Here is a 115343-nt window from a genome sequence, read left to right on the forward strand (position 1 = left end):
CTCGCCAGAAACTTCCTCGCTGCCGTTCTGCTGGCATCAACTAGACTTTGGCTCAGAGCTTATGAGTCCACGACCTAATCCGCTGTGGCCGAAGAGCCCGATGCAGCTCGCGCCCGAGATGAAGGCGCCGGTGCTCGGCCTCTATGGCGGCGCCGATACCGGCATTCCCGTCGCCCAGGTCGAGCAGCTCAAGGCCGCGCTCGAGCGGAACAAGAAGACGGCCGAATTCAAGATCTATCCGGAGGCGCCGCATGGCTTCTATGCCGACTACCGCGGCAGCTACCGCAAGGACGCGGCGGAAGATGCCTGGAAGAAGGCGCAGACCTGGTTCAAGAAATACGGCGTGTTGAGCTGACGCTGAGGCATGATCCGGAAAAGTGTGCAGCGGCTTTCCGACAAGATCATGCTCAAACAATTCACGAGGGCGGCCCGAGCGGCCGCCCTTGCTATTTTAAGGCGCCGGTCTCACTTCACCATCGCGCCATAGACGATGTCCTGGACCTGCTCGCGGTAATATTTCCTGAGTTCGCCAGGTGCCGCCGTTCCCACCACGACGACGAGACGCTCCTTGGGGTCGCAGAAGAACTGCGTCCCGTAGGCGCCATTCCAGGTGAACTCGCCGGGATTGCCGGGAACCGATGACAATCCCTCGCTGGTCCGGACCGCGACCGCGAGGCCAAAGCCGAAGCCGGCGCGATGCGGCTCGACATTCGCCACGTTGTTCTTGATCTCGGGACCGAGATGGTTGGTCGTCATGTGATGCACGGTCTTCGGGGAGAGGATGCGCTGGCCGTCGAGATCGCCGCCGTTGAGCAGCATCTGGCCGAAGCGGATGTAGTCGCCGACCGTCGCGAACGAGCAGGCGCCGCCGCAGTCGAACCTGGTCGGCGTATCCAGCAGCTTGATGGCCTGCGGCTTGCCGGTCAGCGGATCGTTGCCGAACGGGCGGGCGAGGCGCGGGCGCTGTGCGTCGGTCGGATGAAAGGTCGCGTCCTTCATGCCGAGCAGTTGCCAGAGATTGGCGGCGAGATAGTCCCCGAGCTTCTGCTCGCTGACCTTCTCGACGACGGCGCCGAGCACGTCGATCGAGAAGCCGTATTCGAATTCGGTCGAGGGTTGATGCGCCAGCGGCAGCTTCGTGATGCGGTCGATGAAAGCCTGGGTGTCGCCTTCGATTGCCGGCGCGATGCCATCAGGATATTGCCGCGCCACCGGGCTAGATGAGTCCGGGCGGCCGCCATACATCAATCCGGACGTACGCCGGTAGAGATCGTGGATGAAGATCGGCGAGGCCTGCGACTCGAGCTTGAGCGAACCGTCGGCCTGGACGACGCCGACCTTCATGCCGGCAAAGCCGGGATAGTAGTCCGACAGCTTGGCCTGGAGCGGCAACTTGCCTTGTTCCATCAGTGTCAGGCCCGCGACCGCGGCCATCGGCTTGGTCATCGAGGCCAGCGCGAAGATCGCATCGACGGGCATTGGCGTGCGCTTGTCCGGATCGAGCATGCCGTAGGCCCTGTAGTGCACGAGCTTGCCGTCCCGCGCCACAGCCACGACCGCGCCGGGCACGCGCTTGGCGGCGATCTCGCGGGCGAAGAAATCGTCGAGGCGGGTGAGGCCCTGCTTTGAGAAGCCGGCATCGTCGGGATTGGCTTCGGGCAGCGGCGCGGCTTGCGCTGGACCGAACGTGATGACGGCAGCCGCCGCGATCATGGCGATCGTCTTCTTCATTGTTTCCTCCCAAGGCGAGCTCGTTATGCAGTGGCCCCGCTCAACGGGTAGATCAAGGCCGCGCTGGCGCCAAGTCAAGCGCGAGCACGGCATGTCTGGGGCGGCGGAGATGCCGACCCCTATCGTCCTTCCCCCGCGCGCCATAGCGCATCCAGGGCGTGGCGGTAGCTCGGATAAGCAAGCGTGACGCCGAGCTCGCGCTTCAGTCTGGCGTTGCAGACGCGGGCGCTGCTGGCATAGAAGCTGCGGGCCATCGCCGACATCTCGGCCGTCTCGAACGCCTCTTCGGGCGGCGGTGCAACATTCATCAGCTCCGCCGCGTAAGCAATCACGTCCTGCGGCGGCGCCGGCTCGTCGTCGCAGACATTCCAGGTGCCGCCGCCCGGGCGATGAATGGCGGCCATGATCGCGCTCGCGATGTCGTCGACATGGATGCGGTTGAAGACCTGTCCCGGCTTGATGATGCGCCGAGCTGTTCCAGCGCGCAACGTCACCAGCGCGTTGCGGCCGGGGCCGTAGATGCCGGCAAGCCGCAGGATCGCGACATTGCCGTGCGCCGCGTCCCTCCAGGCCTGCTCGGCAGCAAGGCGCAAGCGCGCGCGCTCGAGGCTCGCCTGCGGCGGCGTGCTCTCGTCGACCCACCCGCCGGCGTGATCACCATACACGCCGATCGTGGACAGATAGACGATCTTGCGGTGGCGGCCCGCCGCCAGCACGCCGGGAAAGGCCTTGATTGCGGGATCGCCGGTGCCGCCGGGCGGGATCGAGACGAGAAGAATATCGGCGTCGCGGATGCGTTCGACTGTCTCGCGTGCCGGACCGCCGCCGGAGAAGGCATGTGTCTCGATGCCGGCAAGGTCGTTTCGTGTTCCGGGATCGCGCACCGTGCCGGCGATATGCGTGAAGGTGCCGCCAAACCTGCGGACGAAATGCCGGGCGCTGTAGCCGAGGCCGAGGATGAAGAGCCGCATGCGTCTGCCGTTCTGGTCGGAGTTCCCGTTCGCGCGAGCTGCGCATCCTCGCTCATAAGAGATTTTTGGGTCCGGCAAAAGATATTGCGATTTGTCCCGCCCGCCAGTGCGGGCGATGCTTGCCTGTCACAGAGGGGACAGGATGAATGCGTCGATCACGCGGGCAGAAGCCCCCGCCACGGTGCCATGGGGCGCTGCGGAGCTGATCCGGAGCGCCGCCGCGCTGATCTTCGATGTCGACGGCACCTTGGCCGAGACCGAGGAGCTGCATCGGCAGGCCTTCAACCATGCCTTCACCCGCCATCGCCTCGACTGGCAGTGGGACCGTGCCGTCTACAAGGACCTGCTGCGGGTCACCGGCGGCAAGGAGCGCATCCGCGCCCACCACGAAACGCTGCGGATCGCTGCGCCATTGTCGGACGAAGACATCGCTGCGCTCCATCGCGTCAAGACCGCACAATACGCCGAGCTGGTCGCGACCGGCTGCTGCCCCTTGCGGCCGGGCGTGACGGAACTCCTCGCTGCTGCAAAGGCGCGCGGCCAGCGGCTCGCGATCGCAACCACCACCTCGCACGGCAACATCGATGCGCTGCTGTCGCAGGCGCTGGGAACGCGCTGGGCGGCGGACTTCGACGCGATCGTGGCCGGCGATGACGTGCGCCAGAAGAAGCCGGCGCCGGATGTCTATCTCGAAACGCTGGCCCGGCTGAACCTGGAGGCTTCCGACTGCGTCGCGATCGAGGACTCAGCCAACGGGCTGATCGCGGCCTCGCGCGCCGGCATTCCGGTCCTCATCACGCGGAGCATGTTCTTCAGCGACGATGATTTCGGCGATGCACGGTTCGTGCTGGATGATTTGTCGGAACTCGGGGCCGCCAAATGAAAAAGTAACAAAACAACCCCATGCACAGTAGAACGCGCCCGCGGGCCGGCCGCCTTCAGTGGACCCGGTGGCTCGCTCTATCGTCTTCGCCCTGCTCGACAATCTGCGCAATTGGGCTCGACTGATGATGCACAAGGCGCCAGCCGTCGCCGACGCGCCGAAAATGATTGGCGGCGGCCAAAGCGGTGCCGTCGACGATCTCGATGCAGAGCACGCGCGCGCTGTCGCCATCGACGATCGCCTGCGGTTCGGCGCAGACGATCTGCGGCCGCTCCGGATTTTGCAGGATGTCGCGCCAGCTTCCGATCACGGTGGCGCGGCCGATGATGGCCGGCCAGCCGGGGTGGATGCAGGAAATGGCGTCATCGTCCGCCCACATCCGCTCCATGCCGTCGAAGTCGCCCTTTGAAAAGGCGGCGTAGAAGGCCGCGTTCGCGGCGATGACCTTGCTGTCCTTTGCCATGCCTTTCGGGTGGGGCAACGACAGGCAAAAATCAAGCGCGACTTCCGTCGGTTTTGACCGCAGTGCAGCATTGCCCGCTTTGTAGTCACGCCGAGATGAGCATCGCCACCGCGCGCCGCGCGCCGTTCTTGTAAAGCCGGTCGAGCGCCGCGGTCACGGCCTCGCGCAGGCGCGGCTCGGCGGCCAGCGGTCCGAACACCTTCTCGATCCCGAGCAATGCGGGCGCGAGCCGTTCGGCGACAGGCCCGGCCTCGCGTGCCAGCGCCGCGAGGTCGCCGGCAAGCGGATCGCGCACGTCGATCGCGCGGCCCTGCTCGTCGAGGGCTGTGACGTAGCGCATCCAGCCGGCCACCGCGAGCGCATGCGTTGCGATCGGAAGGTTTCTGGCGAGACGGTCCTGCATCGCGCCGAGCAGGCGCTGCGGCAGCTTTTGCGAGCCGTCCATCGCAATCTGCCAGGTGCGGTGATGCAGGGCAGGATTGGCGAAGCGCTCGAGCAGCGAGGCACGATAGGCGGCAAGGTCGGTGCCGACAGGCATCGTCAGCGTCACCGCGGCCTCTTCCATCACCTGTGCGGCGAGACGGGCGAAATGCGGATCCAGCATCGTGTCGGCGATGGTCTCATAGCCCGCGAGATAGCCGAGATAGGCCAGCGCCGAGTGGCTGGCGTTGAGCAGCCGCAGCTTCATCAGCTCGAACGGCTTGACGTCGGTGACGAGCTCGACACCCGCTGCGGCAAGATCAGGCCGTCCCGCTGTAAAACGGTCCTCTACCACCCATTGCGTGAAGGGCTCGGTCATGACGGGCCATGCATCGCGCATGCCGAGCGCGGTCGAGACCATATTGCGGTCGGCATCATTCGTCTCCGGCACGATGCGATCGACCATGGTCGACGGGAAGGCGGCGCTATCAGCGATCCACTTGCCGAGATCCTTCGAGCGCAGTGTCGCGAACTGCGTCACGATCCGCTGCACGGTATGGCCGTTGGCGGCAAGGTTGTCGCAGCACAGCACGGTGAAGGGCGCGAGTCCCTGCGCCCGCCGCCGCGCCAGCGCAGCCACGATGAAGCCGGGTGCCGAGCGCGGCGCGTCGAAATTGTTGAGATCGTGCACGACATCGGGATGGCGCTCGTCGAGATCGCCGGTCTGCGGCGTGTGGCAATAACCCTTCTCGGTGACGGTGAGCGAGACGATGCGGATGGCGGGATCGGCCATCCGCTCGACCAGCGCTGCCGGCTTCTCGCGCGCGACCATGCTGTCGAGCAGCGCGCCGATCACGCGGTGCCCGGTGCCTTCGGCGGCACGCACGGCGACAGTGTAAAGATGGTCCTGCGGGGCGAGGGCGTCGCGCGTATCCGGGCTACGCAGGCTCGCGCCGACGATGCCCCAGGCGTTGCTGCCTGCGGCAAGACAATCGTCGATGACGACCGCCTGATGGGCGCGATGGAAAGCCCCAAGGCCGAGATGCACGATGCCGGGCGTAACGCGCGAACGGTCATAGGCCGGGCGGCGGATAGCCTGCGGCAACCGCTCGAGATTGGCGCTGCCAAGGCGCATGGACGTCTCCCTTTGCTTTGGCCGCTGCTTGACATGGCGCCCGTCCTCGGTCAATGCTCCGGTCAATTGGTAAGACCAATTCTCCAAAATTGGCGGGCCGCCGGGGGAAGCCTCCCCTGCGAGACCCTTTAGGGAGGACCAGCGTGCCGCTGGAAGCTGTGGAGGCGAGACGGCTTTATCGCCAGGTCGCCGATCAATTGCGAAGCCTGATCGACAGCGCCGAGTACGCGGTCGGCAGCCGCTTGCCGACCGAGCGCGAACTCGCCGAGCAGCTCAAGATCTCGCGGCCGACCGTGCGCGAAGCCCTGATCGCGCTCGAGGTCGAAGGCCGCCTCCGCATCCGCGTCGGCTCCGGCATCTATGTGATCGAACCGGCGGCCGTTGCGGCGCCCGCAACCGCCGCAGTGATCGAGGGGCCGTTCGAGCTGCTGCGCGCCCGCGAATTCCTGGAAAGCGCGATCGCCGAACAGGCCGCGCGCGTGGCGACGAAGGACGACATCGCGCGGATCGACGCTTCCGTTCTAGCGATGGAGAATGTCGAGCATCCCGGCGAAGCCTCGATGGTCCACGACCGTGCCTTCCACGTCGCGATCGCCGGAAGCCTCGGCAATGCGGTTCTCGTGCGCGTGGTCGGCGAACTGTTCGACCAGCGCCTCAATCCCTATTTCGCGCAGCTTGCGCATTATTTCGAGAGCCCAGGCACGTGGCGCACGGCGCTCGACGAGCATCGCGCCGTGCGTGACGCCATTGCGGCACACGATCCGCAAGCTGCCCGCGATGCCATGCGCGATCATCTGGCGCGCTCCCAGGAACGCTTTGCGCAGAATTTCGGCGCCGAGACCGCGGCAGGATCGTCTGCCGGGCGAGGCCGGGCGGCGCGATCTGCACCAACGCCGGCGGGATCAAAACGAGCGCCGAAGAAGCGGGCCAAAAAGCAAGCCAAGAGCGGCAGCGCGCGACAGCGATGAGATTGGGCGGCCCGTCTCGGTTTTGGGCGGGCGAACAAGAAGCAGACTTTAGTCAGTGGAGGATAAGTCAGTGTTGAAGAAAATGACGATGGTGCTGGCGACTTCGGTCGCGGCGATGTTCGCGACGACCCATGCCGGCATGGCGCAGACCAAGCTGAAATGGGCGCATGTCTACGAGACCTCGGAACCGTTCCACACCGCTTCGGTCTGGGCCGCGCAGGAAATCGGCAAGCGCACCAACGGGCGCTACCAGATCGACGTCTATCCGGCATCCCAGCTCGGCAAGGAAGCCGACATCAACCAGGGCCTCTCGCTCGGCTCGGTCGACATCATCATTTCCGGCTCGAGCTTCGCGGCCAAGAGCTTTCCGCCGATCGGCGTGACCTACTATCCCTACACCTTCCGCGACGCCGACCATCTCCTCGCCTACACCAAGAGCGACATCTTCAAGGAGCTCGCCAAGGGCTATGAGGACAAGAGCGGCCACCACATCGTCGCCGTGACCTATTACGGCGTGCGCCAGACCTCGTCGAACAAGCCGATCAAGACCTGTGCCGACCTCAAGGGCCTGAAGATGCGCGTGCCCGACGTTCCGGCCTATCTGGCGATGCCGCGTGCCTGCGGCGCCAACACCGCGCCGATCGCGTTTGCCGAAGTCTATCTTGCGCTCCAGAACGGCACCGTCGAGGCGCAGGAGAATCCGCTGACCACGATCGAGGCCAAGAAGTTCTACGAGGTGCAGAAGCACATCGTGCTCACCGGCCACATCGTCGACCACCTCAATACGGTGGTGGCGGGCGCGCTCTGGAAGAAGCTGAGCGACGAGGACAAGAAGATCTTCACGGACGTGGCGCAGGAGGCTGCCGCCAAGGCGACCGCGGAAATCAAGCAGAACGAAGCCAAGCTGGTCGCCTTCTTCAAGGAGAAGGGCCTGACCGTGACCGAGGTCGACAAGAACGAGTTCCGCGACGCCGTGCTGAAGAACGTCGCGTTCGAGACCTTTGGCTATCGCAAGGCGGATTGGGAGCGAATCCAGGCGGTGAAGTAGCGACCTTGTCGTCATTCCGGGGCGGTCCGCAGGACCGAACTACGGTGCGCAATAGCGCACCTGAGAATCTCGAAGTTCCGGGTCCGGTGCTAGCGCACCAACCCGGAACGACGCGTTGCAGGTTTTGAGGAGCATCCCCATGTCCACCGCCGAAACGCACCGGCAGATCACCGCGGACGAGATCGCCCATACCTTCGAGGAGGAGGCGGCGCCGAAGGTCGATCTCGGCATCTACGCTTTCGAGGACTGGGTGGCGCTGGCGATCTTCTGGGTGATGGCGCTCGCCGTCTTCCTGCAGTTCTTCACGCGCTACGTGCTCAACGACAGCTACGCCTGGACCGAGGAGATCGCGACCTACTGCCTGATCGGCGTGGTCTTCATCGGCTCCTCGATGTGCGTGCGGCTGTCACGGCACATCCAGGTCGATCTGATCTATCGCTATCTGCCGCATCTACCGGCGCGCGCGCTGTCGACCGTCATCGACCTGATCCGGATCGCATTCTTCGGCTACGCCATCAAGCTGGTCTGGGTCTACATCCAGATCATCGGCGATGAATCGATGACCACGATCAATCTTCCCAAGGACTACGTCTACTACGCGGTGCTGCTCGGCTTCGTGCTGATGTTCGTGCGCTCCGTGCAGGTGGCGGTGCAACATCTGCGACAGGGCTACTCGATCCTCGAACGTCCCGGCGCCTACGACGGTTTTGAAGGATAAAGTCATGCTGCTGTTGCTTGGAGGCTTCCTCATCCTGATGCTGCTCGGCGTACCCGTGGCGATCGCCATGGCCTCGTCGTCGCTGCTCTACATCCTCGTCAGCGGGGTGACGCCCGACGTCACGCTGGCGCAGCGCATGATTGCCGGCGTCGAGAGCTTTCCGTTGCTCGCTGTGCCGTTCTTCATCCTGGCCGGCAACCTCATGAACATCGCCGGCGTGACCGGCCGCATCTACAAATTCGCGGTCGCGCTGGTCGGCTGGATGCGCGGCGGCCTCGGTCACGTCAACATCATCGGCTCGGTGATCTTCTCCGGCATGTCCGGCACCGCGATCGCGGACGCCGCCGGTCTCGGCACCATCGAGATCAAGGCGATGAAGGACCACGGCTACACCACCGAGTTCTCGGTCGGCGTCACCGCGGCCTCCGCGACGCTCGGTCCGATCATCCCGCCGTCACTGCCTTTCGTGATCTACGGCATGATGGCGAACGTCTCGATCGGTGCGCTGTTTTTGGGCGGCGTCATTCCCGGCGTCGTCCTGACCCTGCTGATGATGGCGACCGTCACTTATTTCGCCCACAAGAACAAATGGGGCAGCGACACCCCGTTCTCCTGGCCGCAACTCGGCTCGGCCGGCCTCGAGATCGCCATCGTCCTGGCTTTCCCGCTTGCGATCTGGCTGATGGTGGTTGCCGGCATGTCGACCAACATGGCGGTCGTCATCGGCCTCGGCGTGCTGCTCACGATCGACTGGTACTTCGACTTCTCCGCGGTGATGGCGCTGATGGCGCCGGTGATCCTGATCGGCGGCATGACGCTCGGCTGGTTCACGCCGACGGAGGCCGCGGTCGCCGCCGTGATCTGGTCGCTGTTCCTCGGCCTCATCCGCTACCGCACCATGACGCTGAAGACGGTGGCCAAGGCGACCTTCGACACCATCGAGACCACGGCCTCGGTGCTGTTCATCGTCACGGCAGCCTCGATCTTCGCGTGGCTGCTCACGGTGTCGCAGGCGGCCCAATTGCTGTCGGACTGGATGCTCAGCATCACCCACAACAAATGGGTGTTCCTGGCGCTTGCCAACGTCCTGATCCTGTTCGTCGGCTGCTTCATCGACACCACGGCGGCGATCACCATCCTGGTGCCGATCCTGCTGCCGATCGTGCTCAAGCTTGGCATCGATCCGATCCATTTCGGCCTGATCATGACGCTGAACCTGATGATCGGCCTGCTGCATCCGCCGCTCGGGATGGTGCTGTTCGTGCTCGCCCGCGTGGCAAAGCTCTCGGTCGAGCGCACCACGGTCGCGATCCTGCCCTGGCTGGTGCCGCTGATGCTCGCGCTGATCGCGATCACCTACATCCCCGAACTGACCCTCTGGCTGCCTAAATACATGGGACTCTCCAAATGACCTCCACGGCTCTCGCCGCTACCCTGTTCGGGCCCGAAGACCTGCGCATGATCGAGCATCCGCTCGACAAGCTCGCAGGCGGCATGGTGCGTATCCGCTTCGGCGCCGGCGGCATCTGCGGCTCGGACATGCATTACTTCCGTCATGCCCGGACCGGTGATTTCGTGGTGAAGTCGCCGCTGGTGCTGGGCCATGAGATCTCTGGCGAGGTCGTGGAGATATCCGGCTCCGCCGCCAATTTGAAGGTCGGCGACCGCGTCGCCGTCAATCCGTCGCGCTGGTGCGGCCATTGCGTCGCCTGCCGCGAAGGCCGGCCGAACCTCTGCGAGAACATCTACTTCATGGGTTCGGCCTCGAAGACGCCGCACATGCAGGGGGGCTTTGCCAATTATTTCGACGCGATCCCGGCCCAGTGCGTGAAGATCCCGGATCATGTGTCCTATCAGGCCGCGGCGCTCGCCGAGCCGCTTGCGGTCTGTCTGCACGCGGTCGCGCGTGCCGGCAACATCGAGGGCAAGCGCGGCATCATCTTCGGTGCCGGTCCGATCGGGCTTCTGACCATGCTGGCTGCGCACCGCGCCGGCATGACTGACATCACGGTCGCCGACATCGCGCCGGCGCCGCTGGCCTTTGCTAGCCGGCTCGGCGCCTCTCATGTCGAGAACGTCGCAAGCGGCGAGGAGGGCCTCAAGGCGCAGGCTGCTTCGCGGCCCTATGACGTCGCTTTCGAGGTCTCGGGCACGGCCGCGGGCCTTGCCAGCGCCATCGGCATCATCCGGCGTGGCGGCATCGTGGTGCAGATCGGCAATCTGCCGGGCGGCCAGATTCCGGTGCCGGCCAACGCGGTGATGGCGAAGGAAATCGACCTGCGTGGCTCATTCCGCTTCGGCTTCGAATTCTTGAACGCGGTGGAACTGATCGGAGCCGGCAGCGTCGACGTGCTGTCGCTGGTCACCGCCGAGCGGCCGCTGTCGACCGCGCCCGACGCGCTGCGGCTGGCGCTCGACCGCTCGCAGAGCGTCAAGGTGGTGCTGACGGCGAACTGACCCGGGAGAATTTCGATGATGCTAGAGGGATGGCGCTGGTACGGGCCCGATGATCCCGTGTCGCTCGACGATGTCAGGCAGGCCGGTGCGACCGATATCGTCTCGGCGCTGCATCAGGTGCCGATCGGGGAGGCCTGGACGCGCAAGGCGGTCGAGGAGCGCAAGAATTTCATTGAGCGCGGCCAGCCCGGCCGCTCGCAACTGACCTGGTCGGTGGTGGAATCGATTCCGATCCCCGACGACGTCAAGCGTCTCGGGGGCAAGGCTACAAAGTCGATCGAGGCGTGGATCGCGAGCCTTGAAGCCGTGGCGGCCTCCGGCATCAAGATCATCTGCTACAATTTCATGCCGGTGGTCGACTGGTGCCGCACCGATCTGGAATGGGAGCTGCCGAACGGCGCCCGCGCCATGCGTTTCGACCAGGATCGCTTTGCCGCGTTCGAGCTGCACATCCTGAAGCGTCCCGCGGCACTCGAGGAATACTCGCCCGAGCAGCAGGCGCGCGCGAAAAAGCTGTTCGACGGGATGAACGAGGTCGACATCGACTATCTCGTCATGGTCATCGCCAGCGCGCTGCCGGGCTCGACCACCGAGCCGATGACGATCCCGCAGTTCCGCGACCGGCTTGAAACGTATCGCGACATCACGCCAAAAATCCTGCGGCAGCATCTCGCCGAATTCCTCGCGCGCGTTGCGCCGGTCGCCGAGCAACTCGGCGTCTCGCTGACGCTGCACCCGGACGATCCGCCGCGCCCGCTGTTCGGCCTGCCGCGCGTCGCCTCCAGCGCCGACGACTATCAGGCGCTGTTCGACGCCGTGCCGTCCAAGGCCAACGGCATCTGCCTGTGCACCGGCTCGCTCGGCGTGCGCGCCGAGAACAACCTGCCTGCCATGGCCGAGCGCTTCGGCCCGCGCATTGCCTTTGCGCATCTGCGCGCGACCAAGCGCGAGGCGGATGGCCTGTCGTTCTACGAGTCCGATCATCTGGACGGTGACGTCGACATGGTCGCAGTGCTCAAGGCACTGCTGAAGGAGAACGCACGGCGTTCGCCCGACAAGCGGATCGTGTTCCGGCCCGACCACGGCCACCGCATGCTCGACGACCTCGCCGCCACCAAGCGCACCAATCCCGGCTACACCGCGATCGGCCGCCTCCGCGGCCTCGCCGAGCTGCGCGGTGCGATCCGCGCAATCGAACATCGGTGAGGTGTGTCTCGCCTCTCCCCGCCTGCGGGGAGGTGCCGGAATCTAGCCGCGTCGTCATTGCGAGCGCAGCGAAGTAATCCAGAATCCCTCCGCGGAAAGACTCTGGATTGCTTCCGCCTTCGCCAAGGCTTCGGCGGACAAGTCGCTGCGCTCGCAATGACGTGGAGGGAGAGGTGCCCCACTCCAACACCTCCCGCTCGCTCAATAGCACGCCGCCATCGCGCCGAGCTTCGGATGGAGCCGGTCGATCGCGGCGATCTCGCTTTGCATCTGCGCGGTGATCCAGTCGCGGATTTCGGCGGCGATGGGGCGCATCGGCCGGTTGCGCGGCGGCAGGAACTCGCAGATGCGCCGCGTGGTGGTGAGCGCGTTGGATGCCGGCACCAGCGCGCCGGTCAACAGCCAATGCGAGGCAACCGTCAGCCAGCCGAGCGCGATGCCCTGGCCGAGCAGGGCGGCCTGCACCACGACGGCATAATCGGTAAAGCTCAGCGCCTTGGCCGCGCCACGCCGCCGGGTGAGGAACGATGAATAATCCGCTGCCCAGTCGCCGGGCGTGTCGGCAAGGCGGATGATGGTGTTGCCCTCGGCAGGCCCGGTCACGCCGAGATAGGCAGGGCTGCACACCGGCAGCATCACCTCTTTCATCACCAATGTGCCGCCCGAAGACGGTTCTTCGCGATCGCGGAAGCGCATGCCGAGATCGACATTCTCCACCGGTCCGCGCAGCGCGCCCGAGATGAGCTGGAAGCGCAGATCGACCTGCGGAAACTGTTTCTGAAGCTTGTCGATCCGCGGCATCAGCCAATGCGTGGTGAAGGCGGAGGAGACCGAGAGCGTCACCGTCTCGGTGCCCTTGCGGCGGCGCTCGATCTCGATCAGCCCGGTTTCGATGCTGCGAAAACCGTCGAGCACGCGCCGATAGAGCAACTCGCCTTCCTCGGTGAGCACCGCGCGTCCCGCTTTGCGGTCGAACAGGCGCACGCCAAGATGATCCTCGAACTGGCCGAGCATGCGGCTCACCGCCGGTTGCGTGACGTTCAATTCAGCCGCAGCGGCCGTGAAGCTGCCGTTGCGCGCTGCTGCGTCGAAGACGAACAGGGCGTTACTTGAGGGCAGCATCCGGCGCAGCTCGGGCATAACGCCATGTTATGAGCCTGGTAAGAATTTGGCAATTGCCGAGTTCTGCCAAGTCTGGTGTCATTGGCATGACAGCATAAAGACAGGGTCTTGGAGCGAAGATTGGTTGCAGCGCACGCTGCGATCCGGATTGCTCCGAATCCCTGCCTATAAAGCAGGCTTATGGCGTGCAGTGAGGCACGCTGTTGCAGGACACAGACGGGGTCGATCGTTGGACAAACGAGCGGAAAGCGTCGAGATCAGGTCCGCGAGCAAGGCTTACGGCGCGGTTCGCGCCCTCGACGACGTGTCCCTCAATGTCGGCGCCGGCGAGTTCGTCTCGCTGCTCGGCCCCTCCGGTTCCGGCAAGACCACGCTGCTCGGCATTTTGGGCGGTTTCATCCTGCCATCGTCCGGCTCGATCCATTTCGGCGGCCGCGATGTCACCTGGATGCCTCCGCACAAGCGCGACATCGGCGTCGTGTTCCAGAACTACGCGCTGTTCCCCCACATGAGCGTCGGCGAGAACGTCGCCTTTCCGTTGCGCGCACGGCGCCTGCCGAAGGCGATCTGGCCGGAGAAGGTGCGCGCCGCGCTGGCGATGGTCGGTCTCGCCGGCTACGAGGAGCGCGGCATCGCGCAGCTCTCCGGCGGCCAGCGCCAGCGCGTGGCGCTGGCGCGCGCCATGATCTTCGAGCCGCGCCTGATCCTGATGGACGAGCCGCTCTCCGCGCTCGACAAGCAGCTCCGCGAATCCATGCAGATCGAGCTGCGCGCGCTGCACAAGCGCATCGGCGCCACCATCATCTACGTCACCCATGACCAGCGCGAGGCGCTGACCATGAGCGACCGCGTCGCCGTGATGAAGGACGGCAGGCTGATCCAGATCGACGCGCCGGCGCGCCTGCACGATTACCCCGCAGATTCCTTCGTCGCGAGCTTCATCGGCGAGGCGACGATGCTGCCCGTCCGCCGCGTCGATGCTTCCAGCGTCGCGCTCGGCAACGCTCTTCTCCGCAGCGCCCGCGCCATTCCCGACGGCGATGCCCTGATGCTGGCCGTGCACAGCGAGAAGCTGCTGATCGACGACGACTCGCAGGATATCGCCTGCAACCGGTTGACCGGCACCGTCACCGACATCGTCTACCAGGGCGAGAGCCTGCGCATCTTCCTCGCGCTCGAAGGCGGCGTCGCGCTCAGCCTGCGCCAGCCAAGCTATCACCAGGCCTACAGCCGCATTCCGCCGCTCGGCGGCAGTCTCACCGTCACCCTTCACCCCGAGGACACCATCATCGTGCCCGGGGGAACCTAAGCCTTGTCCAACCCGAGAGAAGAAGCCCAAATGTCGTCAGCAGCCTCGTTCAGCAATTTCAAGGTCCTCACCTTCGATGTCGTCGGCACCTTGATCGATTTCGAGACCGGCGTGCTCTCCGCGGTGCGCAGGATCTCGGGCAAGTCGCCGGCCGAGCTCAGCGACGACAAGATTTTCGAATCCTACAAGCGCGGCCGCGACCAGCATTACGAGCGCTCGAGCGAGGTGATGTTCCACGTCTACCGCTACCTCGCCAAGGAGCTCGGGCTTCCGGCGGACGATGCAGCGTGCGACATGTTCCAGCTCTCGGTATTGCGCTGGGGACCCTTCCCGGACTCGGTCGAGGCGTTGAAGCGTCTGCGCACGAAATTCCGCCTGGTCGCCATGACCAATGCCGACCGCGTCGCGCTCTCATGTTACGCGCATGCGCTAGGCGATCCCTTCGATGACACCGTCTGCGCCGACGAGACCGGCGTTGCAAAGCCCAATCCGGAGTTCTTCGCCTACAACAAAGGTCGTCAGTCCGCCTTCGGCTACAAGCAATCCGACATCCTGCACGTCGCGCAGAGCCAGCACCACGACATCGGGATCGCGCGGAAGCTCGGCTACAAGGTGTGCTGGATCGAGCGGCGCCAGGGCATGGCGGGCTTCGGCGGCACGCCTGCCGTCGAGAAGCTGACCAAGCCGGATTTCCACTTTTCGACGCTGAAGGCGCTCGCTGACGCGGCCATCGGGCCGGCGGCGTAATCGGTGAGCACGGGCATGACACGGGACTGGAGCGCGCTGCCATCGGCCAACTCGCTGTGGGAAGCCACGGCGGAGCCGGCGCGCGCGTTTCCCGTGCTGTCGGGCGAGAAACAAGCGGATGTGGTGATCATCGGTGCGGGCTATACCGGCCTGTCCGCGGCGCACCACGTTACCAGGAGCGGGCTCGCGCCGGTCGTGCTCGAGGCCAACCGGCCCGGCTGGGGCGCGAGCGGCCGCAATGGCGGCGTGATCACAGCGAAATTCCGCCTGTCATTCCGCGAGATCGATGCCGTGCACGGCCGCGCCATGGCGCAGCGCATGTACGGGATCGCGCATGAATCCACCGACATGGTCGAGGAGCTCGTCTCCGAATTCGGCATCACCAGCGCAGCGCTGACGCGCACCGGTCAGGTCAAGGCCGCGCACAACGAGACGACGCTGAAGGCCGCGATCGACGAGGCCAACTGGATGAAGCGCGAGATGGGCGATGCGGAAGTCCGCATCCTCGACAAGCGCGAGGTGCGCGAGGAGACCGGCTCCGACATCTTCGTCGGCGGCGTGCTCAATCCGGGCTCGGGCGGTATCCATCCGCTGAACTATCTGCGCGGCCTCGCCGATGGCGTGGCGCGTCGCGGCGTTCCGATCTTCCAGGATTCGCCGGTGATCAAGCTCCGGCGCGAGAACGACGGCATCGTCGCCGAAACGCCGCAAGGCGCGGTGCGGGCGAAGCAGGCGATCATCGCTACCAACAGCTATTCGGATCTGACGGATGCCACCGCGCATATGCAGCGGACGCTGATCCCGTTCCGCAGCGCCATGGTCGCGACCGAGCAGCTGCCGCGCAATCTCGCCGGTCGCCTGATGCCGACCGGGCGCACCTATACCGAGACCAAGCGCATGATGCGCTGGTTCCGCATGGTCGACAATCGCGTCATCTTCGGCGGCCGCGGCGCCTTCGGCAAGCAGGATTCCGAAGCTGCCTTCGATGCGCTGCGCAAGGCGATGGTCGGCATTTTTCCGGACCTCGCGGATGTGCCGCTCGCATACAAATGGTCGGGCCTGGTCGGCATGACGCTGGACTCCGTGCCGCATATCGGCCGGCTCGACGACCGCACGCTGTTCTCGATGGGCTACAACGGCGCGGGTGTGGCGATGTCGAGCCTGATGGGCCGCTATCTTGCCGCCTTCGCGCGCGGCGAGACGCCCGAGGTCGGGCTGCTCGATGCGCGGCGCCTGAAGGCCATTCCGTTCTATCCGCTGCGCGAGCCCGCCGTGCGCATGGTCGCCGGCTGGTACCAGTTTCTCGATGCGATCGGTCAATGAGATTTATTTGGAGGAGGCGAGGATGACGATGAAGCGGAATTCTGGGTTTGGCTACACCCTGCTGGGCGCGATCGCGCTCGGTGGCACTGCGGCCCATGCGGCCGAGCAGATCACCTTCGTCTCGCAAGGCGGAGCCTATCAGCAGGCACAGACGGTGGCGATCCTCGATCCCTCCGCCAAGAAGCTCGGCATCACCATCAACCAGGACTCGATTCCCGACGCCTGGCCCGCGATCAAGACCCAGGTCGGCAGCGGCAAGCCGATCTGGGACGTCGTCGACACCCCGACCGGCTATTGCCTGCGCGGCGGCGAGCAAGGGCTGATCGAGAAGCTCGACTTCTCGAAAATCCCGAACGCGGCGGCGATGCCGGAGGCGTATCGCAGCCCCTATTCGGTGTCCTACGAGTTCTATTCCAGCGTGCTGGCCTACAGCCAGAAGACCTTCCCGAAGGATGCGCCGAACAGCTGGGTCGACTTCTGGGACGTCAAGAAATTCCCCGGCCGCCGCGCCCTGCGCAACCACCCGATCGCCACGCTCGAGGCGGCGCTGATGGCCGACGGCGTCGCGCCCGACAAGCTCTATCCGCTCGACGTCGATCGCGCCTTCAAGAAGCTGGAAGAGATCAAGCCGAATATCACGGTGTGGTGGACCTCCGGTGCGCAGTCGGCGCAGTTGCTCAACGACGGCGAGGTCGACATGGAGATGGCCTGGAACGGCCGTGTCAGCGCTGTCGCGAAAGAGGGCGCGAAGGTCGCTTTCACCTACAATCAGGGTATCCTGCAGAGCACCTCGCTCTGCATCCTCAAGGGTGCGCCGAACCTCGACACCGCGGTGAAGTTCCTCAACGAGGCCGTCGATCCCGTGCACCAGGCCAATCTGCCGCTGCAGATCGACTATGGTCCGGGCAATCCCAAGGCGTTCGAGACCAACGTGATCAAGCCCGAGCGCGCCGCGCAATTGCCGAGCGAGCCGGCCAATGCGGCCAAGCAGGCGCTGATGTCCTACGCCTGGTGGTCCTCGCCCGCCGGCGAGGCGGCCGAGAAGCGCTGGGCGTCGTTCATGCAGAAGTAAGCGAAGCGAGGCCGCGTTGACGACATCCGTGCCAGATCCCTCCCAAAAGCATCAGCGCCGTGAGCACGGGCTGATGCTGGCATTGGTGTCGCCGGCGCTGCTCGTGATCCTGCTGCTGATCGTGCTGCCGGTCGGCTGGCTGGCCTGGCAGTCGATCTACCATGACGGCTTCACGCTGGAGAACTATCGCCGCATCTTCACCGAAGACATCTACTGGCGCAGCTTTGCGCTGACCTTCGAGATCAGTCTCGCGGTCACGTTGATCGCGCTGTTGCTCGGTTATCCCGTCGCCTATCTCGCCAATTCCGTGCCGAAGGGGTGGAGCATCCTGATCCTTGCGCTGGTCGTGCTGCCGTTCTGGACCAGCGTGCTGGTGCGGGCCTATGCGTGGCTGGCGCTGCTCCAGCGCACCGGCGTGATCAACCAGCTGTTGCGTTATCTCGATGTGATCTCCGAGCCGCTCGCGCTGGTCCACAACACCTTCGGCACGGTGGTGGCGACCGTGCACATCCTGCTGCCATTCATGGTGCTGCCGCTCTACGCCACCATGCAGAAGATTCCAGGCGATTTGATGCAGGCCGGCGCCAGCCTGGGTGCGAGCCCGTCGCTCACCTTCGCCCGCGTCTTCCTGCCGCTGTCGCTGCCGGGCGTGCTCGCGGGCTGCACCATGGTGTTCGTGCTCTGCCTCGGCTTCTACATCACGCCGGAACTGCTCGGCGGCGGCCGTACGGTGATGGTGTCGATGCTGGTGAGCCGCAACGTCGAGCTCTACAACCAGTTCGGGGCTGCGAGCGCGGTCGCCGTCGTGCTGCTCGTCAGCGTGCTCCTGATCTTTGTCGCCGTCAGCCGCTTCATCTCGCTCGATCGTATCCTGGGGCAGAAATGATGCGAGTGTCGCCCGCCCGGATCGCTCTCTATGTCGTCAGCGCGCTGGTGCTGGTCTATCTGATCCTGCCGGTGCTGATCATCGCGCCGATCTCGTTCTCCAGCGCGCGCTTCCTGACCTTCCCGCCGCCGTCGCTGTCGCTGCGCTGGTATCAGCAGTATTTTTCCAATCCGGCCTGGATGCAGGCGACGCGGGTGACGCTGACGGTTGCGCTCCTGACCGTTCTGATCGCCACGCCGCTCGGGGTTGCGGCCGCCTATGCGATCAGCCAGTCGAAGCTGCGCATCATGCGGTTGATCCACATGATGCTGTTGTTGCCGCTGGTGGTGCCGATCATCATCACCGCGGTCGGCATCTTCTTCGTCTATGCCAAGGTCGGCCTGGTCGCGACCCTGCCGGGCCTCGTGCTCGCCAACGTGATGCTGGGCCTGCCCTACGTCATCATCTCCGTGCTGGCGGGCTTGCAGAGCTTCGATCCGGCGCAGGAAATGGTGGCGCGCAGCCTCGGCATGAACCGCCTGCGCAGCTTCTTTGCGGTCACGCTGCCGCAGATCAAGTCCAGCGTGGTCGCCGGCGGCATCTTCGCCTTCATCTCGGCGATGGACGAGACCATCGTCGCGCTGTTCATCTCCGGCGGCCAGTATCAGCCGCTGACCAAGCGCATGTTCACCGCGCTCCGCGACGAGATCGATCCGACCATCGCCGCGATCTCGACGCTGATGACGGCGGCCTCGTTCATGCTGGTGCTGCTGGCGAGCGCGCGGCAGAAGAAGAGTGGGTGAGGGCTACTAATTCTGCTTCCCCAGCCACGCCAGGATCATCTCTACGATCTGCGTGCGGCTCTTCGCGAGCACCCTGGGCTCGCTGAGGTCGCGGTCGAACAGGGCGCCGAAAGTGTGGCGGTTGGCGACGCGGAAGAAGCAGTAGGAGGAGATGGCGAGGTGCAGGTCGATGGCGTCCACGTCGTTGCGGAAGACGCCTTCGCCACGGCCGCGCTTGAGGATGCCGTCGAGCGTCGCGATCACGCTGGCATTGAGCTGGCGCAGCTGCAGATTCTGCTTCAGGTGCTTGCCGTGGTGGATGTTCTCGATGCTGACGAGGCGGATGAAATTCGGATTGCGCTCGTCATGGTCGAAGGTCGCCTCGATCAGGCGGCGCAGTCCCTCGCGCGCGTCGCAACTGGCGATGTCGAGCTGGTCCTCCAGCGCGCGGATGCTGCGATAGGCCTCCTCCAGCACCGCAAGGTAGAGCTGCTCCTTGCCGCCGAAATAATAATAGATCATCCGTTTCGACGTGCGCGTCCGCGCCGCGATCGCATCGACGCGGGCGCCGGAATAGCCCTCCGAGGCGAATTCAGCCATCGCCACCTCGAGGATGTCGCGCTTGGTTCGCTCGGGGTCGTTGGTGCGCTTCGATAGGGGCGGCATGCGCTCGAGCATCGCTGTTTCTCCCGCCAGTTTCCACGGATCACCTTGAAGGTGAAGGCAAATTTCACCTGCCGCAGCATTGATCCAACGTGTATTGCATAAACGTACTAGTTCGTACATTATGGCTTCAAACCAAGGTTGCGGCAACCAGAACCACAAAAATGCGCGCGGCGGTCAGCCTGACGCGAACCGCACCGGACACATGGGGAGGAGATTCAGATGACGTTGACATCAACCGCACCGCTGCACGCGCCGTCCAGCGCGGAGGCCACGCCGAACAAGCTGCCCAAGCGCGCCGCGCTCGTCAGCTTCGTCGGCAGCATGCTCGAATACTACGACTTCTTCATCTACGGCACCGCGGCGGCGCTGATCTTTCCAAAAGTGTTCTTTGCCAATGTCGATCCGTCGACCGGGACGCTGCTCGCGCTGCTCTCTTTTGGCATCGGCTACGTCGCGCGTCCCGTCGGCGCCGTCATCCTCGGTCATTTCGGCGACCGCATCGGCCGCAAGACGGTGCTGCTGTTCACCCTCGTGCTGATGGGCGGCTCGACGCTTGCGATCGGCCTCTTGCCGGATGCCAAGGCGATCGGCAACGCCGCGCCCGTCATCCTGACCCTGCTTCGCCTGTTGCAGGGCCTCTCGGCCGCCGGCGAGCAGAGCGGGGCGAACTCGCTGACGCTGGAGCATTCGGCCAATTCCAACCGCGCCTTCTTCACGAGCTGGACCCTGAGCGGCACACAGGCCGGCGCGATCCTGGCGACGCTGGTGTTCATCCCGGCGTCGAGCCTGCCGGAAGACCAGCTCCTGAGCTGGGGCTGGCGCATTCCGTTCCTGCTGTCGTTCTTCGTGCTGGTCGTCGCCTATCTGGTGCGGCGGACCATGCCGGAGACGCCGGTTTTCGAGGACATCAAGGACAAGGCGCAGGTTGCGCGCTTCCCCGTGGTCGCGTTGCTGCGCGACTATTGGCCGGACGTGCTGCGCGTGATCGCCTGCGCGCTGATCGCCACCGTCAGCACCATGACCGCCGTGTTCGCGCTCGGCTACGCCACCAGCAAGTTCGGCGTCGCGCGCCCGACCATGCTGTGGGCCGGCGTGCTCGGCAATGTCACGGCGCTGATCACGCAGCCGTTCTGGGCCCTGCTCGCCGACAAGATCGGTCGCAAGCCAGTGTTCATCGGCGGCGTGCTCGGTTGCGCGGTGCTGCTGTTCCCGTATTTCATGCTGATCACGTCGGGAAATACGATCGCGATCTTCGCCGCTGCGATGATCCTCTCGGGGATAATCTACGCCGCGCCGAATGCGATCTGGCCGTCCTTCTATGCCGAGATGTTCGCGGCGCGCGTGCGCTATTCCGGCACCGCGATCGGCACCCAGCTCGGTTTCCTCGCCGCTGGCTTCACGCCGCTGGTGAGCGCGAGCCTGGTCGGCGAGGGACCGAACGGCTGGATTCCCGTCGCGATCTTCGTGGCCTGCTGCTGCGTGATCTCGGCGGCGGCCGCAGCGACCGCGCGCGAAACCCACAATGTGGATATCGCCGATCTCGGCAAGCGACGTGCTTGAGCGAAAAACAGGATAGCGATCGCATGCTGACCAATGCAGTTCCGACGACGAGTGGGCCGATCGTCGGCTCTGAACAGGCCGGCATGCGTGCCTTCAAGGGCGTGCCGTTCGCGATCGCGCCGCGCTTCGCCAGGGCGAGGCCGCCGCTTTCGTGGACGGAACCGCGCCGCTGCACGGACTACGGCGCTTTTGCGCCGCAGCCCGGGCATCTCGACAACGCGGATGAGGTGTCCTGTCTCAGCCTGAACATCTGGGCGCCGGCGGGGGCCGATCGTCCGCTGCCGGTGCTGTTCTTCATCCATGGCGGGGCCTTCGTCACCGGTGGCGGCGCCGATTATGACGGCTCTTTCCTTGCCGCGTGCGGGCCGGCCGTGATCGTCACCATCAACTATCGGCTCGGGCCGCTCGGCTTCCTGCAATTGCATCGCCATGGGCTCGACGAGGCGAACAATCTCGCGACGTCGGACGCGCTCGCTGCGCTCGACTGGGTGCGCGCCAATATCGCGAATTTCGGCGGCGATCCGGATGCGATCACGCTGTCGGGCCAATCGGCCGGCGCCTCCATGGTGATCGCGCTCGCAACCGTGCCACAGGCCAAAGGCAAGTTCATCCGCGCCCTCGCGCTCAGCGCGCCCGGGCGCAACATCATGAGCGCCGATCATGCCGACGACGTCGCGCGCCGCGTGCTCGACGAACTCGAACTTGCAGGCGATCCCGCCGCGATCGCGGCCGTGGCGCTGCCGAAGCTCTTTGCGGCGGTGGAGCGGGTCGGCCGCAGACTCGCGGACGAGACCGCCTCAGGCACCGTGTTCGGCCCGGTGCTGGACGGCATCGTGATCCCGCGGGAGCCGCGCGAGGTCTTTGCCGACGGGACCTTGCGCGACATCCCGCTTTGGCTCGGCTCCTGCCGCGATGAGATGGTGATGTTCCTGAAGAGCACCCCGCCCGCCGCGATGATCCGTACCACCGAGCGGAATGTGCGCGCCGCATTCGGCGACGCCGGTTGGGAGCGCCTGCTTGGTTGTTACCGCGCGACGGCGCGCCGCGACGAGGATCCCTACGAAGCGCTGCTGTCGGATGCGTTCTGGCATCGTCCGATGGCGGACCTCGCGCGGGTTCACGCTGCGGCAGGCGGTGCAGTGTGGCTGAGCCGGTTCGACCATCGCCCGGCGCTGGAGCCGTTCCTGTCGCAAGGGCCGACCCACGGCGCCGATAATGCCTGTCTTTGGGCGCATCTGCCGAATTTCATCGATCGCCCGATCCTGAAGCGCAAGGGCGGTTCGATGACACCTGCCGACATCGATGTCGCCGCGCAGTTCCAGGCAGACCTGTTGCGGTTTGTCACGACGGGCCGGCCCGATATTGCCGAGGCCTGGCCGAGGTTTGGTGCGAGCAAGGAGGCTCTTGCGATTTTCGCTCAGCCGTTCCAAGTCTGTGCGCTCACCGAAGGCGCGCGCTTCCGCGTCTGGGCGGAGCTTCTGGCAGAAGATGCGACGCAGGGTACGGTCGCAATGCGGGGTGGGAGCGTCCGCGCCTGAGCCGACTGCTCTCGGCATCGTCGTCGCAGCATGCGCTGTCAGTTTGGGCAGGGTTGCCCGGCGGCTCCCCACATGGCCATGTCCTTGACGTGATCCTCAAACGTGCCGGGCGGCGTCGTACGACCCGCTCCGGGCGCCCATCCGCGCGGGATGAAGCCGTTCAGCGATGCATCGTGCCTGAGATGCTCGAGGAGACCGACGGCGTCGCGCCCGCCATTGCGTTTGGGATCCTTCAGCTGTGCACAGATCTCGGCGCCGCTCTTGCCGAACCAGATGAACTCGACCGGAGCAAGCTGCCAGTCGATGCCGGCGCGTGGCGGCGATGGTGCCGGCTCGTTGGCCTGGGTGGAGGTCATGTGACAGGTCGAGCAGGCGATCTTCTCGGCGCCGATGCGGCTGTCGCCGCCATGGATGTTCATGCCATGCACGCGCGGCCTGGTTTCGCCTGCCGGCGTCCAGATCGGAATGGCCCTGGCATCGACGTGACAGTTGGCGCAGCGCGGATGCGTCACCACCGCTTCGATCCGCTTCCAGGCTTCCAGCCCTTCGGCGCGGCTGACGCTGCCCGGCGGCAGAGCGTCCTTTTTGGCCTCGTCCTTGGCCGCGCCGATTCCGGTGAGGGCCGCAATGGCCGAAGCGGCGAGGGCGAGCCTAATCAGGGATCTCTTCATGACCCGCCTCACACGAAATCAATGAACTTGTTGAAGGGCATTTCGCGGATGCGCAGTCCGGTCGCCGCGAAGATCGCATTGGCAAGCGCGGGCGCGGCCGGCGGGACGGGCGGCTCTCCAACGCCTCTCACCTTCGGATCGTTCTCGAGCCCGCGAACCTCGATGACGGGACATTGGTAGATCCGCATCGCCTCGTGATGATTGTAGTTGGTCTGCTGCACCGCGCCTTTGGCGTAAGTCAGCTCGCAATTGATGGCGTGGCCGAGCCCCCAGATCACGCCGCCCTGCACCTGGTTTTCGAAATTGACGGGGTCGACCACCTTGCCGACATCGACCGCGATCCAGACCTTGTCGATCCTGATGCCTCGCTCCGTCTTCGTCACCTCGACGACTTCGGCGGTCGGCGTGCCGAAGGACTCCACGAAGGCGACGCCACGGCCCCTGCCGTTGCCGAGCGGTCCCTTCCAGTCCGACATCTCCGCGACCGTTTCCAGCACCTTGCGGTAGTGCGGCACGGTGCACATCGCGATGCGCGCCTGCATGGGATCGAGACCGGCCGCATGGATCAGCTCGTCGATGAAGCTTTCGGTGAAGAAGCCCGATGTGGAGGCGCCGACCGACCGCCACGTGGTGCTCGGCGACAATCCCTGGGCCTCGTAGCTCGTGGCCCGGAAATTGGGGATGTCGTAATAGACGTTCCACAGACCCGCGGCCAATTGCCCGTCGGGATCCTTCGAGGGGGTGCCCGAACGCTCGAGCAGCCCCTTGAGCGGCGTCGTCGAGGCCAGTTGCAGATCGGCTGCGACGATCGTGCTCTTGTCGACGCTGCCGCGGTGCCTTGCGATCGCAATCTGCCGCGGAATGTCCTGCAGGAAATCCTCCTCGCGCGAGAACACGAGCTTGATCGGTGTTCCCTTCATCTGGTTTGCGATTTCTGCAAGAACCCGTACGTTCTCGTATTCGAGACGATGGCCAAAACTTCCGCCGGCCCATTGATTGTGGAAGGTGACCTGTTCGGGCTTGAGGCCGATCGCTGTCGCCGCGACATACTGCACGAAACGGGGGCTTTGATGGCTGACCCAGATATCCATCCCCTTGTCGGTGACGAGGCCGATCCCGTTCAGCGGCTCGAGCGGCTGATGCGCCACATAGGGCGCGCGATATTCGGCTTCGACAAGCCTGCCTGTCTTCAGGCCGGCTTCGATATCGCCGATCTTCCGCCACTCCTTGCCGAGGAATTCAGGTTTGAACGAGGATTCCAGCACCGACCAATGGTCGGCCTGCTCGGCGGGATAGGCCGAGGCCGCCCACTCGCAAGCGATGGCGTCGACCGCCTTCATGGCGTACCAGCTGTTCGTGGCGATCACCGCCACGCCATTCTTGATTTCGAGGATCTTCCTGACCCCCGGCATCGCGCGCGCCTTGCTGGCGTCGTATGACTTCAGCGGCTGGCCCTTGCCAGGGTTCAGCTTGACGGAGGCATACAGCATGCCGTCCGTTTTCAGGTCGATGCCGAACTTCAGCTCGCCCATGACCTTCGCGCGAATGTCGAGGCGCATCATCGGCTTGCCCAGCAAGCGCCATTTCGACGGATCACGCGGCTTGGCATCGAGCACCGGCGGAATTCTTGCGGCATCCGCGGAAAGATCGACGTAGGCGATCTTGGTGCCGTTGGGCAGGATCACATGGCCCGATTGGGTGCGCAGGTCAGCCACGGCGACCCCCGACCGCTTGGCGGCGGCGGCCTTCAGCGTCTCGCGCGCGACCGCGCCGGCAACGCGGAGCTTTTCGTAGGTGTCCGGCAGCGTGCTCGACCCGCCGGTCATCTGCAGGCCCGACTGTCTGAGCCATTCGAGCGTCTTGGCGCGCGCTTCCTCGGCGGCCGGACTTTGGTCGGCAGCCACGAACGGCGCGAATTCGTCCGCAAAGCCCGTATTGAAATAGGCGGGGCTCGGGCCGGCGAAGCGAACTTCGAACTGGCCGGGATCGAGGTCCATCTCTTCGGCGATCATGATCGGCTGTATCGAGCCGACGCCCTGGCCGATGTCGGCATGCTGCGCGATCAGCGTGATTTTATCCGGGCTGATCTCGACCCAGGGGTTGAAGCTTGCGGAATTCGGTCCGAGCCCGGCGGACAAGGGATTGTCACTGTCCGTCGCGGCTTGCGCAGCGTCGCCGTAGGAGCCGAATACGACACCGCCGGCCACCGCGGCGGAGCCGAAAACGAATGCGCGGCGGGACAGCCTCTGCAACTCGCCCATCTCACTTCTCCGCCATCTTCTTCGCGGCCGCAGCGTGGATCGCCGCCCGAATGCGGGGATAGGTTCCGCAACGGCAGAGATTGCCGGACATCACCTCGTTGATGTCCTCGTCGGTCGGCTGGGAGATCAGATCGAGAAGCGAGATGGCCTGCATGATCTGCCCGGTCTGGCAGTAACCGCACTGTGGAACCTGATGTTCGATCCAGGCCTGCAGAACCGGGTGCTGGTCCCGCTTTTCCAGCCCTTCGAGCGTGACGACCGACTTGCCTGCGATCTCGCCGATATGCGCCTGACAGGCCCGGACCGCCATTCCCTCGATCTGGACGGTGCAGGCGCCGCATTGCGCGACCCCGCAGCCGTATTTGGGACTGGTGATACCAAGCTCGTCGCGGAGCACCCAGAGCAGCGGCATCTCCGGAACAACATCGACCTGGCGCTTGATCCCATTGACCGTGAGCTCGATCATGTCGGTGTCCTTTCGCGCGTCCTCGCGGGACGTGAGGTCGAACGAGTACGCTCCAGCGAGCGTCGTCGAATTGTTAGACCGGCATGCTCAGCGTGTCGCTGATGCGGCGATGCTGTCAAACCGTGCCGCCGCGGCATTTGCAAAATCGCACGACGACGAAGGTGTGTGATTTTGCCGCGCCCTTCAGGGCGATCGAAATAGATTCAGAAATAGATTCAATTGTCTTTGATCGTCCGGAAGGCGATCAGCGCAGGAACGGCACCGGATTGGCCGCGCGGTAGAACAGATTGATCAGCGTGTTGATGTCGAACACCGGCAGGCCCGACACCTCGGCGACGTCCTTCGAGAACGGGCACATGTTGGTGCACTCGAACAGGACCGCGCCGGGATTCTTGCAGGACGCCATGAAGGCCTGCGTCATCTCGATCATCTCGGCGCGCAACACCTCGGTGTCCAGTTCCTCGCGGCCGAGAATATAAGTCGCTGGAAACTGCGCATCCGGCTTCATGCCCTGGATATGAACGGGAATTTGCTTCTGCGACCAGCCGACGCCGCGAAAATGCTCGTCGTTCATGTGATGGCCGCGTTCGGTGAAGACGCCGATGACCTTGCCCGGCGGCAGCATGGCGTGGATCAGCGGCGCCTGGATCAGGCTCGAGGTGAAGACGGGAATGTTCACGGCGGCGGCGAGCTGCTTCTGGAACGGCGCGAGAAAGCCGCAGCTCGTCGTGATGGCCTTGACGCCCTCGGACTCCAGCTCGCGGGCCGCTGCGACGAACGGCTCGAGCAGGGCCGGATCTGGATGATCGCCCATGATCTTGGTGGCGTGCGCGCCGCGCACGATCTTGTAGCGCACCGGGAAGTCGTAGGAGAGCGCGTTGCCGATGTCGCCGCGCGGGCGCGGGAAGCGGGTATCGAGCATCAGGATGCCGATCGTCTCGCCGTAATTCGTGAAGCCGCCGCGGAGTTTCATGGTTGTCCCCACCGATTCGGGATGGTCGTCACCAGCAGTCTAATGCGTCTCGTGAAACCGGCTCAAGAACGCCCTCAGCCGTTCGCTGCGCGGCCGGCGGATGGTTTCCTCGGGCGTGCCGATCTCGGCCATGATGCCGTCGTTCATGAAGCCGACGCGGGTGGAGACGTCGGCGGCGAAGGCCATCTCGTGCGTCACTAGCACCATGGTCATGCCTTCGGCGGCGAGGCTGCGGATTACGGCGAGGACTTCGCCGACGAGTTCGGGGTCGAGCGCGGAGGTCGGTTCGTCGAACAGCATCACCTCGGGCTTCATCGCGAGCGCGCGCGCGATCGCGACGCGCTGCTTCTGGCCGCCGGACAGGCGGCTCGGGAAAGCGTCGGCCTTGTCGGCGAGGCCGACCTTGGCGAGCAGATCGCGGCCGAGCGCGTCGGCTTCGCTTCGTGCCAAGCCCTTGACCTGCACCGGGCCCTCTATGACGTTGGCGAGCACCGACATGTGCGGGAACAGGTTGAAGTGCTGGAACACCATGCCGACATTTTCGCGCAGCTGCGCCAGTTGCGCGTCCTTCGGTGCGCGAGGACCTTTGCCGAACGCGAACCGATGAGTGCCGATCGCAAGCTCGCCCTGCTGCGGCATTTCGAGCAGGTTCAGGCAGCGCAGGAAGGTGGACTTGCCGGAGCCGGAGGCGCCGATCAGCGTGACGACCTCGCCGCGCTCGACCGACAGCGAGACGCCCTTGAGCACCTCGTGGTCGCCGAACGCCTTGTGGATGTTGCTTGCGATCAGGGCACTCATCGATGTGCTCCCAGCTTGAGCTCGACCCGGTCGGCGACCAGCGTCAGCGGGAACAGCACGACGAAATAAAGCACGGCGATCGTGGTGTAGACCTCAAGCGGCTTGTAGCTCGTCGCCGTGATCACCGAGCCCTGATAGAGGAGGTCCCCGACCGCGACCACCGACACCAGCGAGGTGTTCTTCAGCTGCATGATGGTCTGGTTGATGAAGGAGGGGATCATCACCTGGGTTGCCTGGGGCAGCACGATGCGGCGGAAGATCTTGCCGCGCCGCATGCCGATGGCGCGGCCGGCTTCCCACTGGCCGACGTCGACGGCCTCGATGCCGCCACGAAAGATCTCGGCGTAGAACGAGCCGGCATAGAGCGACAGCGCGATGAAGCAGGCCATCGCCGGCGACATGTCGACGCCGATCAGGACGGGCAGGGCGTAGTACATCCAAACGAGCTGCACCAGGAGCGGCGTGCAGCGAAACACCTCGATATAGAGCCGCAGCGGCACCGAGACCCAGCGCGGTGCCGTCGTGCGCAGAATGCCGACGACCAGTCCGATCGCGAGGCCCGCGACCACCGTGGTCACCGTGTAGAACAAGGTGACCAGGAGCCCTTGCCAGATCAGGCCCCAATACGGCTTGAGCGCCGCGAACTCCCAGACATACATCGTCGAACGGTCGTCAGAACTGCACTTCGGCCGGAAGGTCCTCGGCGGTGAGGCCGACTGCTTCAAAACCCTTCAGCATCCATTCGCGGGTCTGGCCCATCGCGCGGTTGTAATCGGCCCAGGCGCTGAGGAAGTCCTTGTAGCGGCGATCGCTCTCGGCGCGGATGCCCATGTTGGTCGGCAGCGTCAGCAGCGGCCGCGGGATCGCGAGATCGCCGAGATTCGGGTTCTTCTTCAGGGTCGAGACCGAGAGCACTGCCAGCGATACGTTGCAGTCGGCGCGGCCGGTCGCAACCGCGAGGATCGCCTCGTCGCGGTTCTTGAAGCCGAGGATGGTCGCCTTCGGGCAGTAGCGGCGCGCGATGGTCTCGTGCGTCGAGCCGATGTCGACGGCGATCTTGACCTCGGGCTTGTTCAGCTCGGCCCAGGTCTGCGGCTTGGCAAAGCCCTTCTTGGTGATGACCGTGAAGGAGTGCACCAGGATCGGCGTCGAGAAGTCGATGACGAGGGCGCGTTCCGGCGTCGGGTTCACTGCGAAGGCGAGGTCGACCTTGTCGGCCTGGAGGTCGAGGATCTGGTTGCCCCAGGTCGATTCCAGCGTCTCGACCTTGGCGCCGAGCTTGCCGGCGATGTCGTTGGCCATGTCGATGCAGGCGCCCGACCACGTGCCGGTGGCGAGGTCCTTATGGAAGTAGGGCTCCTGGCCGACGATGACGGCAACGCGCAGCACGCCATTCTTCTTGATGCGGTCGAGCGTGGAGGTCGGCGCGGTGTCGGCCCTGGCCGGGCTGCTCGCGGCGGCAATCGCTGCGCCTGCCAGCGCCACGGTGGTGAGAGCGTCCCTGCGATTCATGGTCTCTGTCTCCCTGGAATTTGGGTCGGATCGGTCGCTGGACTATTTCTGTATTCAGGATAATATGCAATACGGTATTTTAGATTGCTGACCATTTGTGCGACAGGGCAGAAATCAGCCCAATATCTTGGCAGAGCTATATAAAATTGAGGTTGTCATTCGCATGATTATCTGAATACAAGTCTGAATGCAATTTTCTCGTGATCTCAAGGAGAGGCCTGTGCGGGCTCTGTTCGTCGATGCAAACGACACCCTGGCGGCGGTGACCGACAAGCTGCTGCGCTCGCAGAACCTGGCTGTTGGCATCAACCGCAACCCCTCCATCAAGCCGGACGATCTCCCCAGCCTGCTCGGCGATTCCGAGATCATGATCGTCGATCACACGGCAGTGCCTTCAGTGATTGCCGCCAAGTGCAGCAAGCTGAAGCACGTCGTCTTCCTCGGCACGGGCGCCCGCAGCTACATGAATCCGGAAGAGCTCGCCGAGTGCGGGATCGCCGTCCACACCATCAAGGGCTATGGCGATACGGCAGTCGCAGAATGTGCGATCGCGCTGATGTGGGCCTCCGCCAAGAGTTTTGGCGAGATGGATCGCGGCATGCGCGAGGGCAACTGGCTGCGCCGCGACGCGGTCCAGCTCACCGGGAAGACGCTCGGCCTGATCGGCTTCGGCGGTATCGCTGCGGAAGCAGCCCGCATGGCGGCGGGCTGCGGCATGAAGGTGATCGCCTGGAACAGGACCCCGAAGACGCATCCGGGCGTCGAGTTCGTTGCGCTGGAGAAGCTGCTGGCGGAAAGCCACGTCATCTCGCTGCATCTTCTGCTCAACGACGAGACCAAGGGTTTTCTGTCACGTGAGCGTATCGCGCAGATGCGTCCAGGCAGCATCCTGATCAACACCGCGCGTGGCGCCGTCGTCGATGAAGACGCGATGCTCGACGCGCTTCGCTCGGGTCACATCGCCCATGCCGGCCTCGACGTCTTCACCGTCGAGCCGCTGCCAGCCGGACATCCGCTGACCAAACTGCCGAACGTGACGCTGTCGGCGCATTCGGCGTTCCGCACGCCGGAGGCCAGCGACAACCTGATCGGCGCCGCGCTGGATCACTGCCGCCGCATCATCGCCACCGGCAAGTAACAAGGACGTCCCATGTCTGATATCACCCGCATCGACCAGAACGCCCGCCGCAGCCGCGCTTCCGTGTTCGGCGATCTCGTCTTCCTCGCCGGGCAAGTGGCGGACACCAAGACCGCCGATATCACCCTGCAGACCCGCGAGGCACTCGGTAAAGTCGACGACATGCTGGCGCGCGCCGGTACCGACAAGTCGCGCCTGCTCAGCGTGCAGGTCTGGCTCAGGACCATGGACGATTTCGACGCCATGAACGCGGTCTATGATGCCTGGGTCGTGCCCGGCAACGCGCCGACGCGTGCCTGCGGCAAGGTCGAGCTCGCCGATCCCGCCTACCGCATCGAGGTGATCGCCATCGCCGCGCGCAAGTAAGGGCTGGCTCGTGACCGTCCAGGCTCCCGCAACCGGCTTCCGTCCAGCCCAGCGCATCAGCGCCATCGGCGTCTCCGAGATCCTGAAGATCGGTGCGGTCGCGCAGCGGCTGAAGCGCGAGGGGCGGCCGGTGATCGTGCTGGGCGCCGGCGAGCCGGATTTCGACACGCCCGATCATGCCAAGGACGCGGCCGAGCGCGCGATCCGCGCCGGCCAGACCAAATACACCATCCTCGACGGTTCGATGGAACTGAAGGCGGCGATCGCTGAGAAATTCCGCCGCGAGAACGATCTCGTCTATGCCACTGAGGAGATCACCGCCGGCGCGGGCGCCAAGCAGGTGATCCACAACGCCTTCATGGCGACGTTGAGCCCGGGCGACGAGGTCATCATCGCCGCGCCCTACTGGACCAGCTATGCCGACATGGTGCGCATCGCCGACGGCACTCCGGTCGACGTGCTCTGCCGCGAGGACAACGGCTTTCGCCTCGATGCCGCCGACCTCGAACGCGCGATCACGCCGAAGACGCACTGGCTGCTGCTGAACTCGCCGTCCAATCCGACCGGCGCTGCGTACTCCGCGGCGCAGTTGCGCCCGATCCTGGATGTGCTGGGGCGCCATCCGCATGTCTGGCTGATCGCCGACGACATCTACGAGCACCTGACCTATGACGGCATGCCGTTCGTCACGGCGGCAGCGCTTGAGCCCAGCCTGAAATCGCGCACGCTGACGGTGAATGGCGTCTCCAAGGCCTATGCCATGACCGGCTGGCGCGTCGGCTATGGCGGCGGCCCGCGCGAGCTGATCGCAGCAATGGCGGTGGTGCAGAGCCAGAGCACGACCAATCCGTGCTCGGTGAGCCAGGCCGCCGCGATTGCCGCACTGACCGGGCCGCAGGATATTCTGGCCGAACGCCGCGCCGCGTTTCAGCGACGCCGCGACATCGTGGTCGATGCGCTCAATGCGATCGACGGCGTCAGCTGCCGCCGGCCGGAGGGCGCGTTCTACACCTATCCCAGCTGCGCTGGCCTGATCGGCCGCCGTGCCCCCGACGGCACCACGATCGACAGCGATGCCGCGTTCTGCCGCTTCCTGCTGGAGAGGCATGACGTAGCCGTGGTGCCGGGCAGCTGTTTCGGCCTTGCACCTTATTTCCGCCTGTCCTACGCCACCTCGGAACAAAACTTGCGCGAGGCCTTAAAGCGCATCGCCAAAGCCTGCAGGGAGCTGTCATGACCATTCGCAACACCCGCACCGGGGGCCAGATCCTGATTGATCAGCTCGTCGCGCAAGGCGTCGAGCGAGTCACCTGCGTGCCGGGCGAAAGCTATCTCGCCGCGCTGGACGCGCTGCATGACTCCCCGATCGACGTCATGATCTGCCGCGCCGAAGGCGGCGCCGCGATGATGGCGGAGGCCTACGGCAAGCTCACGGGGCGCCCGGGCGTCTGCTTCGTCACCCGCGGCCCCGGCGCGACCAATGCCAGCCACGGCGTCCACATCGCGATGCAGGATTCGACCCCGATGATCCTGTTCGTCGGCCAGGTCGATACCGGCATGCGCGAGCGCGAGGCGTTCCAGGAGCTCGACTACAAGGCGGTGTTCGGCACCATGGCGAAATGGGCGGTCGAGATCGATCGCCCCGACCGCATCCCGGAGCTGGTCGCACGCGCCTTCCGCGTCGCGATGCAGGGCCGTCCCGGTCCCGTGGTGATCTCGCTGCCGGAGAACATGCTGACCGAGACCGCTGCTGTCGCCGATGCCATGCGCATCGAGCCGGCGGTGAGCTGGCCCGCGCCTGCCGATATCGAGCGTCTCGGGGCGATGCTCGCGAGTGCCAAGGCGCCGCTGGTCATTCTCGGCGGATCGCGCTGGACCGATGAGGCAACCAGGAGCATCGCGCGCTTCGCCGAGCGGTTCGACCTGCCGGTTGCGACCTCGTTCCGCCGGGCGTCGCTGATCGATGCCGATCATTCGCACTATGCCGGCGACCTCGGCATCGGGCCGAGCCCGGGCCTGAAGGCGCGCATCGACGGCGCCGATGTCCTCCTTCTGATCGGCGGCCGCATGTCGGAGATGCCGTCCTCGTCCTACACGCTGCTCGACATTCCGACGCCGCGACAGAAGCTGATTCACGTGCATCCGGGCTCGGAAGAGCTCGGCCGCATCTATCAGCCGGAGCTTGCGATCCAGGCCACGCCCGCCGCCTTCGCCGCCGCTGTCGAGACACTGAAGCCGGCCGCCGCGCCTGCCTGGAACGGCGAGGCCGCCAAGGCGCATGCCGATTATCTCGCCTGGACCGAGAAGGCGCGCGAGCTGCCGGGTACGTTCCAGTACGGCCAGGTCATGACCTGGCTGCGCGACCGCCTGCCGAAGGATGCGATCGTCTGCAACGGCGCCGGCAATTATGCCGGCTGGATCCATCGCCATCACCGCTTCCACAGCTTTGCCTCACAGCTTGCTCCGACGTCGGGCTCGATGGGGTATGGCGTTCCGGCGGCGGTGCTGGCCAAGCGGCAATACCCGGATCGCACCGTCATCGCCTTCGCCGGCGACGGCTGCTTCCTGATGAACGGCCAGGAGTTCGCGACCGCCGTGCAGTACGACGCGGCGCTCGTCGTGATCGTCGTCGACAATTCACAATACGGCACCATCCGCATGCACCAGGAGCGCGACTATCCCGGCCGCGTGGTCGGCACCCAGCTCAAGAACCCGGATTTTGCGATGTACGCAAAAGCGTTCGGCGGCCATGGCGAGCGGGTCGAGCGCACCGAGGAGTTCGCTCCGGCTTTCGAGCGCGCGCTGGCCTCGGGCAAGCCGTCGATCCTCCACTGCATCATCGATCCGCGCGCGATCTCGGTCGGCAAGGATTTTGTCCCAGCGGTGAAGGCTTAAGCGATGTCCGAGGGCCGCCACGTCGCCATCATCGGTGCCGGTGCGGTCGGCGTGATCAGCGCCATCGAGGCGCTGCGCGAGGGCCATCGTGTCACGCTGATCGATCCGGGCGAGCCCGGAGGCGAGCAGGCGGCGAGCTACGGCAATGCCGGCTGGCTCTCCTCGCATTCGGTGACCCCGCCGGCCGAGCCCGGCGTCTGGAAGAAGGTGCCGGGCTATCTGATGGACCCGCTCGGACCGCTAGCGATCCGCTGGTCTTATCTGCCGAAGGCGCTGCCGTGGCTGATCAAGTACCTGCTCTCGGGCTGGACCGAGGCGCGCGTCGAGAAGACGGCTTTCGCGCTGCGCGATCTCCTCAAGGATGCACCGCTGCTGCACCGGAAGCTTGCGGAAGAAGCCGGCGTGCCTGAATTGATCGAGCGCAACGGCGTGATGCATGTGTTCCCGTCGCGCGGCAATTTCGACAACGATCTCGGCTGGCGCCTGCGCAAGAAGGTCGGCGTCGAATGGCTGGAGCTCAACGCCGACGAAATGCGCCAGCGTGAGCCGGATCTGCATCCGCGCTACACTTTTGGCGTGGTGGTGGAGGAAGCCGGACGCTGCCGCGATCCCGGCGCTTACGTCGCGGCGCTTGCCCAGCATGCACTGGCGAGTGGCGTCAAGCTCGTGCGCGCCAAGGCGACGGGCTTCAGGCTTTCCGGCGACAAGCTCGTTGCTGTCGTTACCGAGACTGGCGAGATTCCTTGCGACGCGGCAGTGGTCGCCGCCGGTGCGCATTCAAAACGGCTCACCGCTTCGGTCGGCGATCCCTTGCCGCTCGAGACCGAGCGCGGCTATCATGTCATGATCGAGAACCCGGAGTCGGGGCCGCGCTGCTCGATGATGGCGTCGGACGCCAAGATGGTGGTGAACTGGACCGACAAGGGCCTGCGCGCCGCCGGCACCGTCGAGATCGCGGGCCTCGAGGCCGCGCCGAACTGGAAGCGCGCCGAGATTTTGCGCAACCACCTCTTCAGTATGTTCCCGAAACTGCCGAAGGACATTCCGCCCTCGCGCATCAAGACCTGGTTCGGCCATCGGCCGAGCATGCCGGACGGACTTCCCTGCATCGGCCATGCCCGCGCCTCGCGCGACATCGTCTACGCCTTCGGCCACGGCCATGTTGGCCTGGTCGGCTCGGCCCGCACCGGCCGCCTCGTCGCCCAGCTCCTGAGCGGCAAGAAGACTGAGATTCCGCTCACGCCGTTTTCGCCCAATCGTTTCCTCTGAGATCGCACCATGACCACTCCAGCCAGCTCATCCTCCCGCATCGCCCGTGGCGGCAAGGCCATCTACGGTGCGCCACTCGGCATCTTGATGCTGGAAGCGCGCTTCCCCCGCATTCCCGGGGATATGGGCAACGGCACGACCTGGCCGTTCCCCGTGCTCTATCGCGTGGTGAGCGGCGCCTCGCCGGAGAAGGTGGTGCTGAAGGGCGCGGCCGGCCTGCTGCCCGACTTCATTGATGCGGCGAAGGATCTGGTGCGGCTCGGGGCCGAGGCGATCACCACCAATTGCGGTTTCCTGTCGCTGTTCCAGAAGGAGATCGCGGCCGCCGTCGGCGTGCCCGTCGCGACCTCGTCGCTGATGCAGGTGCCGTGGGTGCAGGCGACACTGCCGCCGGGCAAGCGCGTCGGCCTCGTCACGGTGTCCGGCTCGACCTTGACGCCGGCCCATCTCGAAGGCGCCGGGGTGCCGCTCGATACGCCGCTGGCCGGCACCGAGAACGGCAAGGAGTTCTTCCGCGTCCTGATCAAGGCCGAGAAGGACGACATGGACATTGCGCAGGCCGAGCGCGACGTGGTCGAGGCCGGCAAGGCGCTCGTCGCCAGGAACCCCGATGTCGGTGCGATCGTACTGGAATGCACCAACATGCCGCCTTACGCTGCAGCACTTCAGGCCGAAGTCGGATTGCCCGTCTATGACATCTATTCGATGATCACCTGGTTTCACGCGGGACTGCGTCCGCGCGCCTTTTCCTGATTCCGGCCGTCCCAAAGCACTGAACAAGCCCTGCCAGACCTTCGTTTGCATTGCCATCGTCTGAGGCGCCCCGGTATATTGAACTGTGTTCGGGCATAAATGCAGATTGTGATGAGCAACGTGGAACTGGCTTCCGACAGTATCGTCGATCGCGTCTATGAACAGCTCAAGGCGATGGCCGTGAGCTATGAGTTCAAGCCGGGCGAGCGGCTCAACGAGGGCGAGCTCGCCAAGCGTCTCGGCGTCAGCCGCACGCCGCTGCGCGAGGCGCTCAACCGCCTCAACACCGAAGGGTTTCTGCGCTTCACGCCGGGCAAGGGCTTTTTCTGCCGCGAGCTCGACGCGCACGAGATCTTCGATCTCTACGAGCTGCGCAAATCGATCGAGGTCGCCTCGATCCGCCTCGCCATCAGGCGCGCCAAGGACGAGGACATCGACGCGCTGCTGAAATTCCTCGAGGCCACCGGTCCCGATCCCGGTGAGCGCTCCTCGGTCGAATTGGTCGAGTTAGACGAGACCTATCACGAGCGGCTGATGGGCATGTCGAACAATGCCGAGATGCTGCGCGTCCTGCGCAACGTCAACGCCCGCATCCGCTTCGTGCGCTGGATCGACATGGACAGCATCAACCGGTCCAACACGCAAGCCGAGCACCGCGCCGTCGTCGAAGGGCTGAAGGCACGCGACGAAGAGGTCTGCGTATCGGTGCTGGAGAAGCACATCGACCGCCGCCTCGATCGCATCACGTCCGCGATCAAGGAAGGCTACGCGCAGATTTATATGCCGACGACGGCGCGGTCTGCGGCCAACTAGTCTGCGTACCGCAGTGACGGTGCTCTCCCTTTTCCCCTTGTGGGAGAATGTGGCGCGAAGCGCCGGATGAGGGGTATCTCTCCGCGCATGCCGATGCGCGTGAGCGCGTAGAGGCAACCCCTCACCCGAGCGAGGCCGTGTCGACTTGCGGGGATGCCCTCTCCCACAAGGGGAGAGGGCGCAGCAATGCGCATCGCGCCTCCGGTCCCGCAGGCGCACCAGCGCACGCAGCTATACAATCCTTCAATATCTGATCGTGCCAGACGGTCAGAGCCTTCGCACGCGAACGTCGCTAGCGTGCTGCTCGAAATTCATGGAGACCCACGGTGCACAGCCCTCAACCCAATCTCGACACGCGCACAAGCGACGACTGGCCGGAAGAGCTCTATCGCATCCTGAAAGCCGCCGACGTCAGGCAGATGTCCTATGTCCCAGATGCCGGCCATAGCCAGCTGATCCGGCTGTTCTCCGCCGATCCTGACGTCACCACCAACGTGCTGACGACCGAGGAGGAGGGCGTCGCGATTGCCGCCGGCGCCTGGCTCGGCGGCCAGCGCAGCGTGCTGCTGATGCAGTCGAGCGGAGTCGGTAATTGCATCAACATGCTGTCGCTGTCGGCGATCGGCCGCTTTCCGCTGCTGATGCTGGTGACGATGCGCGGCGAATGGGCCGAGTTCAATCCCTGGCAGGTTCCGATGAGCCGGGCCACGCAGCCGTCGCTGGAGGCGATCGGGCTGAAGGTGATGCGGGCGGAGACGGCGGAGGATCTGGTCGAGACGGTCGAATCGGCGGCTGCGCTCGCGTACGATTCCGATCAGCAGATCGCGGTCCTGATCGGGCAACGCCTGATCGGCAAGAAGAAGTGGTGATATCGATGTCCGTACCCTCTCAGCTTGATCGTCGCGTTGCCGTCGCGGCTCTTCTCGAGAACCGCAAGGACACGCTGGTCGTTTCCGGCCTCGGCTCGCCCACTTACGACCTTCATTCTGTCGGCGACCACGACGGCAATTTCTATCTCTGGGGCGCCATGGGCGGCGCCGCGCTGATCGGCTTTGGCCTTGCTCAGGCGCAGCCGGGAAAGCGCGTGATGGCCCTCACCGGCGACGGCGAGCAACTGATGGGCCTCGGCGGCATTGCCACCATCGGCGTCGCGCGACCGCGCAATCTCGACGTCGTCGTGATCGACAACCAGCATTTTGGCGAGACCGGGATGCAGGCGAGCCACACCGGCCGCGGCGTCGATCTCACGGCGATCGCCGCAGCATGCGGATTTGCCGCGACGGGGACCGTGCGGACGCTGGCGGAGGTGCAACGCCTCGCGTCGCAAATCGCTGAGCCGGCCGATGGCCCGCGGCTTTTCGTCATCAAGGTTCTGGCGGAAAATCCGCCGCGTTCGCTGCCGTCTCGCGATGCCGTCTTTATCAAGAACCGGTTCCGTGCTCATCTCGGATTTGCGGCGGCTTGAGCTGAGGCCCTTGCCCGGAATAGGTTTGCCGCAAGCAGCTATTCTGGAGTGAGCCCCATGAAATTATCCGGCAAGGTCGCCGCCATCACCGGCGCGGCGCGCGGCATCGGCAAGGCCTGCGCAAAACGATTCCTCGACGACGGCGTCAAGGTCGTCATATCGGATGTCGATGCCGAGGGCCTCGCTGCGACGGCCGTCGAGCTCGGGCATCCGGACGCCTTGCGCACCATCGTCGGCAATGTCGCCAAGCGCACTGACGTGGATCAGCTCGTCGCAGCCGCCGTGAAGGAGTTCGGCCGGCTCGACATCATGGTCAACAATGCCGGCGTCGCCCGCAACCGGGATATCCTGGAGATTTCCGAGGAGGAATTTGACGAAATCATCGGCATCAATCTGAAGGGCGCGTTCTTCGGCGTGCAGGCGGCGGCCAGGCAGATGATTGCGCAGGGGGGCGGCGGGGTCATCATCAACATGTCCTCGGTCAACGCGCTGCTGGCGATCCCGGCGCTGGCGACCTACGCGATGTCCAAGGGCGGCATGAAGCAGCTCACTTCGGTGGCCGCCGTCGCGCTCGCCCCGCACAATATCCGCGTCGTCGCGGTCGGGCCGGGCACGATCCTGACCGACATGGTGGCCTCGTCCATCTACACTTCGGAGGATGCCCGCAAGACCGTGATGTCGCGCACGCCGGCCGGCCGCGGTGGCGAGCCGAGCGAGGTGGCGTCCGTGGTCGCGTTCCTCGCCAGCGACGATGCGTCCTACATCACGGGCCAGACGATCTATCCGGATGGCGGCAGGCTGATCCTGAACTACACTGTGCCGGTGAAGGAGAAATAGGGCCGGTTCACTCCGCGGCGATCGTCATCCCGTAGCCCAGTCGCTTCGAGATGCCGCCGGCGCAATCGCGCAGCGCATTTGCGATCGGGCTGTCCCAGCGGGCGTCGAAGGTGCCTTCCGGCCCCATCGCGGTGATGACCAGCGCGACATGGCCGGAATGATCGAACACCGGTGCGGAGAATGCATTGACCCCGGGCAGGGGATCGCCGAGCGCACGGGCGAGGCCGTGCTTGCGGACTTCAGCGAGCATCTCGGCGACCTTCGCGCTTTTCACGGCGCGCTTCGGATTGTAGCCGACGCCGTGACGATCGAGTCCGCTCTCCAGCGCGGCGTTGATCGTCTTCTCGGGCAGAAAGGCCGCAAAGGCCCGGCCCGTGGCCGTCTCCAGCAGCGCCATCACCGAACCGGCGCGCATCACGACGTGCACGGGCTGGCCGGGCTCTTCGAGCTGCACCACGGTCGGGCCGTGCGTCCCCCAGACCGCAAGCGAGACCGCGTGCCCGATCTGGCTTGCGAGGCCGGCGATCTTCGGTCCGGCGATACGCACGCCGGAGAGACGGCGCAGGCTGATCAGGCCGAGCTCCAGCGCCAGCGCGCCGATCTCGTAGCGGCCGGTGGTCTCGTCCTGCTCGATCAGGCCGATGCGAGAGAAGCTGGCGAGATAAGGATGCGCCTTGGCCGGCGTCATGCCCGCCTCGCGGGCGAGATCGCGCAGCATCATCGGTTCGCCGCATCTGGCGAGCGCGCGGAGCAATTCTCCACCGACCTCGATCGACTGGATACCGCGGCTTTCTCTCTTCATGCGCCTCCTGGCGTGGCCTATGCCGCGTCGCGCCTGGCGGCGCGGTCGGCGAGATGACGGCCGGCAATGTAGCCGAAGGTCAGCGCCGGCCCAAGCGTGATGCCGGCGCCGGGATAATTGCCGCCCATGATGCTGGCCATGTCGTTGCCGGCGGCATAGAGCCCGGGAATCACCCGGCCCTCGGAGTCCAGCGCCCGCGCATTCTCGTCAGTGACGATGCCGGCATAGGTGCCGAGATCGCCGACCACCATCTTGATGGCGTAGAACGGGCCGTTTTGGATCGGCGCGACGCAGGGATTCGGGCCGTGCAGCGCGTCGCCCTGGTAGCGATTATAGGCCTTGGTGCCCTTGCCGAAGGCGGCATCGTGGCCCTGCGGCGCGGTCGCATTGAACTGCTTGACGGTCTCGGTGAACGCGTTGGCATCGATGTCGGCCTTCGCCGCCAGTGCCTCCAGCGTATCGCCGCGCATGAGATAGCCGGTATTCAGATGGTGGCCGAGCGGCATGGGGAAGGGCGGCACGCAGCCGAGGCCGTATTTGCGCAACGTCGGATGATCGCAGACGAGATAGGCGGCGATCTCTTCGCCGGGCTTGGCGGCTTTGACCATGGCCTGGACGAAATCGTGATAGGAATTGCCTTCATTGGCAAAGCGCTTGCCGTCACGCATCACCGCGATCACGCCAGGCTTGGCGCGGTCGATGAAATGCGGCATCACGCCCTTTGAACCGTCCTTGCGCGTGGTCAGCGACACCGGCACCCAGGCGGCCGCGTTCGGCAAGCGATCCTCGACGTGACCACCGACGGACTCCGCAAGGCGCAAGCCGTCGCCGGTATTGCCGGTCGGTCCGGGCGAAAAATGCTCGTTGCCGGTCGGCGCGTGCGGAAACATTTTCTTACGGCGTTCGACGTCATGGGGGAAGCCGCCGCAGGCGAGCACGACGCCTTGTCTTGCATGAATGCGGACGTCGCGTCCCTCGCGCGAAACGATCGCGCCGGTGACGGTGCCGTTTTCAACCGTCAGCTCGCGCACCGGCGAGGACAGCCACATCGGAATCTTCAGATCCTGCGCGGATTTCGCGAGCCGCCCCGCCAGCGCATTGCCGTTGGTCAACGTCATGCCGCGGCCGTAGCGCAGCACGTCCATCAGATGACGCGACAGGCGCTTTGCGACATATACGGCGGACGCCAGCGACTTCGTCACGCGCATGAAATGGATGATCTCCTTGCCGGAGCCCAGCATCATGCCGAACACGGTGAGCTCCGGTAGCGGCATGCCGAGCGTCTTGATCTGCTCACCCAGCTCGCGGCCGTCGAACGGGCGCGTCACCATCGAGCGGCCGCCCTGTGCCCCGCCGGGCGCTTCGGCATGATAGTCCGGAAACACCAGCGGCATGTCGAAGCGGAGCGCGGTCTTGCTGGTGAAGAAATCGACCGCCTCGGGGCCGGCGCTGAGGAATGCGTCGACGCGCGCGGCGTCGAAATTGTTGCCGGCTTCGTGCCGCAAGTAAGTGCGGGCCTGGTCCGGCGTCTCCGCGATGCCATAGGCCTTCGCCAGCGATGTGCCGGGAATCCAGAGCCAGCCGCCGGAGCGCGCGGTGGTGCCGCCGAAGCGCGGCTCTTTCTCGACGATCAGCACGTCGAGGCCGCGATGGCGTGCGGTGATCGCGGCCGACATGCCGGAGGCGCCCGATCCGGCCACGAGCACATCGCACTCGTAAGTCTCAATTGCGTTGTGCGCGTTGCTGGTCATGTCTCACCTCACTTCTTCAGCAGCGGGCATTTGGATTCGGAGACCGGACGGAAAGCGTCCTCGCCCTTCACCGTCTTGATGATCTCCAGGTAGTCCCAGGGTTCCCTGGACTGCTCGGGCGACTTCACCTTGGCGAGATACATGTCGCGGATGACGCGGCCGTCCTCGCGCAGCTTGCCGCCATGGACGAATGTATCCTCGATCGGCAATTCGCGCATCTTGGCCATTACCTTGGCGGCATCGTCGGTGCCCGCCGCCTTGATGCCTTTCAGGTAATGCAGCACCGAGCCGTAGACGCCGGTGTGGATCATGGTCGGCATCACCTTGGTGCGCTCGTAGAATTTCTTGGACCAGGCCCGGGTCGCCTCGTCCATGTTCCAGTACGACGCCGTGGTCATGTAGGTGCCCTGCGCGGCCTTCAGGCCGACCGCGTGGACGTCGGTGTCGAACATCAGGAGGCCGACGAGCTTCTGGCCGCCCTGCACGAGGCCGAATTCGCCGGACTGCTTGATCGCATTGTCGGTGTCCTGGCCGGCATTGGCGAAGGCGACGACGTCGGCTTTCGAGCTCTGCGCCTGGAGTGCAAAAGAGGAAAAGTCCGCCGTGTTGGTCGGATGCTTGACGCCGCCGAGCACCTTGCCACCCATTTCGTTGATGAAGCGCGTCGCGTCCTTCTCGAGCTGCTGGCCGAAGGCGTAATCCGCGGTGATGAAATACCAGGATTTGCCGCCTTCCTTGATCACGGCGGAGGCCGTCACCTTCGACAGTGCGTAGGTGTCGTAGGTGAAGTGCACGGTGTTCGGGCTGCACAGCTCGTCGGTCAGCGAGCTCGCGCCGGGGCCGGAGAGCAGTGCGATCTTGCCCCGCTCGCGCACCATATTGTGGACCGCGATGGCGATGCCGGAATTGGGAATGTCGACCACGGCGTCGACCTTGCCGTTGTCGAACCAGCCGCGCACGATCTGCACGCCGACGTCGGTTTTCATCTGGTGGTCGGCGCTGATGATCTCGATCGGCTTGCCGAGCACGGTCGGCCCGAACTCCTCCACCGCCATTTTTGCGGCTTCGACGGAGCCCGGCCCGCTGTTGTCGCGGCCCCAGCTCGACAGGTCGGTCAACACGCCGATCCGCACCGCGTCGTCGGAGACTTGCGCGGTCGCAGTCGTTGTCATCGCAGCCGAACTCATGGCCGCGAACATGGCCCAGGCGAGATGCCCTCTCATCGTCGTTCCCTCTCTTTTTACGGGCCGCTTGGCGCGGCCGGCTATTCTCGCGATAATTAGATATTAACAAATAGGTTTGTCAATGACGAATTTGATGGGATGGTTGGGTTCCGGGCCGTTGGCTCGCCATGACGACGTCCCAAACCGTCGTCATGGCGAGCCAACTGGTCCGCGCGAAGCGCGGCCCGATGACAGGCTTCGCGAAGCAATCCAGAATCTCCCCGCGAATGACGCGCGAATCGCTCGGGTCGCGAGCGTGGTCATCGGCACGCGGGGTTCGCGGCGCTTGGGACGACGAGGAACGTGATGGTCTCGGGCGCGAGGCGAACTGCACCGGCAGCCGTCGCTCGCCCGGCGAGGTGCGGCAGCTCATCACCGTCGGTCAGCGCGAGTGTCGTGCCGTTCAGTTGCACTGTCGCGCCTTGCTGCCTCCCTGCCTGCAAGCTATAGCGCTCGGCGGAACGCGGCAGCACGATCGCGCGCGAGGTGCGGTGTGAGATGTTGATCGCGAGCATGGTCACGGCGCCGGGCCTCGATGGATGACAGTGGGCGTAGACGTGCAGGTCGGGCACTGCCGCCGCGCTTGCATCGAGCACTGTCGCTCCCATCAGCCGATGCCAGAGCAGCGCGCCCCAGTAATTCGGACGTGGACGGAACGTCGTCTCGTCGAGCAGGCCGTAATCGCTCGCCGCCAGCGTGTTGTGCATCACCACCTGAACCCCGGCTCGTGCCAGGCGTCCGAGCTGGTCGAGATAGCGGAAGGTGTCGAGAAACGTCCTGTCCCAGCGGTTGCCGCCGCAAGCGGCATCGGCGGTTTCCGTCAGCCAGATCGGTTTGCCCGGCGCGAATTCATCGCGCAGGCCGCGGTAGATCGACAGCGTCACATCGGTTCGGGCCAGCCATTCTTCGGACAACGCGCGTGCCGGCGCGTCCCGGCCGCCGCAGCGTGGCGAGATCGTGTTGTAGTGATGATAGGAGAAGCGATCGATGTCGGCTCCGGATTTCGCGAGCAGGTCGTGCGTGCGAATACCGGATGCGGAAGGGGATGCGGAATCGCCGACGGAGCCCGGGCCGACGATCAGCGTCTCCGGCGCCGCGCGCCGTATCCAGTCGCGAAAGACGTCGAAATCGCGGACATAGGCTTTCGCGTCATATCCCCGCGGCGCTCCGCTCGTCGCCGCGAGCGTCGGCTCGTTCATGAACTCGGCGGCGGCGATGTGGCCGCCCAGCGATCGCGTGTCATCGACCAGACGCCGCGCCTGGTCCGGACTCCACACGCCATCGGCACCGCGGCTGCCGGGACTGATCGCGAAGGAGGTGACGATCTCCGCATCAGTCGCACGCGCAAAGTCGACGACGCCGCGCCACTGTGCACGGCTCAGCACCGTGTCAAACCCCGGCGGCGGCGCGGCTGGTGCCTGTTCGCTGCGGGCAAAGAACGTCGCATTGGCCCAGGTGCCGCTTACGCGCAGATAGGCCGGCGACAAGGCGGCAGCGAGCTTGCGCAGTCGCGCATTGGCAAGATCGATCGGCGGCCGGTCGCTGTAACGATTTCGCTGATCGATCGTGTGCATCGTTTGCGGATAGGGCTTCCAGAACCGTCCGCCGGTCACCTCCACCATCTCGATGTTGTAGGATTGAAAGCGCGGATCGATCGTGCCGATAAATTTCAGTTCCGCTGGCGCGATGGACACATCTCCGGCGCGCGCCGCGCACAACGTTGAGGCAATCAGCAGCGCGATTGTCGTCAGAGCCGCCGCTGGGACGAGCCTGCACGATCGAGGCCACCGGCTTGCATGCATGTCCTGACGCCTTCTTATGCGCGCTGCTAAAAGCCGATGCAGCGGGGCGAACCATTAGCCGCGTTTATACCGCGAATTTTTACTTCCAATTTTACTTCGCGACATCCGGCCCATAGCCTCGCCCGCAACTGATCACATCCGCAGCCGGTCAATGACGATCGGAGCGAGCGCTTATTGTAACCAACGAGGGTTGCCATGCTTGACAGGGACAAGGGGACATCCACTGCCAATCCGGCGGGGACGAGCGACAAGTCTGCGAAAAAGCTGAGCCGGCGCACGCTGTTGAAGGGCGCGGCAGCAATTGCCGGCGCAGCCGCAGGCTCGGACGCGATCCGCGGCTTCCCGACCATCTGGGCGCAGGAGATCAAGGATATCGAGCTGCGCCATGTCGGCGTGTCCTATTCGGTGGTGAAGGCGATCGGCGACCAGGCCGCCAAGGATCTCGGTTTCAAGGTGACGATGCAGAACCTCGACACCTCCGCCGCCATCAACCGTTTCATAAGCCAGCCTAATACGGTCGATATCGCCGACCTCGAGGGCTGGCAGGCCAAGCTCGCCGCCAAGCGCAGCGTGATCCAGGGCATCGAGGTCAAGAAGATCAAGGAGTTCGACAACATCCTGCCGATCTTCACCAAGGGCGAGATCGACGGCCACAAGATCCCGCGCCAGGGCATCTCGCCCTACGAGGCGATGTACATCTCCAAGCCCGACTCGACCGACCTGCATGACGGCGTCACCGAATGGGCGACGTTCCTGCCGCAGGTCTACAACGCGGACTCTATCGGCTATCGCCCGGATCTCGTCGGCCATGAAGTGACCGAGTGGAAGGACCTGATCGACCCGAAGTTCAAGGGCAAGGCGGCGATCCTCGACGTGCCCGCGATCGGCATCATGGACGCCGCGCTCTGCTTCGAAAGTGCCGGGCTGATCAAGTACGGCAACAAGGGCAACATGACCAAGGAGGAGATCGACTTCACCTGCAACAAGCTGATCGAGCTGAAGAAGCAGGGCCAGTTCCGCGCGACCTGGACCACCTTCGACCAGTCGGTGCAGCTGATGGCGGCGGGGGAAGTGGTCATCCAGTCGATGTGGTCGCCGGCGGTCGCTGCCGTCCGCGTCAAGGAAATCCCTTGCGTCTACGCGCCGGTCAACGTCAAGAACGGCAAGGAAGGCTATCGCGGTTGGTGCAACGGCATGGGCCTGATGAAGCACCTCTCCGGCAAGAAGCTGGATGCCGCCTACGAATATCTCAACTGGTATCTGTCGGGCTGGCAAGGCGGCTTCGTCGCGCGCTACGGCTATTACAGCCCGGTGCCGTCGACCGCGAAGAAATTCCTCACCCCGGCCGAGTGGGCGTTCTGGTACGAGGGCCAGCCGGCGCCGGAGGTGGTCAACGATCCCTATGGCGTTGCGATGGAGAAGGCCGGCACCAAGCGTGACGGCGGTTCGTTCCTCGACCGCGTCAAGAACATCTCGTGCTGGAACACGCTGATGGACGAAGCCGCCTACATGAACAAGCGCTGGAACGACTTCAAGGTGGCGTAAATCCTGCTTTCCCTCGCCCGACACGAGCGCCGGCGCGGCGACGCTCCGGCAGAGAGACCGAACTGAAGCGTGGCTTTTGCCGACATGCAGCCAAGTCCAAACCCATCACGCGCCAATCTCGCCGGCTGGCTCTACGTGTCGCCGCTGGTCCTGGTGCTCGTGCCGTTCTTCGTGGCGCCGATCCTCGTCGTGGTGGCCGCAAGCTTCTTTGCGACGGACGGCTTTGGCGGGCTGACGCCGGGCTTCACGCTCGCAAGCTATGTGGAAGTGCTGCATTCGGCGCTGACGCTGAAGCTCTATCTGGCGACCATCAAGTTCACGGTGCTGACCTGGATCTTCACGCTCGTCATTGGCTTCTGCGTCGCCTACTTCCTGGTGTTCCACGTCCGCAATCAGCTGCTCGCGATCGGCCTGTTCCTTTTGTGTACGGTGCCGTTCTGGACCTCGAACATCATCCGGATGATTTCCTGGATTCCGCTGCTCGGCAAGGAAGGCCTGATCAACCAGGCGCTGCTGGCGCTCGGGGTGATCCGTCAGCCGCTTGAGGTGCTGCTGTTCTCCGACCTCGCGGTCGTCATCGCCTATGTCCACCAGCTCACGATCTTCATGATCGTGCCGATCTTCAACTCCATGGCGCGGATCGACAAGAAGCTGATCGAGGCCGCAATCGACGCCGGCGCCAGCCGTTTCGACATCATGCGCCTGATCGTGGTGCCGATGTCCAAGAGCGGCATCGCGCTCGGCACCATCTTCGTGGTGTCGATCGTGATGGGCGATTTCTTCGTCGTCAAGGTCATGTCCGGCGGCGGCTCGGCCTCGGTGGTCAGCGCCTTCTACGAGGACGTCGGCGTGCTGCAATATCCGACCGCGGCGGCGAGCGCCGTGCTGCTGACGCTGGTGCTGGTCGCGATCGTCTCGCTGATCCTGCGCACTGTCGACATCAGGCAGGAGATCACGCGGTGAGCGCCATTCTTGCCGACATGCCCAAGACCGACGCGTCAAAGACGGGCGCGCCCGCGACGACCAAGGCGATCGCACCGAGCAAGGGCGGCCGTCCGTGGACGTTCTATGTCCTGGCGACGCTGTTCGTGTTCTATGTGATCGCGCTCTACGGCCCGATGTTCTGCATCTACGTCCTGTCGTTCCAGGATATCCGCGGCGGGCTCGTGTTTCCGATGAAGGGCCACTCGCTGCACTGGTTCGTCGATCTCTTCACTCAGGTGCGGACCGGCGACGTCAAGGGCTCGTTCGACCGCTCGATCAAGCTCGCGGTCATCGTCACCGTCATCACGGTGGTGGTCTCGTTCCTCGCCGGGCTCGGCTTCCGCAAGCGTTTTCGCGGCGATACCGTCGTCTTCTACATGATGATCGGCAGCCTGGTCGCACCGGGCCTCGTGCTCGGCCTCGGCACCGGCCTTCTGTTCCAGGCGCTCGGGCTGAATGCGAGCTGGTACACCTCGGCGCTCGGCGCGCAGCTGTCCTGGACGCTGCCGTTCGGCGTGCTGGTGATGTTCGCGGTGATGTCGCGCTTCAACCACGTCTGGGAGGAGGCGGCCTACGACCTCGGCGCCAGCCGCTGGCAGTCGATCCGCCTGGTGATGATCCCCGTGCTGGCGCCCGGCCTCGTCGCGGTCGCACTGTTCGGATTCACGCTCTCTTACGACGAGTTCGCGCGCAGCCTCCAGACCGCGGGCTCGCTGAACACGCTGCCGCTGGAGATCTGGAGCATGACGCTGAACGTCACCTCGCCCTCGCTCTACGCGCTCGGCACCGTGACGACCATCGTCTCCTTCATCGTCATCGGCGCGAGCCTGGGCAGCATCGTGCTGATCCAGAAAAAGCGCGGCAGCAGCGCAAAGGGTTGAGTTGGGAATGAAGAGCGATCGAGGCGATATCGAACTGGCGGGCGTCTGCAAGAGCTTCGACGGCGCGACCTACGTGGTCGACGGCGTCAATCTCAAGATCGCCGACGGCGCCTATTGCTGCTTCATCGGCCCCTCCGGCTGCGGCAAGACCACGATCTTGCGCATGATCGCCGGCCATGAGGACCCGACTGCCGGCGAGATCGTGATCGGCGGGCAGAACGTCGTCGGGCTCGCGCCGGTGCAGCGCCGTACCGCGATGATGTTCCAGTCCTACGCGCTGTTCCCGCATCTGACCGTACGCGACAATATCGCGTTCGCCTTGCGCGTGCGCGGCATGTCGAAGGCCGATCGCCTGCGCGCGGCCGACGCCATGATCGAGAAGGTGCGGCTGACGCAGTTCGCCGACCGCCTGCCGGCGCAGCTCTCCGGCGGGCAACAGCAGCGCGTGGCGCTGGCGCGCGCCGCGATCACCGAGCCGCGGGTGCTGCTGCTCGACGAGCCGCTGTCCGCGCTCGACGAGCAGCTTCGCGTGCAGATGCGCCAGGAGCTGCGGCGGATGCAGCAGGATCTCGGCATCACCTTCATCCACGTCACCCACACCCAGCTCGAGGCCATCGCGCTCGCCGATCTCGTGGTGGTGATGGAGCAGGGCAGGATCAAGCAGGCCGGAGCGGCGCGTGACGTCTATGCCCATCCGCATGACCGTTACGTCGCCGAGTTCATGGGCGGCCAGAACGTGCTGTCGGGGCTGGTCGAGAAGGTCAACGGTTCGACTTTTACGCTCGCGCAGGCCGCGCCTGATGGCATCGAGGTTCCTCTTCAGGCGCGGTCCACGGTCAGCGTCGGCGACAAGATCGATATCGCCGTGCGACGCGACGACGTCGCGCTGGTCCGGCCGGGCAGGGAGCTGCCGCCGGGCTGCACGACGTCGCTGCCGAGCCGCGTGCTCGCGATCGAGTACCAGGGCTATTTCGTCAAGGTCATGCTCGACACCGTGCCGGACGACGCGTTCGTCGCCTATGTGCCGGAAAAGGTCTTCTTCGCGGATCCGTTCACCGTCGGCGACGTCGTGATGGCCACATGGGCCACCGGCAGCGCGCTTCCACTCGCCTAAAGCCCCGTCGCGCACAGGAGTATGACCGTGCAGATATCCTTCACACTCAACGGACGGCCAACTACTGTCGAAGTCGAGCCGGCAACGCTCGTCGCCGAGCTGCTGCGCGAACAGCTCAGCCTCACCGGCACTCACATCGGCTGCGACACCAGCCAGTGCGGCGCCTGCGTCGTGCATCTCGACGGCCTGCCGGTGAAGAGCTGCACGCTGCTGGTACCTGCGCTCGATGGCGCGACGCTGCTCACTATCGAAGGCCTGCAAGGTGCGCCCGGTTCGAACCGGATGCATCCGATGCAGGAAGCGTTTCGCGAGCATCACGGCCTGCAATGCGGCTTCTGTACGCCCGGCATGCTGATGACAGCGGTGGCGCTCGCGACCGAGAAGCCGGACCTGACCGAGGCTGATGTCCGCCACGGCCTCGAAGGCAACATCTGCCGTTGCACCGGCTATCAGAACATCGTCGTCTCGGTGATGGCAGGCGCTGCCGCCATGAACGCCGCCAAGGGAGAGTGACCATGGGCAACGTGATCGGCATCGGCGCATCACCGAAGCGGAAAGAGGATCAGCGCTTCCTCACCGGCCGCGGCAATTACGTCTCCGACATCAAGCGACCCGGCATGACCGCGGGCGTTTTCGTCCGCTCGCCGCATGGCCACGCGGTGCTGCGCGGCATCGACAGGAGCGCGGCGCTGGCCGCGCCCGGGGTCATTGCCGTCCTGACTGGCGCGGATGCCGCGGCCGACAAGCTGGGCTCGCTGCCCTGTGGCTGGGGCATCTCGGATGCCAAGGGTGTGCCCATGAAGGAGCCGCCGTTTCCGATGCTGGCGCAGGGCAAGGTGCGCTTCGTCGGCGACATGGTGGCCTTTGTCATCGCGGAGACACCGGAGCAGGCGAATGCGGCGGCCGAGCTGCTGAAGATCGACTATGAGGTGCTGCCCTCCGTGGTCGGCGTGCTCGAGGCTTTCAGGCCGGGCGCGCCACAATTGTTCGACGACGTGCCGAACAACATCTGCTGCGACTGGGAGCTCGGCGACAAGGCCGCGGTCGAGTCCGCGTTCCGAAAGGCGGCGCATGTCGCAAAGCTGAGCCTCGTCAACAATCGCCTGATCGGCAACCCGATGGAGCCGCGCGCGGCGATCGCGGAATACGAGCCGGGCACCGACCGCTTCACGTTGTGGACCACCAGCCAGTTCCCGCACGTCGTGCGCTTTCTGATGGGCGCGCTGGTGCTGAACATCCCGCAGCACAAGCTGCGCGTGGTCGCGCCCGATGTCGGCGGCGGCTTCGGCGTCAAGCAGTTCCACTACGGCGAGGAGGCCGTGATCACCTGGGCCGCCAAGCGCGTGATGCGGCCGATCAAATGGGTCGCGAGCCGTTCTGAGGGCTACGTCTCGGATCGCCACGGCCGCGATCACGTCACCGAGGCCGAGCTTGCCCTCGACGAGACCGGGAAGTTCCTGGCCTTCCGCGTCAACACGCTCGCCAATATGGGCGGCTATCTCTCGACCTTCGGGCCGAACATCCCGACCAATCTCTATGGCCCATTGCTCGGCGGCGTCTATACCACGCCGGCGATCTACTGCAACGTGAAGGTGGTGTTCACCAATACCGTTCCGGTCGACGCCTATCGCGGCGCCGGCCGGCCCGAGGCGACCTTCGTGCTGGAGCGCATCGTCGATGTCGCAGCGAGCGAGATGGGCATCGATCGTGTCGAGATCCGTCGCCGCAACATGATCCCGAAGGAAGCCTATCCGTATCAGACGCCGGTGCTGGTGCAGTACGATTCCGGCGATCCCATGGGCTGTCTCGACGGTGCGCTGGTGGCGGCCGACGTCAAGAATTTCGGCGTGCGCAAGTCGGCCTCGGCCAGCAAGGGCAAATTCCGCGGGCTCGGCTACTCGACCTATGTCGAGGCCTGCGGCCTTGCGCCGTCGCGTTTCGCCGGACGGCTGGGGGCGCGCGGCGGCCTCTATGAAAGCGCCACGGTGCGCGTGCATCCGACCGGCCAGGTGACGGTCATGATCGGAACGCACAATCACGGCCAGGGCCACGAGACGACGTTCGCGCAGATCGTCTCGGAAAAGCTCGGTGTCGCCTTCGAGAATGTCGATATCGTGTTCGGCGACACCGACCGCGTGCAGTTCGGCATGGGCACCTACGGTTCGCGTTCGCTGGTGGTCGGGGGCGCGGCGCTGTCGAAGGCGACCGACAAAGTGGTCGCCAAGGGCAAGAAGATCGCGGCTCATCTGCTCGAAGCCGCCGAAGTCGACATCCAGTTCAAGTCCGGAAAATTCTCGGTCGCCGGCACTGACCGCGCCAAGACGTTCGAGGAAATCGCGGGCGCCGCTTACGTGCCGCATGACTATCCGCTCGAAGTGCTGGAGCCGGGGCTGGAGGAGCAGGCCTATTACGACCCCGTCAACTTCACCTATCCCGGCGGCTGCCACATCGCCGAGGTCGAGGTCGATCCGGAGACGGGCACGGTGACGCTCGTGAATTACACCGCCGTGGATGACGTCGGCACGGTGATCAATCCGATGATCGTCGAGGGCCAGCTGCATGGCGGCATCGTGCAGGGCGTCGGCCAGGCGCTGTTCGAGAACGCAGTCTATGACGAGAGCTCAGGCCAACTGCTGTCGGGCTCGCTGATGGACTATTGCATGCCGCGCGCCGATCACATGCCGATGATGAAGGTCGCGACCCATTCGACGCTGTGCACGCACACCCCGATGGGCGTGAAAGGCTGCGGCGAGGTCGGCACGATCGGCTCGCCGGCCGCCGTCATCAACGCGGTGGTCGATGCGCTGTCGCATCTCGGCGTCACCCATGTCGACATGCCGGCGACGCCGAACCGGATCTGGCGGCTGCTGCAGAACGCGTCGCTACCGGTCGCGGCGGAATAGGGAGAGCAACAATGAAACCGTTTGCCTATCACCAGCCGGACCAGATTCCCGACGCTGCTAAACTCCTGACCTCGATCGAGGACAGCAAGCTCGTCGCCGGCGGCATGACGCTGATCCCGACGCTGAAGCAGCGGCTGGCCAACCCGCCTGCCTTGATCGACCTGTCGAAGCTCGGACACCTGAAGGGTATCACCGACGACGGCGACAGCATCACCGTCGGTGCGATGACGCCGCATGCGCAGGTCGCCGCCTCGAAGCTGGTGCAGACGAAAATTCCCGGTCTCGCGGCGCTGGCCTCGATGATCGGCGATCCTGCCGTGCGCAGCCGCGGCACCATTGGCGGCTCGGTCGCCAACAATGATCCGGCCGCGGATTATCCGGCCGGCGTGCTCGGTCTCGGCGCCACCATCGTCACCAGCACGCGCGAGATCGCGGCCGACAGGTTCTTTCTCGGCCTGTTCGAGACCGCGCTCCAACCCGGCGAGATCATCACGGCGATCCGCTTTCCCTTGCCGCTCAAAGCGGGTTACGCAAAATTCAAGGCGCCGGCGTCGCGTTACGCGCTGGTCGGCGTGTTCGTCGCAAAATTCGCCGATGGCGTCCGTGTCGCCGTGACCGGTGCGGGTCCCGGCGTATTCCGCGTGCCGCCGATGGAGATGGCGCTGTCGGAGAACTTTGATCCGTCTGCAATAGCGGCGATCAAGATCGATAATGACGGCCTCACCTCCGACATCCATGCCGAAGCCGACTACCGCGCGCATCTCGTCACGGTCATGGCCAAGCGCGCCGTCGACGCGGCGCTCAGCTAACTCTTTAGGGTTGATGATGACTGATGGTTCCGGCCGCACGGCCTTTCCGCCGGCGCCGACTGGCCTTGGCGCGCTTTCTGCAGCCGAGATCATGGCCGGCTACCGGCGCAAGGCGTTTACCCCGCGCGATGTCGTCGACGACACCATCGCCGCGCTTCTGGCGACGAACGAGACCTGCAACGCGGTGGTGACGCCGATGTACGAGCAGGCGAGGGCGGAAGCCGATCGTCTCACCAGGGAGATGCGTGCGGGCGAAGCCAGGGGGCTGCTTGCCGGCGTGCCCGTCACGATCAAGGATCTCGTCTTTGTCGCGGGTGTGCCGGCCTATGGCGGCTCGCCGATGAACAAGAGCTTTGTCCCCGAGGCCGATGCGGCCGTGGTGTCGGCGCTGAAGGCGGCGGGTGCGATCATCACCTGCAAGACCACGACCTGCGAGTCCGGTTACAAGCTCACGGCCGACAGCCCCGTCACCGGGACGACGCGAAACCCCTGGAATCCCGGCCGCACCAGCGGTGGATCGAGCGGCGGTGCGGCGGCGGGCGTCGCCGCCGGCTGCGGTCCGATCGCGATCGGCACCGACGGTGTCGGCTCGATCCGGGTGCCGTCGTCCTTCTGCGGCGTGTTCGGCCTCAAGCCGACCTTTGGCCTGGTGCCGCGCTCGCCCGGCTTCTCGCCACCGTCATGGGGCTCGCTCGCACATACCGGGCCGATCACGCGCACGGTCGCGGATGCCGCACTGACGCTGGAGATCATCGCTGCTTACGATCTGCGCGATCCGGCGAGCCTGCCGGCGGCGCCGCGGCGGTTTGATACCAACGTCGCGCCGTTGAATGGCATTCGCATCGGCGCCAGCGTCGATCTCGGCTACGCCGCCGTCAGCCCCGACGTGCGCTCGGCGTTCGGCAAGGCGCTGGCTGTTCTCGATGCGTGCGGCGCGCAGGTCACCATGGATGGACCGGGCCTCGATCCCGGCATTCTGGAACACACGCTCAAGCCGATCGCCTTCACCGAACAGGCGGCTGCGGTCGCGACCAAGACCACGGCCGATCTCGCCGGCTCCGAAGCAGATTATCGCGATGTCGTCAGTGCCGGACGGCGCTACAGCGGCACGGACTATATCGAAGCCGGTTATCGCCGCGGCCAGGCGCGCAGCGGCTTTCTGAAGCTTTTCGAGCGCGTCGATGCGCTGGTGACGCCGACGGTTGCGGTGACCGCGTTCGAGGCCGGCCGGATTGGCGTCGACATGATCGACGGCAGCAAGGTCGATCCGCATCTCGGCTGGTCGCCGTTCACCTGGCCGATCAACCTCGCTGGCCTTCCGGCCGCGACGCTGCCCTGCGGTTTCGATCGCGACGGAATGCCGATCGGCCTTCAGATCGTCGCTCCCTGGCTCGACGAGCCCACGATTTTTCGCATCGCTGCTGCGTTCGAGGCGGCTTTGCCCTGGGCGAAGTTCTGGCCGCAGCTGGCGCTTCGCGAAAGTCCCGCGCGCGCGAAGGCATGAAGCTCAGGACAGCTCGATCGGCACCCCACGGCCGCTGAGTTCTTCGTCGAGGCGCAGATAGTGCGCGAGATAGTCGTGCAGCGCTGTCGCCGCCTTTGAGGTCGCGCCGCTGGATTTGTAGAGCAGCAGCTCGATCTTCGGCAGCGGCGGCAGGCCCTCGTTCGGGCCGATCTCGCGCATCGCCGGCACCAGCGCGCTGCGGCCGAGCACGGTGACGGCCATGCCGGCAAAAGCCGCAGCCTGCAGGCCGCCGACACTCTCGCTGACGCAGGCGATGCGCCAGCGCAAATTCGCGCGCTCCAGCGTATCGATGGCGTAGTCGCGATAGATGTTGCCGGGGGGCAGCAGCGCCAGCGGAATCGGGCGTTCCTGATGCGCGGCGGATTGCTCGCCGGTCATCCAGACCAGCTGCTCGCGCCGCACCACCTGGCCGCCGGTGAAATCGTTCATACGGGTAACGAGTGCGATGTCGACATCGCCGCGCTTGACGAGGCCGACCAGCGGCGTCGACAACGCGCAATTGAGCTCGACCTGGACGCGCGGAAAGGATTTTCGAAACACGCTGAGGATTTGTGGCAGCATGAACGCCGCATAGAGGTCGGGCGTGCCGAGCACGACCTGGCCCTCGATCTCCTGCGACGCCAGTTGCGAGATCAACTCGTCATGCAACCGCAGGATGGACTTGGCGTAGGTCAGGACCGTGGTGCCGTCTTCGGTCAGCGTCAGCCTGCGGCCGGCGTGCTCGAACAATTGCTTGCCGGTCAGCTCCTCCAGCCGCTGCAATTGCAGGGTGATCGCCGGCTGGGTGCGACCCAGCCGTCGCGCGGTCTCGGTGATGCTGCCGGTCTCGACCACCGAGATCAGTGACCGGAGCATACGGATATCGAGACTGATGAGGTTCATGCGGCGTCCATGTCGCCCAGATTTTATGCAAGTTCCATGCTAACGGGGCGGCAGTCCGGCCTGGGCTGCGAAACCGCAGGATGGCCTGCTCTCAACAATAAGGCGATGCCGCGTCGCGTCCCGTCCCGTCGTTGTTGCTGGCATACTGAATATCGATTATCAGCCGGAGCGGCGCGTACGACGCTGCCCAATAAGGCTGAAAGGGAGCACAAAACATGAAAGAGACCTCATCCACGCGACGCGATCTGCTTGCCACCGCCGTGGCGGTGACAGCAGCTTCGATGGCCGAAATTGCTCCCGCCGCGGCGCAAGCCGGGCCGAAGCCGATCTTCCCGGTGCCGATGGTCACCATCCCGATCGTCGGCGAGACCCAGGTGTTCCAGGTCCGCCGCATCTATTGCATCGGTCGCAATTATGCGGCGCACGCGATCGAGCGCGGCTCGGATCCGAACCGCGAGCCGCCGTTCTTCTTCCAGAAACCGACCGACGCGATCCAGAACGTCGCGGTCGGCGAGGTCGCCGACCATCCCTATCCGTCGCTGACCAAGAACTATCATCACGAGGTCGAGCTGGTCGCCGCGCTGAAATCCGGCGGCACCAACATCCCGGCCGAGAAGGCGCTCGAGCATGTCTACGGCTACGCGCTCGGCCTCGACATGACCCGGCGCGATCTCCAGAACGGCATGGCCGCGGAGAAGAAGCCGTGGGAGATCGGCAAGAGCTTCGACCACGCCGCGGTGCTGGGTCCGATCCATCCCGTGAGCAAGACCGGTCATTTCGAGAAGGGCGCTATCTCTCTGGCAATCAACGGCAACGTCAAGCAGAGCTCGGATATCAGCAAGATGATCTGGAGCGTTGCCGAGCAGATCGCGAAGCTCTCGGAAGCGTTCGAGCTGAAGGCCGGCGACATCATCTATTCCGGCACGCCGGAGAATGTCGGCCCGGTGGTCAAGGGCGATGTGCTGCTGTGCAAGCTCGAGGGCCTCCCGGACATGTCGATCAAGATCGTGTAGTGGTCGCGCCGACGGGCCTCCGCGGCTCAGTTGGCTGCGGAGCTCTTCGATTGACATCGGGTTCCCCGGCCGATTGCCTTTTGTTGGCCGGCAAGCGAACCTCGTGAGGCCATATTTGGGCATGAGTCATCTCCCGTGAGGGAGGCGCTCCGATGAACAAAGCTTTGATCGCTGCCGTCGTGATGGTGGTTGGCGTGCCCGCGAGTGCTGGCGCGCAGGAGCGCGCCGGCGCTGCGGCTCTGGGTGCCGTATCAGGCGCCGTCGTGCTCGGTCCGATCGGTGCCGTCGCGGGCGCTGTGGTGGGTTATACCGCGGGGCCTGCAATTGCCCGGTCCTGGGGCGTGAGAGATTCACACTCGGCGAGACATCGGCCGCCGCCGCGCCGCGATGCGTATCGCGCAGCCGGCGCTCCGCCGCGCGCACGCGAGGCGATGAATGCCAACGGCCAGATCAGAGCTGCTACCAATCCGCCCGCTCAAGCCGCGCCTGCGGTGCAGCCTGTCGAAGCTGCGCCGGCGCAGACGTCGGCGCCGCCCATTCAGGGATTCGAATGAAGCTTCGGCGTCAGGCCGCGGTGGTCTTCGGCCGCAGCCGGTCGACCGTCCTTGCGATCAAGGCGGCCACTTCGCCGACCTTCGGCCCAATCCGGAACTCCGGGCCGGCGACGACGACTGATAGACGGCGATCTCCGATCGGCAGTGGAATCGCGGCGCCCGCGAGGTCGCGGCTGTAGTCGCCGAAGCTCTGGCAATAGCCGCGCGCGATCGAGTTGCGCAGCTCGGCTTCCACCGCCTCGATGCTGATCGGCGTCGACGGGCCGTATTGCTTGAATTCGATCTTGCGATAGACGGAGTCGCGCTCCTCCTGCGAATATTGCAGCAGCAGCGCGCGGCCGCTCGCGGTGGCGTGGATCGGTACGCGGTGGCCGATGGTTGCGAAATAGCGGATCGCGGCCCCGGATTCGACGACGTCGATGAACACCGCCATCACGCCGGCCGGTGCCACGATCGAGGCGGTCTCGCCGGTCTCGGCGGAAAGATCGGCGATCAGCGTATGCGTCCAGGGCGGAAGCGGCTCGACCTCCGAGATCATCCGCGCCATCGCGAGCCACCGCGGCGTCGGATAGAACCCTGCGCGCGGCCGCGGTTCGTAGAGATAGCCCTTCTCCGACAGCGTCGCGAGCAGATTGAAGGTCGACGAGCGCGGCCAGCCGAAATGATCCGCGATCTCGGCAAGCGTTGCCGGCTTCCTCGTTTGCGCGAAGAATTCCATGATCTCCAGAACATTGGCGGCTTGGCGAACGATCATGATGGATCCCGTCTGGCGACGCTGCGTCCTGATCTAGGGCTGGCCGAGGATCTTCTTCGCGGCGCGAAGATGCGGCTTGTCGATCATCTGGCCGTCGAGCCGCAGCGTGCCGGAATTCGGATTGCTCGCGAACGCCGCGATCACCTTCTCCGCCCATGTGCGCTCGGCCTCCGTCGGCGCGAACGCCGCGTTGACCACGTCGACATGCTTGGGATGGATCAGCGCCTTCGCCGAAAAGCCGTCGCGCCGCGCCGCGCGCGTCTCCTGCTCGAGACCGGCGAGGTTATCGATGTCGGTATAGACGGTGTCGATCGGCGCGACTTCGGCCGCGGCCGCCGCCATCAGGCAGAGATCGCGCGCCAGACGATACGGGCTGTGGAACACGCCGCCCGAGGCCTTTTCGGTGGCGCCGAGCGAGGCCGAGAGATCTTCCGCGCCCCACATCAGGCCTGCGAGGCGAGGGGAGCATCCCTTGTAGCTGCCGAGGCCGAAGATCGCGCCGGCGGTTTCCGTCGCGACACAGACGATGCGCGTCGTCCCGACCGCGATGCCGGCTGCAGCTTCCAGCGCTTCGAGCCATGTCGCCACCTGCCGCACGTCGTCACCGCCCTGTGATTTCGGCAGCACGATTCCGTCGGGCTTGCCCGGCATGACGGCGGCGAGATCGGCGAGCGTCATGCCGGTGTCGAGGGCATTGACGCGGACATAGAGCTGATACGGCCCGCTGCGTCCTTTCAGCATCGCGAGCGTCAGCCCGCGCGCCTCTTCCTTCTTCTCGGCGACGACGGAATCCTCGAGATCGATGATCAGTGCGTCGGCCTTGCCTTCGCTCGCCTTCTCGAATTTGCGCGGGGAATCCCCCGGCACGAATAGCATCGAACGCATCAGACCGGCCTCTTGTGCATCATCGCCATGCGGCGGCATTTACCGACGATCTCGTCGTTCTGGTTCAGGGCGTGGTGCTCGAACTCGACAATGCCCGCCTTGGGGCGCGATTTGGATTCCCGCAACGAAAGCACCTTCGTCGTCGCCCGCAACGTGTCGCCATGGAAGACCGGCTTCGGAAAGGTGACGTCGGTCATGCCGAGATTGGCGACGGTGGTGCCCATGGTCGTATCATAGACCGTCATGCCGATCATGATGCCGAGGGTGTAAAGGCTGTTGAAAATGCGCTGGCCGAACTCGGTCTTTGCGGAAAAATGGGCGTCGATGTGCAGCGGCTGCGGGTTGAGTGTCAGCAGGCTGAACATGGTGTTGTCCATCTCCGTCACGGTCCGGGTCAAAGGGTGCCTGAACTCCTGGCCCACGGAAAAGTCCTCGAAATAAAGTCCGGCCATCGCCATCTCCTCCCTATGTCCTGCGATTTGGCTGCGCGGCCGCTAAGCTAGCGCCGCCAGTTGAACTGCTTTCTGCTCTGCGAGCCGTTCGATTTCGTCGGCCGAGAAGCCAGCCTCGCGCAAAATATCGCGACCGTGCTGGCCGAGCGTCGGCGCGGGGCCGGCGGCTTCCGGCTGGGTTACGCTCCAGGTCGAGGGCACGCGCATCTGCCGGATACGGCCTTCGACGGGGTGATCGACGGTCTGGAAGAAGCCGACGGCGTTGAGATGCGGATCGTCCAGAATCGTCTCCAGCGTATGCATCGGCATTACCGGAATGTCGGCGCGCTCCAGCAGTTCGCGCCATTCGGCGGTGCTGCGCGTTGCGAAGATGTGGCCGATCTCCTCGTAGATCTCGTCGATATGCTTGGTGCGCGACGCATGGTTGGCAAAGCGCGGCTGATCGAGGAAATGCGGCTGCCCGATCGCCTCGAAGAAGCTGCGCCAGTGCTTGTCGTTGTAGATGAGGACGCAGAGATAGCCGTCGCTGGTCTTGTAGGGCTTTCGATAACGCGAGAGCAGGCGGGCATAGCCGCCATGATCGAGCGGCGGATCGTAGGTCAGTCCGCCGAGATGATCGACCAGCACGAACTCCGTCATCGATTCGAACATCGGCACGTCGATGCGCTGGCCGACACCGGTGCGCTGCTGGTGCATCAGCCCGCCCATGATGGCGTTGACCATCATCAGGCCGACGATGCGGTCGGCGATGGTGACCGGAACGTAGCGCGGTGTGCCGTCGCCGGCTGCCGCGAGCAGCGTCGGAATGGTTGCCGCGCCCTGGATCAGATCGTCGTAGGCGGGCTTGGCGGCATAAGGGCCGGACTGGCCGTAGCCGAAGGCGCCGACATAGACGAGAGCGGGATTGATCGCGGCCAGCGTCTCATAATCGAGGCCGAGCCGCGCCATTGCCTGCGGGCGCACATTATAGACGAGCGCGTTGGCGCGCCTCGCCAGCCGCAGCAGCGCGTCCCGCCCCTCCGGTTTTTTCAGATCGACGACGATGCTGCGCTTGCCGCGATTGGCATTGAGAAACATCCCGCCCATGCCGGGCGTACGGCCGGGACCAATTTGGCGGACGATGTCGCCCTCGGGGCTTTCGACCTTGATGATGTCGGCGCCCATGTCCGCCAGCACCTGGGTGCCGTAGGGGCCCATCAGCACCGAGGTCAGATCGAGAATGGTGAAGCCGGCGAGCGGTCCCATGGGGCCTCGTGGGATGAATTCATATACGTGGAGTTAGAGTTCAGAAAAGACTGGTGTCAATTCGGCAACTTCGCACCGCGGTGCATAGCCATATGACAAATTCATATACTTGACATATAAATTCACATATATGTATTTTTAACTCAAGCAAGAATTGGAGTGAAGGCCGAGCGGTCGGCAGCGATGAGCTGCCGCCTTCGGCGTGGGAACGCGTCAAGGAGAAGCAAATGAAGAGAAATCTGGTCCGGGCCGCCGTAGCGCTCTCACTCTCGCTGCCGCTCTCGACGCTGCAGGCCCAGGCGCTGGAGCTGAAAGTCGCCGACTCTTTCCCCGGCGACCACTATCTCGTTCGTCTGATGCTCAAGCCGTGGATGGAGGACGTCACCAAGCGCACCAACGGCGGCGTCACTTTCACCCATTATCCGAACCAGCAGATCGGCAAGGCCACCGACATGCTGCGCCTGACCCAGTCCGGCGTGATCGACATCGGCTACATCGGGCCGTCCTACGTCTCGGACAAGATGCCGCTTTCCGAGGTCGCGCAATTGCCGGGCGCATTCCAGACCAGCTGCCAGGGCACAATGGCCTATTGGAAGAGCGCGCGGGAAGGCATCCTGGCCAAGCAGGAATATGCGCCGAACAAGATCAAGCTGCTGATGGCCGTGGTGCTGCCGCCTTATCAGGTGTGGACCGCCAAGCAGAAGGTCGAGACGATCAAGGACATGGCTGGCCTGAAGCTGCGCACTACCGGCGGCGCACAGGATCTCACCGTGCGCACGCTCGGCGCGGTGCCGGTACGCATGGCCGCGCCGGATGCCTATGAATCGCTGTCGCGCGGCACGATGGACGGGCTTCTGTTCCCCGTAGACAGCGTCGTCGCATACGGCCTGGACAAGCTCGTCAAGTATGCGACCGAAGGCGTCAGCTTCGGCAGCTTCATCGTCGCCTACTCGATCAATCAATCGGTCTGGGACAAATTGCCGGACGATGTGAAGAAGGCGATGAACGAGGCGTCCGAGGCGATCACGCCAAAGGCCTGTGCCGATGTTGACAACGAGCAGGACGTCACGCGGCAGAAGATGAAGGATCAGGGCATCGGCTTCACCACGCTTCCGGATGCCACGCGCACGGAAATGAAGGAAAAGCTCAAGGGCGTCGCGCACGAATGGGCGGCCGGGCTGGACAGCCGCGGCAAGCAGGCCTCCGCCGTGCTCAAGGAGTTCGAGGGCTTGCTCGCCGCCGGCGCCGCGAAGTAGTGCGGCACCATCGAAGCGGAAGGGAGACGTCGGAGATGATCAAGCGAGCAGCGGATGTGCTCGGTGTGCTGGAGCGCGCGCTGACGGTGATCGCGGCGGTCTCTCTCTTCGCGATCATGGCGCTCGTGGTGGCCGACGTGTTCATGCGCTACGTCATGAACAGTCCGTTCTCCTTCACCTATGATCTGATCGGACTCTATCTCCTTGCCGGCGTGTTCTTCCTGACGCTGTCGGACACCTTGCGCGTGCATGCGCATGTCGGCGTGGACATCCTGCTGTCACGATTTCCGCCGGCGGGCCGGCGGCTGTCGGAGGTTGTGACGGCGCTCACGGGGCTGTTCGTCTTCGTCCTGATCTCAAAGGTCGGGTTCGAGCGTGCACTCGAGAACTACCAGCAGCAAGACGTGCTCGCCGGCGCCATCCCGTGGCCGACCTGGATCTCGGCTGCGCTGGTGCCGTTCGGCTGCTGTGTGCTGGTGTTGCGTCTGGCGCTGCAATTGATCGGCCACGGGCTCAGCCTCGTGAGCGGTCGCGACCTCTTTCCCCTGCCGCCGGAGACCGGGACCGGCGAAGCCAACTCGTTCGAGTAGCCCATTCCATGACAGTCATCATCGTTCTTGTGCTGCTCTTCCTCCTGCTGGCGATCGGCACGCCGGTCGGTTTCGCCATGGGATTCGCCGGGTCGGTCGGCTTGCTGATGGTTGGCGGCACCGGCACGCTGTTCGGCATTCTCCAGACGGCGCCGCTTTCGACGGTATCGTCCTATGAATTGATCACGATCCCGATGTTCCTGCTGATGGCGGATCTCGTCTTGCTGTCCGGCGTCGCCGACGACATGTTCAAGACGGCGTCGGCCTGGGTCGGCCGCATTCCCGGCGGGCTCGGCATGGCGACGGCGCTGGCCGGCGCGGGCTTCGGCGCGATCTGCGGCACCTCGACGGCGTCCGCAGCGACGCTGGCATCGACGAGCCTGCCGGCGATGATCCGGCAGGGCTATGAGCCGAAGATGGCGGCCGGCGTCGTGGCCATCTCGGGAACGCTGGCCATGCTGATCCCGCCCAGCGTGGCGCTCGTCATTTTCGGTTTGCTCGCTGAAGTCAACATCGGGCAGTTGCTGATCGGCGGCATCATTCCGGCGATGCTCGTGACGGCAACGATCATGGCGACGATCGGCTTCCTGGTCTGGCAGGACCCTTCGCGAGCCCCTCGCGTGGAACCCGTGCCGTGGCGGGAGCGGTTTGCGCTGCTATGGCAGGTCGGCCCGATGGTGCTGTTGTTCTCGCTCGTCACTGGCACCATCTATCTCGGCATTGCGACGCCGACGGAAGCTTCGGCTCTCGGTGCCGCGGGAGCGCTGGTGCTCGCCATCGCCAAGGGCAGGGTTACGCCCGGCTCGCTCTACAAGGCGCTGCTGAGCGCTTGCCATGGCACTTGCATGATCGTGACGATCCTCGTCGGCGCCTCGATCTTCGGCTACTTCTTCACGCTCACCCATGTCACGCAGGACCTCGTCGCCTGGATCGGTAGCCTGCCGACCTCGCGCTGGGTGATCATCACGCTGATCCTGTGCGGCTACATCGTGCTCGGCTCCTTCATGGACCAGATCGCGATCCTGGTGTTGACCGTGCCGATCGTGCTGCCGCTGATCAAGACGCTCGGCTTCGATCCGATCTGGTTCGGCGTCATCAAGATCGTCACCGCCGAAGTCGGCATGATCACGCCGCCGGTCGGGCTGAACTGCTTTATCGTCGCCCGCTATGCCAAACGGCCGGTGGCCGAAGTGTTTCACGGCACCTTCCCGCATTTCATCGCCCACCTGATCGCGATCGCGATCCTGGTGGCGTTTCCGAGCATCATTCTCTGGCTGCCCTCGCAGATGGGGCGCTAGGATCGGAGCTCTCGCGGCTCCCAAGAAGGAGATCAAGAACATGGATTTCGCGCTCACCGATCAGCAGGAAGCCATTCGCGACGCCATCGCAAAGATCTGCGAGGGCTTTCCCGACGCCTATTGGCTGAAGAAGGACCACGACGGCGGCTTCCCGCACGACTTCCACAAGGCGCTGGCCGATGCCGGCTGGCTCGGCATCTGCGTGCCGGAAGCCTATGGCGGCTCCGGCCTCGGCATCACCGAGGCCGCGATCATGATGCGCGCCATCGCGGAATCCGGCGCCGGCATGTCCGGGGCCTCCGCGGTGCACATCAACGTGTTCGGACTCAACCCCGTCGTCGTGTTCGGCACCGAGGAGCAGCGCAAGCGCATGCTGCCGCCGATGGTCGAGGGCCGCGAGAAGGCGTGCTTCGCGGTCACGGAGCCCAACACCGGCCTCAACACCACGCAGCTCAAGACCCGCGCGGTCGCCAAGAACGACCGCTACATCGTCAACGGCCAGAAGGTGTGGATCTCCACCGCGCAGGTGGCGCACAAGATCCTGCTGCTCGCGCGGACCACGCCGCTTGAAGAGGTGCGCTCGCCGACCCATGGCCTCAGTCTGTTCTATACCGATTTCGACCGCAACAAGATCAAGGTCCACGAGATCGAGAAGATGGGCCGCAAGGTCGTCGATTCCAACGAGCTGTTCTTCGAGGACTTTGAGATCCCGATGGAAGATCGCATTGGCGAGGAAGGCAAGGGTTTTCAGTACATCCTCGAAGGCATGAACCCCGAACGCATCCTGATCGCGGCGGAGGCGGTGGGCCTCGGCAAAGTCGCGCTGTCGCACGCCAGCGAATACGCCAAGACGCGCGTTGTCTTCAACCGGCCGATCGGCAAGAACCAGGGCATCCAGCATCCGCTCGCGGTGAACTGGGTCGAGCTTGAGGCGGCCTGGCTGATGGTGATGTCGGCGGCTTGGCAATATGACAAGGGCCTGCCGTGTGGGGCCGCCGCCAATGCCGCAAAATATCTCGCGGGCGAAGCGGGCTTTTCCGCCTGCGAGCAGTCCGTGATGACCCATGGCGGCTTCGGCTACGCCAAAGAGTTTCATGTCGAGCGCTATTTGCGTGAAAGTCTGATCCCGCGCATTGCGCCCGTGAGCCCGCAGCTTGCGCTCAGTTTCATCGCGGAAAAGGTGCTTGGGCTAGCAAAGTCGTACTAAGCTGACGCGCGGATAGCTCGGCAGGATCGCCATGAACCTCGCTTACCATCTTCTGCGGGCCGCCAGGGCCGACGCATCCGTGCCGGCGTTGCTGAAGGGGTTGACGCCGGTTGCCGATTACGGCCGGCTCGCTGCGACGGTGGCGTCGCTGGCTGCGTCGCTTCAACAGCATTTTGGCCTCGCCAAAGGCGACCGCGTTGCCTTGCTGATGAAGAACGTGCCGGACTATGTCGCCTGTCTCTATGCCTGCTGGCATGCCGGGCTGGTCGCAGTTCCCATCAACGCAAAGCTGCATCCGCGCGAGGTCGCGTTCATTCTCGACAATTCGGGCGCGGCGATCGTGTTCGTGACCGAGGACATGGCGGGGGTTGCCTCGGAAGCTTTGGTCCTCGGCACCGCCAAGCCGCGCATCGTCGAAATCGGCACCGCCGAATATCGCAGGTTGGAGAAGAGCGAAGGCATTGCCATCGCCGACGTCACGATCACCGACCCGGCCTGGATCTTCTACACCAGTGGCACGACGGGCCGGCCGAAGGGCGCGGTGCTGAGCCATCGCAATTTGCTTGCGATGTCGCTGAACTATCTCGCCGAGATCAATCCGATCGCGCCGGGCGAAGCGCTGCTGCATGCCGCGCCGATGTCGCATGGCTCCGGCCTCTACATGGTGCCGCACGTGCTCGGCATGGGCGCGCAGATCATCCCGGAGAGCGGTCGCTTCGAGACGGACGAAATCCTTGAGCTGACGACGAAGCGCGACGGCATCTCCTTCTTCGCTGCGCCCACCATGGTGCGGCGCCTGACGGTCGCGGCTGAGGCAGCGGGGGTGACCGCGCGGGGGCTGAAGACGATCATCTATGGCGGCGGCCCGATGTACGTCGCCGATTGCAAGGCCGCGCTGGCCGTGTTCGGACCAAAACTCACGCAGATCTACGGTCAGGGCGAGACGCCGATGACCATCACATACCTGCCGAAATCGATGCATGCCGATGCCGGGCATCCGCGCCACGAGGAGCGCCTTGCCTCGGTCGGCATTGCCCAGGGCGTCGTCCAGGTGCGCACCGTGGATGAGGCAGGGCAGGATGTCGCGACGGGTGAGATCGGCGAGATCATCGTGCGGGGTGACACCGTGATGTCCGGCTACTGGCAGAATCCGGACGCAACCGCGAGCACGCTGCGCGACGGCTGGCTCTACACCGGCGACATGGGAGCTTTCGACGCGCACGGCTTCCTCACGCTGAAGGACCGCTCCAAGGACGTCATCATTTCCGGCGGCACCAACATCTATCCGCGCGAGGTCGAGGAGGTGCTGCTGCGGCACGAGGCCGTCGCCGAGGTTTCGGTGATCGGCCGGCCGCATCCGGAATGGGGCGAGGAGGTCGTGGCGGTCGTCGTACCCGTCACCGGAAAAACCGTGGCGCGCGATGAGCTGGATCAGATCTGCAACGCCTGGATCGCCCGCTTCAAGCGACCCAAGCATTATTACGTCACCGGCGAGCTGCCGAAAAACAGCTACGGCAAGATCGTCAAGACAGAGCTGCGCACGCTGCTCGGCGAATCCTCTGCGCGCCTCACGCCGATGGGTTGAGTGGCCATGCCCGAGCACGCGCCGCCGATCGACTTTTCCGGCCTGATCCGTCACGGCGATCTCATCGTGTGCGGCCAGGCGACGGCGGAGCCCGCCACGCTGACCGAGGCGCTGATGGCACAGGCGGCACATCTTCCGCCGTATCGCATGATGCTTGGGCCGGTGTTCTCGGAGACGTTTTCCGCGTCTTGCACGGGGAGCGTCTCTTTCCAGAGCTACGGTGTGATCGGCAATGCGCGGCGGCTCGCGAAAGCCGGGCGGCTCGACGTGATCCCGAGCAATTACAGCGCCTTCTGTGCGGACTTCGCCGCGCGCCGCCACAAGGCCGATGTCGTTCTGGTGCAGCTTGCGGAGTCCAGGGGCCGGCTCAGCGCCAGCCTCTCCAACGACTATGTCATCGACGCCGCACGCGGCGCGCGCCTCGTCATCGCCGAGATCAATCCGGATTCGCCCTTCACGTTCGGCGCGGAATGGCCGGAGGATGCGCCGATCCATGTCCGCGTGGTGGCTCGGAGGCCGCCAGTTGAATTGGCACCGATGCCGCTCGACGATGTTTCGCGGCGCATTGCGGCGCATGCGGCCGGCCTGATCGTCGACGGCAGCACGCTGCAGTTCGGTGTCGGGCGGATACCGGACGCGGTCCTCTCCTCGCTCTCCCATGTACGCAATCTCGGCATTCATTCCGGCCTGATCGACGATGCTGTCGTCGACCTGATCGAATGCGGTGCGGTGACGAATGCGGCGAAGGGCATCGATGCCGGGATCACCGTCACCAACCAGGTGATCGGTAGCCGGCGGCTCTATCGTTTCGTGCACGAGAACAAGGCGGTCGCGGTGCGGCCGACGTCCTATACGCACGGCCAAGGCGTGCTGGCGCGGATCAGCCGGTTGGTCGCGATCAACTCGGCGCTTCAGGTCGGGCTGGACGGCAGCGTGAATTCCGAGACGCTGAACGGCGTCGCCATCGGCGCGATCGGCGGGCAGCTCGATTTCGTCCGCGGTGCCAATGCCTCGCCCGGGGGCAGGGCGATCATCGCGCTACCGGCGGCGGCCTCTGACGGGAGCTGCCGGATCGTCTCCAGGGTCGAGACCGTGACGACGCCGCGCGCCGACGTCGATGCCATCGTCACCGAATGGGGCGTTGCGGAGTTGCGAGGTTGCGGCCTGGCCGAGCGGGCACGCCGCATGATCGCGATCGCGGCGCCCGAACACCGCGACGCGCTCTGGGAACAGCTTCGCCGCGCCGCGTGCTAGCTCAGTTCATCATCGCGAATGCCGGACGCTGGCTCTCGCTGGAGCCGATGATACCGGGGAGGTCCGCCGCCTCGCCGGCGATCATGCCCGACATCTGCCAGAACAGATGGGCGAGACGGGAGAACACCAGGCGCTCGCGTTCGGCAGGAACGGTGCCGTCCGGGACCGTCACGGTTTCGAGGCCGACAACCTTCTTGAAATCCGGCCAGATCGTCATCGATTGCGCGATCACGGAATAGCAGCGCGGATCATCGTCGCTCTCGTCGGGTGCCGGCGGCAAGCCCGGGTATTGTACCGGTGCCGCGTAGAACTTGTAGGCACCATAGCCGAGCTGGAGCAGGAACTTTTCGGAGACGGCGACGTCAGCGGCAAAGGACACCAGCCGCGCTTCGCTCAGCACCTCCGGTTCGATCGAGCTGAGGTCATGGGCGCGCAGCGCCGAGCAGAAGGCGAGATCGTGATTGTGCTCTCGGAGCAGATTGGCCAGGGGCTGCTGCTGTTGCACGGTGTCGGTGAGCAGGATGATGGTCTTGAGCATCTTGTGACATGCCTCAGGGAAAGAGATGGCGGGCGGTCATGACCGCATCGTCGGCGGCGTGGTGAGCGAAGAAGTCGTTGGCGATGCGCTGTCCCGGCGCGATCTCCAGGATGCGGTAGCGCGCGAGAGCTGCGGCGTCCCGCGCGGCGCCGACGTCGTCCTGCCAGGCGCAGAGCGACAGCTCGAGCCGGCCATATCCGCCGCAATCGGCGGCATAGGCGCCGGTCACGGCCTCGACAGTTGCGGCCACCGCGCCCGCGTCGCTTGCGGAGATATCGCGCAGGATCACGGAGATGCCGTTGCCGGCTTCGGCCTGCGACGTCATCACCATGAAGGCATCGCGGGCGCCGGTGCGGCCGGCGCGACGGGCCGCGCGCACCATGCTTGCAAAGGCCGGATCGGGCCCGAGCTCCAGCGTTGTGGTCTGCTGGTCATGCAGGATCGTGGCGCGCATCGCGCCGAGGTCGCCCTTCAGCGCGTGATAGGAGCGCGGCAGCCATACCGTGTCGAGTGGCAGCTGTGACGAGGTCAGGCTCCAGGCCTGGTCGAGCAGATAGCCCTCCCAGATCGCGGGATCGGATGCGGCGAGTTGCTGCCAGCTGCGCAGGAGCATCTCCGCCCCCTTGGTGCGGCCGAGATAGAGCGTGCGCGCCGACATCTCCCAGCGGTTCCACTTGTGCAACGCGACGTCGCAGCCGAGGTAGGACGGCAGCAGCGGCGCCTCGCGCAGCATGGCGCCGGCTTCGACGAACAGCAGCGGCTCGCGAAACTTGTTCCACATCCGCATCATGAACTCCGCCTTCTCGAAGCAGAGGACGCGGTCGCTGAATTCCGTCTCAATCGCCTCGATGTGACAGGCCAGGTCGAACCGCTCGAGCGAATGCCGCAAGGCGAACGCTGCTGTCGCGTCGCCGCCGCGCGGATAGCATGAGACGATCCGCGGCTGGAGGGAGGAGGCATCGGAAGCGGCGAGAAACTTCGACCAGCCGATGCCGCCCCACCACATCTCGTGCGGGCCGTCCGCACCGCAGGGGCCGACCGAGCCGAACTCGGTCAGCTTGGACTTGAGAAAATCGAAGCCGGGATTTTCGCTTCTTGGGATGACGACGGCACAGCCGGGCGTGAGCGAGCGGTAGAACAGCTCGGCCGCAGCGCCGCTCAGCGGCTCCTTGAGGATGACGACGCCGTTTCGGCGGCCCTCGCTGACGTCGTCGAACGTCGGCGCACCATACTGGTTGACGAGCCAGCCCAGGCGGTCGCGCTGGGCCCGGCCGAGTCTCACGCCACCCGATTGCAGCAGCCGATCAAGGTTTGCGTGCGCCTCGTCCGTCAATTCCGTGCCCCTCAAATCGTCAGCCCTTGGACTTCAACGTCCCGAGCGGCGCGATCAGGCGCACTATTTGGGGCTGGAGCCGAGCGGGGTGATCGCGACGGAATAGACCGCGATCTGCTGCGTCATGGGAACGACGGGGATCAGCAGGCAGCCATCGTCGCTCTCGGCGCGATAATGCGAGCCATTCCGCCGCACGCCGGCATAGACCAGGCTGTCGGCCCCGATGCCGACGACGTCCTGGCTCTCGGCGGCGCCACGAACGTCATCGCCTTGCTGTACAGTCACGCCATGAAGAAGGCCCTCGGGCGCGAAATTCGCCAGCGGCAGCGCGATCATGGTGATACCCATGGTGCGCGACAGGGGAATGCGCAGGCGCAACTCGCCGATACCGGTGCGATGGGCGCTTACGCTCTCCAGCGCCGCATCGCCGCCAGCGCGGAACAGGCCGACTTGAACCGGGCCGCAGGGCCGTTCCTCGAAGACGTCGGCAGGCAGGCGGTTGGCACCGAACAGCACATAGAGATAGCCGTAGGAGGGGGACAGGCCGGCAAAGCTGCCGGCGAGCCACATCGGCGGTGCCACCGAAGCGCAGGCGGCCGAGAGGCCGCGGGCGGTGATCTGGTCGCGCACGAATCGTTCGTCGAGCAGCGGCGCGAGCGCGTGGGTACCGAGATTGACGTCGTGCTTCAACGTGCCGAGCAGCGCGAGCTCGTCATCGTCGGGCAACAGCAGGAGCCGCGCCAGCGTCGCCGCGCACCAGCGCGCGGCAACCTCGGGCGCAGCATAGGGATCGAGGCCATGGTCGAGCGCGAGGTCTCCCGCGTTCTGCGCGAAGGCGTGCGCGCCGGCCTGGATCTCGGCGGCAAGCGCCATTTGTTCCGCGGGACGCGGATTGACCTCGCGCAGCACCGCGCGGCCGTCGTAATCGCGAACCGAGCCGTCGGCGGAGCAGCAGGCCTGCTCCAGCAATGCCACGTTGCGGATCAGCATGCGCTTGACATGCGGCGTGACCACGAGGTCGGATACAAAACCCATCGCACTGTCCTGCTCGGCGAGATCGTCGAAGGCGTCGTCGAGCGAGATCAGATAGGCGCCGTGGAGGCGGATCTCGATGCCTTCCAGGTCGAAGATTCGGCGCAGCGCCTTCTGCACGCTGCCGGAATAGCCGAGATCGGCGAGCACGAGGTCGGTGCAGTCGTCGAAGCCGGGGATGGCGTGGCGAAGATAGACGAGCAGACGGGCCCGCAGGCCGGTGGCGAGTGCGACGATTTCAGCCGGATCCATCAGTCCGGGAAGCGCCTCGGCGAGCTCTTCGCCGGAGGCGATACCGCCGGGACAGCCGGCAAAGAAGGCCGCGACCTCCGACGGCAGGATCTTCACCATGTCGCGGAAGGTCGGTGCGTCGATCCTGAAGACCTTGCCGAGGAGATCGACGAGCGGCTGCATCGTGTCGGCCGAGGCAATCAGGCCGACGCGACGGTTGATCTCGACATAGGCCGACGGCATCCCGTGCAGGTCCTGCCAGATCAAATGCGACAGGAAGCCGTCGCGGCCGAGGAAGGCGAGAGCAACCTTCCTGCCGGGACCTGCGACCTCTTCGCACCGCCTTGCGACAAAAGCGTCGAATGCCGTCATGACCGGGCCGAGCACCGTGACACCCAGGTGGAAGGCCGGCGACCTCTCGGCGTTGCGCGCGGCGGCCATGCGCCGCAAGGTGCGCGCGCCGTGGTCGAGCCGCGACGGCGCGCCCTGACACAGCAGCTCGAACAGCGCCGTCTCGCGCTGAAATTTCGATGCGAGCCGGGCCGTGGCCTGCGGATAGTAACGTGGGCGAATGCCGTGGCGCCTGGCACCCTTGATGTCGGCCTTGTCATTGTCGCCGACGTGAAAGGAGGCGCTGGCGTCGATGCCCTCGGTAGCGAGGTATTTTTCGAACAGCGCCTCGCTCTTGCTGCTGCCGTGGTCGCAGGAGGCGTAGAGAAAGTCCCACGTCAGCCCGGGACGGCAAGCCCGCAGCAGCCGCGCCAGCCGGTCGGAATCCCAATACGTGTCGGAAATGAAGCCGACGCGATGGCCCGTGCGCTTCATGTCCAGATATTGCCGAAGCATGTCCGGGTTGGCGCGACAAAGCTCGATCTCGGCCCCGAACTCCGATTCGACCAGATCGTTCAGTTGGCCGCGCGTGAGACCGAACAGCCTGAACGGAAAATAGGAATAGATCTCCGCGATGTGAACTTCGTTTCCGCCGCGCTTCTCCTTCGCGGTCCTGCGCGCACGTGCTTCGGCCTGGATTCGATGCTGAACGAAACTTGCGGAAACATTCGGACAAGTTCCTGAAATGCCGGATAGCTCGTAAGTCCTTTCAAACACACCATCCGGCGTCGTGCAGGCGCGAAGCAGAAACGTATCGAAAACATCGAACGACCATGCAGAAACAATTTTCGCGCGGGGCTCGAGCCCGGCCGTTGCGATCTTCATGCGACAATTCCCCGTCCACCAGGACGATTAACGTGCGCATGCACGGAGTCAGGCGCCGCAAATGCGAAAAAAATTCACGCGCGATTCAAAATCGCGTTCGTCGCGACTGACAGATTCAAAAAAAGCGCTAGGTTCGAAAAGGTGATTCGGAAAAAATTGCCGAGTGCAGAAGTCGTCTCGCGTTCATTCACACTCGGAAACAATCGCGTCTGCTTGCAGTACGCGCGTGTCGCGTTCGATCATCCAGTGCCGCGTAATGTCAGCGTTTTCTCCCGAGTGCATCTGTTCAGGATGGACGATCCGCCATGGCGCGAGACGATGTGATGATTGCAGGCTGGACGCGCGATGGTCACGCGCAGTCGGCAATTCTTGCCCGATGCTCGGCAAAAGATACCGGATAACATCTTGAAAAATAACAAAAAATCTCCGCCTGGATTGTTTTGGCTCCGCGTTCAACGCCTGGAAGCCGTGTGGCATGTGCGCCCCCGGCATTGCGGGTTGGAGGTTGCGGGATGAGTTACGCTGCTGATGTCTGGGCTCCCGCCGAGGCCGGGATCGCGACGACGGCGCCGGTCGATGCGATCGTGCCGGTGACGCCGTCGGTGCCGCTCGCGCCGGACAGTGCACCTGTCACCGCCGATGTCGTCTATGACGAGGACAGCGAACTCCTAGACATGCTCGCGGCCGGCGACGAAGCCGCGTTCCGTGCGCTGGTCGAACGCCACATCGATCGCGCCTATGCGATCGCGCTTCGCATCGTCGGCAACGCGGCGGATGCCGAGGATGTGGTCCAGGACACCATGCTCAAGATCTGGAGCCATCGCGGACGCTGGCAGCACGGCCGCGCCAGATTCTCGACCTGGCTCTACCGCGTCATCTCCAACCGCTGCATCGACCTGCGCCGCAAGCCGCGCAACGAGAATGTCGAGACGGTGCCGGAAGTCGCCGACGGACAGCCCGGCGCCGTCGAGATCATCGAGCGCAACGAGCTCAACGGCATGCTGGAGCTCGCGATGCAGCGCCTGCCCGAGCAGCAGCGCATCGCGGTGATCCTGTCGTACCACGAAAGCATGAGCAACGGCGAGATCGCCCAGGTGATGGACACGACGGTGGCCGCGGTGGAATCGCTGCTCAAGCGTGGCCGCCAGCAGCTGCGCCAGCTGCTGCGCAAGCACGAGCGCGACATCCGCACCGCGTTTACCGACTGCTAACCACAAAAATCACTTCGCGAAAATTTACGCGCCTGATCTGCTTGCGCTCCGCCGTTTGAGCGAACGGACGGGGCTGCGGTCTGCGTCGTCAATCGTCTTCAACGATGCGGCACGCCATGCCCATCAGCACAGGAGCTTCCAATGCCCGCAATCAATACCAATAGCGCCGCCAACGCAGCGGTCCGCTATCTCAACATCAACTCCGCGCAGGAAAGCAGCTCGCTCTCGAAGCTGTCGAGCGGCTCGCGCATCACCTCGGCATCCGACGACGCCGCGGGCCTTGCGATTTCCACGCGTATCTCCTCGGACGTCACCACGCTCCAGCAGGCCGCGACCAACGCCTCGCAGGCCACCGCGATCCTCCAGACCGCCGACGGCGGCGCCTCGAACATCTCCGACATTCTCGCGCGCATGAAGTCGCTGGCCTCCGAGTCCGCTTCGGGCACCACGACCGACTCCAGCCGCGCCTATATCCAATCGGAATTCTCGCAGCTCAACTCGGAAATCGACTCGATCGCGACCGGCACCCGCTACTCCAGCCAGAGCCTGCTCGACGGATCCAGCGTGTTCTCGTCCGGCGTGTCCGTGCTGGTCGGCTCGGACGGCTCCGACACCATCACCATCACGCTGACCAGCCTCACGGCGTCCTCGCTCGCCGTCACCTCGCTCGACGTCAGCACCCAGTCCGGCGCGACGTCGGCGCTCGACGCCCTCGATACCGCGATCGACACGGTCTCCGCCGCGCGCGCCTCGATCGGCGCCCAGGAATCGCGGTTCAACTTCTCGTCGGATTCGATCTCGACCCAGACGCAGAATCTCCAGTCGGCAAACTCCGCGATCAAGGACGTGGATATCGCGGCCGAGCAGTCCAAGCTGTCTTCGGCCGAGGTGAAGACCCAGGCTGCCGTGTCGGCGCTGGCCGCCGCCAATCAGATGCCGCAGTACCTCCTCAAGCTGCTGGGCTGATGACCAACCGACCGGGCCGGCATGATGCCGGCCCGGCCCTCTCTGTCAGGGACGGACGAGCAAAGTGACCAGCGTCAGTTCGAGCACCAGCAGCACAAGTACGACGAGCTCGTCGGGCGTATCGGTCACGACGAGCGGAACCACCAATTCGAGCAGCATCGACTGGACGGCGCTGATCCAATCGGCCGTCGACGCGAAGACCGCGCAGGCGGACACGATCTCGACCACGATTACGAACAATGAGGCCAAGATCTCGGCCTATCAGACGCTCCAGAGCGATCTGAAGACGCTGTATTCAGGGCTGGCGTCGCTTTCGACCGCGGTGGTCAACTCGCTGTCCACCAGCGCATTTGCGACGCGCGCGGCGAGCATAAGTTCCACCGGCGACGTGAGCGCCTCGTCGGCGCTCTCCATGACGCTGAAGAGCGGGGCCGCGATCGGCGACCACACGCTGACGATCAGTCAGCTGGCCGCCGCTCAAAAGGTTTCCGGCACCTCGCAATCGAGCCAGACCGACGAACTCGGATACTCCGGCACGTTCTCAATCGGCCTGGAGGGCGGCAGCACCGCCGACATCAGTGTCACCAGCACGATGTCGCTTCAGGACGTCGTCGATGCCATCAATGCCCAGACCTCGACGACCAACGTCCAGGCCTCGATCGTGCAGGTCTCCAGCACTTCGTTCCAGATGGTGCTGACGGGCACGGAGGATGCCGCCGACATCACCTATTCCAGCACGTCCGGCGACGATATCCTGAACGAGCTCGGCGTGACCGACAGTTCGGGGAGCTTCACCGACGTGCTCCAGGAGGCGCAGGCCGCCGAGTTCACGCTCGACGGCATCGCGATGACGCGCGACACCAACGATATCTCGGACGTCCTGAGCGGCGTCACCTTCAGCCTGCTCCAGGAGACGCCGGACGGAGCGACGCTGAACATCAGCATCGAGACCGACACCAGCCAGATCGAATCGACGCTGGAGACGTTCGTCACCAACTACAACGCCTTTCGCGACGAGGTGGTCGCCCAGCAGGCGACCGCAACCGACGGCACCGCGGATTCGAGCGCAGTGCTGTTCGGCGACGGCACCATGCGCAACATCATGGACGCGCTCCAGAATGCCCTGAACACGACCGTGGGCGGCATGACCATGGCCGATCTCGGCCTGTCCTTCAACGAGAGCAATGAACTCGAGCTGGATACCAGCACGCTGTCGGATATCCTGAGCACGAATCTGAGCGGCGTCACCAAGCTGTTGTCGGCGCAGACCACGACGTCGTCGAGCCAGCTCAGCGTCGTCAATACCGGAACGTCGCCGCAATCCTTCACTCTGGATCTGGCAGTCGATTCCGACGGCAACCTCACCTCGGCGTCGGTCGGCGGCGACACATCGCTGTTCACGATCAGCGGCACCACGATCATCGGCGCTTCCGGCTCGATCTACGCCGGCATGGCCTTCACCTATAGCGGCTCGACCTCGCAGTCGATCACGGTGACGTCGACCTTGGGCATTGCAACGCAGCTCTATCAGATCGCGAAGGACTACTCGTCGTCGACCGGCGCGCTGCAAACGCAGATTACCAGCCTGACGACCCGCGATGATGATCTCCAGCAGAAGGTCGACGACATCAACAGCGCGGCGTCGGCGCTGCAGTCGCAGCTCGAGACGCAATACGCGAAATACCAGGCGGCGATCGAGAGCGCCAACAGCACGCTCGATTATCTCAAGGCCCTGCTCAATTCCAGCTCGAGTAATTGAAGATGAATAATGCAATGGCGTACATGGCCAACCAGGCCTATCGGGGAACGGCAACGAGCGTGCCGCCGCTCAAGGCGGTCTCGATGCTGCTTGGCGGCACGATCACCTTGCTCCAGAAGTCGCTGAACGCGCAGGAGGGACGGCGCTTCGAGGAAGGGCACGAGCACCTGATGAAGGCGACCGCGATCCTGCGCGGGCTGAGCCACAATCTCGATTTCACGAAGGGCGGGGCGGTGGCGGAACAGATGTTCCAGACCTACAACGTTTTGATCCTGGCGAGCCTCAAGGCTTACGGCCGGCCGCATGCCCGCGAGAGTTTTCGGCGGATCATCGCCGGGCTGACCGAGCTGCGGGAGGCCTGGGAATCGGTCGATGCCACGTTGCGGAGCAGCAAGGCCGGGCCGGTCGATTCGGCCCGCGCGGGCTGAAGCGGCCTGTTCCTCCGCGATGGGGGAGGGGCGTTGGGGGCCGTTGTTTTGTCCCCATTTGCCGGCGATTTTGGCGGCCGGAGCCGCTGAAATCCGGTTTCCGCATCGCCCGCAATGCTTTATGACGGCCTGACCGAGGCGGGACCGGCGGGCGATGGACGTCACCGAGTTTGAAGAACTGATCGACCGGCTGGGCGAGGATCTCTCGCTTTGGCCCGATGATCGGCGTTTGCCCGCCGAAGAGCTGCTGGCGCACTCGTCGGCTGCGCAAGCCCTGCTCGAGGAGGCCCGCGCGGTTCGCAGCGCGCTTGCAGCCCCTCCGGTGCGTGCGCCCAAAGGCCTCGCCGACCGCATCGTCGCCGCCGCTGCGAAAATGAAAGGCGACACTGCCGAGCCGCGCACCGAAGGCGAGACAACGGAGAGCTGAAGGGCTCCTTCCGAAAGCGTGTTCTTCAATTCGTTGCGGTTGCCGCCAAGCCCGGCCATGACGCAGTGGAAGCGTCGGCACCCCGAACACTCCTCTCGGATGCGATTGCTTTGCCGCGCGTGAGGCCCGCACGGCAGATTTTGCCGTGTCGAAAGCCGTTTTTGCGCGCGTGAATCCCCGCCTGAATCCGCGCGCCCACCCGTTTCATCAGCACACAGATTTCAAGCGCCGCCGACCGACGTCTCGTCGCCGGCGGCGCGGGAAGGCCGGAGTTTCTGATGACCGTTTCCGCAACGAGTTCTGCGTCGACCGCCACCACGACGACATCGTCGTCGTCGAGCACGTCGTCCAATTCGACGCTGACCTCCAGCGATTTCCTGAGCCTGCTCGTCAGCGAGCTCCAGAACCAGAATCCGCTGGATGCGACCTCGACCACCGACCTCGTCAATCAGCTCACCTCCTACGCGAATTTCACCTCCCAGCAGTCGATCAACTCCAACCTCAATTCGCTCGCGAGCTCGTTCTCCAGCCTCGTGACGCTGAATTCGGTGAACTACATCGGCCATACCGTCGAGGCAAAGACGGACACCTCGACCTTGAGCAACGGCTCGGCGACGTTCGGCTACTCGCTGTCCTCTGCCGCCTCGAACGTGTCGATCAGCATCTCGGACTCCTCCGGCAACGTCGTCTACACCGGCACGGGGACCGGCAATTCCGGCTCGAACAGCTTCACCTGGGACGGCAAGGACTCCAGCGGCAACCAGCTTTCCGACGGCGGCCAGTACACGATCGCGGTGACCGCGACGAATTCCTCCGGAAATTCGGTGCTCAATTACACGACCGTCACCGGCACGGTGACCGGCATCGACACCTCGACCTCGACACCCTCGCTTACCGTGAACGGCATTTCCGTCAGCGCGGCCAACATCATCGGCGTCACATCCTGATTTCTTCCGGAGTTCTATCATGAGTCTCAGCGGCGCATTATCCTCGGCGATCTCGGCGCTCAGCGCGCAGAGCCAGTCCCTGTCGATGATCAGCGACAACATCGCCAATTCCGACACGACCGCCTACAAGACGACGTCCGGGATGTTCGACGCGCTCGTGACGGCGTCGAGCAACACCACCTCGTATGCCTCGGGCGGCGTCACCGTCTCGGGCCGCGCCAACATCACCCAGCAGGGCCTGCTGGCCGCGACCTCCAACGCCACCGACGTCGCGATCCAGGGCTCGGGCTTCTTCGTTGTCACCGACGCCAAGTCGGGCGGCACCGTCGCCTACACCCGCAACGGTGCCTTCACCACCGACAATGCCGGCTATCTCCAGAACAACGGCTATTACCTCGAGGGCTGGCGCACCGACGCGGACGGCAATGTCGTCGGCAACGAATCGGCGAGCAATCTCGAAGCCATCAACACCCAGGTCGCCTCGACCAGCGGCAGCGCCACCACCAAGACCACGATCGCCGCCAATTTGCCGTCGGACGCCGCGACGGGCGAGACCTATACCAGCTCGATGACGGTCTACGATTCGCTTGGCGCCGCGAATTCGATGCAGATCACCTGGTCCAAGACCGGCACCAACACCTGGAGCGCGAGCTTCGCCAACCCGACCTCGGCTTCTGACACCACCACCGCGACGGGGACCGCTTCCGGCACGATCGACATCACCTTCAACAGCGACGGCTCGCTGGCCAGCACCAGCCCTGACCCGGCGACCGTCTCGATCACGGGCTGGACCGACGGCGCGGCCGACAGTACGATCACCATGGATCTCGGCACCGCCGGCAAGACCGACGGTCTGACGCAATACGCGTCCGGCGAAACCACGCCGTCGGTCAACGTCACCAGCATCGACTCGGACGGCCTGTCCTACGGCAAGCTGTCCAGCATCTCGATCGGCGACGACGGCGTGGTCGATGCGACCTATTCGAACGGTCAGACCATCGCAATCTACAAGATCGCGGTCGCGACCTTCGCCGATCCCAACGGGCTCGCCGCCTCCAGCGACGGGATCTATTCGGCGACCGTGACGTCGGGCAACGCCGCGCTGCAGGCGTCCGGCGAGAACGGCGCGGGCACGATCTACGGCAGCGAGCTCGAATCCTCGACCACCGATACCTCCAGCCAGTTCTCGAGCATGATCTCGGCGCAGCAGGCCTATTCGGCGGCGTCCCAGGTCATTTCGACCGTCAACAAGATGTACGACACCCTGATCTCGGCGATGAGGTGAGTGGTGCGCAGTGAGGAATCCGGGACTGTCGGCGAGGCGCTGCTGCGTCGGCTGCAACGACTGGTGGCGCGGGCCGCGACCGCCAAGGGCGGCGAGCGCAGGCAATTGCTCGCACTGATCGACGACCTCGAGACGGCGCGCCGCGGCCTGTTGCGGGAATGCGCGGAGGTCGAGGGCCAGATGAGGCAGGCAGCCGTCAGGACGACTGCGATCGCCGCTTACCTGCGCAACGCGCAGGCCAGCCGCGGCAAACGGAATAACTAGAAGAAGGCGATGACCATGACTGTAGCCCAAGCCAAGAGCCACGCCACGAGGACGAGCGCCGCAAACGGCGACACGCGGATCAAGTCGCTGATCGCGCTGATCGACACGCTGACCGCGCTGGTCGCCGAGGAGAATGCGGAGCTTGCCAAGGGCCTGCCGGCCTCGCGCCTGAAGCAGGTCGACGAGAAGAACCTCCTGGCGGAGATGTTCGAACGGACGGTTGCCGAGTGCGCGGCGGGCACGACCAGCCTGAACGTACCGGACCGGATCCTGCGTGAGCAGCTCATGGAGCGGATACTGAAGCTGCGCGCGGCGATGGACGAGAACCTGGTGCGCCTGCGCGCGGCGATCGAGGCCAGCAACCGCCGGATCGAGGCCGTCATGCAGGCGATCCGCGAGCAGATCGCGGCGGTGTCGCCCTATGGCGCTTCCGGCCGGGTCGCCGCGCGCTCCGTCTCCAGCGGCACCAGCCGCAGCGCCTGACGATTCGAGGGGCCCCGCCGTGTCACTCAATATCGCACGATCGATCGCCTTCAGCGGACTATCGGCCACGTCGGTGCAGATCAGCGTGACGTCGTCGAACATCTCGAACGCCGACACGACGGGCTATACCGAGAAGACCGCCAGCCAGTCGAGCAGCGTCACAAACGGCGTCGGCACTGGCGTCACCGTGACCGGCATCACCTCGACCGTCGACAAGCTGCTGCTGAAGTCGCTGGTCGCGGCGACTTCCGACCTCGGATCGGCCGATACCACCAACACCTATCTGACCTCGCTCGAAAAGCTCTACGGTTCGACCAGCAGCACCGATGGGAGCTCCACGGGAACCTCGCTCGCAAACAGCATCGCCACGCTGGAATCGGCGTTGGCGTCGCTGGCGAACACGCCGAGCAGCGCCTCGCTGCAATCCAATGTCGTCAGCGCCCTCGATGACGTCGCGAGCCAGTTGCGGGAGACGTCGAGCGGCATCCAGAAGCTCCGCGGCGACGCCGACCAGGACATCTCGTCCTCGATCGACGACGTCAATGCGGATCTGGAGCAGATCGCGGATCTCAACGCCGCGATCAAGCAGACGGCGGCGGCCGGCCAATCGACCGCGGACCTGGAGGACCAGCGCAACACCGCGCTCCAGGACGTCGCCTCCAAGATGAACATCAGCTATTTCACGGCGTCGAACGGCGATCTGCAGGTCTATACCACGTCCGGGCAGGCGCTGGTCGACAGTTCCGCGCACACGATCAGCTATACCGCCGCGGCCAAGGTGACGGCGTCGACGACTTACACCGCCGGCTCATCGTCGAGCGGCTTCAGCGCGATCACGGTGAACGGCGTCGATATCACTTCCCAGATATCAGGCGGCGACATCGGCGCACTCGTCACGCTTCGCGACAAGACCCTGTCGGAGGCGCAGTCCCAGCTCGACCAGCTCGCACAGCAACTCGCCTCGGCCATGAACAGCGTCTCGAACGGCGCTTCTTCGGTGCCGGCACCAACCAGCCTGACCGGTACGACTGCCGTCACCAGCAGCACGGCGCTCTCCGCCACCGGCACGGTGCGCATCGCCGCCACCGACCAGAGCGGCAATCTGGTCTCTTACGGTGATCTCGACCTCTCGTCCTATTCCACGGTCGGCGATCTCGTCACCGCGATCAACGGTATCTCCGGGCTCTCCGCATCGGTCGATTCGGACGGCCATCTTTCGATCACGGCGACCGGCTCCGGCAATGGCGTCGCCATCAATGAGATGACGAGCTCGGTGGGAAGCTCCGGCGAAGGGTTTTCGGAGTATTTCGGTCTCAACGATTTGGTGACGGGAACGAGCGCGTCGGATATCGCGGTCAACAGCAAGATCCTGTCCGGAACCAACGAGCTTCAGCTCGCGACACTGGACTCCTCGTCGAGCCTGACGGCCGGCAGCACGGTGCTGTCGTCGGGGTCTGCCACGGTCGTCAATGCCTTCTACGATGCTTTGACGGAGTCGCGGACATTTTCCTCCACCGGCGGGCTCGCCGCCACTACCGGCTCACTCGCCGATTACGCCTCGGCGGTCGTGTCCGATGTCGCGAGCAAGTCGTCGCAGGCCTCCACCAACTACACCGCCAAGGAGACTGCGCAGTCGACCTATGCGAACTCCCTGTCGTCGCAGTCGGGCGTCAACCTGGACGAGGAATCGGCGAAACTCAGCACGCTCCAGAACAAATACTCGGCAGCCTCCGCGCTGATCCAAGCCATCAACTCCATGTACTCGGCGCTGCTCTCCGCCGTGCAGTCGACATAGGAGGCACCCTGGGCATGGTGGCGATGCGGGTCGCGACCTTCGCGCAGTCGAGCAAGATGATTTCCGACGCGCTGCGCGTGCAGGCGGTCATGGCCGAGAAACAGGTCCAGGAATCGTCCGGCATCGTCTCGAGCGATATCGGCGGTTACGGTTCGGACGCCCAGCACGTCGTCAACCTCCAAGTCTCGGTGACGCGTGCGCAGTCCTATATCGATGCCGCGACGCTCGCCGACAGCAAGGTGCAGGTGATGTATTCGGCGGTCGGCTCGATGACCGACATCATCACGCAACTTCGCTCCCAGCTCAGCGCCGCCTCGACCGGCAGCACGACCGAAGCGACCTCGGTGATCAGCTCCGCCCAGCAGATGCTGGAGGAGATGGGGTCGATCATGAACACGCAGTATGACGGCCAGTATGTCTTTTCCGGCGGCAAGACGGACACGGCCCCGGTCGATCTCACGGGCTTTTTGTCGGGGACGGGCTCTCTCGCCACGGCGGACAGCAGCTACTACGGGGGCGACGACGAAATCGCCTCGGTGCGTGTCGGCGCCGGTGAAACCGTCTCCTATGGCGTAACCGCCGACAATTCGGCGTTCGAGGAGGTGATGCGTGTGCTGAAATTCGTCGCCAACAGCACCTCGCTGTCGTCCGCGGACATCTCCAGCGCGCTCGATCTTGCCAGCACGGCGCTCGACGACACGGCGGCCGTGCAGGCGAAGCTTTCCAGCGCGGCGTCCTCGATCGAGACGGCGAGCGCCCGCCAGAGCGACTACAAGAGCTATGCCGAGACGTTGTCGAGCGACCTCACCAGCGTTGACGTCGCCGCCATTACGGCGCAGCTCTCTACCTACGAGTCGCAACTTACCGCGTCCTATTCGGCGCTTGGCAAGATCCTGAGTCTGAATCTTGCGAGCTATCTGAAGTAGGACAGGCTCATTCGGCCGCGATGCGCTCCATCGCCATGGCACGAAGCCGGGCGCGCTGGATCTTGACGCCGTTGGCGCTGTCGGTGACGGGGAAGGTCTCCACGACATAGATCCGCGCCGGCACCTTGTAGCCGGCGAGCCGCTCGCGCAGGCGCGCGACCAGCTTCTCCTGTTGCGGCGGCTCCTGGTGCGGTTCCTGGGCCGGGATCACGAAGGCGACGCAGCGGGCGTTTCCCTTCAGATCGACCGCGACCACCTGGGCGTCGGCCACGCCAGCGCACGATTTGAGCTCGTCCTCGATCTCGCCGGGGGCGACGAGAAAGCCGCCGAGTCGCATCGCGTCTCCTGCACGGGTCTCGTAGACGAACGAGCCGTCGCCGCGCAGCCGGCCAATGTCGCCGGTGCGGAAGAAGCCGTCCGCCGTGATCGCATCGCGCGTTGCGTCCGGGTTGTTGAAGTAGCCGAGGAAGCGCGAAGGCGCGCGGATCTCGATCTCGCCGGAGACGCCTTCGGCCGCGAGCTCGCCGCTCTCGGTGTCGCGCACGCGCACCATCGCGTCGGGTGACATCGGCCAGCCGCCGCCCTCGATGCGGTCGGCAAAGGCATCGCCAGGCCGGGCGATCGAGAACAGCGCCTGCACCTCGCTCGAACCGTAGAGGCCGAACAGCTGCACGCCGCGCGCCTCGGCGTCTGTGGCAAGCTCGCGCCAGCCTGGCTGGAATGCAGCGAAGCCGCAGACTTCGAGATGCGGGAACGGCCGCGGCGCATCGGCGAGTGCGAGGATGCGGCGAAGCATCTCGTCGGAGCCGAAGGAATGCGTGATCCTGCACTCGCCGAGAATCTTGAGCGCTGGCGCTGCTTCGAAAGCCTCGAGCACATGAACGGTCGCGCCCGCGGCAATGAAGCCGAGCAGGCTGGTCATGCCGAAGGTGCCGCAGAATGGCAGCATGGCCAGCAGCGAGTGACGCTGCGGCAAGAGTTTCAGCGCTTTGGCGACGGAGGCGGCGTGGGTGGCCAACGTCCGCTGCGAATGCGCAACGAGCTTTGGTCCCCTGGTCGTGCCCGATGTCGTGTACAGCAGAACCGGCAGGTCGACGTCGTTCTGCGGCGGTGGGGCCGGCGGATAAGGCTTGTCGAAGGCGTCGAAGCGTACACAGGGCCATTGTGCGGGAATCCTGTCCGCGCCGACCACGGCGAGTTCCCGCAATGCGGGGACCTCGTCCCTGGCGACGTCGGCGAGGATGGCGGCGAAGTCGATCGAGCGGAACGCGGCTTCAACCACCATGAGCCTGGCGCCGGAAACCTTGAGCAGATGGGCGACCTCCGCGCTGCGGTAGCGGGTATTGACGGCAGTAACGACCGCGCCAAGGCGGGCGGCAGCGAACAGCAGCGCGACCCATTCGATCCGGTTGACCAGCCAGATCGCGATCACGTCGCCCTTGCCGACGCCTTGCGCGGCAAGCCAGGCGGCAGCCTGTTCGACCTTCTCTGAAAGCTCCGCGCGCGAGACGGGCGTGCCGTCGAACACGAAGGCAGGGCCGGCCGCGGCTTCGCTCCGGATCAGCCATTGCAGCGAAAGTTCATTGGCGCTCATGCCAACCGAACTAACCCGATCGCGCAATCCTGTCTACTTTGTGCCGAACATCCGGTCGCCGGCGTCGCCGAGGCCCGGCACGATGTAGCCGTGGTCGTTGAGCCGCTCGTCGATCGCGGCGGTCCAGATCGGCACGTCGGGATGCTCGCTCTGAAACTGCGCGATGCCCTCGGGGGCGGCTAGAAGGCACACGAAGCGGATATCGCGGGCGCCGCGCGCCTTGAGCAGGGAGGCGCCGGCGCAGGCCGAGTTGCCGGTCGCCAGCATCGGGTCCATCAGGATCACGGTGCGGTCGGACAGGTCCTGCGGCGCCTTGAAGTAATATTCCACGGCCTGCAATGTTTCAGGATCGCGGTAAAGCCCGATGTGGGCGATGCGCGCCGAGGGCATCAGTGCCAGCATGCCATCGAGGAAGCCGACGCCCGCACGGAGGATCGGCGCCAGCGTGAGCTTTTTGCCGGCGATCTTCGGCGCCTGCATCGGCGCGATCGGCGTCTCGATCTCGACCAGCTCCAGCGGCAGGTCGCGCGTCACCTCGTAGCCGAGCAGCATCCCGATCTCGTTCAGGATCTCGCGAAAGCTCTTGGTCGAGCGGTCCTTCTCCCGCATCAGGGAGAGCTTGTGCTGGACCAGGGGATGGGCGACGACGTTGACGCTGCTTGTGCTCATGAAACCGATCTACACGGTTCCGTGAAATTGCGCCAGATCGGCCGGGTGTTTTCCGCCGGATACGTGGCCTCAAGCCGGCATCGCGACCTCCTTGCGGGCACGGCTGCTTGCCTCGTAGGCAGCCATGGTCAATTCACGCTCGATCGCCGTTCGCATGGCGTCGATGGCCGGCTGGCGCAGGCGCTTCTTCGCGGTCGCATGCGACGGCATGTGGATCGCGCGCAATGCCGCGATGATCTCCTCGAGGGCGTTGTCGATGGCTTCCGGCGAAACGACGCGATCGAGAAAGCCCGCAGTCAGCGCCTCTTCAGGCTCGTACATTTCGCCCAGCGTCGCGGTGCGGCTGAGCCAGGCCGGATGCAGGCGGCTGCGTGCGAGCTCGATGGCGAAGCTGGGCGGCGCAATGCCGATCGCGACCTCGTTCAGCCCCATGCGGTGCGGCCCGCGGGCGCCCAGCCTGACGTCGCAGGCGAGCAGCAGGAACGTCCCCATCGGAAAGGCATGGCCCTCCATCACGCCGATGGTCGGATGCGGAAACGACATCAGCCGCAGCGCAAGCTCCGCGCCGGCCCGGACCATCTCGAGACTCCCGGCGGCATCGCCCGAGGCGAACACCTTCAGATCGAATCCCGCGGAAAAGACGCCCGGCCGCGCCGAGCGCAGCACCACGATCCGCGCTTCCGTCTCGGCGCGGTCGAAGGCGGCTCCGATCTCGCCCAGCATGGCGGCCGACATCACGTTGACCTTGCCGTCGTCGAGCCCGACCCGCGCGACGCCGTCCTTCAGCTCGTAGGTCAGTCCCTTTGCCATTTGCCTCTCCTCGTTGTCACGCCTTGACTGTCGGAGGCTGATGTAGACCAATCAATATAATTTATGATCGAAGGAGGACGCCATGCCGGCCGTGCCAAGACACCGCCAGCCCATCATCAATGCGGCGGTGACGCTGTTCCGCCGCCAGGGCTTTGCCCGCACCGGCCTGAACGACGTCGTGGACGTCAGCGGTGCGCCGAAGGGGTCGCTCTATCACTACTTTCCGGATGGAAAGTCCTCGATTGCCGTCGCTGCGGTCGAGGAAGCCGGCCGCCGCGTCGCGGCGACCGTCGCAAAACTCGCGGCCGAATGCGGCTCGACCGGCGATTTGCTGCGCGCCCACGCAAGGCTGCTGGCGGGATGGATGCAGGGCTCCGGCTTTCGCAATGGCTGCCCGATTACGACCGTGCTGCTGGAGCTTGCACCGCGCGAGCGCGCGGTGTCCGATGCCGGCCGCAAGGCTTATGCGGCGCGGATCGCGCTGCTTCGTGACAAGCTGATTGCGGACGGGTTCGCCAGGCCGCGGGCGGAGGCGCTTGCCGTGCTCTGCACGTCGGCGCTCCAGGGGGCGTTGATCCAGGCGCGAGTCGAACGCAGCGGCCGGCCGATCGAGATCACCGCGGTGGAACTGGCGCGCCTGATCGAGACGGAAGTGAAGCGGTGAGGACTAGACGCCGAGTCCCCGCGCGACGAGCGTGATCACGATCGTCAGGATCGCGCCCCAGACCAGGCTCAGCGTCATCGTCAGGATCGTCGTGGTGACCGCGTGCTCGAGATTGCCCTTGAGGAGCTGCATGCTAGCTGTCCGAGGCGGGCGCTGCGGTGAGGCGCATGCCGAACAGGAGCGCGGCCATCAGCGCGATCAGCATGATGATCTTGAGCTCGACCATGTCCAGCTACCTCGCAGCCTTGTGCCCCAGGAGACGCTTGAGCCCGTCCAGCACGTGTGCGGCTGTCACGATCAGCGGATTGCCCTGGTTCTGGACGTCGAGCTCGAAGGTCTCGGCGGGAAATACCAGCGCGCATCGTGCCGGTCCGCTCTGCCGGTTGGCGAAATCCACCGCCGAGCTCTTGAACAGGAAGACGCCGCCCGTGCATCCGTTCGCCTCGCGCGCGACCCAGAGGCCGGCGCCGTTGCGCCCGATGAAGAAGGCGGGGATGGCGGCACTGACGACATCCGGGTCGAGCGGCCCAAGCGTCGCCGCCTGCGCGTGCCGGGTCTCCGGCCGGCGGCGGGAAGCCTGGAGGGCGATCGCAGCCATGGCGGCCTCCTCACACATCTGCAAGGTCATGATCGTCTCCCATGCTCGTCAGGCGTGGAGGTGCCAGACATAGATCGCGGTCTTCAGCGCGATCAGCGCGGTGAGCACGCTGCCCATCGAGAGCACGGCCAGCGCACTCAGCGCGATGCGCTTGAGCCGGGCCTTGCGTGCATCCGATATCAGCGCGGGGCGTTCCGCCCAGCCAAGGGGGCGTTCAACGCCATGTGTCAGCATCGACATTCTGGTATTCCTTCGAAAGCCTGACGGCGGTCGAAGCCGCCGCCATCAGTCTCGAATGATGGCCATCGGCGCGTAGGATTGCGAGATGAGCGCCGGGCTCGCTGCATAGGAATCTCATAAAGAAGCGGTCTGTCGTGTCGGCAGGCCCCTGAACAGATCCGGGCTCCGCTTGCGGCGAACGTTGGATGGAGCAGGGCTCGAACCCGTGATCCCGAGGGCTGCGGCAAAGGCGAGCCGCAGCCGTGATTCGTCAATTTGTTGGCAAAAATGGCCAAGAATCGCTTCGGCGTCCTCTTGCTGTCCATTGATCGCAACGCAGAGCCGCGAGCTGGATCGCCGGAAGAAGTGGAGGGAGTCATCGGTGTTGCGCCGGCCGAGACGATCGAGTTCTCCGGCCAGAGCCGCGATGTTCACTCTGTCGCAATCATCCCGCGTCACAGCAAAGCGCAGCAGCGCCAATTGCCAGGCACGGAGCAACCGGTGATGCCCATCGGCCGGTGGGATAGAGCTCACGCAAAAATCGCCCGCACCTGGAACATCAGGCACCGACGCCGTCGATCAGTTCCTCGTCGGCGATCGCGGCGAAGGCTCGCACCATTTCCCGCTGCGCCGCCGCGTCCAGCGGCACGATCGGCAGTCGCGTCTGTGCCGACATCAAGCCGAGCACGCCAAGTGCATGTTTGAGCGCAGCCGGGCTCTCCTTCGAGAGGCAGGCGATGAGCGGGATCAGTCGCTTGTGTAAATAGCGGGCGGATTGCAGCCGGCCCTGCCGGACCTGGGAGAAGATCGTGCGGCAGAGATCCGGAGCGATGTTGGCGACCTCGGAGATTGCGCCGTCGCCGCCGCTGGCTATGAAACTGAAGGCGGTGGGATCGTCGCCGGATAGGAAGCGAAATCCGGCCGGGAGGTGCCGGGACAGCCGCATCGGGCGGGTGATGTCACAGCTTCCATCGCGCAGGCCGACGAACTGGCGGGATTCGAGGAGACGCAGAAGCGTCTCGTCGGCAAGCGGGCGCAGCGTTCGGGACGGAACGTCGTGCAGGATCACCGGCAAGCCGATCGCACCGGCGATCGCGCGGAAGTGCGCGAGCATTCCCTCCTGCATCGGCTTGTTGTAGGCGGGCACCACCGCCATGACGGCATCGGCGCCGGCTGCCTCTGCCCGCCGCGCAAGTTCGATGGCTTGGCCGGTGCCATTCGACATCGCGCCGGCGATGATCCGGACGCGGCCGCGGGCGACGTCGACCGCGGCGCGAATTACGAACTCCTGCTCGGCCGGCGAGAGCGTCGGTGCCTCACCGGCGGTTTCGCACACCACGAGTGCAGGAACACCGGCCGCGACCTGCCGCTCACACAGCGCGGCGAACGCCTTCAGGTCGATCGTGTCCGCCGCATCGAACGGGGTCGGCATGTCCGGGATGAAGCCGGTGAACCAGGCTGAGGGTGGAGTGAACATGGCTTTTCGCCTGTATGCGCCGGCTCAGGCGGCGCGGCGTGCGCTGTTGCTGCCGGGGCTCTTGCCCATGTCGAGCTCGATCTCGCGCGGCAGCTCGACGATGGTTTCGGGGTGCTGGCCGTTTTCGAACAGCGCATATTTGATCGCCTGCGCGCGGCTGACGAACAGGCCGCCATAGAGGCCGCTCTGTTCCTGGGCGACCCATTGTCCCCCGTGGTTGCGGCCAATGAAGACGATGGTCGAAGGCGAGCTGCACGAGGGAGGTTCAACGAGTTTCACGGATGTAGTCCTTCCGATTGATGCGGGCGGCGGGGACATGTCCCGCAACCGTTCGATCAATATCTTTTCAGGTGGGTATGATTTCGAGAGCGTTCGGAAGGTGATCTCATAGGAAGATCATAAAGTCTGGCGTTCAGGTCAGCTCGTTGACGACGTGAACCAGCGCGAACAGCGCACCGAACGCCGCGCACTCGTCCCAATGATTGAGGGCGCCACCGAACAGCGGCTCGCGTCGCAAGAGGGCGACGGCGGCGCACAGAATGATCGACATCCAGAGCAGCGCGGCGAGGCTCCGCCCGAAGCTTATGCTGCCGAAGGCGGCAAAGGCGGCGAGGAGTACGACGCGGACGGCAAAGCGCGCGATCGCGCGTGTCGGGCTCAGGACCCGCGATATGTCCGAAGACTGCGGCAAGGCGCGAACCCGCCCGGCCGGCTAGCTGAAGTTCTCGCAGCCGACCGGCTCATAGAACGGGTCGGGGGCGGGGCGCACGATGGGAACGCTCGGCCGCGAGATTTCCACGGCCAACGCCTGTACCTCGATGAACGCCGACAGCAGGGCCAACGCAAGGTCGGCATGCCGGGCTTCGACAGCGGCGTCGAGCCAGTCCGGCAATTCGCGCTCGCGCGAGAGCGCGCAATGCCATTCACCCTCGTCATAGGCGATGCGGCGGACCTGCCACAGCGGCAGCTCGAGCTCCAGCAGCGCCAGCGCGGCATCGGCCCAGGCCTCGGCATCGACCAGGCGCATGATGCGCGCTGTGCGCTCACTTTGTCCAAGCGAAGGGAAGCGCCGGCAGGCGTGATCGATGATGTCCAGCAGCAGCGATCGCGTCACTGTCGGTGCCGCGCGAAGCCGCTGGCTGATTGAAGGCGGGTCGTAGTGTCGGAGTGTGGCGGTCATGTCAGGCCTCCTGGAATTGGCGTCGGTCAGTCGGCCGGCCTCTCCAAAATGGCGAAAATGGCATTTGAAAACGAGATGGGGACGGGGCGGGAGATATAGGGATTTCATAAGTGGCGGGCCTATCCCGTTCGGCGCCGCGCCCCGGCCTTTATGAGATTCCTATAACGTCGCCATAGCCCTCATCTCGAAAACCTATGCCCGTGGTGGCACTTCAGCACGGTCAAAAGTCCCGACTGGCGCCGTGGAAGCGCGTTGCATTCCATGTCCGCGCGCCCCGCCGGGTCCCAGAGAAATGGTTGCGCCGGACATAAAGACGCAACGAGGAGTATCTCCATGATGGACATTCTGATGCTGGCGCTGGGCTTCGCCTTTTTCGCCCTTGCGATCGGCTACACCTACGCCTGCGAACGGCTGTGAGGGAGCGGACCATGATCTTTGATTATGCGCTCGCCGGTGCCGTCTCGTTCGGCCTCCTGTTCTACCTCACCTACGCGCTGCTGCGGCCGGAACGGTTCTGAGCCGTGCTGCTCCTTGTCGAATTGCTGCTGGCGGACGCCGTGCTCGTCGCCTGCCTGCTGACGGTGTCCCTGCCGCTGTTGCGCCGGGCGCCAAGCCTGAAGGATTGATTCCATGACCATGATCGGTTGGCTCCAGATCATTCTCTATTGCGCGATCATCGTCGCGCTCGCCAAGCCGCTCGGCTGGTACATGACGCGCGTGTTCGACGGCGAACGGACGTTCCTGTCGCCGGTGCTGCGGCCGATCGAGGCCGGCATCTACTGGTTCTCCGGCGTCGACGAGAAGCGCGAGCAGCACTGGCTGACCTACACGGTCTCCATGCTGCTGTTCCATGTCGGCGGCTTTCTCATCATCTATGGCGTGATGCGGTTGCAGGCCGTGCTGCCCTTCAATCCGGCAGGCCAGGGCGCGGTCGCGGAGGACCTCTCCTTCAACACGGCGATCTCCTTCATCACCAACACCAACTGGCAGAACTACGGCGGCGAGAGCACGATCTCCTATCTCGTGCAAATGCTCGGCCTGACGCACCAGAATTTCCTGTCGGCCGCAACCGGCATCGCGCTCGCGGTCGCCCTGATCCGCGGCTTCTCGCGCGCCTCGGCGCGCACCGTCGGTAATTTCTGGGTCGACGTCACCCGCACGACGCTCTACGTGCTGCTGCCGATCTGCGTCGTCTACACGCTGTTCCTGGTCTGGCAGGGCATGCCGCAGACGTTGGGCGATTATGTCGAAGCGACGACGCTCGAAGGCGCCAAGCAGACCATCGCGGTCGGCCCGGTCGCCTCGCAGGTCGCGATCAAGATGCTCGGCACCAACGGCGGCGGTTTCTTCAATGCCAACGCCGCGCACCCTTTCGAAAACCCGACCGCGCTGTCGAATTTCGTGCAGATGCTGTCGATCTTCGCGCTCGGTGCGGCGCTCACCAATGTGTTCGGCCGCATGGTCGGCAATCAGCGCCAGGGCTGGGCAATCCTCGCCGTGATGGGCGTGCTGTTCGTCGCCGGCGTCGCCGTCACCTATTGGGCCGAAGCCAATGGCACCTCGACCCTGCAGGCGCTCGGCCTGACCGGCGGCAACATGGAAGGCAAGGAAGTCCGCTTCGGCATCGTTGCCTCCTCGCTGTTCGCGGTGATCACGACGGCGGCCTCCTGCGGTGCGGTCAACGCCATGCATGACAGCTTCACCGCGCTCGGCGGCATGATTCCCCTGATTAACATCGAGCTGGGCGAAATCATCGTCGGCGGCGTCGGCGCCGGCATGTACGGCATGCTGCTGTTCGTCATCCTTGCGATCTTCGTCGCAGGCCTGATGGTCGGCCGCACGCCGGAATATGTCGGCAAGAAGATCGAGGCGCGCGAGGTCAAGATGGCGATGCTCTCCATCCTGGTGCTGCCGCTGATGATCCTGGGCTGGACCGCGGTCGGAGTGGTCTATCCGGCGGCGGTCGCCTCGATGGCGAATGCCGGCCCGCACGGCTTCACCGAGGTGCTCTACGCCTTCACCTCGGCGACCGGCAACAACGGCTCCGCCTTCGCGGGGCTCACCGGCAACACTTTCTTTTACAACCTCACGCTCGCCAGCGCGATGTTCGTCGGCCGGTTCTTCATGATCGTTCCCGCGATGGCGATCGCGGGCTCGCTCGCCGCGAAAAAGTCCATTCCGCCGTCTGCGGGCACCCTCCCGACCACCGGCGGGCTGTTCGTCGGCCTCGTCGTCGGCGTGATCCTGATCATCGGCGGCCTGACCTTCTTCCCGGCGCTCGCGCTCGGCCCGATCGTCGAGCATCTCGCGATGAACGCCGGCCAAGTTTTCTGAACAGCAAGTGTTCTGATCGACAGCCTTCTGATTGTTTGGAGTGACCTCCATGGATACGATGAAACTGCAAAAACGCGCTTCCGTCTCGGCGATGCTCGATCCCAAGATCGTCGTGCCCGCGATTCGCGCGTCCTTCACCAAGCTCGACCCGCGGCTGATGATCAGAAATCCCGTGATGTTCGTGGTCGAGACCGTGGCCGCGCTCACCACGGTGATCTTCCTGCGCGACCTCGTCACCGGCGGCGCGAATCTCGGCTTCACCTTCCAGATCATCCTCTGGCTCTGGTTCACGGTGCTGTTCGCCAATTTCGCCGAAGCGGTCGCCGAAGGCCGCGGCAAGGCGCAGGCCGATTCGCTGCGCAAGACCCGCACCGAGAGCCAGGCCAAGCTGCTGACCGGCGCCGGGCAGGCCTTCCAGCTCGTGCCGGGTACCAGCCTGAAGGTCGGCGACATCGTGCTGGTCGAGGCGGGCGATACCATCCCCTCCGACGGCGAGGTGATCGAGGGCGTCGCCTCCGTCAACGAGGCTGCCATCACCGGCGAGTCCGCACCCGTGATCCGTGAATCCGGCGGTGACCGTTCGGCGGTGACCGGCGGCACGCAGGTGCTGTCCGACTGGATCCGCGTCCGCATCACGGCGGCGCAGGGCTCGACCTTCATCGACCGCATGATCAAGCTGGTCGAGGGCGCCGAGCGGGCGAAGACGCCGAACGAGATCGCGCTCAACATTCTGCTCGCGGGTCTCACCATCATCTTCGTGTTCGCCACCGTCACCATCCCGAGCTATGCGGCTTATGCCGGCGGCTCGATCTCGGTGATCGTGCTGGTCGCGCTGTTCGTGACGTTGATCCCGACGACGATCGGTGCGCTGCTGTCGGCGATCGGCATCGCCGGCATGGATCGCCTGGTGCGCTTCAACGTGCTGGCGATGTCGGGCCGCGCCGTCGAGGCCGCCGGCGACGTCGATACGCTGCTGCTGGACAAGACCGGAACGATCACGCTCGGCAATCGCCAGGCGACTGCGTTCCGTCCGGTTCGCGGCGTGACCGAGCAGGAGCTGGCGGACGCAGCCCAGCTTGCCTCACTCGCCGACGAGACGCCGGAAGGCCGTTCCATCGTCGTGCTGGCGAAAGAGAAGTATGGCATTCGCGGGCGCGACATGGCCGAGCTTGGCGCGACGTTCATCCCGTTCACGGCGCAGACCCGCATGAGCGGCGTCGATGCCGGCGGCTCGTCGGTGCGCAAGGGCGCGGTCGATGCCATGCTCAATTATGTCGGGGGCGGCGCGCCGCTGGCCGTCGCTTCCGGCAACACCGCACGGGCCATCCAGCCGGTGGCGCTGTCGGACATCGGACGCGAGGTCCAGACCATTGCGGACGACATTGCGAAGGCGGGCGGTACCCCGCTTGCTGTCGCCAGGGACGGCAAGCTGCTCGGCGTCGTTCAGCTCAAGGACATCGTCAAGGGCGGCATCCGCGAGCGCTTTGCCGAGCTGCGCCGCATGGGCATCCGTACCGTCATGATCACGGGCGACAACCCGATGACGGCCGCGGCGATCGCGGCGGAGGCCGGCGTCGACGATTTCCTGGCGCAGGCAACTCCCGAGGACAAGCTCAAGCTGATCCGCGACGAGCAGGCCAAGGGCAAGCTGGTGGCCATGTGCGGCGACGGCACCAACGACGCGCCGGCGCTCGCGCAGGCCGACGTCGGTGTCGCCATGAACACCGGCACCCAGGCGGCCCGCGAGGCCGGCAACATGGTCGACCTCGATTCCAACCCGACCAAGCTGATCGAGGTAGTCGAGATCGGCAAGCAGCTGCTGATGACGCGCGGTGCACTGACCACGTTCTCGATCGCCAACGACGTCGCAAAGTATTTTGCGATCATCCCGGCGATGTTCCTGGCATTCTATCCGCAGCTCAACGTGCTCAACGTCATGAACCTGTCGAGCCCGCAAAGCGCCATCCTGTCGGCGATCATCTTCAACGCGTTGATCATCATTGGGTTGATCCCGCTGGCGCTGAAGGGCGTCGCCTATCGTGCGGTCGGTGCCGGCGCTTTGCTTCGACGCAACCTGCTGATCTACGGCCTCGGCGGTATCGTCATTCCCTTTATCGGCATCAAGGCGATCGACCTCGTCGTCGTCGCCTTGCATCTGGCCTAACCCGTCATTGCGAGGAGCGAAGCGACGAAGCAATCCAGACTGCCTCGGTGGAAAGACCCTGGAATGCTTCGCTTCGCTCGCGATGACGATATATTTGGAGACCTAACATGCTCAGAGAAATCCGCCCCGCCATCGTCCTGCTGCTGGTGCTGACCGCCATCACGGGCCTGGCCTATCCGCTTGCGATGACGGCTGTCGCCGGCGCGATCTTCCCGGCGCAGGCGCAAGGCAGCTTGATCGAGAAGGACGGCAAGGTGATCGGCTCCGCCCTGATCGGGCAGGAGTTCAAGGACGACAAATACTTCCACGGCCGCCCCTCGGCGACGCTCGCGCCGGACCCGAGCGACTCGACCAAGACGGTCTCGGCGCCCTACAACGCCGCCAACTCCGGCGGCTCCAATCTCGGTCCGACCAGCAAGGCGCTGGCCGACCGGTTGAAGGAAGACGTGGACAAGCTCAAGAGTGAGAACCCGAACGCGGCCGTGCCGGTTGACCTGGTCACGACCTCGGCCAGTGGTCTCGATCCGGACATCTCGCCGGAAGCTGCCCAATTCCAGGTGCCGCGGATCGCCAAGGCTCGGAATATGCCGGAAGACACGCTGAAGCAGCTCGTGGCCTCCACCACGCAGGGCCGTTGGCTCGGCTTGCTTGGCGAACCCCGCGTTAACGTATTGGCGCTGAACCTCGCGCTTGATCGTGTGGCCGCGAAGTAGCGCTCTATGCTAGGAATGCCCGGATGACTATATTGGCCTGATGGTCCGAGAGCGCCGCGATCCCGAACAACGGCCGTCTCCCGAGGCGCTGCTGGAAGCTGCGCGCCGGGAGGAGGGCGCGAGCGGCAAGTTGAAGATCTTTGTCGGCGCCGCCCCCGGCGTCGGCAAGACCTACGAGATGCTGCAGAGCGCCCACGCCAAGCGCAAGGCCGGCATCGACGTCGTGGTCGGCTTCGTCGAGACCCATGGCCGCGCCGAGACCGAGGCTCTGGTGCGGGGGCTCGAGGTGGTCCCGCGCAAGCGGCTCGACTACCGCAGCCAGATCGTCGAGGAGATGGACCTCGATGCGGTGATCGCAAGGCGGCCGAAAATCGCCTTGGTCGACGAGCTCGCCCACACCAATGCGGCTGGCAGCCGCCATCCAAAACGCTATCTCGACGTCGAGGAGCTGCTCTCCCACGGCATCGACGTCTACACCGCCGTCAACATCCAGCACATCGAGAGCCTCAACGACGTCGTCGCGCAGATCACCCATGTGCGGGTGCGCGAGACGGTGCCCGATTCGGTATTCGACCGCGCCGATGCGATCGAGCTGATCGACCTCACGCCTGACGATTTGATCCAGCGGCTGAAGGAGGGCAAGGTCTATGTGCCCAAGCAGGCCGAGCGCGCGCTGGAGCATTATTTCTCGCCGGGCAATCTGACCGCGCTGCGCGAGCTGGCGCTGCGGCGCACGGCGGAGCGGGTTGATGAGCAGCTGCTCACGCACATGCAGGCGAACGCTATCGCCGGGCCCTGGGCCGCAGGCGAGCGCATTCTCGTCTGCGTCAGCGAGGACCCGCGCGCTGCGAGCCTCGTGCGCTACACCAAGCGGCTGGCCGACCGATTGCATGCGGCGTTCACCGCGATCTCGATCGAGACACGGCGCTCGCTCCAGCTTTCCGACGAAGAGCGCGACCGGGTCGCCGATACGCTGCGGCTCGCGGAAGCGCTCGGCGGCGAGGCCCTGACCATCCCCGCCGTCGGCCGCCGCATCGCCGACGACGTCATCAATTTCGCGCAAGGCAACAACGTCACCCAGATCGTGATCGGCAAGTCGACGCGATCGCGGTGGTTCGAATTGACGCGCGGTTCCGTCGTGCATGATCTGGTGCGCAGTGCCGGCAATATCAGCGTTCACGTCATTCCCGGCGATGAGCTCGCGATCGAGCCCGTGCCGAAGTCGGCGATCCAGACCGCGGCACGTTCCGAGCCGTTTGACGCACGTCCCTATCTGAAGGCGCTCGGGATCACTGCGCTCGGCCTTGCCGCAGCGGTGGGCATCAAGCCCTATTTCGGCATCGAAAACGTCGACCTGATGTTCCTGACCGCGGTGGTCGCCGTGGCCGTTCGCTATGGGCTATGGCCGTCGCTCCTGGCGAGCATAGCGGCGTCGCTGGCGTATAATTTCTTCTTCCTGCCGCCGGTCTACACGTTCACGATTACCGATCCGACCAATGTCGCGGCGTTCTTCTTCTTCATGCTGATTGCGTTTGTGGTGTCGAACGTTGCGGGACGGGTGCGGACCCAGGCCGACACCGCGATCGGCCGCATCCGCACGACCGAGCAGCTCTATGCGTTCAGCCGCAAGCTTGCGGGCACCGCCACGCTCGATGACGTGCTGTGGGCGACCGCCTATCAGACCGCGCTGATGCTGAAGGTCCGCGTGGTGCTGTTGTTGCCCGAGGACGGCCTGCTCACGGTCAAGTCCGGTTATCCGCCAGAGGATGAGCTCGACCAGGCCGATCTTGCCGCCGCCAACTGGGCCTGGAGCAACGATCGCACGGCCGGCCGCGGCTCGGACACGCTGCCGGGTGCAAAACGGCTGTTCCTGCCGATGCGTACCGGGCGCGGCCCGATCGGCGTCATCGGCATCGACGACGATCGCACAGGTCCCTTGCTGACGCCGGACCAGCGGCGGCTTCTCGACGCGCTGGTCGACCAGGGCGCGCTCGCGATCGAGCGCGTACTGCTGGTCGAGGACATGGACCGCGTCAAGCGGACCGTCGAGTCCGAGCGGCTGCGCTCGGCGCTGCTGACCTCGATTTCGCACGATCTCAAGACGCCGCTCGCGTCCGTGCTGGGGGCCGCCTCGACCATGCGTGATCTCGCCGGGGCGTTGTCCGACACCGAGAAGCGCGACCTGCTCGCCACCGTGATCGACGAGTCCGAGCGGCTCAACCGCTTCATCGCCAATCTGCTCGACATGACCAAGCTCGAATCCGGCGCCATCGTGCCCAACACGGCGCTGCACGACCTCGGCGAGATCGTCGGCAGCGCGCTGCGACGGGCAGCCAAGATTCTCACCGCCCACAAGGTCGAGCTGGTGCTTGCCGCGGACCTCCCCATGCTCCAGCTCGATGCCGTGCTATTCGAGCAGGTGCTGTTCAACCTGCTCGACAACGCCGCCAAATATTCGCGGCCCGACACCACGATCTCGATCAGGAGCCAGCGCGACAGGGATCATGTGGTGCTTCAGGTCGCCGACGAAGGCGACGGCATTCCGCCGGACGAGCTCGAGAGCGTGTTCGACAAGTTCTACCGCGCGCAGAAGGGCGATCACGTCCGCCCGGGCACCGGGCTCGGGCTTGCCATCTCCCGCGGCTTCGTCGAGGCGATGCGCGGCACGATCGCGGCCGCCAACCGCAATGACCGGAGCGGCGCGGTCCTGACCATCCGTCTGCCTGTTCCGGCACAGACCCACTCATTGGATACCGCCGCATGAGCGCTGCCCCCATCAAGGTGCTGGTCATCGACGACGAGCCGCCGATCCGCAAATTGCTGCGGATGGGGCTGACGACGCAGGGCTATGAGATCCTGGAGGCGCCGAACGGCAAGACCGCGCTGGAAAAGCTCAGCGAAGAGCCCGCGCTTATCATCCTCGATCTAGGCTTGCCCGACGTCCAGGGCCACGAGCTGCTGCGCACCATCCGCGCCCGCAACGAAAGCGTGCCGATCGTGGTGCTGTCGAGCCGCGGGGACGAGGCCGGCAAGGTGCAGGCGCTCGATCTCGGCGCCGACGACTACCTGACCAAACCGTTCGGCATGGACGAGCTGCTGGCGCGCCTGCGCGCCGCGCTGCGTCACCAGTTGCAGGTCCAGGGCGAGCGCCCGATCTTTCGCAGCGGCGATCTCTCGGTCGATCTCGTCCGCCGCATCGTCAAGATCGGCGAGCGCGACATCAAGCTGTCGCCGAAGGAATACGATCTGCTGCGTGTGCTCGTGCAGCACGCCGGCAAGGTGCTGACCCATCGCTTCCTGCTCAAGGAGCTGTGGGACGAGCTGACCGACGCGCAATATCTGCGCGTCTATGTCCGCCAGCTCCGCCAGAAGATCGAGGCCGATCCGGAGCGTCCGCAATATGTGCTGACGGAGACGGGGATCGGCTACCGGCTGAAGGCGGGAGATTAGTGTATTTCACGCCGTAGGACTGAAGAGCGCGTTTCCGGCCATACCCGTCATTGCGAGTGCAGAGAAGCAATCCAGGCTGTCTCCGCGGAAAGATTCTGGATTGCTTCTCTGCGCTCGCAATGACGGAATGGGTTAACCCGCCTTCCGGTGTCGGGCTGTCGAACGATGCGTATTCTTCGCGCTGCGGCTACGCCCCGTCGCGCGGCGCGCGTGAGCCTTCGCTGCCGTTTTCTTTCCGCCGCGTCCCTTCAGGCTCTGCTTCAGCGCGTCCATCAGGTTGACGACGTTGCTCGGCCGCTCTTCGGGCTCCGGCAGCTCGATCTTCCTGCCGCTGGCCTTGCGCTTCACTAGCGCCTTCAGGGCGTTCTCGTATTCGTCCTTGAACTTGCTGGGGTCGAAATGCGAGGCCTTGGTATGCAGGATGTGGCCGGCGAGCTCGACCATGTCCTTGGTGGTCTTCGGGTTCTTGATGTCGTCGAAGAACTGGTCCTCGTCGCGCAGCTCGTATGGGAAGCGCAGCGTGGTGCCCAGCAGGCCCTTGCCGAGCGGCTCGATGGCGATGATGTGCTCGCGGTTGGTGAGCACGATCTTGGCGAGCGCGACGCGGTCCTGGTCCTTCATGGCATCGCGGATCACGGCGAAGGCGTCGACCGCAGCCTTACCGTCGGGCGCGATGTAATAGGGGTGGTTGAGATAGCGCTGGTCGATCTCCTCGCTCGGCACGAAGCTCTCGATGTCGATGGTGTGATTGCTCTCGATCTGGAGCGCCTCGAGCTCTTCCGGCTCGATCTCGACATATTTGCCCTTTCGCAGCTCGTAGCCGCGCCCCTTCTGGTCGCTTTCGACGACGTCGCCGGTCTCAGCATCGACCATCTGCTGCTTGAGCCTGTTGCCGGTCTCGCGGTTGATCATGTGAAACCGCGTCTTCTCGGCCGCAGTGGTCGCGGGATAAAGCACGACCGGACAACTGACCAGCGAGAGCTTCAACGTTCCCTTCCAATAGGCACGGGGGGCCATTCCATTCTCCAGCGATTCCAAGGCTTTTCAGGAACTCCAACCGGGCTCCGGGGTTTTGGTTCCGGCTGGGACTTTTGCCGTGATAGGCTTTAACGCGATTAGATAATGCGGGACCGGTCGTGCTGCGAAAACTCTCCACCTACCGACAGAAGCGTGACTTCGAGAAGACACCGGAGCCGTCCGGCAAGACCGCAGTGGCGCCATCGAAGCAGCGGCGTTTCGTGATCCAGAAGCATGACGCCACCCGCCTTCATTACGATCTCCGCCTCGAATTCGACGGTGTCTTCAAGTCCTGGGCCGTGACGAAGGGTCCTTCGCTTGACCCGCATGACAAGCGCCTGGCGGTCGAGGTCGAGGACCATCCGCTCGACTATGGCGATTTCGAAGGCACCATCCCCGAGGGACAATATGGCGGCGGCACGGTGATGCTGTGGGACCGCGGCACCTGGGAATCGGATGATCCGGAAGCCGGCTTCAAGAAAGGCGATCTCAAGTTCACCCTGCATGGCGACAAGCTGCACGGAAGCTGGGTGCTGGTGCGCATGCGCAATGACCGCAGCGGCGGCAAGCGCACCAATTGGCTCCTGATCAAGCACCGCGACGAATATGCGGCCGAGGGCGAGGACATTCTCAGCGAGGACAAGTCGGTCGCCTCCGGCCGTGCGATGGATCAGATCGCCGAAGGCAAGGGCCGCGCGCCAAAACCGTTCATGCTGGCGAAGGGCGCCAGGACCAAGGCGGACGCGGTCTGGCAGTCCAACCGGGCCGACGAGACGAAAGGGCGCACGGTCATGCCGGCGCCGCGCACGGCCTTGAAGACCCGGAAGGCAGGGAAGACGACGACGGCCTCGAACGCCAAGAAGGTCGCGGAGATGCCGGACTTCGTGGCGCCGCAGCTCTGCACGCCAGTCGAGCGGCCGCCGGGCGGCGAGGGCTGGTGCCACGAGATCAAGTTCGACGGTTATCGCGTGCAGCTCCGCGTCGAGGAGGGCGAGGCGACGCTGAAGACGCGAAAAGGTCTCGACTGGACCGACAAGTTCGCCGCGATTGCGAAGGAAGCGGGTGTGCTGACGGACGTGATCATCGACGGCGAGATCGTCGCGCTGGACCACAATGGCGCACCGAATTTCTCCTCGCTCCAGGCTGCGCTATCGGACGGCAAGACCGACGAGCTCATCTTCTTCGCCTTCGACCTCTTGTTCGCGGACGGCCTCGATCATCGCCGTCTGCCGCTCGGCGAGCGCAAGGCGCGGCTGAAGGAACTTCTGGAAGCGCGCAAGCGCAAATCGAGCCAGATCCGCTATGTCGATCATTTCGAGAGCAGCGGCGACGCCGTGCTGCAATCGGCCTGCAAGCTCGAGCTGGAAGGCGTGGTGTCAAAGAAGCTGGACGCGCCCTATCGCTCCGGCCGCACCGAGAGCTGGACCAAGGCCAAATGCCGCGCCGGCCATGAGGTCGTGATCGGCGGCTACAAGACGACCAACGGCAAATTCCGCTCGCTGATGGCCGGCGTGCACCGCGGCGATCATCTCGCCTTCGTCGGCATGGTCGGCACCGGCTTCGGCGCGGACATGGTCAAGCGCATCATGCCGTCCTTGAAGGCCATGGAGGCGAAGCAAAGCCCGTTCGGCGGCAAGAACGCACCGAAAAAAGACCGCGAAGTGCACTGGCTGAAGCCGGAACTCGTCGCCGAGATCGAGTTCGCCGGCTTCACCGCCGACGGCAACATTCGTCAGGCCGCCTTCAGGGGGCTGCGGCAAGACAAGCCGGCGGAGGAGGTCGAGGCGGAGACGCCAGTTGATACCGAGCTCGCTGAGCCTTCGCCGAAGAGACGTTCTGCGCCAAACTCCGGCAAAAAGAAGGGCGCCGGCACTGCCGAGGTGATGGGCGTCTTGATTTCCAAGCCGGACAAGGAGCTGTGGCCGGACGGCGGCGACGGCGAGGGCGTCACGAAGCTCGATCTCGCGCGGTATTTCGAGGCGGTCGGCGGCTGGATGATCGAACATCTCAAGGGCCGCCCCTGCTCGATCGTGCGTGCGCCGGATGGCATCGGTGGCGAAAAATTCTTCCAGCGCCACGCCATGCCGGGGAGCTCGAACCTGCTTGAACTGGCAAAAGTCTCAGGCGACCGGAAGCCGTACTTGCAGATTGACCGTGTCGAGGGGCTTGCCGCGGTCGCGCAGATCGGTGGCCTCGAACTGCATCCCTGGAATTGCGCGCCGGGCGCGTATGACACGCCGGGCCGCCTGGTGTTCGACCTCGACCCGGCGCCGGACGTCGAGTTTGCCGACGTGGTCGAGGCGGCCAAGGAGATGCGGCAGCGGCTGGCCGATGTCGGCATGGAGAGTTTTTGCAAGACCACCGGCGGCAAGGGTCTGCATTTGGTGGTGCCGCTGCGCCATGGCGCCCGCGACAAGGTGAGCTGGAAGGAAGCCAAGGCCTTCGCGCAGGGCATCTGCCAGTGGATGGCCGACGACGATCCCGAGCGCTATCTGCTCAACATGTCCAAGAAACTGCGCAACGGGAAGATCTTCCTCGATTATCTGCGCAATGATCGCATGTCGACGGCGGTCGCGCCCTTATCGCCCCGGGCGCGCGATGGAGCGACCGTGTCGATGCCTGTGACGTGGGCGCAGGCGAAGGACGACCTCGATCCGAAGCGGTACACGGTGCGGACCGTGCCGGGATTGCTCGGCCGCTCGAAGGCGTGGGAGAATTATGATGATGCGGCCGCGCCCATCAAGGCGGCGATGAAGAAGCTTGCGGCGAAAACGAAGTAGGGTGGGCAAAGCGAAGCTTGCCCACCAGCTTTCCTGCGTCGCGAGGAAGAGGTGGGCACGGCGCGTTGCGCCTTTGCCCACCCTGCGATGTCAGTCGCTAGATCCGTCCCATCAGCAGCAGGATCAGCAGGATTACGATGATTAGCCCGAGGCCGCCGCCGCCGTAATAGCCGGTGCCGTAGAACGGGCCGCCGCCGATGCCGCTGAAGCCGCCGAGCAGCGCGATGACCAAAATGATCAGGATGATTGTACCGATAGACATGCGAATCTCCTCCAGCCCTTCGTCAAAGGGTTGCTATGTTGTGCTCAGGGCAACTTGCCGCAGGTTTTAAAGTTCCAGATATGAAACAGGGCGTGGCTGGTAAGGCGGATGGAACCTTTGGCCTCGCGACCGGCATGACTATGTGAGGATCAATCACTTACAGGGCAGGGCCATGTCAGCACCGCTTGTCGTTTCCATCCCGCATCGTCTCGGCCGCGAGGAAGCGGTGCGCCGGCTCAAGACCGGGCTCGGCCGTGCCGCAACAAGCATTCCCGTGATGCAGGTTGAGGAGGAGCGCTGGAGCGGCGACACCATGAATTTTCGCATCCGCGCAATGGGCCAGGTCGCGACGGGGCAGGTCGACGTTGCCGACGACCATGTCAAGGTTGAGGTGGTGTTGCCCTGGCTGCTGCAGCGCTTCGCCGAGATGGCGCAGGCCACGATCCGCAAGCGCGGCCAGTTGCTGCTGAGCAAGGACGGAAAAAGCTAGCGTTCAAGCGCGGGCGCGCTGCCGGACCGGCTTCGCCGCACCCGCGGTTCGTGCCGCGATGACGGCTGCGGGGAAATTGCGAAAAGCCTGCGCCAGCGACAGATCGTTGCCCGCGAGATCCGGCACGTCGTAGCCCGCGACGTCGACGGTTGCGTCGAAACCATCGTGTGTCGGCCATTCGCGTCCTGCTTGCGCGAAAGGTGCGAACTGGCGGCCGACCAGGATGATGGCCGCGGCACGGCCATGCCGGCGGACGAACGCGACCACATGGTCGGCATGGGCGCCCCGCACCTGAAGCGGCTGGTAGTCGCCTCGGGCGAAAACGTCAGGAAGCTCGTTGCGCAGCTTGAGGAGGTGGCGCGTCCAGGCCAGCTTGAGCCGGCCGTCGGGCCAGCTCTTGATCAGCTTATCCCAATCCGGATCGTCCAGCGTACTCAGCGCCGCGTGGCGCGCGGAAAAATCCACCGGGCGGCGGTTGTCGGGATCGACCAGCGAAAGGTCCCAGAATTCGGTGCCTTGGTATAAGTCGGGCACGCCGGGCAGGGTCGCCTTGAGCGTGAGCTGGCTGAGCGCGTTCAGCGCCCCAAGCAGCGCGATGCGGCGGGCCAGGGTCTGCAGCGCCTCCAGAAATTCGGCTGATTGCGCAGGATCGAGAATCTTCGCGATGAAGCTCGTTACGCCGCTCTCATACGCCCCATGGGGGTTGAGCCAGCTCGTCTCTTCCTTGCCCTCGCGCGCGGCCTTGAGCGCATAGGCCTGGATACGCTCGACGAAGCCGGCATCGGCCTTCTCCTGAAGCGGCCAGGCGCCGAGCAGGGTCTGGTAGAGCATGTATTCGAAAGTCGCCGACGGCGCGCGCAGATTGCCGTCGAGCGCGAGGTGCGGGGCGTTCAGGACTTTCCAGCGTGCCACGGCGCTGGTCCATTCGCCGGGAATTTCACTCAAGGCAGCGATCCGCGCGCGGGTGTCCTCGCCGCGTTTGGTGTCATGCGTGGCGGTCGCCGTCATCCCTTGCGGCCATTCCCTGGCGCGGGCCTGCATGATCTCGTGGAAAGCGCCAATGGTGAGGCCCTTGCTCGCGGGATCGCCGCCAACCTCGTTCAGGGCCAGCAGCCGGTGGAATTGATAGAAGGCGGTGTCCTCCAGCGACTTCGCCATCATCGGCCCTGTGAATTGCTGCACCTTCAGCGCAAAGCGGCGCACCCGCGGGGCGCTGTGCGGGAGGCGGCCCGGCTTGAGCAGGTCCATGGTGAGCGCATCGCGCAGGAAATCGAAGATGCCTTCGTCCGCGGCGAACCATTCCGCACGGGCGCGCACAATGGTGTCGTCGATCAGCTTGCGATCATGCGCCGCCGGCGCGCTCGTCGTCAGGTAGGTACGGTACACCGGGAAATGCAGCACATAAAGCTCGAGCGCCTGCCGCAGGCTGTCGGCGGAAAAGTCGCGGGTCGAATAATGGCCGTTGGCGATGCGCGCGAGCAGGCGCGTCAGCACCGTGAATTCGCTGGTCAACAGCGTCTCCAGCACGCGCCGCTTGGCGTCCTTGACGTACGGCGCGAGCCGTGGCGGCCGGTTGCTGATCTGCCGCCAGGTTTCGTCCAGGGCCTCCAGCCCCTTGGCGTCGACGAGGACGTGAGTGATGGCGTTCATCCACTCATAGCCGGTGGTGCCCTGGACGCCGGCGAAGTGCGGCAGGCGCTCGTGCTCGCACAGGATCTTCTCGATCACCGTATAGAACGGCTTTGTCTTGCCCTGCGCGTCGCGCACCAGCCGGCGCAGCCGCTGGCAATATTGCGCGGGATCGCGCAGGCCGTCGATGTGATCGAGGCGGATGCCTTGCAGTCTGCCGTCGGCAACGAGTTGCTTCACCAGCCGGTGCGTTGCGGCGAACGTGCCGGGATCCTCGACGCGCAGCCCGGCGAGGCCGTTGACGTCGAAGAAGCGGCGATAATTGATGTCGCTGGAGGCAAGGCGCCAGTGCCCGAGCTTGTAGTGCTGGCGCTCCAGCAGATGATGCAGCGTCAGCGTCTGCGCGGGACGGTCCTTGGCGGCGCGATAGGCATCGAGGCCGCGCGCGACGAGGTCGGCGCTGCCTGCGATCTCCCTGAGTTCGGCCTTGAAGCCCGGCGCCTCCTTGCGATTGGGACGGCGCAGTCCCGTGTAGCGGGCCGCGAGCGACAGCAGGCGCTTGCCGGCCTCGGTCTCGGCGGCGTCGGCTTCCTTCACGATCATGCGCAGCAATTCGCCGTAACGCTCCGGCGCGATCGGCAGGCGATGCTCGAAATACCAGGCGGAAAAACTGCCTTCGTCCGGGTCGTAGCGCAGCTCGATATCGCCGCGCTCCAGTGCCTCGCCGTAGGATGCGCCGAGGATCGGCAGCAGCACGCCGTCGCGCGCACGGAAGGCCAATTGATCCCAATCGATGTCGAAGGAGACTGCATGGGGCGATGCCTGGCCCCATTCCAGCACGTCGAGCCACCAGGGATTATCGGCAAAATGCACGCCGACATGGTTGGGCACGAAGTCGATGATGAGGCCGATATCGTGCCTGGTCAGGGCCTCGCTCAGCCGGGCAAAACCGGCCTCGCCGCCGAGCTCCGGATTGAGCTGGCTGTGATCGACGGTGTCGTAGCCATGGGTCGAGCCCTTGCGCGCCTTCATCACCGGCGAGGCGTAGAGATGCGTGATCCCCAGCGCCTTGAGATAGGGGACGATTGCGGCGGCCTTGTCGAAGTCGAATTCTGCGGTGAGCTGGAGCCGGTAAGTTGCGAGAGGGATTGCCGAAGGCATATCAATCTCCGAGATGCCAGACCACCGACCACGGCGGAAGCCGGTCGCCGCTTGCACTGCCCCAGATCGGCGTGCCTGCATTGCCGCTGGCGTACGGGATGTCCTTGTCGGACAGATTGGCAGCGAGGCGCAGCATCGCGCCGTCGCCGAGACGCCAATGCGCGGTCAGCAGGCCGCTGTCGGCCGCCTCGGCATCGCCGAACCTCGCCCCCTTCAGCCGGGGCGCGATCTCCTTGTGGCGAAGCGCGAGCAGATCGCGCACCAGCGCAAGCCGCACGGCTTGCTCAGGCGTGTGGCCGGTCCAGTCGAGCACGGCCGATTGCGGCGTTGCCGGATCGAGCGGGTCGGGCACCTCGTCGCCGTAGGTCTCATAAGCCCAGGCATATTCCTGGCGGCGGCCCTTGCGGACGGCGTCGGCAAGGCCGCCCTGGAAGTCGCAGAAGAACGGGAAGGGCGCGGTCGAGCCCCACTCTTCGCCCTGAAACAGCATCGGCACCATCGGCGCGAGCAGGGTCACTGCCAGCGCGGCTTCGATCTGCTGCGGCGATGCCAGGCTCTCGAGCCGGTCGCCGAATGGCCGGTTGCCGATCTGGTCATGGTTTTGCAGGAAGTTGACGAAGGTTGCGGGCGGCAGCTCGCCGCTGGTCTCGCCGCGCGGCTGCTTGCCCCAGAATTCCGAGATCTCCCCCTGGTAGACGAAGCCGGAGGCGAGGGCGCGGGCGAGATCGAGGCGCGGCGTTTGATAGTCGGCGTAATAACCGGCGGTTTCGCCGGTCAGCATCACGTGCCAGGCGTGGTGATAGTCGTCGTTCCACTGTCCGCGATATTTGCCATTCGGCGGCTCCTGCGCAGCGTCGAGCAGGCTGGCGCGGTTGTCGCCGTTCTCCAGCACGAGATGGATGTGCCGCCCCGTCGCCTTGGCAAACTCGCCTGCGGCGACGCTGAGGTCCTGCAGCATCGACTGCTCGCCGGGGATTGCCATGATGTGATTGGCGGCATCCAGCCTCAGACCGTCGAAGCGGTAGTCGCCGAGCCAGGACAGCGCGTTCTCGACCGCGAAGGCGCGCACCTGCGGCACGCGATAATCGATCGCGCTTCCCCAGGGCGTGTGTGCGTCGGCGAAGAAGGACGGCGCATAGCGGCCAAGGTAATTCCCCTCGGGGCCGAAATGGTTGTAGACGACGTCGAGGAACACCATCAGCCCGCGCAGATGGGCTTCGTCGATCAGCGTCTTCAGGTCATCAGGGCGGCCATAGGCACTGTCGGGCGCATACCACAGCACGCCGTCATAACCCCAGCCGCGGCGGCCGGCGAAATCGGCCAGCGGCATCAGTTCGACCGCTGTGATGCCGGTCGCGACGAGATGGTCGAGCCTGTCGATCATCGCGCGGTAGGTGCCTTCAGGGGTGAAGGTGCCGACATGCGTCTCGATCAGCGCCGTCTCTTCCCAGGGACGGCCGCGCCAATCGCGCGCACGCCAGGTGAAAGCATCGTGATCGATCACCTCGCTCGGGCCGAACACGTCGTCCGGCTGGAATGCGGACGCCGGATCGGGCACGTCGATCTCGTCGTCGATCCTGAACTTATAGGTGCTGCCAACGGCCAGGTTGGGAATCTCGGCGACATACCACCCCTCCTGCCGGCGCTGCATCGCGTGCCGTCTGTCGAGCAGCAGGTCGACGCGCCGCGCACCCGGCGCCCACAGGCGGAACGACACGCCGTCCTTCGTCGGCCTTGCCCCGAAGGATGGCCTCATAGCGCCCCCGCGAAAGCGAGCACGGAGCGCGGCGGCGCCTTGCTGTCGCTTCCGGGCGGGAAGTCGATCGTGTTCAGCATGGCGTCGGTCGTGTTCAGGATCTGCTGCCAGCTCTTGTATTCGGTCATTTTGGGCAATTTGAATGCGATCTCTTCGGGGGCGGCGTTCAGTACGATAAAGATCGCGGCGCTGCCCGGTTCCATCGGCCCCATCACATAGGAGAGAAACCGCCCCTCGGGAAACTTCCAGTCGCTTTCCGTCATTTCGTCGCCGGCCGGCGTCAGCCACAGCGCACCGTATGAGATGCCGTCCTTGGGGCGGCCGTCGAGCCAGCGATGGCTGCGAAGCTGCGAGAACCGGCGGCGGATGTCGGCGAGTTCGGCGACGAATTCGATCATGTCGTCGCCCTCCTTGCCGAGATTTTCCCAGCCGACCCAGCCGACCTCGTTGTCCTGGCAATAGGCGTTGTTGTTGCCGGATTGCGAGTTGCCGACCTCGTCGCCGGCGAGAATCAGCGGAATGCCCTGCGCCAGCATCAGGCAGGCCAGCCCGTTCTTGCGAAGCTGTCTGCGCAGGCCGATAATTCCGGGATCGTCGGTCGGGCCTTCGACGCCGCAATTGTTGCTGTGGTTGTCGTTGGAGCCGTCGCGATTGTCCTCGCCATTGGCCTCGTTGTGCTTCTCGTTGTAGCTGAAGAGGTCGGCCAGCGTGAAACCGTCATGGACGGTGATGTGGTTGATGCTGGCGCGCGGCCGCCGTCCGTCATGATTGAACAGGTCGGACGATGCCGTCATGCGGCTGGATATGTCGCCGATCAGGCTGCCTTCGCCGCTCCAGTAGCGGCGCATGGCGCTGCGATAGCGATCGTTCCACTCCGACCATTGCGAGGGAAATGCGCCGACCTGGTAGCCGCCGAGGCCGAGATCCCAGGGCTCGGCGACGAGCTTGACGGACGCCAGCACCGGGTCCTGCCGGATCGCGGTCAGGAACGAGATGCCGCGGTCAAAACCGTTCGGACCGCGTGCGAGCGTGGTGGCAAGGTCGAACCGGAAGCCGTCGACGTGGCAGACCTCGACCCAATAGCGCAGGGAATCCATCACCATCTGCAGCACGCGCGGATGGGTGAGGTTCACCGACGAGCCGCAGCCGGTGAAGTCGTCGTAGAAGCGCGGGTTGTCGCGGTTCAGCCAGTAGTAGGAGGCGTTGTCGATGCCGCGGTAGCACAGCGTCGGGCCGAGGTGATTGCCCTCGGCTGTGTGGTTGTAGACGACGTCGAGCATCACCTCGATGCCGGCATCGTGCAGGCGTGCGACCGTGGTGCGGAAGGAATCGAGCGCGTTGTCCTGGGCGTAGCGCTGCTCGGGCGCGAAGAAGGACAGGGTGTTGTAGCCCCAGTAATTGGCGAGCTTCTTCTCCACCAGGATGCGGTCGTCGACGAAGCTGTGCACCGGCAGAAGCTCGACCGTGGTGACGCCGAGCTTCTTCAGATGCTCGATCATCGCCGGCGAGGACAGGCCGCCATAGGTGCCGCGCAGATTCGGCGGCACGTCGTCGCGCTTCTGCGTCAGGCCCTTGACGTGGGCCTCGTAGATGATGGTGTCTTCCCAGGGGATGTTGGGCCGGATCTCGCGGCGGCCCCAGTTGAAGGTCTCGTCGACCACGACGGCCTTGGGCATGCCGCGCGCATTGTCGCGCCGGTCGAAGGACAGATCTTCGCGCGGGCTGCCGGTGCGATAGGCGAAATGCGCGTCGCTCCAGACCAGCCGCCCGGAAAGCCGCTTGGCATAGGGGTCGAGCAGCAGCTTGTTGGCGTTGAAGCGATGACCCTGCTCGGGCTCGTAGGGGCCGTGCACGCGGTAGCCATAGAGCTGGCCGGGCGAGACATCGTTGAGATATCCATGCCAGACGTCCTCGGTTCGCTCCGGCAGCTCGATGCGCTCGAGCTCGCGGCGGCCTTGCGTGTCGAACAGGCAGAGCTCGACCTTGTGGGCGTTGGCGGAGAACAGCGCGAAATTGGTGCCGCGTCCGTCCCAGCTTGCGCCGAGGCGTGCGGGCGATCCAGCAGTCAGACGCATCGGTCAGCTTTCCGGAACGAGGAAGATCGCGGCGAGCGGCGGAATGGTGAGGCGGAGCTCGCCATTGACCGCCTGGACCTCGCCGATATTGCCGACATTGCTGCCGCCGTAATGGGCGGAGTCCGAGTTGAGAACTTCCTTCCATTTGCCGCCGAACGGCACGCGAACGCGGTAGTTCTGGTAGACGTTGGGCGAGAAATTGACGATCACCATGCACCTGGCGTGCTCGTCGAATCCCTTGCGCAGCCAGGCGAACACGTTGCGGTTGGCGTCGTCCGTGACCAGCCATTCGAAACCGGCCTGGTCGCAGTCCATCTGGTGCAGAGCCGGCACCGCGCGATAGAGCCGGTTGAGGTCGCGGATCAGCGCCTGGATGCCCGAGTGGAACTTGTATTCGAGCAGGTGCCAGTCGAGCGACTGGTCGTGATTCCATTCGCGGCTTTGCGCGATCTCCGCGCCCATGAACAGCAGCTTCTTGCCGGGATGGCCGAACATGAAGCTGTAATAGGCGCGCAGATTCGCAAAGCGCTGCCATTCGTCGCCGGGCATGCGGCCCAGGATCGAGCGCTTCCCGTGCACGACCTCGTCATGCGACAGCGGCAGGATGAAGTTTTCCGAGAAGGCGTAGTGCAGGCCGAACAGGATGTCGCCGTGATGATGCTTGCGGTGGATCGGATCCTTGCTGATGTAGTTCAGCGTGTCGTGCATCCAGCCCATGTTCCACTTGTAGCCGAAGCCGAGCCCGCCGAATTCGACCGGGCGCGAGACCTGCGGCCAGGCGGTGGACTCTTCGGCGGCCGTGGTTGCCTGCGGGAAGCGGGCGAAGACTTCCGTGTTGAAGCGGCGCAGGAAGTTGATCGCCTCGATGTTTTCCCGACCGCCATACTGGTTCGGAATCCACGCGCCCGGCGGCCGGCTGTAGTCGAGATAGAGCATCGAGGCGACCGCATCGACGCGCAGGCCGTCGATGGCGTAGCGCTCCAGCCAGAACAACGCGTTCGACACCAAGAAATTCGTCACTTCGGTGCGGCCGTAATTGTAGATCAGCGTGCCCCAGTCGAGATGGCGGCCCTGGAGCGGATTGGCGTGCTCGTAGAGCGCGGTGCCGTCGAAGCTGCCGAGCCCGTGCGGGTCGTCCGGGAAATGGCCGGGCACCCAGTCGAGCAGCACGCCGACGCCCTCCCGATGGCAGGCATCGACCAGCGCGGCGAAATCCTCCGGCGTGCCGAAGCGGCTGGTCGGCGCATAGAGGCCGGTCGGCTGATAGCCCCAGGAGCCGTCGAACGGATGCTCGCTGACGGGAAGGAATTCGAGATGGGTGAAGCCCATGTCGCGGGCATAGGCCGGCAGCTGCTCGGCGAGCTCGCGATAGGTGAGCCATTCACCGCCGTTCTTGCGTCGCCATGAACCGAGATGAACCTCGTAAATCGACATCGGCGCCGACAGCGCGTTGATGCCGTCGGGAATCGGACGCGGCCGAGGCAGATGCGCCTCGTCGAACACGATGGAGGCGGTCTTCGGACGCACTTCGCTCGCAAACGCCATCGGGTCGGATTTCAGCGGCAGCAAGTGGCCGTGCGGCCCAATGATCTCGAACTTGTAGTGGTCGCCCGCCTTGGCGTGCGGAATGAACAATTCCCAGTAGCCGGCGCCGCGCACCCGCATGGGATGGCGCCGCCCGTCCCAGAAGTTGAAGTCGCCGACCACCGACACGCGCCGCGCATTGGGCGCCAGCGCCACGAAGCCGATGCCGTCGATGCCTTCGAGCCGCATCGGATGCGCGCCGAGCTTGTCGTAAAGGCGCTGATGGGTGCCCTCGCCGAGCAGATAGAGATCGAAATCGGTCAGGATCGGCGGGAAGCGATAGGCGTCCTCGAACTCGACGACGTCGTTGCCGAACTTTGCGCGGAGCTGATAGCGCTTCGAGCCGTTCGGCAGGGCGCCGACGAACAGGCCCGAAGCATGGACGCGGTCGAGCGTCGCCACCTCGCCGTGCTCGCCGACCGCCTCGACATTGGAGGCTTCGGGAAGAAACGCGCGTACCACGCTCTTGCCGCCCTCGGGATGCAGCCCGAGATAGTGGAAGGGGTCGGAATGGCGGCCCTCGATGATCGCGTAGGCTTCGGCTGGGAGTTTAGGCATGGGCTTCGCTCTCGGTACTGGTCAGAATGCGAAGCAGTCCGGACAGCGGCGCATGGAGCCCCTCAGGCCGGTGGGACAGCTCGTACTCTACTTCGTCGAACGCTCGATCAAGCAGGAAAAACCTTAACAGGCCTGCCGCGGATTGCCGCTCTTCCGGCCACAGCCGCCGATCGGTCATGGCTTCCCGGTAGGCGGTGAGGAACGTCGCGGCGGCGCGCTCGCGCCATTCGTCGAGCGCGGCCGTAAGCCGGCCCTGCTCGTCGGAGGCGCCCGCGAGCGCGCGGTAGAGCGCCGCGTTGACCGAAAGATCAATCGAGCGGATCAGGCCGGCGACGTCACGCGCGGCAGGTGCCTTGCGCCGCTTGTCGGCCAGCGGCAGACGCGGATCGCCGTCGAAGTCGATGATGAAGATGTCGTCCTTCACGATCAGAGTTTGCCCGAGGCGGAGGTCGCCATGATGACGGATGTTCAATCCGCCGATGTCGGATGGCAAGAGCACATTCAGCCGGTCGGACAGCGTCGCACGCGCCGCCGTGAGCTGATCGATCAGCGGCCGGTCCGCCTCGCGCAGGCCGTCGCGGCTGTCGGCCAGCCGTTCGAAGACGCGTTCGGCCCGTGCCTTGAGGTCGGATGCCCAGCGCTTGGCGTGTGCGGAGCCGATCGGCTCCGGCGCGAGATCGCCGGGCTTCGCGGCGGCGAGAGCCACATGCAGTTCTGCGAGCCGCCTGCCGATCTGCGCCATGAAGTGCAGATAGGGTGCCTGCTCCTGGGTCTCGTGCGCCATCTCGCCCGGCGGCAGTACTCGCTGCTCGTCGATATAGCGGTCGAGATAGCCGGCAGTGACGGCCCAGCCGTCGCCCTGGTTCTCGACATAGGCGTGCAGCACGCCGAGCGCGCTGCGGCTGTCGCCTTCGACCAGCTCGACACTGCCGAGCAGCGCCGGCGTGTTGCTAAAGCGGGCGACCTCGGTGAGGTAGGTGCCGATCTCGATCTCGGGATTGATGCCGCTTTCGAGCTGGCGATAGATCTTGGAGACATACTGGTTGTCGACCAGCGCGGTGCTGTTGGACTGCTCGACGGCGCGGATGCGCTCGGGCTCCTTGATGGAGTAGTCGGCGAACCGGCTGGTCGCCTTGAACTCCAGCCGGAGATTGTTCTCCTCCACCACCAGGTTCTGCGACAAATTGCGCAGGAACAGACCTATGAAGATCTGCTCCGTCGCAACGTCGAGCAGTGTGCCCTCGCGCGCGCCCTGGCGGACGGCGGCGAGCGCCTTCGGGTTGAAGCGTTCGCGGTCGAAGCGCACCCACTCGATCTGCATCGGCAGCACGTAGCGCGTCTTGACCTCGTCCCGCGCCGTCTCGAAAAACGCGATCCAGGGCCGGTTGTCGCCGATGTCGCAGAACGGCACCGCCGAGGTCAGCGTCGGCTTGATGTGCTTGGGATTTTGCTCGGGAAACCAGCGCGTGCGCGACAGGAATCCCGGCAGCACCTCGTGCTCGAACACGCCGCGCTCGCGCGCCAGCGACACCCAGGTCGAATTCACCGGCACGACCAGCGTCTCGAATTCCGGCACCGCGCTTGGTGTCACTGGCTCGGACTTGTCGCGCTCCTGGAGCTGGAACCAGTAGAACCCATAGGGTCCGAGCGTGATCATGTAGGGCAGTTCGCCGATCGCGGGGAAGCGGCTGCGGCCGAGCATTTCCTGCGGGATGCGGTCCTTCCACGGCGACAGGTCGAGTTCTGTCGCTTGCGCAGCGCGCGAAAGATTGGCGACGCAGAGGATCACCTCGCCGCGATACTGACGGACATAGGCCAGCACGGACCGGTTGGCCGGACGGATGAAAGTCATGGTGCCGCGGCCGAAGGCGAGCGTCGACTTGCGCACCGAGATCAGGCGCTTGGTCGCGCTGAGCAGCGAGGACAGGCTGCGCGACTGTGCCTCCACGTTCACCGATTCGTAGCCGTAGACGGGGTCCATGATCAGCGGCGCGTAGAGGCGGGCCGGGTCGCAGCGCGAGAACCCGCCGTTGCGGTCAGGGCTCCACTGCATCGGCGTGCGCACTCCGTTGCGGTCGCCGAGATAGATGTTGTCGCCCATCCCGATCTCGTCGCCGTAATAGATGATCGGCGTGCCGGGGAAGGACAGCAGCAGCGAGTTCATCAGCTCGATCTTGCGGCGGTCGTTGTCCATCAGCGGCGCGAGGCGGCGGCGGATGCCGACATTGATGCGGGCGCGGGGATCGTTGGCGTAGGTGGTCCAGAGATAGTCGCGCTCGACGTCGGTGACCATCTCCAGCGTCAGCTCGTCATGGTTGCGCAGGAACAGCGCCCATTGGCAGCTCGCCGGAATATCCGGCGTTTGGCGCAGGATGTCGGTGATCGGGAAACGGTCCTCCTGCGCGATCGCCATGTAGAAGCGCGGCATCAGCGGGAAGTGGTAGGCCATGTGGCATTCGTCGCCGCGGCCGAAATATTCCTGCACGTCTTCCGGCCATTGATTGGCCTCGGCCAGCAGAAGCTTGCCCTTGGAGTAGGAATCCAGCTCCTGCCGCAGCCGCTTGATGATGGCGTGCGTCTCGGGGAGGTTCTCGTTCGAGGTGCCTTCGCGCTCGCACAGATAGGGAATGGCGTCGAGCCGGAAGCCGTCGACGCCGGCATCGAGCCAGCGCTTCATCACCTGGATCAGCGCGCTGACGACGCGCGGATTGTCGAAATTGAGGTCCGGCTGGTGCGAGAAGAAGCGGTGCCAGTAGAACGCACCGGCCTCGTGATCCCAAGTCCAGTTGGACTTTTCCGTGTCGGTGAAGATGATGCGGGTGCCCTGGTATTTTTGGTCGGTGTCGCTCCAGACATACCAGTTGCGGGCGCTCGAGCCCGGATGGCTGCGGCGCGCGCGCTTGAACCACGTGTGCTGGTCCGAGGTGTGGTTGACGACGAGCTCGGTGATGACGCGCAGGCCGCGCTTCTGCGCTTCCTGGATGAAGCGCTTGAAATCCTTCATCGTCCCGAAATCGGGATTGACCGAGCCGTAGTCGGCGATGTCGTAGCCGTCGTCGCGGCCGGGCGAAGGATAGAACGGCAGCAGCCACAGCGCGGTGACGCCGAGCTCCTGAAGATAGGGCAGCTTTTCGGTCAGCCCGGCGAAGTCGCCGACGCCGTCATGGTTGCTGTCGGCAAACGCCTTGACGTGGAGCTGGTAGATGATGGCGTCCTTGTACCAGAGCTCGTCCACGATCTCGGCAGCCTCGGCTTTCTTGGTGTCGACGGAAGACAGAACATTCATGGCGTGGCCCCTTACGCCAGGCAGCGGAACAGCAGCGCCGGATCACGGTCGGGATCGATACGCAACTTGATCCCGCCCCATTCGATGCGGGACTGTTCGCCGGTGAGGAGGTTTTCGAGCGCGGTGACGTGGCGGCGCTCGCCGCCGACGTCGATGGTGAGGTCGCCGAGCGGCAACCAGAATTCCCGCGCATGGCGCGAGAGCGCGATGGCCGCGACGACGGTATTGGCGGGATCGGTGGCCTCTTTGGCGAAGGCGATCGTCTCGCCGTCCTCGATGCCGAGGAAGCGCAAATCGGCGGTCTGCTGAAGCGCCGCATTCTCACTGCGGATGCGGTTGAGCTGCGTGATGTAGGGCTTGATATTGCCGGGCTTGTCCCAGTCGCGCTGCTTGATCTGGTATTTCTCGGAATCGAGATATTCCTCGCGGCCCGGGACCGCTTCGTGCTCCAGCAGCTCGACGCCGCTGTAGACGCCGTAATTGCCGGACAGCGTCGCGGCCAACGCGACGCGCGATTT

At 64.9% G+C, this 115343-nt stretch carries 106 protein-coding genes and 1 pseudogene (1 of these 107 running past the window's edge); 62 read left to right on the forward strand and 45 right to left on the reverse strand.

Features of this window, described 5'->3' with window-relative positions:
- Positions 1–76: 76 nt before the first annotated feature.
- Positions 77–355 (forward strand): annotated as a pseudogene (locus JQ572_RS18440) (dienelactone hydrolase family protein); the annotation flags it as partial.
- Positions 356–465: 110 nt separating this feature from the next.
- Here JQ572_RS18440 and JQ572_RS18445 read toward each other — a convergent pair.
- Together JQ572_RS18445 and JQ572_RS18450 are read right to left on the reverse strand one after the other, a co-directional pair.
- Entirely contained in the window at positions 466–1731 is a 1266-nt protein-coding gene (locus JQ572_RS18445; RefSeq protein WP_211384227.1) for a serine hydrolase domain-containing protein, read from the reverse strand.
- Positions 1732–1850: 119 nt separating this feature from the next.
- Positions 1851–2702, reverse strand: coding sequence for an SDR family oxidoreductase (locus tag JQ572_RS18450; RefSeq protein ID WP_211384228.1), 852 nt, complete (start codon positions 2700–2702; stop codon positions 1851–1853).
- A 142-nt stretch (positions 2703–2844) separates the two neighbouring features.
- On the opposite strand from JQ572_RS18450, the gene JQ572_RS18455 reads away from it, so the two are divergent.
- Positions 2845–3585, forward strand: coding sequence for an HAD family hydrolase (locus JQ572_RS18455; protein WP_249129116.1), 741 nt, complete (start codon positions 2845–2847; stop codon positions 3583–3585).
- A 55-nt stretch (positions 3586–3640) separates the two neighbouring features.
- Here the strand turns inward: JQ572_RS18455 and JQ572_RS18460 are convergent, their stop codons facing one another.
- Entirely contained in the window at positions 3641–4048 is a 408-nt protein-coding gene (locus tag JQ572_RS18460; protein WP_211384229.1) for a nuclear transport factor 2 family protein, read from the reverse strand.
- Between the two features lie 85 nt (positions 4049–4133).
- Positions 4134–5603, reverse strand: a complete 1470-nt coding sequence (locus JQ572_RS18465; RefSeq protein ID WP_211384230.1) for a mannitol dehydrogenase family protein — start codon at positions 5601–5603, stop codon at positions 4134–4136.
- Positions 5604–5746: 143 nt separating this feature from the next.
- On the opposite strand from JQ572_RS18465, the gene JQ572_RS18470 reads away from it, so the two are divergent.
- The 6 genes from JQ572_RS18470 (at position 5747) to uxuA (ending at position 12000) form a co-directional block, all read left to right on the forward strand.
- Positions 5747–6571, forward strand: coding sequence for a FadR/GntR family transcriptional regulator (locus JQ572_RS18470; protein WP_211384231.1), 825 nt, complete (start codon positions 5747–5749; stop codon positions 6569–6571).
- An 88-nt stretch (positions 6572–6659) separates the two neighbouring features.
- The gene (locus JQ572_RS18475) at positions 6660–7619 is read left to right on the forward strand and encodes a sialic acid TRAP transporter substrate-binding protein SiaP (protein ID WP_211384795.1); all 960 of its coding nucleotides are present in this window, start codon (positions 6660–6662) and stop codon (positions 7617–7619) included.
- A 139-nt stretch (positions 7620–7758) separates the two neighbouring features.
- Positions 7759–8337, forward strand: coding sequence for a TRAP transporter small permease (locus tag JQ572_RS18480; protein WP_211384232.1), 579 nt, complete (start codon positions 7759–7761; stop codon positions 8335–8337).
- Between the two features lie 4 nt (positions 8338–8341).
- Positions 8342–9748, forward strand: coding sequence for a TRAP transporter large permease (locus JQ572_RS18485; protein ID WP_211384233.1), 1407 nt, complete (start codon positions 8342–8344; stop codon positions 9746–9748).
- Positions 9745–10794, forward strand: a complete 1050-nt coding sequence (locus JQ572_RS18490; protein WP_211384234.1) for an L-idonate 5-dehydrogenase — start codon at positions 9745–9747, stop codon at positions 10792–10794. The genes JQ572_RS18485 and JQ572_RS18490 overlap by 4 nt, the downstream gene beginning before the upstream one ends.
- A gap of 18 nt (positions 10795–10812) precedes the next feature.
- On the forward strand, positions 10813–12000 hold the full coding sequence (uxuA, locus tag JQ572_RS18495) for a mannonate dehydratase (RefSeq protein ID WP_211384796.1): 1188 nt from the start codon (positions 10813–10815) through the stop codon (positions 11998–12000).
- Positions 12001–12201: 201 nt separating this feature from the next.
- Here uxuA and JQ572_RS18500 read toward each other — a convergent pair whose 3' ends face one another.
- On the reverse strand, positions 12202–13140 hold the full coding sequence (locus JQ572_RS18500) for a LysR family transcriptional regulator (RefSeq protein ID WP_211384235.1): 939 nt from the start codon (positions 13138–13140) through the stop codon (positions 12202–12204).
- Between the two features lie 211 nt (positions 13141–13351).
- Between JQ572_RS18500 and JQ572_RS18505 the strand changes: the two genes are divergently transcribed.
- The 6 genes from JQ572_RS18505 (at position 13352) to JQ572_RS18530 (ending at position 19241) form a co-directional block, all read left to right on the forward strand.
- Positions 13352–14431: an ABC transporter ATP-binding protein gene (locus tag JQ572_RS18505; RefSeq protein WP_211384236.1), complete on the forward strand. Its 1080-nt coding sequence runs from the start codon at positions 13352–13354 to the stop codon at positions 14429–14431.
- Between the two features lie 30 nt (positions 14432–14461).
- Positions 14462–15178, forward strand: coding sequence for an HAD family hydrolase (locus JQ572_RS18510; protein WP_211384237.1), 717 nt, complete (start codon positions 14462–14464; stop codon positions 15176–15178).
- A 15-nt stretch (positions 15179–15193) separates the two neighbouring features.
- On the forward strand, positions 15194–16501 hold the full coding sequence (locus tag JQ572_RS18515; RefSeq protein WP_211384238.1) for an NAD(P)/FAD-dependent oxidoreductase: 1308 nt from the start codon (positions 15194–15196) through the stop codon (positions 16499–16501).
- Between the two features lie 22 nt (positions 16502–16523).
- Positions 16524–17573, forward strand: coding sequence for an ABC transporter substrate-binding protein (locus tag JQ572_RS18520; protein WP_211384239.1), 1050 nt, complete (start codon positions 16524–16526; stop codon positions 17571–17573).
- A gap of 73 nt (positions 17574–17646) precedes the next feature.
- Positions 17647–18459, forward strand: a complete 813-nt coding sequence (locus JQ572_RS18525) for an ABC transporter permease (RefSeq protein ID WP_211384240.1) — start codon at positions 17647–17649, stop codon at positions 18457–18459.
- Positions 18456–19241: an ABC transporter permease gene (locus JQ572_RS18530; RefSeq protein WP_211384241.1), complete on the forward strand. Its 786-nt coding sequence runs from the start codon at positions 18456–18458 to the stop codon at positions 19239–19241. The genes JQ572_RS18525 and JQ572_RS18530 overlap by 4 nt, the downstream gene beginning before the upstream one ends.
- Positions 19242–19247: 6 nt before the next feature.
- Here the strand turns inward: JQ572_RS18530 and JQ572_RS18535 are convergent, their stop codons facing one another.
- Positions 19248–19898: a TetR/AcrR family transcriptional regulator gene (locus tag JQ572_RS18535; protein WP_211384242.1), complete on the reverse strand. Its 651-nt coding sequence runs from the start codon at positions 19896–19898 to the stop codon at positions 19248–19250.
- A 207-nt stretch (positions 19899–20105) separates the two neighbouring features.
- On the opposite strand from JQ572_RS18535, the gene JQ572_RS18540 reads away from it, so the two are divergent.
- Positions 20106–21446, forward strand: coding sequence for an MFS transporter (locus JQ572_RS18540; RefSeq protein WP_211384243.1), 1341 nt, complete (start codon positions 20106–20108; stop codon positions 21444–21446).
- Between the two features lie 23 nt (positions 21447–21469).
- Complete coding sequence (locus tag JQ572_RS18545) at positions 21470–22984, forward strand: carboxylesterase family protein (protein WP_211384244.1); 1515 nt, start codon at positions 21470–21472, stop codon at positions 22982–22984.
- Positions 22985–23022: 38 nt separating this feature from the next.
- Here JQ572_RS18545 and JQ572_RS18550 read toward each other — a convergent pair whose 3' ends face one another.
- From JQ572_RS18550 to JQ572_RS18580, 7 genes are all read right to left on the reverse strand, one after another.
- A complete protein-coding gene (locus tag JQ572_RS18550; protein WP_211384245.1) occupies positions 23023–23655 on the reverse strand; it encodes a hypothetical protein in 633 nt (210 codons plus the stop codon).
- An 8-nt stretch (positions 23656–23663) separates the two neighbouring features.
- The gene (locus tag JQ572_RS18555; RefSeq protein WP_211384246.1) at positions 23664–25916 is read right to left on the reverse strand and encodes a xanthine dehydrogenase family protein molybdopterin-binding subunit; all 2253 of its coding nucleotides are present in this window, start codon (positions 25914–25916) and stop codon (positions 23664–23666) included.
- A 1-nt stretch (position 25917) separates the two neighbouring features.
- Positions 25918–26382, reverse strand: coding sequence for a (2Fe-2S)-binding protein (locus JQ572_RS18560; RefSeq protein ID WP_211384247.1), 465 nt, complete (start codon positions 26380–26382; stop codon positions 25918–25920).
- A gap of 244 nt (positions 26383–26626) precedes the next feature.
- On the reverse strand, positions 26627–27355 hold the full coding sequence (locus tag JQ572_RS18565) for an aspartate/glutamate racemase family protein (RefSeq protein WP_211384248.1): 729 nt from the start codon (positions 27353–27355) through the stop codon (positions 26627–26629).
- A 39-nt stretch (positions 27356–27394) separates the two neighbouring features.
- Positions 27395–28153, reverse strand: a complete 759-nt coding sequence (locus tag JQ572_RS18570) for an amino acid ABC transporter ATP-binding protein (protein ID WP_211384249.1) — start codon at positions 28151–28153, stop codon at positions 27395–27397.
- Positions 28150–28812 carry an amino acid ABC transporter permease gene (locus JQ572_RS18575; protein WP_211384250.1) on the reverse strand — a complete coding sequence of 221 codons (663 nt, stop codon included), beginning with the start codon at positions 28810–28812 and terminating at the stop codon, positions 28150–28152. Before JQ572_RS18575 ends, JQ572_RS18570 begins: the two co-directional genes overlap by 4 nt.
- A 13-nt stretch (positions 28813–28825) precedes the next feature.
- Complete coding sequence (locus JQ572_RS18580) at positions 28826–29665, reverse strand: transporter substrate-binding domain-containing protein (RefSeq protein WP_211384251.1); 840 nt, start codon at positions 29663–29665, stop codon at positions 28826–28828.
- A gap of 220 nt (positions 29666–29885) precedes the next feature.
- On the opposite strand from JQ572_RS18580, the gene JQ572_RS18585 reads away from it, so the two are divergent.
- From JQ572_RS18585 to JQ572_RS18630, 10 genes are all read left to right on the forward strand, one after another.
- Positions 29886–30803 carry an NAD(P)-dependent oxidoreductase gene (locus JQ572_RS18585; protein WP_211384252.1) on the forward strand — a complete coding sequence of 306 codons (918 nt, stop codon included), beginning with the start codon at positions 29886–29888 and terminating at the stop codon, positions 30801–30803.
- A 12-nt stretch (positions 30804–30815) separates the two neighbouring features.
- Positions 30816–31169: a RidA family protein gene (locus tag JQ572_RS18590; protein WP_211384253.1), complete on the forward strand. Its 354-nt coding sequence runs from the start codon at positions 30816–30818 to the stop codon at positions 31167–31169.
- 10 nt (positions 31170–31179) lie between these two features.
- A complete protein-coding gene (locus JQ572_RS18595) occupies positions 31180–32406 on the forward strand; it encodes a pyridoxal phosphate-dependent aminotransferase (RefSeq protein WP_211384254.1) in 1227 nt (408 codons plus the stop codon).
- On the forward strand, positions 32403–34064 hold the full coding sequence (locus tag JQ572_RS18600; RefSeq protein WP_211384255.1) for a thiamine pyrophosphate-binding protein: 1662 nt from the start codon (positions 32403–32405) through the stop codon (positions 34062–34064). The genes JQ572_RS18595 and JQ572_RS18600 overlap by 4 nt, the downstream gene beginning before the upstream one ends.
- A gap of 3 nt (positions 34065–34067) precedes the next feature.
- The gene (locus JQ572_RS18605; protein ID WP_211384256.1) at positions 34068–35333 is read left to right on the forward strand and encodes an NAD(P)/FAD-dependent oxidoreductase; all 1266 of its coding nucleotides are present in this window, start codon (positions 34068–34070) and stop codon (positions 35331–35333) included.
- 9 nt (positions 35334–35342) lie between these two features.
- The gene (locus JQ572_RS18610; RefSeq protein ID WP_211384257.1) at positions 35343–36086 is read left to right on the forward strand and encodes an aspartate/glutamate racemase family protein; all 744 of its coding nucleotides are present in this window, start codon (positions 35343–35345) and stop codon (positions 36084–36086) included.
- 111 nt (positions 36087–36197) lie between these two features.
- Positions 36198–36899: a GntR family transcriptional regulator gene (locus JQ572_RS18615; RefSeq protein WP_249129119.1), complete on the forward strand. Its 702-nt coding sequence runs from the start codon at positions 36198–36200 to the stop codon at positions 36897–36899.
- A gap of 326 nt (positions 36900–37225) precedes the next feature.
- Complete coding sequence (locus JQ572_RS18620; protein ID WP_211384259.1) at positions 37226–37768, forward strand: thiamine pyrophosphate-binding protein; 543 nt, start codon at positions 37226–37228, stop codon at positions 37766–37768.
- 5 nt (positions 37769–37773) lie between these two features.
- Complete coding sequence (locus tag JQ572_RS18625) at positions 37774–38364, forward strand: thiamine pyrophosphate-dependent enzyme (protein ID WP_211384261.1); 591 nt, start codon at positions 37774–37776, stop codon at positions 38362–38364.
- A gap of 57 nt (positions 38365–38421) precedes the next feature.
- Positions 38422–39201, forward strand: a complete 780-nt coding sequence (locus tag JQ572_RS18630; protein WP_211384262.1) for an SDR family NAD(P)-dependent oxidoreductase — start codon at positions 38422–38424, stop codon at positions 39199–39201.
- A gap of 7 nt (positions 39202–39208) precedes the next feature.
- Here JQ572_RS18630 and JQ572_RS18635 read toward each other — a convergent pair whose 3' ends face one another.
- From JQ572_RS18635 to JQ572_RS18650, 4 genes are all read right to left on the reverse strand, one after another.
- Positions 39209–40003, reverse strand: coding sequence for an IclR family transcriptional regulator (locus tag JQ572_RS18635; RefSeq protein ID WP_211384264.1), 795 nt, complete (start codon positions 40001–40003; stop codon positions 39209–39211).
- Between the two features lie 17 nt (positions 40004–40020).
- Positions 40021–41754 (reverse strand): FAD-dependent oxidoreductase, encoded by a 1734-nt coding sequence (locus tag JQ572_RS18640; protein WP_211384266.1) that lies wholly within the window; start codon positions 41752–41754, stop codon positions 40021–40023.
- A gap of 8 nt (positions 41755–41762) precedes the next feature.
- Positions 41763–42977: an ABC transporter substrate-binding protein gene (locus tag JQ572_RS18645; protein ID WP_211384268.1), complete on the reverse strand. Its 1215-nt coding sequence runs from the start codon at positions 42975–42977 to the stop codon at positions 41763–41765.
- A 260-nt stretch (positions 42978–43237) separates the two neighbouring features.
- Entirely contained in the window at positions 43238–44671 is a 1434-nt protein-coding gene (locus JQ572_RS18650; protein WP_349643100.1) for a glycosyl hydrolase family 79 N-terminal domain-containing protein, read from the reverse strand.
- Between the two features lie 303 nt (positions 44672–44974).
- Here JQ572_RS18650 and JQ572_RS18655 point away from each other — a divergent pair, with 303 nt between their 5' ends.
- The 8 genes from JQ572_RS18655 to JQ572_RS18690 all read left to right on the forward strand — a co-directional run bounded on the left by JQ572_RS18655 (position 44975) and on the right by JQ572_RS18690 (position 54519).
- Positions 44975–46324 (forward strand): ABC transporter substrate-binding protein, encoded by a 1350-nt coding sequence (locus tag JQ572_RS18655; protein ID WP_211384270.1) that lies wholly within the window; start codon positions 44975–44977, stop codon positions 46322–46324.
- Between the two features lie 84 nt (positions 46325–46408).
- Entirely contained in the window at positions 46409–47287 is an 879-nt protein-coding gene (locus JQ572_RS18660; protein ID WP_211384271.1) for an ABC transporter permease, read from the forward strand.
- Positions 47284–48189: an ABC transporter permease gene (locus JQ572_RS18665; protein WP_211384272.1), complete on the forward strand. Its 906-nt coding sequence runs from the start codon at positions 47284–47286 to the stop codon at positions 48187–48189. Before JQ572_RS18660 ends, JQ572_RS18665 begins: the two co-directional genes overlap by 4 nt.
- A gap of 7 nt (positions 48190–48196) precedes the next feature.
- Complete coding sequence (locus JQ572_RS18670; RefSeq protein ID WP_211384274.1) at positions 48197–49303, forward strand: ABC transporter ATP-binding protein; 1107 nt, start codon at positions 48197–48199, stop codon at positions 49301–49303.
- A 21-nt stretch (positions 49304–49324) separates the two neighbouring features.
- Positions 49325–49816, forward strand: a complete 492-nt coding sequence (locus JQ572_RS18675; RefSeq protein WP_211384275.1) for a (2Fe-2S)-binding protein — start codon at positions 49325–49327, stop codon at positions 49814–49816.
- A 2-nt stretch (positions 49817–49818) separates the two neighbouring features.
- Entirely contained in the window at positions 49819–52206 is a 2388-nt protein-coding gene (locus tag JQ572_RS18680; protein WP_211384277.1) for a xanthine dehydrogenase family protein molybdopterin-binding subunit, read from the forward strand.
- Positions 52207–52217: 11 nt separating this feature from the next.
- Positions 52218–53015 carry an FAD binding domain-containing protein gene (locus JQ572_RS18685; protein WP_211384278.1) on the forward strand — a complete coding sequence of 266 codons (798 nt, stop codon included), beginning with the start codon at positions 52218–52220 and terminating at the stop codon, positions 53013–53015.
- Positions 53016–53031: 16 nt separating this feature from the next.
- A complete protein-coding gene (locus JQ572_RS18690; protein ID WP_211384280.1) occupies positions 53032–54519 on the forward strand; it encodes an amidase in 1488 nt (495 codons plus the stop codon).
- Between the two features lie 3 nt (positions 54520–54522).
- Here the strand turns inward: JQ572_RS18690 and JQ572_RS18695 are convergent, their stop codons facing one another.
- Positions 54523–55422, reverse strand: coding sequence for a LysR substrate-binding domain-containing protein (locus tag JQ572_RS18695; protein ID WP_211384282.1), 900 nt, complete (start codon positions 55420–55422; stop codon positions 54523–54525).
- A 215-nt stretch (positions 55423–55637) separates the two neighbouring features.
- Here JQ572_RS18695 and JQ572_RS18700 point away from each other — a divergent pair, with 215 nt between their 5' ends.
- Both JQ572_RS18700 and JQ572_RS18705 read left to right on the forward strand, forming a co-directional pair.
- Positions 55638–56435 carry a fumarylacetoacetate hydrolase family protein gene (locus JQ572_RS18700; RefSeq protein ID WP_211384283.1) on the forward strand — a complete coding sequence of 266 codons (798 nt, stop codon included), beginning with the start codon at positions 55638–55640 and terminating at the stop codon, positions 56433–56435.
- Positions 56436–56587: 152 nt separating this feature from the next.
- Positions 56588–56989, forward strand: a complete 402-nt coding sequence (locus JQ572_RS18705) for a hypothetical protein (protein ID WP_211384285.1) — start codon at positions 56588–56590, stop codon at positions 56987–56989.
- A 10-nt stretch (positions 56990–56999) separates the two neighbouring features.
- Here JQ572_RS18705 and JQ572_RS18710 read toward each other — a convergent pair whose 3' ends face one another.
- The 4 genes from JQ572_RS18710 to JQ572_RS18725 are packed head-to-tail and all read right to left on the reverse strand — an operon-like array spanning position 57000 to position 60325.
- On the reverse strand, positions 57000–57743 hold the full coding sequence (locus tag JQ572_RS18710) for an IclR family transcriptional regulator (RefSeq protein WP_211384286.1): 744 nt from the start codon (positions 57741–57743) through the stop codon (positions 57000–57002).
- A gap of 33 nt (positions 57744–57776) precedes the next feature.
- Entirely contained in the window at positions 57777–58628 is an 852-nt protein-coding gene (locus JQ572_RS18715) for an HpcH/HpaI aldolase/citrate lyase family protein (protein WP_211384288.1), read from the reverse strand.
- Positions 58628–59086, reverse strand: coding sequence for a MaoC family dehydratase (locus tag JQ572_RS18720; RefSeq protein WP_349643101.1), 459 nt, complete (start codon positions 59084–59086; stop codon positions 58628–58630). The genes JQ572_RS18715 and JQ572_RS18720 overlap by 1 nt, the downstream gene beginning before the upstream one ends.
- A gap of 36 nt (positions 59087–59122) precedes the next feature.
- Positions 59123–60325 carry a CaiB/BaiF CoA transferase family protein gene (locus tag JQ572_RS18725; protein ID WP_211384290.1) on the reverse strand — a complete coding sequence of 401 codons (1203 nt, stop codon included), beginning with the start codon at positions 60323–60325 and terminating at the stop codon, positions 59123–59125.
- Positions 60326–60552: 227 nt separating this feature from the next.
- Here JQ572_RS18725 and JQ572_RS18730 point away from each other — a divergent pair, with 227 nt between their 5' ends.
- Genes JQ572_RS18730 through JQ572_RS18755 form a run of 6 tightly spaced genes read left to right on the forward strand, consistent with a single transcriptional unit; the run spans position 60553 to position 67515 of the window.
- Positions 60553–61581, forward strand: a complete 1029-nt coding sequence (locus JQ572_RS18730; RefSeq protein WP_211384292.1) for a TRAP transporter substrate-binding protein — start codon at positions 60553–60555, stop codon at positions 61579–61581.
- 35 nt (positions 61582–61616) lie between these two features.
- Positions 61617–62171, forward strand: coding sequence for a TRAP transporter small permease (locus JQ572_RS18735; RefSeq protein WP_211384293.1), 555 nt, complete (start codon positions 61617–61619; stop codon positions 62169–62171).
- 8 nt (positions 62172–62179) lie between these two features.
- Entirely contained in the window at positions 62180–63469 is a 1290-nt protein-coding gene (locus JQ572_RS18740) for a TRAP transporter large permease (RefSeq protein WP_211384295.1), read from the forward strand.
- Between the two features lie 40 nt (positions 63470–63509).
- Entirely contained in the window at positions 63510–64676 is a 1167-nt protein-coding gene (locus tag JQ572_RS18745; RefSeq protein ID WP_211384297.1) for an acyl-CoA dehydrogenase family protein, read from the forward strand.
- Between the two features lie 31 nt (positions 64677–64707).
- Positions 64708–66261 carry a class I adenylate-forming enzyme family protein gene (locus tag JQ572_RS18750; protein ID WP_211384299.1) on the forward strand — a complete coding sequence of 518 codons (1554 nt, stop codon included), beginning with the start codon at positions 64708–64710 and terminating at the stop codon, positions 66259–66261.
- Positions 66262–66267: 6 nt separating this feature from the next.
- The gene (locus JQ572_RS18755; protein ID WP_211384301.1) at positions 66268–67515 is read left to right on the forward strand and encodes an acetyl-CoA hydrolase/transferase family protein; all 1248 of its coding nucleotides are present in this window, start codon (positions 66268–66270) and stop codon (positions 67513–67515) included.
- A gap of 1 nt (position 67516) precedes the next feature.
- Here the strand turns inward: JQ572_RS18755 and JQ572_RS18760 are convergent, their stop codons facing one another.
- The 4 genes from JQ572_RS18760 to JQ572_RS18775 all read right to left on the reverse strand — a co-directional run bounded on the left by JQ572_RS18760 (position 67517) and on the right by JQ572_RS18775 (position 72341).
- Positions 67517–68053, reverse strand: a complete 537-nt coding sequence (locus JQ572_RS18760) for a hypothetical protein (RefSeq protein WP_211384303.1) — start codon at positions 68051–68053, stop codon at positions 67517–67519.
- A 13-nt stretch (positions 68054–68066) separates the two neighbouring features.
- On the reverse strand, positions 68067–69386 hold the full coding sequence (locus JQ572_RS18765; protein ID WP_211384304.1) for a hypothetical protein: 1320 nt from the start codon (positions 69384–69386) through the stop codon (positions 68067–68069).
- Between the two features lie 63 nt (positions 69387–69449).
- Positions 69450–71864: a hypothetical protein gene (locus JQ572_RS18770; RefSeq protein WP_211384305.1), complete on the reverse strand. Its 2415-nt coding sequence runs from the start codon at positions 71862–71864 to the stop codon at positions 69450–69452.
- A 183-nt stretch (positions 71865–72047) separates the two neighbouring features.
- Positions 72048–72341 (reverse strand): hypothetical protein, encoded by a 294-nt coding sequence (locus JQ572_RS18775; RefSeq protein ID WP_211384306.1) that lies wholly within the window; start codon positions 72339–72341, stop codon positions 72048–72050.
- A 35-nt stretch (positions 72342–72376) separates the two neighbouring features.
- Here JQ572_RS18775 and JQ572_RS18780 point away from each other — a divergent pair, with 35 nt between their 5' ends.
- The 11 genes from JQ572_RS18780 (at position 72377) to JQ572_RS18830 (ending at position 82355) form a co-directional block, all read left to right on the forward strand.
- Positions 72377–73075 carry an RNA polymerase sigma factor gene (locus tag JQ572_RS18780; RefSeq protein WP_211384307.1) on the forward strand — a complete coding sequence of 233 codons (699 nt, stop codon included), beginning with the start codon at positions 72377–72379 and terminating at the stop codon, positions 73073–73075.
- 141 nt (positions 73076–73216) lie between these two features.
- Positions 73217–74041: a flagellin gene (locus JQ572_RS18785; protein ID WP_092184841.1), complete on the forward strand. Its 825-nt coding sequence runs from the start codon at positions 73217–73219 to the stop codon at positions 74039–74041.
- Between the two features lie 64 nt (positions 74042–74105).
- Entirely contained in the window at positions 74106–75800 is a 1695-nt protein-coding gene (gene fliD / locus JQ572_RS18790; RefSeq protein WP_211384308.1) for a flagellar filament capping protein FliD, read from the forward strand.
- Positions 75801–75814: 14 nt separating this feature from the next.
- A complete protein-coding gene (locus JQ572_RS18795; protein WP_249129120.1) occupies positions 75815–76228 on the forward strand; it encodes a flagellar export chaperone FliS in 414 nt (137 codons plus the stop codon).
- A 154-nt stretch (positions 76229–76382) separates the two neighbouring features.
- Positions 76383–76655, forward strand: coding sequence for a hypothetical protein (locus JQ572_RS18800; RefSeq protein ID WP_211384310.1), 273 nt, complete (start codon positions 76383–76385; stop codon positions 76653–76655).
- A gap of 278 nt (positions 76656–76933) precedes the next feature.
- A complete protein-coding gene (locus JQ572_RS18805; RefSeq protein ID WP_211384311.1) occupies positions 76934–77602 on the forward strand; it encodes a flagellar hook assembly protein FlgD in 669 nt (222 codons plus the stop codon).
- A gap of 19 nt (positions 77603–77621) precedes the next feature.
- A complete protein-coding gene (flgE, locus tag JQ572_RS18810; protein WP_211384312.1) occupies positions 77622–78887 on the forward strand; it encodes a flagellar hook protein FlgE in 1266 nt (421 codons plus the stop codon).
- A 3-nt stretch (positions 78888–78890) separates the two neighbouring features.
- On the forward strand, positions 78891–79151 hold the full coding sequence (locus JQ572_RS18815) for a hypothetical protein (RefSeq protein WP_211384313.1): 261 nt from the start codon (positions 78891–78893) through the stop codon (positions 79149–79151).
- 9 nt (positions 79152–79160) lie between these two features.
- On the forward strand, positions 79161–79634 hold the full coding sequence (locus tag JQ572_RS18820; protein ID WP_211384314.1) for a flagellar protein FlgN: 474 nt from the start codon (positions 79161–79163) through the stop codon (positions 79632–79634).
- A 19-nt stretch (positions 79635–79653) separates the two neighbouring features.
- Positions 79654–81429: a flagellar hook-associated protein FlgK gene (gene flgK, locus JQ572_RS18825; protein ID WP_211384315.1), complete on the forward strand. Its 1776-nt coding sequence runs from the start codon at positions 79654–79656 to the stop codon at positions 81427–81429.
- Positions 81430–81443: 14 nt separating this feature from the next.
- Positions 81444–82355: a flagellin gene (locus JQ572_RS18830; RefSeq protein ID WP_211384316.1), complete on the forward strand. Its 912-nt coding sequence runs from the start codon at positions 81444–81446 to the stop codon at positions 82353–82355.
- Positions 82356–82362: 7 nt separating this feature from the next.
- Here the strand turns inward: JQ572_RS18830 and JQ572_RS18835 are convergent, their stop codons facing one another.
- From JQ572_RS18835 to JQ572_RS18845, 3 genes are all read right to left on the reverse strand, one after another.
- Positions 82363–83949: an AMP-binding protein gene (locus JQ572_RS18835; protein WP_211384317.1), complete on the reverse strand. Its 1587-nt coding sequence runs from the start codon at positions 83947–83949 to the stop codon at positions 82363–82365.
- A gap of 33 nt (positions 83950–83982) precedes the next feature.
- The gene (gene upp / locus JQ572_RS18840; protein WP_211384318.1) at positions 83983–84618 is read right to left on the reverse strand and encodes a uracil phosphoribosyltransferase; all 636 of its coding nucleotides are present in this window, start codon (positions 84616–84618) and stop codon (positions 83983–83985) included.
- 69 nt (positions 84619–84687) lie between these two features.
- Entirely contained in the window at positions 84688–85428 is a 741-nt protein-coding gene (locus JQ572_RS18845; RefSeq protein ID WP_211384319.1) for a crotonase/enoyl-CoA hydratase family protein, read from the reverse strand.
- Positions 85429–85510: 82 nt separating this feature from the next.
- Here JQ572_RS18845 and JQ572_RS18850 point away from each other — a divergent pair, with 82 nt between their 5' ends.
- Positions 85511–86092 carry a TetR/AcrR family transcriptional regulator gene (locus JQ572_RS18850; RefSeq protein WP_211384320.1) on the forward strand — a complete coding sequence of 194 codons (582 nt, stop codon included), beginning with the start codon at positions 85511–85513 and terminating at the stop codon, positions 86090–86092.
- A 3-nt stretch (positions 86093–86095) separates the two neighbouring features.
- Here JQ572_RS18850 and JQ572_RS35355 read toward each other — a convergent pair whose 3' ends face one another.
- The 8 genes from JQ572_RS35355 to JQ572_RS18885 form a co-directional block, all read right to left on the reverse strand.
- Positions 86096–86224 carry a hypothetical protein gene (locus JQ572_RS35355; RefSeq protein ID WP_256374891.1) on the reverse strand — a complete coding sequence of 43 codons (129 nt, stop codon included), beginning with the start codon at positions 86222–86224 and terminating at the stop codon, positions 86096–86098.
- Between the two features lie 100 nt (positions 86225–86324).
- The gene (locus JQ572_RS18855) at positions 86325–86720 is read right to left on the reverse strand and encodes a hypothetical protein (protein WP_211384321.1); all 396 of its coding nucleotides are present in this window, start codon (positions 86718–86720) and stop codon (positions 86325–86327) included.
- Positions 86721–86738: 18 nt separating this feature from the next.
- On the reverse strand, positions 86739–86930 hold the full coding sequence (locus JQ572_RS18860; RefSeq protein WP_211384322.1) for a hypothetical protein: 192 nt from the start codon (positions 86928–86930) through the stop codon (positions 86739–86741).
- A 114-nt stretch (positions 86931–87044) separates the two neighbouring features.
- Positions 87045–87443 carry a hypothetical protein gene (locus tag JQ572_RS18865; protein ID WP_256805893.1) on the reverse strand — a complete coding sequence of 133 codons (399 nt, stop codon included), beginning with the start codon at positions 87441–87443 and terminating at the stop codon, positions 87045–87047.
- Positions 87444–87468: 25 nt separating this feature from the next.
- Positions 87469–88386, reverse strand: coding sequence for a 4-hydroxy-tetrahydrodipicolinate synthase (dapA, locus tag JQ572_RS18870; protein WP_211384323.1), 918 nt, complete (start codon positions 88384–88386; stop codon positions 87469–87471).
- A 24-nt stretch (positions 88387–88410) separates the two neighbouring features.
- Positions 88411–88665 carry a hypothetical protein gene (locus JQ572_RS18875; protein WP_211384324.1) on the reverse strand — a complete coding sequence of 85 codons (255 nt, stop codon included), beginning with the start codon at positions 88663–88665 and terminating at the stop codon, positions 88411–88413.
- A 133-nt stretch (positions 88666–88798) separates the two neighbouring features.
- Complete coding sequence (locus JQ572_RS18880) at positions 88799–89077, reverse strand: hypothetical protein (RefSeq protein WP_211384325.1); 279 nt, start codon at positions 89075–89077, stop codon at positions 88799–88801.
- 21 nt (positions 89078–89098) lie between these two features.
- A complete protein-coding gene (locus tag JQ572_RS18885; protein WP_211384326.1) occupies positions 89099–89566 on the reverse strand; it encodes a hypothetical protein in 468 nt (155 codons plus the stop codon).
- Positions 89567–89994: 428 nt separating this feature from the next.
- Between JQ572_RS18885 and JQ572_RS18890 the strand changes: the two genes are divergently transcribed.
- The 6 genes from JQ572_RS18890 to JQ572_RS18915 all read left to right on the forward strand — a co-directional run bounded on the left by JQ572_RS18890 (position 89995) and on the right by JQ572_RS18915 (position 98227).
- Positions 89995–90084 (forward strand): K(+)-transporting ATPase subunit F, encoded by a 90-nt coding sequence (locus tag JQ572_RS18890; RefSeq protein ID WP_038965694.1) that lies wholly within the window; start codon positions 89995–89997, stop codon positions 90082–90084.
- A gap of 112 nt (positions 90085–90196) precedes the next feature.
- A complete protein-coding gene (gene kdpA, locus JQ572_RS18895) occupies positions 90197–91900 on the forward strand; it encodes a potassium-transporting ATPase subunit KdpA (protein WP_211384327.1) in 1704 nt (567 codons plus the stop codon).
- A 49-nt stretch (positions 91901–91949) separates the two neighbouring features.
- A complete protein-coding gene (gene kdpB, locus JQ572_RS18900; protein WP_211384328.1) occupies positions 91950–94064 on the forward strand; it encodes a potassium-transporting ATPase subunit KdpB in 2115 nt (704 codons plus the stop codon).
- Positions 94065–94171: 107 nt separating this feature from the next.
- A complete protein-coding gene (locus tag JQ572_RS18905; protein ID WP_211384329.1) occupies positions 94172–94777 on the forward strand; it encodes a K(+)-transporting ATPase subunit C in 606 nt (201 codons plus the stop codon).
- A gap of 40 nt (positions 94778–94817) precedes the next feature.
- Positions 94818–97541, forward strand: coding sequence for a sensor histidine kinase (locus JQ572_RS18910; RefSeq protein WP_211384330.1), 2724 nt, complete (start codon positions 94818–94820; stop codon positions 97539–97541).
- Positions 97538–98227: a response regulator gene (locus JQ572_RS18915; protein ID WP_211384331.1), complete on the forward strand. Its 690-nt coding sequence runs from the start codon at positions 97538–97540 to the stop codon at positions 98225–98227. The genes JQ572_RS18910 and JQ572_RS18915 overlap by 4 nt, the downstream gene beginning before the upstream one ends.
- Positions 98228–98359: 132 nt before the next feature.
- Here JQ572_RS18915 and ku read toward each other — a convergent pair whose 3' ends face one another.
- Entirely contained in the window at positions 98360–99244 is an 885-nt protein-coding gene (gene ku / locus JQ572_RS18920; protein ID WP_211384332.1) for a non-homologous end joining protein Ku, read from the reverse strand.
- Positions 99245–99363: 119 nt separating this feature from the next.
- On the opposite strand from ku, the gene ligD reads away from it, so the two are divergent.
- Complete coding sequence (gene ligD / locus JQ572_RS18925) at positions 99364–102024, forward strand: DNA ligase D (RefSeq protein ID WP_211384333.1); 2661 nt, start codon at positions 99364–99366, stop codon at positions 102022–102024.
- A 97-nt stretch (positions 102025–102121) separates the two neighbouring features.
- Here the strand turns inward: ligD and JQ572_RS18930 are convergent, their stop codons facing one another.
- A complete protein-coding gene (locus JQ572_RS18930; protein ID WP_211384334.1) occupies positions 102122–102286 on the reverse strand; it encodes a DUF3309 family protein in 165 nt (54 codons plus the stop codon).
- A 172-nt stretch (positions 102287–102458) separates the two neighbouring features.
- Here JQ572_RS18930 and JQ572_RS18935 point away from each other — a divergent pair, with 172 nt between their 5' ends.
- Positions 102459–102776 carry a polyhydroxyalkanoic acid system family protein gene (locus tag JQ572_RS18935; RefSeq protein ID WP_211384335.1) on the forward strand — a complete coding sequence of 106 codons (318 nt, stop codon included), beginning with the start codon at positions 102459–102461 and terminating at the stop codon, positions 102774–102776.
- A gap of 3 nt (positions 102777–102779) precedes the next feature.
- Here JQ572_RS18935 and treY read toward each other — a convergent pair whose 3' ends face one another.
- The 6 genes in view from treY to JQ572_RS18965 are tightly spaced (at most 11 nt apart) and all read right to left on the reverse strand, a layout consistent with a single transcriptional unit that may run on beyond the window.
- Positions 102780–105566 (reverse strand): malto-oligosyltrehalose synthase, encoded by a 2787-nt coding sequence (treY, locus tag JQ572_RS18940; protein WP_211384336.1) that lies wholly within the window; start codon positions 105564–105566, stop codon positions 102780–102782.
- A 1-nt stretch (position 105567) separates the two neighbouring features.
- Positions 105568–107322: a malto-oligosyltrehalose trehalohydrolase gene (gene treZ, locus JQ572_RS18945; protein ID WP_211384337.1), complete on the reverse strand. Its 1755-nt coding sequence runs from the start codon at positions 107320–107322 to the stop codon at positions 105568–105570.
- On the reverse strand, positions 107319–109397 hold the full coding sequence (gene glgX / locus JQ572_RS18950) for a glycogen debranching protein GlgX (RefSeq protein WP_211384338.1): 2079 nt from the start codon (positions 109395–109397) through the stop codon (positions 107319–107321). The genes treZ and glgX overlap by 4 nt, the downstream gene beginning before the upstream one ends.
- 3 nt (positions 109398–109400) lie before the next feature.
- Positions 109401–111539, reverse strand: a complete 2139-nt coding sequence (glgB, locus tag JQ572_RS18955) for a 1,4-alpha-glucan branching protein GlgB (protein WP_211384339.1) — start codon at positions 111537–111539, stop codon at positions 109401–109403.
- Complete coding sequence (treS, locus tag JQ572_RS18960) at positions 111532–114825, reverse strand: maltose alpha-D-glucosyltransferase (protein WP_211384340.1); 3294 nt, start codon at positions 114823–114825, stop codon at positions 111532–111534. Before treS ends, glgB begins: the two co-directional genes overlap by 8 nt.
- Before the next feature lie 11 nt (positions 114826–114836).
- On the reverse strand, positions 114837–115343 hold the final stretch of the coding sequence (locus JQ572_RS18965; RefSeq protein WP_211384341.1) for a maltotransferase domain-containing protein. Its footprint extends 1440 nt past the window's final position; the window shows 507 of its 1947 coding nt (coding positions 1441–1947); its start codon lies off the right edge, out of view; the stop codon is at positions 114837–114839.

Source organism: Bradyrhizobium sp. SZCCT0153 (assembly GCF_018129995.1).
GTDB classification, from domain to species: Bacteria; Pseudomonadota; Alphaproteobacteria; order Rhizobiales; family Xanthobacteraceae; genus Bradyrhizobium; species Bradyrhizobium japonicum_G.

Bases quoted from the DNA above. Each gene is read 5' to 3' on its own strand.
- JQ572_RS18445 (WP_211384227.1), bottom strand. From the start codon at position 1,731: ATGAAGAAGACGATCGCCATGATCGCGGCGGCTGCCGTCATCACGTTC.
- JQ572_RS18450 (WP_211384228.1), bottom strand. From the start codon at position 2,702: ATGCGGCTCTTCATCCTCGGCCTCGGCTACAGCGCCCGGCATTTCGTC.
- JQ572_RS18455 (WP_249129116.1), top strand. From the start codon at position 2,845: ATGAATGCGTCGATCACGCGGGCAGAAGCCCCCGCCACGGTGCCATGG.
- JQ572_RS18460 (WP_211384229.1), bottom strand. From the start codon at position 4,048: ATGGCAAAGGACAGCAAGGTCATCGCCGCGAACGCGGCCTTCTACGCC.
- JQ572_RS18465 (WP_211384230.1), bottom strand. From the start codon at position 5,603: ATGCGCCTTGGCAGCGCCAATCTCGAGCGGTTGCCGCAGGCTATCCGC.
- JQ572_RS18475 (WP_211384795.1), top strand. From the start codon at position 6,660: ATGGTGCTGGCGACTTCGGTCGCGGCGATGTTCGCGACGACCCATGCC.
- JQ572_RS18480 (WP_211384232.1), top strand. From the start codon at position 7,759: ATGTCCACCGCCGAAACGCACCGGCAGATCACCGCGGACGAGATCGCC.
- JQ572_RS18485 (WP_211384233.1), top strand. From the start codon at position 8,342: ATGCTGCTGTTGCTTGGAGGCTTCCTCATCCTGATGCTGCTCGGCGTA.
- JQ572_RS18490 (WP_211384234.1), top strand. From the start codon at position 9,745: ATGACCTCCACGGCTCTCGCCGCTACCCTGTTCGGGCCCGAAGACCTG.
- uxuA (WP_211384796.1), top strand. From the start codon at position 10,813: ATGCTAGAGGGATGGCGCTGGTACGGGCCCGATGATCCCGTGTCGCTC.
- JQ572_RS18500 (WP_211384235.1), bottom strand. From the start codon at position 13,140: ATGCCCGAGCTGCGCCGGATGCTGCCCTCAAGTAACGCCCTGTTCGTC.
- JQ572_RS18510 (WP_211384237.1), top strand. From the start codon at position 14,462: ATGTCGTCAGCAGCCTCGTTCAGCAATTTCAAGGTCCTCACCTTCGAT.
- JQ572_RS18515 (WP_211384238.1), top strand. From the start codon at position 15,194: ATGACACGGGACTGGAGCGCGCTGCCATCGGCCAACTCGCTGTGGGAA.
- JQ572_RS18520 (WP_211384239.1), top strand. From the start codon at position 16,524: ATGACGATGAAGCGGAATTCTGGGTTTGGCTACACCCTGCTGGGCGCG.
- JQ572_RS18525 (WP_211384240.1), top strand. From the start codon at position 17,647: ATGCTGGCATTGGTGTCGCCGGCGCTGCTCGTGATCCTGCTGCTGATC.
- JQ572_RS18530 (WP_211384241.1), top strand. From the start codon at position 18,456: ATGATGCGAGTGTCGCCCGCCCGGATCGCTCTCTATGTCGTCAGCGCG.
- JQ572_RS18535 (WP_211384242.1), bottom strand. From the start codon at position 19,898: ATGCTCGAGCGCATGCCGCCCCTATCGAAGCGCACCAACGACCCCGAG.
- JQ572_RS18540 (WP_211384243.1), top strand. From the start codon at position 20,106: ATGACGTTGACATCAACCGCACCGCTGCACGCGCCGTCCAGCGCGGAG.
- JQ572_RS18545 (WP_211384244.1), top strand. From the start codon at position 21,470: ATGCTGACCAATGCAGTTCCGACGACGAGTGGGCCGATCGTCGGCTCT.
- JQ572_RS18550 (WP_211384245.1), bottom strand. From the start codon at position 23,655: ATGAAGAGATCCCTGATTAGGCTCGCCCTCGCCGCTTCGGCCATTGCG.
- JQ572_RS18555 (WP_211384246.1), bottom strand. From the start codon at position 25,916: ATGGGCGAGTTGCAGAGGCTGTCCCGCCGCGCATTCGTTTTCGGCTCC.
- JQ572_RS18560 (WP_211384247.1), bottom strand. From the start codon at position 26,382: ATGATCGAGCTCACGGTCAATGGGATCAAGCGCCAGGTCGATGTTGTT.
- JQ572_RS18565 (WP_211384248.1), bottom strand. From the start codon at position 27,355: ATGAAACTCCGCGGCGGCTTCACGAATTACGGCGAGACGATCGGCATC.
- JQ572_RS18570 (WP_211384249.1), bottom strand. From the start codon at position 28,153: ATGAGTGCCCTGATCGCAAGCAACATCCACAAGGCGTTCGGCGACCAC.
- JQ572_RS18575 (WP_211384250.1), bottom strand. From the start codon at position 28,812: ATGTATGTCTGGGAGTTCGCGGCGCTCAAGCCGTATTGGGGCCTGATC.
- JQ572_RS18580 (WP_211384251.1), bottom strand. From the start codon at position 29,665: ATGAATCGCAGGGACGCTCTCACCACCGTGGCGCTGGCAGGCGCAGCG.
- JQ572_RS18590 (WP_211384253.1), top strand. From the start codon at position 30,816: ATGTCTGATATCACCCGCATCGACCAGAACGCCCGCCGCAGCCGCGCT.
- JQ572_RS18600 (WP_211384255.1), top strand. From the start codon at position 32,403: ATGACCATTCGCAACACCCGCACCGGGGGCCAGATCCTGATTGATCAG.
- JQ572_RS18605 (WP_211384256.1), top strand. From the start codon at position 34,068: ATGTCCGAGGGCCGCCACGTCGCCATCATCGGTGCCGGTGCGGTCGGC.
- JQ572_RS18610 (WP_211384257.1), top strand. From the start codon at position 35,343: ATGACCACTCCAGCCAGCTCATCCTCCCGCATCGCCCGTGGCGGCAAG.
- JQ572_RS18615 (WP_249129119.1), top strand. From the start codon at position 36,198: ATGAGCAACGTGGAACTGGCTTCCGACAGTATCGTCGATCGCGTCTAT.
- JQ572_RS18625 (WP_211384261.1), top strand. From the start codon at position 37,774: ATGTCCGTACCCTCTCAGCTTGATCGTCGCGTTGCCGTCGCGGCTCTT.
- JQ572_RS18630 (WP_211384262.1), top strand. From the start codon at position 38,422: ATGAAATTATCCGGCAAGGTCGCCGCCATCACCGGCGCGGCGCGCGGC.
- JQ572_RS18635 (WP_211384264.1), bottom strand. From the start codon at position 40,003: ATGAAGAGAGAAAGCCGCGGTATCCAGTCGATCGAGGTCGGTGGAGAA.
- JQ572_RS18640 (WP_211384266.1), bottom strand. From the start codon at position 41,754: ATGACCAGCAACGCGCACAACGCAATTGAGACTTACGAGTGCGATGTG.
- JQ572_RS18645 (WP_211384268.1), bottom strand. From the start codon at position 42,977: ATGAGAGGGCATCTCGCCTGGGCCATGTTCGCGGCCATGAGTTCGGCT.
- JQ572_RS18655 (WP_211384270.1), top strand. From the start codon at position 44,975: ATGCTTGACAGGGACAAGGGGACATCCACTGCCAATCCGGCGGGGACG.
- JQ572_RS18660 (WP_211384271.1), top strand. From the start codon at position 46,409: ATGCAGCCAAGTCCAAACCCATCACGCGCCAATCTCGCCGGCTGGCTC.
- JQ572_RS18670 (WP_211384274.1), top strand. From the start codon at position 48,197: ATGAAGAGCGATCGAGGCGATATCGAACTGGCGGGCGTCTGCAAGAGC.
- JQ572_RS18675 (WP_211384275.1), top strand. From the start codon at position 49,325: ATGACCGTGCAGATATCCTTCACACTCAACGGACGGCCAACTACTGTC.
- JQ572_RS18680 (WP_211384277.1), top strand. From the start codon at position 49,819: ATGGGCAACGTGATCGGCATCGGCGCATCACCGAAGCGGAAAGAGGAT.
- JQ572_RS18685 (WP_211384278.1), top strand. From the start codon at position 52,218: ATGAAACCGTTTGCCTATCACCAGCCGGACCAGATTCCCGACGCTGCT.
- JQ572_RS18690 (WP_211384280.1), top strand. From the start codon at position 53,032: ATGACTGATGGTTCCGGCCGCACGGCCTTTCCGCCGGCGCCGACTGGC.
- JQ572_RS18695 (WP_211384282.1), bottom strand. From the start codon at position 55,422: ATGAACCTCATCAGTCTCGATATCCGTATGCTCCGGTCACTGATCTCG.
- JQ572_RS18700 (WP_211384283.1), top strand. From the start codon at position 55,638: ATGAAAGAGACCTCATCCACGCGACGCGATCTGCTTGCCACCGCCGTG.
- JQ572_RS18705 (WP_211384285.1), top strand. From the start codon at position 56,588: ATGAACAAAGCTTTGATCGCTGCCGTCGTGATGGTGGTTGGCGTGCCC.
- JQ572_RS18710 (WP_211384286.1), bottom strand. From the start codon at position 57,743: ATGATCGTTCGCCAAGCCGCCAATGTTCTGGAGATCATGGAATTCTTC.
- JQ572_RS18715 (WP_211384288.1), bottom strand. From the start codon at position 58,628: ATGCGTTCGATGCTATTCGTGCCGGGGGATTCCCCGCGCAAATTCGAG.
- JQ572_RS18720 (WP_349643101.1), bottom strand. From the start codon at position 59,086: ATGGCGATGGCCGGACTTTATTTCGAGGACTTTTCCGTGGGCCAGGAG.
- JQ572_RS18725 (WP_211384290.1), bottom strand. From the start codon at position 60,325: ATGGGACCGCTCGCCGGCTTCACCATTCTCGATCTGACCTCGGTGCTG.
- JQ572_RS18730 (WP_211384292.1), top strand. From the start codon at position 60,553: ATGAAGAGAAATCTGGTCCGGGCCGCCGTAGCGCTCTCACTCTCGCTG.
- JQ572_RS18735 (WP_211384293.1), top strand. From the start codon at position 61,617: ATGATCAAGCGAGCAGCGGATGTGCTCGGTGTGCTGGAGCGCGCGCTG.
- JQ572_RS18740 (WP_211384295.1), top strand. From the start codon at position 62,180: ATGACAGTCATCATCGTTCTTGTGCTGCTCTTCCTCCTGCTGGCGATC.
- JQ572_RS18745 (WP_211384297.1), top strand. From the start codon at position 63,510: ATGGATTTCGCGCTCACCGATCAGCAGGAAGCCATTCGCGACGCCATC.
- JQ572_RS18750 (WP_211384299.1), top strand. From the start codon at position 64,708: ATGAACCTCGCTTACCATCTTCTGCGGGCCGCCAGGGCCGACGCATCC.
- JQ572_RS18755 (WP_211384301.1), top strand. From the start codon at position 66,268: ATGCCCGAGCACGCGCCGCCGATCGACTTTTCCGGCCTGATCCGTCAC.
- JQ572_RS18760 (WP_211384303.1), bottom strand. From the start codon at position 68,053: ATGCTCAAGACCATCATCCTGCTCACCGACACCGTGCAACAGCAGCAG.
- JQ572_RS18770 (WP_211384305.1), bottom strand. From the start codon at position 71,864: ATGAAGATCGCAACGGCCGGGCTCGAGCCCCGCGCGAAAATTGTTTCT.
- JQ572_RS18775 (WP_211384306.1), bottom strand. From the start codon at position 72,341: ATGCCACACGGCTTCCAGGCGTTGAACGCGGAGCCAAAACAATCCAGG.
- JQ572_RS18780 (WP_211384307.1), top strand. From the start codon at position 72,377: ATGAGTTACGCTGCTGATGTCTGGGCTCCCGCCGAGGCCGGGATCGCG.
- JQ572_RS18785 (WP_092184841.1), top strand. From the start codon at position 73,217: ATGCCCGCAATCAATACCAATAGCGCCGCCAACGCAGCGGTCCGCTAT.
- JQ572_RS18795 (WP_249129120.1), top strand. From the start codon at position 75,815: ATGGCGTACATGGCCAACCAGGCCTATCGGGGAACGGCAACGAGCGTG.
- JQ572_RS18800 (WP_211384310.1), top strand. From the start codon at position 76,383: ATGGACGTCACCGAGTTTGAAGAACTGATCGACCGGCTGGGCGAGGAT.
- JQ572_RS18805 (WP_211384311.1), top strand. From the start codon at position 76,934: ATGACCGTTTCCGCAACGAGTTCTGCGTCGACCGCCACCACGACGACA.
- flgE (WP_211384312.1), top strand. From the start codon at position 77,622: ATGAGTCTCAGCGGCGCATTATCCTCGGCGATCTCGGCGCTCAGCGCG.
- JQ572_RS18820 (WP_211384314.1), top strand. From the start codon at position 79,161: ATGACCATGACTGTAGCCCAAGCCAAGAGCCACGCCACGAGGACGAGC.
- JQ572_RS18830 (WP_211384316.1), top strand. From the start codon at position 81,444: ATGGTGGCGATGCGGGTCGCGACCTTCGCGCAGTCGAGCAAGATGATT.
- JQ572_RS18835 (WP_211384317.1), bottom strand. From the start codon at position 83,949: ATGAGCGCCAATGAACTTTCGCTGCAATGGCTGATCCGGAGCGAAGCC.
- upp (WP_211384318.1), bottom strand. From the start codon at position 84,618: ATGAGCACAAGCAGCGTCAACGTCGTCGCCCATCCCCTGGTCCAGCAC.
- JQ572_RS18845 (WP_211384319.1), bottom strand. From the start codon at position 85,428: ATGGCAAAGGGACTGACCTACGAGCTGAAGGACGGCGTCGCGCGGGTC.
- JQ572_RS18850 (WP_211384320.1), top strand. From the start codon at position 85,511: ATGCCGGCCGTGCCAAGACACCGCCAGCCCATCATCAATGCGGCGGTG.
- JQ572_RS35355 (WP_256374891.1), bottom strand. From the start codon at position 86,224: ATGCAGCTCCTCAAGGGCAATCTCGAGCACGCGGTCACCACGACGATC.
- JQ572_RS18855 (WP_211384321.1), bottom strand. From the start codon at position 86,720: ATGACCTTGCAGATGTGTGAGGAGGCCGCCATGGCTGCGATCGCCCTC.
- JQ572_RS18860 (WP_211384322.1), bottom strand. From the start codon at position 86,930: ATGTCGATGCTGACACATGGCGTTGAACGCCCCCTTGGCTGGGCGGAA.
- dapA (WP_211384323.1), bottom strand. From the start codon at position 88,386: ATGTTCACTCCACCCTCAGCCTGGTTCACCGGCTTCATCCCGGACATG.
- JQ572_RS18885 (WP_211384326.1), bottom strand. From the start codon at position 89,566: ATGACCGCCACACTCCGACACTACGACCCGCCTTCAATCAGCCAGCGG.
- JQ572_RS18890 (WP_038965694.1), top strand. From the start codon at position 89,995: ATGATCTTTGATTATGCGCTCGCCGGTGCCGTCTCGTTCGGCCTCCTG.
- kdpA (WP_211384327.1), top strand. From the start codon at position 90,197: ATGACCATGATCGGTTGGCTCCAGATCATTCTCTATTGCGCGATCATC.
- kdpB (WP_211384328.1), top strand. From the start codon at position 91,950: ATGGATACGATGAAACTGCAAAAACGCGCTTCCGTCTCGGCGATGCTC.
- JQ572_RS18905 (WP_211384329.1), top strand. From the start codon at position 94,172: ATGCTCAGAGAAATCCGCCCCGCCATCGTCCTGCTGCTGGTGCTGACC.
- JQ572_RS18910 (WP_211384330.1), top strand. From the start codon at position 94,818: ATGGTCCGAGAGCGCCGCGATCCCGAACAACGGCCGTCTCCCGAGGCG.
- JQ572_RS18915 (WP_211384331.1), top strand. From the start codon at position 97,538: ATGAGCGCTGCCCCCATCAAGGTGCTGGTCATCGACGACGAGCCGCCG.
- ku (WP_211384332.1), bottom strand. From the start codon at position 99,244: ATGGCCCCCCGTGCCTATTGGAAGGGAACGTTGAAGCTCTCGCTGGTC.
- JQ572_RS18930 (WP_211384334.1), bottom strand. From the start codon at position 102,286: ATGTCTATCGGTACAATCATCCTGATCATTTTGGTCATCGCGCTGCTC.
- JQ572_RS18935 (WP_211384335.1), top strand. From the start codon at position 102,459: ATGTCAGCACCGCTTGTCGTTTCCATCCCGCATCGTCTCGGCCGCGAG.
- treY (WP_211384336.1), bottom strand. From the start codon at position 105,566: ATGCCTTCGGCAATCCCTCTCGCAACTTACCGGCTCCAGCTCACCGCA.
- treZ (WP_211384337.1), bottom strand. From the start codon at position 107,322: ATGAGGCCATCCTTCGGGGCAAGGCCGACGAAGGACGGCGTGTCGTTC.
- glgX (WP_211384338.1), bottom strand. From the start codon at position 109,397: ATGCGTCTGACTGCTGGATCGCCCGCACGCCTCGGCGCAAGCTGGGAC.
- glgB (WP_211384339.1), bottom strand. From the start codon at position 111,539: ATGCCTAAACTCCCAGCCGAAGCCTACGCGATCATCGAGGGCCGCCAT.
- treS (WP_211384340.1), bottom strand. From the start codon at position 114,825: ATGAATGTTCTGTCTTCCGTCGACACCAAGAAAGCCGAGGCTGCCGAG.